The sequence below is a fragment of the Enterocloster bolteae genome, assembly GCF_002234575.2.
Lineage (GTDB): Bacteria > Bacillota > Clostridia > Lachnospirales > Lachnospiraceae > Enterocloster > Enterocloster bolteae.
The window spans coordinates 3,631,091-3,746,433 of sequence record NZ_CP022464.2 but is presented as its reverse complement, the minus strand read 5'-3'; the positions used below and the strand labels follow the sequence as shown (position 1 = coordinate 3,746,433).

General features: G+C 49.4%; 102 protein-coding genes, 1 tRNA gene, 1 pseudogene, 1 riboswitch and 2 other annotated features (1 of these 107 cut by a window edge). Of the genes and pseudogenes, 78 read left to right on the top strand and 26 right to left on the bottom strand.

All coding sequences use genetic code 11. From position 1 onward, the window contains the following. Nucleotides 1-419 carry the beginning of a LacI family DNA-binding transcriptional regulator gene (locus tag CGC65_RS17575; protein ID WP_002564690.1) on the bottom strand. Its footprint begins 583 nt before the window's first position, so only the first 419 of its 1,002 coding nucleotides appear in the window; the start codon lies at nt 417-419; the stop codon falls past the left edge of the window. Nucleotides 420-625: 206 nt separating this feature from the next. Here CGC65_RS17575 and CGC65_RS17570 point away from each other — a divergent pair, with 206 nt between their 5' ends. The 6 genes from CGC65_RS17570 to CGC65_RS17545 all read left to right on the top strand — a co-directional run bounded on the left by CGC65_RS17570 (nt 626) and on the right by CGC65_RS17545 (nt 6,957). Continuing rightward, a complete protein-coding gene (locus tag CGC65_RS17570) occupies nt 626-2,113 on the top strand; it encodes a UxaA family hydrolase (RefSeq protein ID WP_002564689.1) in 1,488 nt (495 codons plus the stop codon). A gap of 148 nt (nt 2,114-2,261) precedes the next feature. Further along, nucleotides 2,262-3,023, top strand: a complete 762-nt coding sequence (locus CGC65_RS17565; protein WP_002564688.1) for an IclR family transcriptional regulator — start codon at nt 2,262-2,264, stop codon at nt 3,021-3,023. Between the two features lie 129 nt (nt 3,024-3,152). Continuing rightward, the gene (locus CGC65_RS17560; protein WP_002564687.1) at nt 3,153-3,803 is read left to right on the top strand and encodes a bifunctional 2-keto-4-hydroxyglutarate aldolase/2-keto-3-deoxy-6-phosphogluconate aldolase; all 651 of its coding nucleotides are present in this window, start codon (nt 3,153-3,155) and stop codon (nt 3,801-3,803) included. Nucleotides 3,804-3,880: 77 nt separating this feature from the next. Further along, nucleotides 3,881-4,912 (top strand): sugar kinase, encoded by a 1,032-nt coding sequence (locus tag CGC65_RS17555; RefSeq protein ID WP_002564686.1) that lies wholly within the window; start codon nt 3,881-3,883, stop codon nt 4,910-4,912. Nucleotides 4,913-5,019: 107 nt separating this feature from the next. Further along, the gene (locus tag CGC65_RS17550) at nt 5,020-6,054 is read left to right on the top strand and encodes a sugar kinase (RefSeq protein ID WP_002564685.1); all 1,035 of its coding nucleotides are present in this window, start codon (nt 5,020-5,022) and stop codon (nt 6,052-6,054) included. A gap of 183 nt (nt 6,055-6,237) precedes the next feature. Further along, a complete protein-coding gene (locus CGC65_RS17545) occupies nt 6,238-6,957 on the top strand; it encodes a hypothetical protein (RefSeq protein WP_080548686.1) in 720 nt (239 codons plus the stop codon). 121 nt (nt 6,958-7,078) lie between these two features. Here CGC65_RS17545 and CGC65_RS17540 read toward each other — a convergent pair whose 3' ends face one another. After that, nucleotides 7,079-8,383 (bottom strand): sensor domain-containing diguanylate cyclase, encoded by a 1,305-nt coding sequence (locus CGC65_RS17540; RefSeq protein WP_002564683.1) that lies wholly within the window; start codon nt 8,381-8,383, stop codon nt 7,079-7,081. 249 nt (nt 8,384-8,632) lie between these two features. Between CGC65_RS17540 and CGC65_RS17535 the strand changes: the two genes are divergently transcribed. After that, the gene (locus CGC65_RS17535; protein ID WP_002564682.1) at nt 8,633-8,992 is read left to right on the top strand and encodes a helix-turn-helix domain-containing protein; all 360 of its coding nucleotides are present in this window, start codon (nt 8,633-8,635) and stop codon (nt 8,990-8,992) included. A 70-nt stretch (nt 8,993-9,062) separates the two neighbouring features. On the opposite strand, the gene CGC65_RS17530 is transcribed toward CGC65_RS17535, so the two are convergent. Genes CGC65_RS17530 through CGC65_RS17520 form a run of 3 tightly spaced genes read right to left on the bottom strand, consistent with a single transcriptional unit; the run spans nt 9,063 to nt 11,937 of the window. Further along, on the bottom strand, nt 9,063-9,836 hold the full coding sequence (locus tag CGC65_RS17530) for an ABC transporter ATP-binding protein (RefSeq protein ID WP_002564681.1): 774 nt from the start codon (nt 9,834-9,836) through the stop codon (nt 9,063-9,065). After that, a complete protein-coding gene (locus CGC65_RS17525; RefSeq protein ID WP_002564680.1) occupies nt 9,829-10,761 on the bottom strand; it encodes an ABC transporter permease in 933 nt (310 codons plus the stop codon). The genes CGC65_RS17530 and CGC65_RS17525 overlap by 8 nt, the downstream gene beginning before the upstream one ends. A 30-nt stretch (nt 10,762-10,791) precedes the next feature. Beyond that, nucleotides 10,792-11,937: an ABC transporter substrate-binding protein gene (locus tag CGC65_RS17520; protein WP_002564679.1), complete on the bottom strand. Its 1,146-nt coding sequence runs from the start codon at nt 11,935-11,937 to the stop codon at nt 10,792-10,794. 130 nt (nt 11,938-12,067) lie between these two features. Then, nucleotides 12,068-12,308: a binding site (T-box leader), on the bottom strand. Nucleotides 12,309-12,516: 208 nt separating this feature from the next. On the opposite strand from CGC65_RS17520, the gene CGC65_RS17515 reads away from it, so the two are divergent. The 3 genes from CGC65_RS17515 (at nt 12,517) to CGC65_RS17505 (ending at nt 14,550) form a co-directional block, all read left to right on the top strand. Beyond that, nucleotides 12,517-13,029, top strand: coding sequence for a cysteine hydrolase family protein (locus CGC65_RS17515; protein WP_002564678.1), 513 nt, complete (start codon nt 12,517-12,519; stop codon nt 13,027-13,029). A gap of 66 nt (nt 13,030-13,095) precedes the next feature. Next, complete coding sequence (locus CGC65_RS17510) at nt 13,096-13,731, top strand: cytidylate kinase-like family protein (protein WP_002564677.1); 636 nt, start codon at nt 13,096-13,098, stop codon at nt 13,729-13,731. 42 nt (nt 13,732-13,773) lie between these two features. Beyond that, nucleotides 13,774-14,550 (top strand): ZIP family metal transporter, encoded by a 777-nt coding sequence (locus tag CGC65_RS17505; protein WP_002564676.1) that lies wholly within the window; start codon nt 13,774-13,776, stop codon nt 14,548-14,550. Nucleotides 14,551-14,661: 111 nt separating this feature from the next. On the opposite strand, the gene aroA is transcribed toward CGC65_RS17505, so the two are convergent. From aroA to CGC65_RS32560, 4 genes are all read right to left on the bottom strand, one after another. Further along, nucleotides 14,662-15,942 (bottom strand): 3-phosphoshikimate 1-carboxyvinyltransferase, encoded by a 1,281-nt coding sequence (gene aroA / locus CGC65_RS17500; protein ID WP_002564675.1) that lies wholly within the window; start codon nt 15,940-15,942, stop codon nt 14,662-14,664. 27 nt (nt 15,943-15,969) lie between these two features. After that, a complete protein-coding gene (locus CGC65_RS17495; protein WP_002564674.1) occupies nt 15,970-17,103 on the bottom strand; it encodes a prephenate dehydrogenase in 1,134 nt (377 codons plus the stop codon). Nucleotides 17,104-17,240: 137 nt separating this feature from the next. Then, nucleotides 17,241-18,263 carry a 3-deoxy-7-phosphoheptulonate synthase gene (aroF, locus tag CGC65_RS17490; protein WP_002564673.1) on the bottom strand — a complete coding sequence of 341 codons (1,023 nt, stop codon included), beginning with the start codon at nt 18,261-18,263 and terminating at the stop codon, nt 17,241-17,243. A gap of 136 nt (nt 18,264-18,399) precedes the next feature. Beyond that, the gene (locus tag CGC65_RS32560; RefSeq protein WP_007036419.1) at nt 18,400-18,807 is read right to left on the bottom strand and encodes a nucleoside 2-deoxyribosyltransferase; all 408 of its coding nucleotides are present in this window, start codon (nt 18,805-18,807) and stop codon (nt 18,400-18,402) included. Between the two features lie 134 nt (nt 18,808-18,941). Between CGC65_RS32560 and CGC65_RS17480 the strand changes: the two genes are divergently transcribed. The 6 genes from CGC65_RS17480 to CGC65_RS17455 all read left to right on the top strand — a co-directional run bounded on the left by CGC65_RS17480 (nt 18,942) and on the right by CGC65_RS17455 (nt 26,345). Beyond that, the gene (locus tag CGC65_RS17480) at nt 18,942-19,424 is read left to right on the top strand and encodes an amidase domain-containing protein (RefSeq protein WP_002564672.1); all 483 of its coding nucleotides are present in this window, start codon (nt 18,942-18,944) and stop codon (nt 19,422-19,424) included. Nucleotides 19,425-19,556: 132 nt separating this feature from the next. Beyond that, nucleotides 19,557-19,814, top strand: a complete 258-nt coding sequence (locus CGC65_RS17475; protein WP_007036417.1) for a hypothetical protein — start codon at nt 19,557-19,559, stop codon at nt 19,812-19,814. Nucleotides 19,815-20,095: 281 nt separating this feature from the next. After that, nucleotides 20,096-21,055: a diguanylate cyclase domain-containing protein gene (locus tag CGC65_RS17470; RefSeq protein ID WP_002564670.1), complete on the top strand. Its 960-nt coding sequence runs from the start codon at nt 20,096-20,098 to the stop codon at nt 21,053-21,055. Between the two features lie 124 nt (nt 21,056-21,179). Next, nucleotides 21,180-23,276, top strand: coding sequence for an elongation factor G (locus CGC65_RS17465; RefSeq protein WP_002564669.1), 2,097 nt, complete (start codon nt 21,180-21,182; stop codon nt 23,274-23,276). A 214-nt stretch (nt 23,277-23,490) separates the two neighbouring features. Next, entirely contained in the window at nt 23,491-23,655 is a 165-nt protein-coding gene (gene rd / locus CGC65_RS17460; RefSeq protein ID WP_002564668.1) for a rubredoxin, read from the top strand. 137 nt (nt 23,656-23,792) lie between these two features. Continuing rightward, nucleotides 23,793-26,345 carry a putative bifunctional diguanylate cyclase/phosphodiesterase gene (locus tag CGC65_RS17455; RefSeq protein ID WP_002564667.1) on the top strand — a complete coding sequence of 851 codons (2,553 nt, stop codon included), beginning with the start codon at nt 23,793-23,795 and terminating at the stop codon, nt 26,343-26,345. Here the strand turns inward: CGC65_RS17455 and CGC65_RS17450 are convergent. Further along, nucleotides 26,334-26,984 carry a Crp/Fnr family transcriptional regulator gene (locus CGC65_RS17450; RefSeq protein WP_002564666.1) on the bottom strand — a complete coding sequence of 217 codons (651 nt, stop codon included), beginning with the start codon at nt 26,982-26,984 and terminating at the stop codon, nt 26,334-26,336. The two genes, CGC65_RS17455 and CGC65_RS17450, sit on opposite strands and share 12 nt — an antisense overlap. A gap of 177 nt (nt 26,985-27,161) precedes the next feature. On the opposite strand from CGC65_RS17450, the gene CGC65_RS17445 reads away from it, so the two are divergent. From CGC65_RS17445 to CGC65_RS17435, 3 genes are all read left to right on the top strand, one after another. Continuing rightward, complete coding sequence (locus CGC65_RS17445) at nt 27,162-28,304, top strand: CPBP family intramembrane glutamic endopeptidase (RefSeq protein ID WP_038281631.1); 1,143 nt, start codon at nt 27,162-27,164, stop codon at nt 28,302-28,304. Between the two features lie 219 nt (nt 28,305-28,523). Continuing rightward, nucleotides 28,524-30,827, top strand: a complete 2,304-nt coding sequence (locus CGC65_RS17440; protein ID WP_002564664.1) for a hydratase — start codon at nt 28,524-28,526, stop codon at nt 30,825-30,827. A 30-nt stretch (nt 30,828-30,857) separates the two neighbouring features. Further along, nucleotides 30,858-32,198 carry a citrate synthase gene (locus tag CGC65_RS17435; RefSeq protein ID WP_002564663.1) on the top strand — a complete coding sequence of 447 codons (1,341 nt, stop codon included), beginning with the start codon at nt 30,858-30,860 and terminating at the stop codon, nt 32,196-32,198. 136 nt (nt 32,199-32,334) lie between these two features. Here the strand turns inward: CGC65_RS17435 and CGC65_RS17430 are convergent, their stop codons facing one another. The 3 genes from CGC65_RS17430 to CGC65_RS17420 all read right to left on the bottom strand — a co-directional run bounded on the left by CGC65_RS17430 (nt 32,335) and on the right by CGC65_RS17420 (nt 37,919). Continuing rightward, the gene (locus tag CGC65_RS17430; RefSeq protein WP_002564662.1) at nt 32,335-35,619 is read right to left on the bottom strand and encodes a UvrD-helicase domain-containing protein; all 3,285 of its coding nucleotides are present in this window, start codon (nt 35,617-35,619) and stop codon (nt 32,335-32,337) included. A 79-nt stretch (nt 35,620-35,698) separates the two neighbouring features. Next, nucleotides 35,699-36,397, bottom strand: a complete 699-nt coding sequence (locus CGC65_RS17425; protein WP_002564661.1) for a hypothetical protein — start codon at nt 36,395-36,397, stop codon at nt 35,699-35,701. Further along, nucleotides 36,387-37,919 carry a DUF1538 domain-containing protein gene (locus CGC65_RS17420; RefSeq protein WP_002564660.1) on the bottom strand — a complete coding sequence of 511 codons (1,533 nt, stop codon included), beginning with the start codon at nt 37,917-37,919 and terminating at the stop codon, nt 36,387-36,389. Before CGC65_RS17420 ends, CGC65_RS17425 begins: the two co-directional genes overlap by 11 nt. A gap of 199 nt (nt 37,920-38,118) precedes the next feature. Here CGC65_RS17420 and CGC65_RS17415 point away from each other — a divergent pair, with 199 nt between their 5' ends. From CGC65_RS17415 to CGC65_RS17405, 3 genes are all read left to right on the top strand, one after another. After that, nucleotides 38,119-38,484 (top strand): 4-fold beta flower protein, encoded by a 366-nt coding sequence (locus tag CGC65_RS17415; protein WP_002564659.1) that lies wholly within the window; start codon nt 38,119-38,121, stop codon nt 38,482-38,484. A gap of 35 nt (nt 38,485-38,519) precedes the next feature. After that, nucleotides 38,520-38,776, top strand: a binding site (T-box leader). Nucleotides 38,777-38,882: 106 nt separating this feature from the next. Further along, nucleotides 38,883-41,297: a leucine--tRNA ligase gene (leuS, locus tag CGC65_RS17410; protein WP_002564658.1), complete on the top strand. Its 2,415-nt coding sequence runs from the start codon at nt 38,883-38,885 to the stop codon at nt 41,295-41,297. A gap of 191 nt (nt 41,298-41,488) precedes the next feature. After that, nucleotides 41,489-42,331 carry a L,D-transpeptidase family protein gene (locus CGC65_RS17405; protein WP_002564657.1) on the top strand — a complete coding sequence of 281 codons (843 nt, stop codon included), beginning with the start codon at nt 41,489-41,491 and terminating at the stop codon, nt 42,329-42,331. A 54-nt stretch (nt 42,332-42,385) separates the two neighbouring features. Here CGC65_RS17405 and CGC65_RS17400 read toward each other — a convergent pair whose 3' ends face one another. Beyond that, nucleotides 42,386-42,667 (bottom strand): hypothetical protein, encoded by a 282-nt coding sequence (locus CGC65_RS17400; RefSeq protein WP_002564656.1) that lies wholly within the window; start codon nt 42,665-42,667, stop codon nt 42,386-42,388. A 44-nt stretch (nt 42,668-42,711) separates the two neighbouring features. After that, complete coding sequence (locus CGC65_RS17395) at nt 42,712-43,128, bottom strand: hypothetical protein (protein ID WP_002564655.1); 417 nt, start codon at nt 43,126-43,128, stop codon at nt 42,712-42,714. A 136-nt stretch (nt 43,129-43,264) separates the two neighbouring features. Here CGC65_RS17395 and CGC65_RS17390 point away from each other — a divergent pair, with 136 nt between their 5' ends. Then, entirely contained in the window at nt 43,265-43,417 is a 153-nt protein-coding gene (locus CGC65_RS17390; protein WP_002564654.1) for a hypothetical protein, read from the top strand. An 89-nt stretch (nt 43,418-43,506) separates the two neighbouring features. Here CGC65_RS17390 and CGC65_RS17385 read toward each other — a convergent pair whose 3' ends face one another. Next, nucleotides 43,507-43,764, bottom strand: coding sequence for a hypothetical protein (locus CGC65_RS17385; RefSeq protein ID WP_007036402.1), 258 nt, complete (start codon nt 43,762-43,764; stop codon nt 43,507-43,509). A 213-nt stretch (nt 43,765-43,977) separates the two neighbouring features. Between CGC65_RS17385 and CGC65_RS17380 the strand changes: the two genes are divergently transcribed. Both CGC65_RS17380 and CGC65_RS17375 read left to right on the top strand, forming a co-directional pair. Further along, nucleotides 43,978-45,150, top strand: coding sequence for an alanyl-tRNA editing protein (locus CGC65_RS17380; protein WP_002564653.1), 1,173 nt, complete (start codon nt 43,978-43,980; stop codon nt 45,148-45,150). Between the two features lie 11 nt (nt 45,151-45,161). Then, nucleotides 45,162-46,355 (top strand): AI-2E family transporter, encoded by a 1,194-nt coding sequence (locus CGC65_RS17375; protein ID WP_002564652.1) that lies wholly within the window; start codon nt 45,162-45,164, stop codon nt 46,353-46,355. A gap of 181 nt (nt 46,356-46,536) precedes the next feature. On the opposite strand, the gene CGC65_RS17370 is transcribed toward CGC65_RS17375, so the two are convergent. Both CGC65_RS17370 and CGC65_RS17365 read right to left on the bottom strand, forming a co-directional pair. Beyond that, the gene (locus tag CGC65_RS17370; RefSeq protein WP_002564651.1) at nt 46,537-46,773 is read right to left on the bottom strand and encodes a hypothetical protein; all 237 of its coding nucleotides are present in this window, start codon (nt 46,771-46,773) and stop codon (nt 46,537-46,539) included. 126 nt (nt 46,774-46,899) lie between these two features. After that, nucleotides 46,900-47,739 (bottom strand): PHP domain-containing protein, encoded by an 840-nt coding sequence (locus CGC65_RS17365; protein ID WP_002564650.1) that lies wholly within the window; start codon nt 47,737-47,739, stop codon nt 46,900-46,902. Nucleotides 47,740-47,954: 215 nt separating this feature from the next. On the opposite strand from CGC65_RS17365, the gene CGC65_RS17360 reads away from it, so the two are divergent. The 5 genes from CGC65_RS17360 (at nt 47,955) to CGC65_RS17340 (ending at nt 55,887) form a co-directional block, all read left to right on the top strand. Further along, the gene (locus tag CGC65_RS17360; protein WP_002564649.1) at nt 47,955-49,784 is read left to right on the top strand and encodes a VanW family protein; all 1,830 of its coding nucleotides are present in this window, start codon (nt 47,955-47,957) and stop codon (nt 49,782-49,784) included. A 250-nt stretch (nt 49,785-50,034) separates the two neighbouring features. Then, on the top strand, nt 50,035-53,571 hold the full coding sequence (nifJ, locus tag CGC65_RS17355; protein ID WP_002564648.1) for a pyruvate:ferredoxin (flavodoxin) oxidoreductase: 3,537 nt from the start codon (nt 50,035-50,037) through the stop codon (nt 53,569-53,571). Nucleotides 53,572-53,727: 156 nt separating this feature from the next. Then, nucleotides 53,728-54,891 carry an SAM-dependent methyltransferase gene (locus tag CGC65_RS17350; protein ID WP_002564647.1) on the top strand — a complete coding sequence of 388 codons (1,164 nt, stop codon included), beginning with the start codon at nt 53,728-53,730 and terminating at the stop codon, nt 54,889-54,891. Nucleotides 54,892-55,177: 286 nt separating this feature from the next. Continuing rightward, complete coding sequence (locus CGC65_RS17345; RefSeq protein ID WP_002564646.1) at nt 55,178-55,522, top strand: MmcQ/YjbR family DNA-binding protein; 345 nt, start codon at nt 55,178-55,180, stop codon at nt 55,520-55,522. A gap of 80 nt (nt 55,523-55,602) precedes the next feature. Beyond that, nucleotides 55,603-55,887, top strand: a complete 285-nt coding sequence (locus CGC65_RS17340) for a DUF1653 domain-containing protein (RefSeq protein ID WP_227124241.1) — start codon at nt 55,603-55,605, stop codon at nt 55,885-55,887. A gap of 183 nt (nt 55,888-56,070) precedes the next feature. On the opposite strand, the gene CGC65_RS17335 is transcribed toward CGC65_RS17340, so the two are convergent. Beyond that, on the bottom strand, nt 56,071-56,730 hold the full coding sequence (locus tag CGC65_RS17335) for a DUF3298 and DUF4163 domain-containing protein (protein ID WP_002564644.1): 660 nt from the start codon (nt 56,728-56,730) through the stop codon (nt 56,071-56,073). A 262-nt stretch (nt 56,731-56,992) separates the two neighbouring features. Here CGC65_RS17335 and CGC65_RS17330 point away from each other — a divergent pair, with 262 nt between their 5' ends. The 5 genes from CGC65_RS17330 (at nt 56,993) to CGC65_RS17310 (ending at nt 60,436) form a co-directional block, all read left to right on the top strand. After that, the gene (locus CGC65_RS17330; protein ID WP_002564643.1) at nt 56,993-57,256 is read left to right on the top strand and encodes a hypothetical protein; all 264 of its coding nucleotides are present in this window, start codon (nt 56,993-56,995) and stop codon (nt 57,254-57,256) included. A 165-nt stretch (nt 57,257-57,421) separates the two neighbouring features. After that, the gene (locus CGC65_RS17325) at nt 57,422-57,646 is read left to right on the top strand and encodes a hypothetical protein (protein ID WP_002564642.1); all 225 of its coding nucleotides are present in this window, start codon (nt 57,422-57,424) and stop codon (nt 57,644-57,646) included. Nucleotides 57,647-57,774: 128 nt separating this feature from the next. Then, a complete protein-coding gene (locus tag CGC65_RS17320) occupies nt 57,775-58,803 on the top strand; it encodes a DNA polymerase beta superfamily protein (protein ID WP_002564641.1) in 1,029 nt (342 codons plus the stop codon). Beyond that, nucleotides 58,793-59,587 (top strand): HD domain-containing protein, encoded by a 795-nt coding sequence (locus tag CGC65_RS17315; protein ID WP_002564640.1) that lies wholly within the window; start codon nt 58,793-58,795, stop codon nt 59,585-59,587. Before CGC65_RS17320 ends, CGC65_RS17315 begins: the two co-directional genes overlap by 11 nt. Before the next feature lie 153 nt (nt 59,588-59,740). Next, nucleotides 59,741-60,436, top strand: coding sequence for a cell wall hydrolase (locus tag CGC65_RS17310; RefSeq protein ID WP_002564639.1), 696 nt, complete (start codon nt 59,741-59,743; stop codon nt 60,434-60,436). An 86-nt stretch (nt 60,437-60,522) separates the two neighbouring features. Here CGC65_RS17310 and CGC65_RS17305 read toward each other — a convergent pair whose 3' ends face one another. Next, entirely contained in the window at nt 60,523-60,813 is a 291-nt protein-coding gene (locus tag CGC65_RS17305; RefSeq protein ID WP_002564638.1) for a hypothetical protein, read from the bottom strand. 426 nt (nt 60,814-61,239) lie between these two features. Between CGC65_RS17305 and CGC65_RS17300 the strand changes: the two genes are divergently transcribed. Further along, nucleotides 61,240-61,312, top strand: a tRNA-Ala gene (locus tag CGC65_RS17300). Between the two features lie 171 nt (nt 61,313-61,483). Here the strand turns inward: CGC65_RS17300 and CGC65_RS17295 are convergent. Beyond that, complete coding sequence (locus CGC65_RS17295; protein ID WP_002564637.1) at nt 61,484-62,245, bottom strand: MBL fold metallo-hydrolase; 762 nt, start codon at nt 62,243-62,245, stop codon at nt 61,484-61,486. A 72-nt stretch (nt 62,246-62,317) separates the two neighbouring features. Continuing rightward, the gene (locus tag CGC65_RS17290) at nt 62,318-63,010 is read right to left on the bottom strand and encodes an aspartate/glutamate racemase family protein (protein ID WP_002564636.1); all 693 of its coding nucleotides are present in this window, start codon (nt 63,008-63,010) and stop codon (nt 62,318-62,320) included. A gap of 451 nt (nt 63,011-63,461) precedes the next feature. Here CGC65_RS17290 and CGC65_RS17285 point away from each other — a divergent pair, with 451 nt between their 5' ends. From CGC65_RS17285 to CGC65_RS17260, 6 genes are all read left to right on the top strand, one after another. Then, nucleotides 63,462-63,914 (top strand): hypothetical protein, encoded by a 453-nt coding sequence (locus CGC65_RS17285; protein WP_002564635.1) that lies wholly within the window; start codon nt 63,462-63,464, stop codon nt 63,912-63,914. Between the two features lie 5 nt (nt 63,915-63,919). After that, entirely contained in the window at nt 63,920-64,279 is a 360-nt protein-coding gene (locus tag CGC65_RS17280; RefSeq protein ID WP_002564634.1) for a YccF domain-containing protein, read from the top strand. 221 nt (nt 64,280-64,500) lie between these two features. After that, nucleotides 64,501-65,499 (top strand): LacI family DNA-binding transcriptional regulator, encoded by a 999-nt coding sequence (locus tag CGC65_RS17275; RefSeq protein ID WP_002564633.1) that lies wholly within the window; start codon nt 64,501-64,503, stop codon nt 65,497-65,499. 185 nt (nt 65,500-65,684) lie between these two features. Beyond that, a complete protein-coding gene (locus CGC65_RS17270) occupies nt 65,685-67,661 on the top strand; it encodes a sucrose-specific PTS transporter subunit IIBC (RefSeq protein WP_002564632.1) in 1,977 nt (658 codons plus the stop codon). Nucleotides 67,662-67,752: 91 nt separating this feature from the next. Continuing rightward, nucleotides 67,753-69,201, top strand: coding sequence for a glycoside hydrolase family 32 protein (locus tag CGC65_RS17265; RefSeq protein ID WP_002564631.1), 1,449 nt, complete (start codon nt 67,753-67,755; stop codon nt 69,199-69,201). Nucleotides 69,202-69,439: 238 nt separating this feature from the next. Beyond that, on the top strand, nt 69,440-70,138 hold the full coding sequence (locus tag CGC65_RS17260; RefSeq protein ID WP_002564630.1) for a hypothetical protein: 699 nt from the start codon (nt 69,440-69,442) through the stop codon (nt 70,136-70,138). Nucleotides 70,139-70,196: 58 nt separating this feature from the next. On the opposite strand, the gene CGC65_RS17255 is transcribed toward CGC65_RS17260, so the two are convergent. Then, on the bottom strand, nt 70,197-70,415 hold the full coding sequence (locus tag CGC65_RS17255) for a helix-turn-helix domain-containing protein (RefSeq protein WP_002564629.1): 219 nt from the start codon (nt 70,413-70,415) through the stop codon (nt 70,197-70,199). Between the two features lie 428 nt (nt 70,416-70,843). Between CGC65_RS17255 and CGC65_RS31360 the strand changes: the two genes are divergently transcribed. From CGC65_RS31360 to lysS, 15 genes are all read left to right on the top strand, one after another. Further along, complete coding sequence (locus tag CGC65_RS31360; RefSeq protein WP_002564628.1) at nt 70,844-70,993, top strand: hypothetical protein; 150 nt, start codon at nt 70,844-70,846, stop codon at nt 70,991-70,993. A 225-nt stretch (nt 70,994-71,218) separates the two neighbouring features. After that, complete coding sequence (locus tag CGC65_RS17245; protein WP_002564626.1) at nt 71,219-72,838, top strand: mannitol dehydrogenase family protein; 1,620 nt, start codon at nt 71,219-71,221, stop codon at nt 72,836-72,838. A gap of 352 nt (nt 72,839-73,190) precedes the next feature. Further along, entirely contained in the window at nt 73,191-74,588 is a 1,398-nt protein-coding gene (locus CGC65_RS17240) for a putative glycoside hydrolase (protein ID WP_002564625.1), read from the top strand. A 66-nt stretch (nt 74,589-74,654) separates the two neighbouring features. Beyond that, nucleotides 74,655-76,634: an excinuclease ABC subunit UvrC gene (uvrC, locus tag CGC65_RS17235; protein WP_002564624.1), complete on the top strand. Its 1,980-nt coding sequence runs from the start codon at nt 74,655-74,657 to the stop codon at nt 76,632-76,634. 84 nt (nt 76,635-76,718) lie between these two features. Continuing rightward, a complete protein-coding gene (gene hprK, locus CGC65_RS17230) occupies nt 76,719-77,651 on the top strand; it encodes an HPr(Ser) kinase/phosphatase (RefSeq protein WP_002564623.1) in 933 nt (310 codons plus the stop codon). Nucleotides 77,652-77,671: 20 nt separating this feature from the next. After that, a complete protein-coding gene (gene murB, locus CGC65_RS17225) occupies nt 77,672-78,583 on the top strand; it encodes a UDP-N-acetylmuramate dehydrogenase (RefSeq protein ID WP_002564622.1) in 912 nt (303 codons plus the stop codon). A gap of 36 nt (nt 78,584-78,619) precedes the next feature. Next, the gene (gene rapZ / locus CGC65_RS17220; RefSeq protein WP_002564621.1) at nt 78,620-79,489 is read left to right on the top strand and encodes an RNase adapter RapZ; all 870 of its coding nucleotides are present in this window, start codon (nt 78,620-78,622) and stop codon (nt 79,487-79,489) included. 5 nt (nt 79,490-79,494) lie between these two features. Then, nucleotides 79,495-80,472: a DNA-binding protein WhiA gene (gene whiA, locus CGC65_RS17215; protein WP_002564620.1), complete on the top strand. Its 978-nt coding sequence runs from the start codon at nt 79,495-79,497 to the stop codon at nt 80,470-80,472. Nucleotides 80,473-80,593: 121 nt separating this feature from the next. Continuing rightward, nucleotides 80,594-80,848 carry an HPr family phosphocarrier protein gene (locus CGC65_RS17210; protein ID WP_002564619.1) on the top strand — a complete coding sequence of 85 codons (255 nt, stop codon included), beginning with the start codon at nt 80,594-80,596 and terminating at the stop codon, nt 80,846-80,848. 132 nt (nt 80,849-80,980) lie between these two features. Then, nucleotides 80,981-84,466 (top strand): DNA polymerase III subunit alpha, encoded by a 3,486-nt coding sequence (locus CGC65_RS17205; RefSeq protein WP_002564618.1) that lies wholly within the window; start codon nt 80,981-80,983, stop codon nt 84,464-84,466. Between the two features lie 92 nt (nt 84,467-84,558). After that, nucleotides 84,559-85,533, top strand: a complete 975-nt coding sequence (gene pfkA / locus CGC65_RS17200; protein ID WP_002564617.1) for a 6-phosphofructokinase — start codon at nt 84,559-84,561, stop codon at nt 85,531-85,533. An 82-nt stretch (nt 85,534-85,615) separates the two neighbouring features. Continuing rightward, nucleotides 85,616-85,966 (top strand): DUF6145 family protein, encoded by a 351-nt coding sequence (locus CGC65_RS17195; RefSeq protein WP_002564616.1) that lies wholly within the window; start codon nt 85,616-85,618, stop codon nt 85,964-85,966. After that, a complete protein-coding gene (dusB, locus tag CGC65_RS17190; protein ID WP_002564615.1) occupies nt 85,967-86,932 on the top strand; it encodes a tRNA dihydrouridine synthase DusB in 966 nt (321 codons plus the stop codon). Between the two features lie 105 nt (nt 86,933-87,037). Further along, nucleotides 87,038-87,520 (top strand): transcription elongation factor GreA, encoded by a 483-nt coding sequence (gene greA, locus CGC65_RS17185; protein WP_002564614.1) that lies wholly within the window; start codon nt 87,038-87,040, stop codon nt 87,518-87,520. 24 nt (nt 87,521-87,544) lie between these two features. Further along, nucleotides 87,545-89,509 carry a lysine--tRNA ligase gene (lysS, locus tag CGC65_RS17180; RefSeq protein WP_002564613.1) on the top strand — a complete coding sequence of 655 codons (1,965 nt, stop codon included), beginning with the start codon at nt 87,545-87,547 and terminating at the stop codon, nt 89,507-89,509. Nucleotides 89,510-89,716: 207 nt separating this feature from the next. Here the strand turns inward: lysS and CGC65_RS17175 are convergent, their stop codons facing one another. Continuing rightward, nucleotides 89,717-89,920, bottom strand: a complete 204-nt coding sequence (locus CGC65_RS17175) for a helix-turn-helix domain-containing protein (RefSeq protein WP_002564612.1) — start codon at nt 89,918-89,920, stop codon at nt 89,717-89,719. An 18-nt stretch (nt 89,921-89,938) separates the two neighbouring features. Between CGC65_RS17175 and CGC65_RS31355 the strand changes: the two genes are divergently transcribed. The 14 genes and pseudogenes from CGC65_RS31355 (at nt 89,939) to CGC65_RS17110 (ending at nt 102,508) form a co-directional block, all read left to right on the top strand. Further along, nucleotides 89,939-90,085, top strand: a complete 147-nt coding sequence (locus CGC65_RS31355) for a DUF6462 family protein (RefSeq protein ID WP_007037560.1) — start codon at nt 89,939-89,941, stop codon at nt 90,083-90,085. Further along, nucleotides 90,075-90,302, top strand: a complete 228-nt coding sequence (locus CGC65_RS17170) for a DUF6462 family protein (protein WP_002564611.1) — start codon at nt 90,075-90,077, stop codon at nt 90,300-90,302. The genes CGC65_RS31355 and CGC65_RS17170 overlap by 11 nt, the downstream gene beginning before the upstream one ends. A gap of 11 nt (nt 90,303-90,313) precedes the next feature. After that, on the top strand, nt 90,314-90,628 hold the full coding sequence (locus CGC65_RS17165; protein WP_002564610.1) for a TnpV protein: 315 nt from the start codon (nt 90,314-90,316) through the stop codon (nt 90,626-90,628). A gap of 125 nt (nt 90,629-90,753) precedes the next feature. Then, nucleotides 90,754-90,829: riboswitch (cyclic di-GMP riboswitch) on the top strand. Nucleotides 90,830-90,881: 52 nt separating this feature from the next. Beyond that, the gene (locus tag CGC65_RS17160; RefSeq protein ID WP_235622261.1) at nt 90,882-91,091 is read left to right on the top strand and encodes a helix-turn-helix domain-containing protein; all 210 of its coding nucleotides are present in this window, start codon (nt 90,882-90,884) and stop codon (nt 91,089-91,091) included. A 61-nt stretch (nt 91,092-91,152) separates the two neighbouring features. After that, nucleotides 91,153-92,103 (top strand): helix-turn-helix transcriptional regulator, encoded by a 951-nt coding sequence (locus CGC65_RS17155; RefSeq protein ID WP_002564609.1) that lies wholly within the window; start codon nt 91,153-91,155, stop codon nt 92,101-92,103. Nucleotides 92,104-92,148: 45 nt separating this feature from the next. Further along, a complete protein-coding gene (locus CGC65_RS17150) occupies nt 92,149-93,561 on the top strand; it encodes a dynamin family protein (RefSeq protein WP_002564608.1) in 1,413 nt (470 codons plus the stop codon). Next, complete coding sequence (locus CGC65_RS17145; protein WP_002564607.1) at nt 93,558-95,849, top strand: dynamin family protein; 2,292 nt, start codon at nt 93,558-93,560, stop codon at nt 95,847-95,849. The genes CGC65_RS17150 and CGC65_RS17145 overlap by 4 nt, the downstream gene beginning before the upstream one ends. A 13-nt stretch (nt 95,850-95,862) precedes the next feature. Beyond that, a complete protein-coding gene (locus CGC65_RS17140) occupies nt 95,863-96,429 on the top strand; it encodes a hypothetical protein (RefSeq protein ID WP_002564606.1) in 567 nt (188 codons plus the stop codon). Then, nucleotides 96,426-99,794, top strand: a complete 3,369-nt coding sequence (locus CGC65_RS17135; protein WP_002564605.1) for an ATP-binding protein — start codon at nt 96,426-96,428, stop codon at nt 99,792-99,794. The genes CGC65_RS17140 and CGC65_RS17135 overlap by 4 nt, the downstream gene beginning before the upstream one ends. Further along, on the top strand, nt 99,791-100,552 hold the full coding sequence (locus CGC65_RS17130; protein WP_002564604.1) for an HNH endonuclease: 762 nt from the start codon (nt 99,791-99,793) through the stop codon (nt 100,550-100,552). The genes CGC65_RS17135 and CGC65_RS17130 overlap by 4 nt, the downstream gene beginning before the upstream one ends. Further along, the gene (locus tag CGC65_RS17125; RefSeq protein WP_002564603.1) at nt 100,552-100,956 is read left to right on the top strand and encodes an SMI1/KNR4 family protein; all 405 of its coding nucleotides are present in this window, start codon (nt 100,552-100,554) and stop codon (nt 100,954-100,956) included. The genes CGC65_RS17130 and CGC65_RS17125 overlap by 1 nt, the downstream gene beginning before the upstream one ends. Before the next feature lie 204 nt (nt 100,957-101,160). Further along, a pseudogene (gene tnpA / locus CGC65_RS17120) lies at nt 101,161-101,436 on the top strand (IS200/IS605 family transposase); the annotation flags it as partial. Between the two features lie 62 nt (nt 101,437-101,498). Next, the gene (locus CGC65_RS17115) at nt 101,499-101,921 is read left to right on the top strand and encodes a helix-turn-helix domain-containing protein (protein ID WP_002564601.1); all 423 of its coding nucleotides are present in this window, start codon (nt 101,499-101,501) and stop codon (nt 101,919-101,921) included. Beyond that, nucleotides 101,918-102,508, top strand: a complete 591-nt coding sequence (locus CGC65_RS17110) for an ATP-dependent Clp protease proteolytic subunit (protein ID WP_002564600.1) — start codon at nt 101,918-101,920, stop codon at nt 102,506-102,508. Before CGC65_RS17115 ends, CGC65_RS17110 begins: the two co-directional genes overlap by 4 nt. Nucleotides 102,509-102,614: 106 nt before the next feature. On the opposite strand, the gene CGC65_RS17105 is transcribed toward CGC65_RS17110, so the two are convergent. Then, the gene (locus CGC65_RS17105) at nt 102,615-103,490 is read right to left on the bottom strand and encodes an oxamate carbamoyltransferase subunit AllH family protein (RefSeq protein ID WP_002564599.1); all 876 of its coding nucleotides are present in this window, start codon (nt 103,488-103,490) and stop codon (nt 102,615-102,617) included. A gap of 241 nt (nt 103,491-103,731) precedes the next feature. Between CGC65_RS17105 and allB (CGC65_RS17100) the strand changes: the two genes are divergently transcribed. Genes allB (CGC65_RS17100) through CGC65_RS17085 form a run of 4 tightly spaced genes read left to right on the top strand, consistent with a single transcriptional unit; the run spans nt 103,732 to nt 109,338 of the window. Further along, nucleotides 103,732-105,141: an allantoinase AllB gene (allB, locus tag CGC65_RS17100; RefSeq protein ID WP_002564598.1), complete on the top strand. Its 1,410-nt coding sequence runs from the start codon at nt 103,732-103,734 to the stop codon at nt 105,139-105,141. Between the two features lie 30 nt (nt 105,142-105,171). Then, nucleotides 105,172-106,533: an NCS1 family transporter gene (locus CGC65_RS17095; RefSeq protein WP_002564597.1), complete on the top strand. Its 1,362-nt coding sequence runs from the start codon at nt 105,172-105,174 to the stop codon at nt 106,531-106,533. 16 nt (nt 106,534-106,549) lie between these two features. After that, nucleotides 106,550-107,923 (top strand): allantoinase AllB, encoded by a 1,374-nt coding sequence (gene allB, locus CGC65_RS17090; protein WP_002564596.1) that lies wholly within the window; start codon nt 106,550-106,552, stop codon nt 107,921-107,923. A gap of 41 nt (nt 107,924-107,964) precedes the next feature. After that, nucleotides 107,965-109,338, top strand: coding sequence for an NCS1 family transporter (locus CGC65_RS17085; protein ID WP_002564595.1), 1,374 nt, complete (start codon nt 107,965-107,967; stop codon nt 109,336-109,338). A gap of 3 nt (nt 109,339-109,341) precedes the next feature. Here the strand turns inward: CGC65_RS17085 and CGC65_RS17080 are convergent, their stop codons facing one another. Further along, complete coding sequence (locus tag CGC65_RS17080) at nt 109,342-110,211, bottom strand: alpha/beta hydrolase (RefSeq protein WP_002564594.1); 870 nt, start codon at nt 110,209-110,211, stop codon at nt 109,342-109,344. Nucleotides 110,212-110,443: 232 nt separating this feature from the next. Here CGC65_RS17080 and allE point away from each other — a divergent pair, with 232 nt between their 5' ends. From allE to CGC65_RS17065, 3 genes are read left to right on the top strand one after another with little or no spacing between them, the layout of a single operon-like run. Further along, nucleotides 110,444-111,232 carry a (S)-ureidoglycine aminohydrolase gene (allE, locus tag CGC65_RS17075; RefSeq protein WP_002564593.1) on the top strand — a complete coding sequence of 263 codons (789 nt, stop codon included), beginning with the start codon at nt 110,444-110,446 and terminating at the stop codon, nt 111,230-111,232. 27 nt (nt 111,233-111,259) lie between these two features. Next, complete coding sequence (allD, locus tag CGC65_RS17070) at nt 111,260-112,312, top strand: ureidoglycolate dehydrogenase (RefSeq protein WP_002564592.1); 1,053 nt, start codon at nt 111,260-111,262, stop codon at nt 112,310-112,312. A gap of 15 nt (nt 112,313-112,327) precedes the next feature. After that, on the top strand, nt 112,328-115,336 hold the full coding sequence (locus CGC65_RS17065) for a bifunctional FdrA/YlbE family protein (RefSeq protein WP_002564591.1): 3,009 nt from the start codon (nt 112,328-112,330) through the stop codon (nt 115,334-115,336). Nucleotides 115,337-115,343: the final 7 nt, after the last annotated feature.

Genomic DNA, 115,343 nt, shown 5'->3' with positions numbered 1-115,343 from the left:
GCAGCCTCGATGATATAGGCATTATCCTTGGCACGCATCTCCACGAACTTGGAACCGGCCAGTATGATGGCATCCACCCGTTTGGAACGAAGCAAATCAAAATACTTCTGTTTGGCGTCCAGGTCATAGCCGGTGCAGCAGAGAATGGCGTCATAGCCGTGGGCGCGCAGTCCACGCTCCAGATAGTAGATGGCGCCTGCCAGATACGGATCGGACGAATCGGAACACATGATTCCGATGGTTTTCATGGTATTTAACCCCAGGCCTCTGGCGAACACATTAGGAGTATAACCCAACTCGTCCATAACTTTCAAGACCTTTTCTCTGGTCTTTTCACTGACATTGGGATTTCCGTTAAGTACCCTGGATACGGTGGCGATGGACACCCCCGCATGTTCAGAAACATCATATATATTCATAAACTAACCTCACATTCTGTAAGCGCTTACAAGCTAAGTATATTATACATATTCCCAGTAAGTAATGCAATACTTTTCTATTTTTTTATTGACTTCTGACCTGATAATGAGTAGAATAATTGTAAGCACTTACAAAAATAAGTCATGAAACAGCAAACAAGGAACAGGCACACAAAATCAAAGAAAACAAGATGATAGGAGAATGAATGGCCATGCAGGATATTGTAAAAATTCATGAAAATGACAATGTGGCGGTTGCGCTGCGTCCCCTTGCAAAGGGTGAGACCCTGGATGTGGCAGGCGTAAAGGTCAGCCTTTTAGAGGACATACCCCAGGGACACAAGTTTGCCTTAAGGTTCATAAAAGCCGCAGAGGAAGTGGTGAAGTACGGCTTCAGGATTGGATATGCAAAGGAGGACATAGAGGCGGGGGCGTGGGTTCATGTGCACAATGTGAGGACTGCCCTTGGCGATGTGCTTACCTATGACTATGTTCCCCAGGAAAACGATGTGGCCCCTACAGAGCATGTGTATTTTGAGGGATACCGCAGGCCGGACGGCAAGGCGGGAATCCGCAACGAGATATGGATTATCCCCACGGTAGGCTGTGTCAACTCCATTGCCAAGGCCCTTGAGAACCAGGCAAAGTCACTGGCTGTTGGAAATGTGGAGGACGTGATTGCATTTCCCCACCCTTACGGATGTTCCCAGATGGGTGATGACCAGGAGAATACCAGAAAGGTGCTGGCAGATATGATCCGCCACCCCAATGCGGGAGGTGTTCTGGTGCTGGGACTGGGGTGTGAGAACAGCAACATTCCCGTGCTCATGGACTATATCGGAGCGTACGACGAGGATCGCGTGAAGTTCCTTCAGTGCCAGGATGTGGAGGATGAGATGGAAACTGCCATGGGGCTTCTTAAGGAGCTGGCAGCTTACGCAGGCGCATTTTCCAGGGAGAAGATAGATGCCGCCGAGCTGGTCATCGGCATGAAGTGCGGCGGATCCGACGGACTGTCCGGCATCACGGCCAATCCGGTGGTGGGCGCGTTTTCCGATCTGCTGGTGAGCAAGGGCGGAACCACCATCCTTACGGAAGTGCCTGAAATGTTCGGGGCAGAGACACTTCTCATGAACCGCTGTGCCTCTCCGGAGCTGTTTGACAAGACCGTGGACCTGATCAATCATTTCAAGAACTATTTTACCAGCCACAACCAGACCATCTACGAGAACCCGTCCCCAGGCAATAAAAAAGGCGGCATTTCCACCCTGGAGGACAAGTCCTTAGGGTGTACCCAGAAATCGGGAAGCGCTCTTGTAAGGGGCGTGCTGGAATACGGCGAGCCGGTGAAGGTGAAGGGCCTGAACCTGTTAAGCGCTCCCGGCAATGACCTGGTGGCTTCCACGGCCCTGGCTGTATCCGGCGCCCATATGGTGCTCTTTACCACGGGAAGAGGAACCCCGTTTGCCTCCCCGGTCCCAACGGTCAAGATATCCAGCAACTCCAGGCTGGCAGGCCATAAGGACAACTGGATAGACTTTAACGCAGGCCGTATGGTGGAGGACATGACAAAGGAAGAACTGGCAAAGGAGCTGCTGAATTACGTCCTGGCTGTTGCATCCGGCAGGAAGGTCAAGTCAGAGGAAGCAGGATTCCATGATATGGCTATCTTTAAACAGGGAGTGACCCTGTAGAAAAAACGGTTTTTATGGCAGTATTATTTATGGCAGTATTAATTGTAATTTCTTCTTGCATCTCCTGGCGGACTGAGGTATACTGAATAACAGATATCGTATATACGGATAAAAGATGTATATACGAATAATTGAGCGGGAGGTGTCCATGAAACTAAACAGAACCACGCTGCGCACCGTAGAAATATTAAAGCTGGTGTCAAAAAAACCGGACGGCATTACCCTGGATGAGATATGTGCAAGGCTGGACATGCCTAAGACCAGCGCTTACGATATCGTGACCACACTGGTGCAGACCGGTATGATTCATGTGGCAAGGGAACAGAAGCAGAGATATACCATCGGCCTGACAGCCTACCGGATTGGAATTAACTATACAAATAATCTGGACTTTATAAGCACCATTGACCCGGTGCTCAAGGCATTTTCCAGGGAGGTGGGGAAAACCGTGTTCTTCGGGATACGCTCAGATGATTCCATTGTGTATATCTGCAAGTTTGAACCAGAGAATCCCATCATCACCACGGCCACTGTGGGAACAAAAAATCCCATTTACTGCACATCCCTCGGCAAGGCAATCATGGCCTACACGGAGGATGAGGACCGGGACGGCGTATTGTCACGCATCAGCTTTAAGAAGCACACGGATAGAACCATCTGCACCAGGGAAGAATTTGAGAGGGAACTTAAATCGGTGCGTGAAAAGGGATATGCCTTTGACGCCAGGGAGCTGGAAGAGCACATGGAATGCGTAGGAGCTCCCGTATTTGGGCAGGATGGTAATGTGATGGGAGCCATCAGCGTCTCCAGCCTGTATAAACCCACCGAGGATTATGACGCCCTGGGACGCCTGGTAAGCGATAAGGGAGCCCAGCTGTCACGGCTGTTGGGTTACATCGGGCATGCATAGGAAAATAAACTTATATTTTTACCTGTTTTGCTGTTGACAAATCATGTGACAGCGATTAGAATTTAGGTATACAAATCGTAATTATGAAAGTGATTCGCATATGCGAATTTAAAGAGAAGGAGAATGAAGATGAAGAAAGAACAAGTTTTAGCAAGAATGAAAGAAGACTGTCTGGTTGCTGTTGTTCGCGCAAAGAACTATGAGCAGGGTGAGAAGGTAGTTGACGCCATTATCGCAGGCGGCATCAATTTCATCGAGCTTACCATGACCATGGATGACGGAGATCCGGTTGGCTTCATCAAACTGATGGCTGAGAAGTATAAAGGCAATGACAAGATTGTAATTGGCGCCGGTACCGTACTGGATCCTGAGACCGCAAGGGCCTGCATCCTGGCCGGAGCTAACTACATCGTAAGCCCGGGCCTGAACGTGGACACCATCCGTCTGTGCAACCGTTACAGAGTGCCCATGCTGCCAGGCGTTATGACTCCATCCGAGGCCATTACCGCTATGGAAGCCGGCTGTGATATCATTAAGATTTTCCCAGGCAACATCGTGGGACCAGCAGCCATCAGCTCCTTCAAGGGCCCCCTTCCACAGGGCGAGTTCATGCCGTCCGGCGGCGTAGACGTGGATAATGTTGACAAGTGGATCAAGGCCGGCGCTTACGCAGTGGGAACAGGAAGCAGCCTGACAAAGGGCGCCAAGACAGGCGATTTTGCAGCCGTTACAGCTAAGGCTCAGGAGTTCGTGGCAGCTGTTGCAGCGGCAAGGGCATAGATGATACCTTACAGTAAGCATCATTCCAAATATAATTAAAAAGAGATTATAAGAAGAGATTAAAGGAGAATCATACAATGGCAAAGATTGTTACCATGGGCGAAATCATGTTAAGATTATCTACCCCAAACAATGAGAAGTTCATCCAGGCAGACGAGTTTGACATCAATTACGGCGGCGGCGAGGCAAATGTGGCAGTTTCCCTTGCAAACTACGGCCATGAAGCTGAATTCATTACTGCAGTTCCGGCTAATCCCATTGGCGAGTGCGCAGTGGCTGCACTGAGAAAGTATAATGTAGGTACAAAGCACATTGCCAGAAGCGGCGAGAGACTGGGCATCTACTTCCTGGAGACAGGCTCTGCCATGAGAGCTTCCAACGTGGTCTATGACCGTGCCCACAGCTCCATCTCCACTGCAACTGCGGATCAGTTCAACTTTGACGAGATTTTTGCAGATGCTGACTGGTTCCACTTTACCGGAATCACACCAGCTGTCAGCGATGCGGCCATCGAGCTCACCGAGGCAGCGTTAAAGGCAGCCAAGGCACACAACGTTACAGTGTCCGTTGACTTAAACTTCCGTAAGAAACTGTGGTCCTCTGAGAAGGCTCAGAAGGTCATGACCAACCTGATGCAGTACGTTGATGTCTGCATCGGCAATGAAGAAGATGCAGAGAAGGTTCTGGGCTTTAAGCCGGGCAACACCGATGTTACCTCCGGCGAGCTGGAACTGGCAGGATACGTTGACATCTTCAACCAGATGGCTGATAAGTTCGGCTTCAAGTATATCATCAGCTCCCTGCGCGAGAGCCACAGCGCTTCCGATAACGGCTGGTCTGCCTGCATCATGGATGGAAAGACACGTGAGTTCTACCACTCCAGAAAGTACCACATCACACCTATCGTTGACCGTGTAGGCGGCGGCGATTCCTTTGCAGCAGGCCTGATCTGCGGTCTGGTGGATGGCAAGGATATGAAGGCGGCCCTGGAGTATGCAGTAGCTGCATCCGCATTAAAGCACACCATTCCAGGCGACTTCAACCTGGTAACCAGGGCTGATGTTGAGAATCTGGCCGGCGGCGACGGTTCAGGCCGTGTTCAGAGATAAATCAGGATATTGACAATCAGACAATCAGAGACGGCTAATCCTTTCAGAGGTATTAGCCGTTTCTTATATGGTTTCTTATATGTTTTTATTTGAAAAGGAGATATGATATGGTAGAAACAAACGGCAGGAATTTTGACCTTCTTACATTAGGACAGGTGCTTCTTCGGCTGTCGCCCCCGGATAACGAGCGTCTGTCCAGAGGCGATACCTTTGTCAAGCAGGTGGGAGGCGCAGAGCTGAATGTGGCAGTGGGCGCGGCTCTTCTGGGTCTTCACACAGGCGTTATATCCAAGCTTCCGGCCCATGATATAGGAAGCTTCATGAAAGGCAAGATTCGTTCCTTCGGGGTCAGCGATGATTTCTTTATGTATGACCAGTCCCCCGCAGCCAGGGTCGGCATTTACTATTATGAGAACGGCGCTTATCCCAGAAAGCCGAAAGTGATTTACGACCGCAACCACAGCTCTTTTTTCTCCCTGGATATTGACGAGATACCGGAGGAGGTGTACACGGCTTCCAAATGTTTCCACACCACAGGCATCACCCTGGCCCTGAACGAGGATATCCGCGAGACCACCATAGAGATGATTAAGCGGTTCAAAGCAGCAGGTACCCTGGTATCCTTTGATGTTAACTTCAGGGGAAATCTGTGGACAGGGGACCAGGCCAGGGAGTGTATCCTGAGAATCCTTCCCTATGTGGACATTTTCTTCTGTTCCGAGGACACTGCCAGGCTCACCTTTTTAAAGACAGGCACTGCCAGGGAGATGATGAAGAGCTTCACCGAGGAATTCCCTATCTCCATTGTGGCCTCCACCCAGAGAATCGTCCACAGCCCCAAGCGGCATACCTTTGGCTCTGTGATATACGATGCAGCCAGGGATGAGTACTATGAGGAGGAGCCGTACCGGGATATTGAGGTGGTGGACCGGATCGGCAGCGGCGACGCCTATATATCCGGAGCGCTTTACGGGCTGCTCAGTACAGACGGTGACTGTGCCAGGGCCGTTGCCTTCGGCAATGCCACGGCTGCTGTCAAGAACACCATTCCCGGAGACCTGCCGTCTTCCAACCTGGAAGAAATCGAGACCATCATCCATGCCCACAATCAGGCAGGACCTCAGAGCGAGATGGCCCGGTAAAGGCAGACCGTATTTGTGTAAACATTTTGTAACATTTGTCGTAAGGTTCATTCTAAATTCAGAATTCTTAAGAAATACTTTATTGGATATGGACAGTAAATGATATATACTTCTCATACAGACATAACAAGTGCCTCCGGCAGGCCCACGGCTTCCCGGGAGGCAGATGAAAAGGAGAAGATTATATTGAGAAAATATCATTTATATGCAGTAGGAATCTGTGCAGCCATTGCCCTGGGAGCAGCAGGGTGCTCAGCCGGTGCCAACGCCGAGACAATGTCCGGCAGCTCCGTGACAGCAGAAGAGAATACAGAAGAGACCACCGTGAGTGACACCACCGTAGTGGAGTCGGTGACCGGAGCCATTGAGAGCATGGAAGAGAGCCAGCCCGAGGTTCCACAGTCCGTCCGGATTTACGGGCCTGTGACAAAGATGGAGGACGGCAGGCTTTCCATTGACAATCAGTCGGGCATGAGCACCAGCGGTGAAATCATCCTGAATGTGGCTGACGATATGACTTATATCCTGGACGCCATGACAGGTCTCCCGGTAGCTCTGGAGGATGTGAAAGACGGGGATACCATTTATGCCTACATAGGGCCGGCCATGACCATGAGCCTTCCGCCTATGACCAATGCGGTCATGATTTTCACCAACCTTCCGGCAGACGCCAAGGCGCCTGATTATGTGGAGGTCAAGTCCATGGTTACGGATGCAGGCACATCCAAATCCGTGCTGACAGCTGCGGACGGAACCGAGTTCACACTGGCAGAGGACTGCAACATCTTCCCGTATCTCACCAGAAACATCGTGACTCTGGATGACCTGACACAGGGAAAGAAATGTGTGGTCTGGTCAGATGATGAGAACACAGCTTCCAAGATTATGTTATTTGCAGAATAATCGGAATCCTGACAAGGGATTTTGCAGGACAGGAGAAGGGCTGATATCCGGCATGAACTAAGCCGGATATCAGCCCTTTTAGGGTGCGCCCATCAACTTTATTCCCGGCAGGTCAGGAATCTTATGCCTCCGGTGCATCTTCCTTATATATGTAATATTGGTTTTTACCTCTTCGTTTGGCGTGGTACATGGCTGCGTCAGCCTTTTCATAGAGGGAGGAAAAATCCCTTCCATGATCAGGATAAAAGCTGACCCCGATGCTGAAGGTAACCGCGCTGTCTGACTCCGGTGCAGCATCTGCCTTCCCGTCCGTCTCTGCGCACCGGGACAGGGAATAGAGAATGGTTTCAAGCTTGGGCACCACATCCCCGCGGACATGTATGTGAGGCATGAATGCAATGAATTCATCGCCTCCAATCCGCGCTGTGATATCATTTCTGCGGAAGGCCAAACGGAGGGCCGCGGCCAGGTCCACCAGGACCTTGTCACCGAAAAGATGGCCGTTTGTATCATTGATGGACTTGAAATTATCTATGTCAATCAGAATCAGCGCTCCCATCTCTTCCTCGGTCCTTGTGTAGGCTTCGATCCGCCGGATGCATTCCCTGCGGTTTAGAAGGCTGGTAAGGGGATCCAGCAGGGCGTCCTTTTTTGCCCGGAGTATCTCCTCCTTCTGCTCATTGATATCCGAGATGATGCCAACGATTTTGAGGAGCCGGCCCCTTAAATCCCGGATGGCCGTGGCATTCACGCTGACCCAGAGATAACGGCCGTTCCTGTGCTTTAAACGGTATTCGCACTGCATCTGGTTCTGGCCTGCCAGGATGGACTGAAAACAGCGTCGAAGAAGTATCTTGTCCTTCTCATGGATGATGTCAGTGGCAAACATAGAGTCAGGGAATCCCTTGACTGGAATCTGGTAACCGAATTTCTTCTCAAAGGTGGGAGAATAGTAGATATCCCGGGTAAGACAGTCCAATTCAAATATGATATCCTGGGTCTGGGATAATATGATGTCGTAGATCTGGCTTTCTATGGCAAGCCGTTCCTGTCTGTCCCTGGCATCTGTCACATCATGGAAGATACAGTGGAGGCAGGGAATTTCCTGTTCCGCGTTAAGGAGCTCCCCGCATACATGAATCCACCGCAGCTGTCCTTCACTGGTCACAATGTGCAGCTCAGACATGAATACACGGCTGCGGGACAGCTGGTACTGTATTTTTTCCAGGAAAATCGGGCGGTCTTCCGCGCATATCCGGTCCAGAAAGGAGATGGGAGTACCTGACTTAAGACTGCCTGCGTTCATGCCCAGCAGCCGGAACAGACTGTTGTCTGCCTGCGTCAGGGTCAGGGATTTATCATATCTGCATTCAAAGATACCCCCTGTAACGGCTTCCCGGCGCAATGTTTTCTTGGTTTCAACCATATGAATAACCCCCCTGTATGAAAGACGTCCATAAAAGGCAGAGAAAAAGTGAATTACAATATTTCAACACTCTTTTTGATTACTTAATACCTATTACCGAACGGCTGTACTTCCTCCCTATTAGCTGTAAATAAAAGGAGTTTTTAGTATTGCATTACAAAGTATAAAATGACCAGTTTATTATAATATACTAATACAAAGATTACAATAGTCAAGTAAATAATAAGCAGAGGAAGTTGTATATACAATATGGAACTGGACTATAAGGCAATAGGAAAACGAATCAAGATACAGAGAATACAAAGAGAAATGACCCAGGAAAAACTGGCGGAGCTTACGGGATTATCCAATCCCCATATTTCCAATGTGGAAACAGGAAGTACCCAGGTGAGCCTTAAATCCCTGATTGCCATAGCCAATGCCCTGGAGATTACTCCGGATGTGCTGCTTTGTGATAACATACGATATGGAAAGCACATTTTTAAAAATGCGGTTATGGAGGCTGTGGATGACTGCGACGAGGTGGAGATTCGGATTATGGCTGATATGGTCCAGGCGCTGAAGCGGTCCATACGGTACCGGAAAAAGTATTTTAAGGAGCAGGAATAAAAGAAAACAGAAGAGGACCCGGAAACCGCTGTCCTGCGGTTTGGGGTCCTCTTTCAGTCTGCTTTTTAATTTAATTGCCGCATTCAATGCTGATTTCATTGAATTTTTCCAGAATGTCGTCAATGCAGAGCGCCTGCTTTTCCCCGGCCTCTTTGTCTACCACGGCGCGGCCCTGGTGCATCATCAGGAGGCGGTCCCCATATTCTACCGCATAGCGCAGATTGTGGGTAACCATGATAGTGGTCAGATTTTTTTCCTTTACAATCTTTCCGGTCAGCTCCATGATGGTCTCGGCAGTCTTGGGGTCCAGGGCAGCTGTGTGTTCATCTAAAATCAGGAATTCAATGGGAGTCATGGTGGACATGAGAAGGGCCATGGCCTGGCGCTGGCCGCCGGAAAGGACTCCCACCTTCACATCCATCTTATCCTCCAGTCCCAGCCCCAGGGAGCGGAGGGATTCGCGGTAATACTCCAGTCTCTGCCGGTTGGTTCCCGGCCTGAGGTTAAAGGCCTTTCCCTTATTGTCTGCCAGGGACATGTTTTCCAGTATGGTCATGGTCGGACAGGTGCCCATGGCCGGATTCTGATAAACCCGCCCAATGCGGCGCTGGCGCTTGTATTCAGGAATCCGGGTGATGTCCTTTCCGCTGATTATGATTCGTCCCTCATCCAGAGGAATGCTGCCGCAGATGATGTTTAAGAGGGAGGTTTTGCCGGAGCCGTTGCTTCCCACCACGGACACAAACTGATGGTCCTTTATGGTCAGGCTGAAGTCCTCGAACAGGCACATTTCATTGACTGTACCGGCATTGTAGTATTTATTGATGTGCTTCAGTTCAAGCATGGCTTTTCACCTTCTTTCCCCTGGAGGAGCTTGCCACCAGGATAATAAGGAACAAAATGGATGTAATCAGCTTTAAGTCAGAGGCTGTCACCGGGAAGGAGACAGTAATGTTTCCAAAGGTAAGCGTCAAGTCCCCCAGAAGCAGGGCCAGGGATACACAGGCCTTGTAGATGATGGAGCCGATGATAACAGCCGTGGTGGACTTGACGAAGCCGAACCGTTTGAACAGCTGGGTGCCTATGATGACATTGGCCAGACCGATGACAATTGTTCCTGTGCCGGTGGAAATCTCAAAGAATCCCTTCTGCTGACAGTACACGCTGCCGGCCAGGGCTGCAAATCCGTTGGCAATGGCCAGGCCGATGATTTTCACCATGCCCTTATCCTTGGCCAGGGAGGTCACCAGCACATCATTGTCACCCACGGCCCTGAGAAGATAGCCGGAACGGGTTTTCAGGTAAGCGTCCAGGAGCAGCTTGCAGATAAGGACGATAACCAGAAGGATGATGGTTACTGTATAGGGCCTTAAGGCCTGGGGAATGGTGCGTTCCAGCCATGGGTTGCTGAAAATCGTGTCCTTGCTGAAGATAGGCAGGTTGGACTTTCCTGCAACCCTTAAGTTGATGGAGTAGAGGGCGGTCATGACAATGATTCCCGACAGCAGGTCCCGTACCTTTAACTTGACATGGATAAGTCCGGTGACGCAGCCCGCCATGGCTCCCAAGAGAAAGGAGAGGGGAAGGGCCGCAGCCGGATGGATGAAACCTCCGGCTATGCCGGTAGCGGTAAAAGCAGCTCCCAAAGGGAAGGTTCCGTCCACAGACAGATCCGGAAAATCCAGAATCCGGTATGTGATGTATACGCCCAGGGCCATGATGGCGTACACCAGGCCTTCTTCAAAGATACCTAAAATAATCGTTGTCATGATGTTCCTCCAGATAATAATGATAGAGCTTTACTGGGCAATCGCAGTGAACAGCTCAGCTGCATTTCCAGTCAAATCCTCCGGCAGTGTGATGCCCAGATTCCCGGCCACCTGTGTGTTGCCGTAGAAGGCGGCTTCCTTGATGGTTTCGAAATTCATTTCACTGGCTTTTTTCTCGCCGCGCAGTACCTGTGCAGCCATCTTTCCTGTCTGCTTGCCCAGTTCGATGTAGTCCAGTCCCATGGCAGCCAGGCATCCAATTTTCACCTGCTCAATTTCGCTGCCGAATACAGGGATATTCTTGGCGGCAGCCTTATCCAGGATAACGGGAAGGGAGGCAACTACCGTGTTGTCGGTCAGGTTGGTGATGCAGTCCACCTTGTTTATAAGGGTGTCGGCAGCCAGGGCAATATCAGCGGAAGAGGAGATGCCTGTGTCCACGATTTCAAAACCATACTGGGGAGCCAGCTCCTTGTACTCTGCAATGGCGGATTCAGAATTCACCTCGCTGGTGGTGTACATGATGCCGATGTTTTTTGCTTCCGGAAGAATCTGGCGGATCATCTTAAGCTGGGCTTCCACAGGGAGTTTATCGCTGGTGCCTGTAATCTCGCCTACCGGAGTGCCGTCCGCATTGGCCAGCTCTGCGGCTACGGGGTCGGTTACAGCAGTGAAAATGACAGGAATGTCTGACTTCTTAGCCACACCGTACTCTGCCTGTGCCATGGGAGTTGCGATGCCGCACATCAGGTCCACTCCCTTGCCTGCGAAATTGGTTGCAATCTGGCTGGCCGTGCCGCCGTCGGCCTGGGAATTATCATAGAGCACGGTCAGGTTCACGCCTTCCTCGATGCCTTCCTCTGCCAGGCCGGCCATGAAGCCTTCGCGGCAGTTGTCCAGGGAGCCGTGTTCCGCAAACTGTCCCACGCCGATGGTGTAGGAATCGCTGGATGATTCTGCCTTGGACTCACCGGTCTTGTCAGCGGATGATGTATCAGCGGCCGACACGCCGGAGGCTGAGCTCTCAGCGTTCTGGACAGACCCGTTTTCAGACCCGTTTTCGGCGGAGGTTTCAGCGGACTGGGCCGCTGAAGTGCCCTGGGAAGTGGATACGCAGCCTGATAAGAGGGATGCGCTTAAAGCTGCAGTTAAAAGCATTGCGATTGTTTTTTTCATAATTTTGTTTCCTCCTGTTTTTGAACTATATTTGGATGATAAAAAATGCCGTTGGATAAGGGACTTCATGACAGGGCTGCCCTTTGGACAAAGCCGGAATAAAAAAAGTCCCAACCATAGCTTATGCTACGATTGAGACGAATGAAATCCGCGGTGCCACTCAAATTGACTAAAAAGTCCACTTTACACATACCAACATATGCGCCACATGTATAACGGTTGCGGAATCCGTCGGTCCCTACAGATAAAACAATCCTTCAAGACCGCCCTCAAAAGTCCATTCAGCTGCCAGCCCCATACCGCAATCCCACCGCCTGCGGCTCTCTGTGTTAAAGCTTTGATAGCTTACTCCTCTTTCTCTACGGTTTAATTTATTAATCCGTATCTTAATACAATAAAGTGGATTTGTCAAGAGTGTTTTAAAAATTCATATAAAGTCACGCAATGTCACACAAAAGTATAAAAGAACTTTTATTGATTGATGAAATGTGGTAGACTGTAGGTATGGAAAGGAACACTTTGGAACCGGAATAAACGTGTTCACAAATAAAAAATGTTCACAACAAGGAGGAAAGTTCCATGAGCCGGTTACTTGTAGTGGTGGATATGCAGAAGGATTTTGTGGATGGAGCTTTGGGCAGCCCTGAGGCCCGGGCCATTGTCCCTAATGTGCTGGATAAGGTTAAGGCGTACCAGGATGCCGGGGATGAGGTGGTGTTTACCCTGGACACCCATTTTGCTGATTATATGGATACGATGGAAGGGAAGAAACTTCCGGTGGTCCACTGTGTCAAGGGAACGCCGGGGTGGGAACTGGTACCGGAGCTCAGGGGAGTTCCGGGAACCCGTTTTGAGAAGCATACCTTTGGAAGCAGGGAGCTGGCTGACTACGCAGCCAGGGGACAGTATGACTTTGTGGAGCTGGCCGGCCTGTGCACGGATATCTGTGTCATATCCAACGCCATGCTGATTAAGGCAGCAGTTCCTGACACATCCATACAGGTGGACGGGTCCTGCTGCGCGGGCGTGACTCCCCAGAGCCATCACAATGCCCTCAGCGCTATGGGAATGTGCCATATAGACATTGTATAGACATGAAAGAGACCACGGCCCTGTCACGGGCAGGGCTGTGGATTAGGAATAAGGGGGATACTCAATATGAATGACAAACATTTTGTAATTACCATTGAACGCCAGTACGGAAGCGGCGGCCGCCTGACAGGCAAACGCCTGGCTGAGGAGCTTGGCATTCATTTTTATGATGAAGAGATACTTAAGATGACATCTGAGACCAGCGCCATAGGGGAACAGTACTTCAGGCTGGCTGATGAAAGGGCTGGAAATAACATGCTATACCGTATTGTGACCAGCATGAAGCCGGAGCTGACGGAACCGGATAAGGACGGCCCCAACATTACCTCGCCGGAGAACCTGTTCCGGTTCCAGTCATCGGTCATCCGCAGGCTGGCAGCCTCTGAGACATGTATTATCGTAGGCCGCTGCGGCAATTATGTGCTCCAGGACCAGATGGATAATCTGGTGCGCATCTTTGTGTATGCAGATACGGTCACCAGAATCCGCAGGGTTATGGATGTGGATAAGGTGGATGAGGCGGAAGCGCTCCGCAGAATGAGACGGATTGACAAAGAGAGAACGGAGTATCACCGCTATTTTACCGGCAGGGAGTGGATGGATATGGAAAATTATGACCTTCCCATCAATGCCAGCCGGATTGATTACGACCAGATGATTCAACTGATAAAAGACTATCTGAAGCTCAAAGGATTCCTGTAGAAGGGAGGACCGGGGCTCAGGAAATGACAGAGGTGGATTGAGATGAGCAGTATATTTGCGGGGATCATGATTCCCTTTATCGGGACCACGGCAGGAGCAGCCTGCGTGTTCTTTCTGAAAAACGCATTAAAACCCAGTGTCCAGAAGGCATTTCTGGGATTTGCGTCAGGGGTAATGGTGGCGGCTTCTGTCTGGTCCCTTTTGATTCCGTCCATGGACATGAGCGGACATATGGGCAAGCTGGCTTTCATTCCTGCTTCCGTGGGCTTTCTTTTGGGAATTGGTTTCCTGCTCCTGTTGGATGAGATTATACCTCATCTGCATATTGATACAGAGCAGCCGGAAGGTCCAAAGAGCGACTGGAAGAAGAGTACCATGCTGGTGCTGGCAGTGACCCTCCACAATATACCGGAGGGAATGGCAGTGGGCGTTGCGTTTGCGGGACTTTTGTCCCAGAACGGGACAATCACCATGGCAGGCGCTCTGGCTTTGTCTGTGGGTATTGCCATACAGAATTTCCCGGAGGGAGCCATCATATCCCTGCCGCTTAAGGAGGCAGCCGGGAAAGGAAAAGCATTCATTTATGGTACGCTTTCGGGCGTAGTGGAGCCCATAGGCGCCCTGCTTATGCTGGTGCTGGCCGAGTTTTTAGGTCCGGTTCTTCCATACTTCCTGTCCTTTGCAGCAGGCGCCATGATATACGTGGTAGTGGAGGAACTGATTCCGGAATCAGCTGAAGGAGAGCATTCCAATGTGGCAACCATTGGATTTGCCGTTGGTTTTGTGGTCATGATGATACTGGATGTGGCGCTGGGGTAGGACGTATTGGGATTCGGCAGCGGCAAAAGAAACACCATAAAAAGAGAGAATATCACAAAAACAGAACCGCATCCATATCCGGAATAAAGCCGGAGTGGATGCGGTTTTTGCTTATCCCTGTGCCAGTTTCTTTAAATCGCTGTAAAAGCCGGGATAGGATATATTGACACAGTCAGCGTCTCTTATCTCTGTAATGCCGTCCGCACACAGGGCAGTGACGGCAAATGTCATGGCAATACGGTGGTCTTTGCGGCTGTCGATGACAGCTCCGTGGAGAGGAGCGCCTCCCCGGATAATCATTCCATCCTCTGTCTCTGTCACGTCAGCGCCCATGGCAGCCAGTCCCTGGACCATGACTGCAATCCGGTTGGACTCCTTTACCTTTAACTCTCCGGCATCCCGAATGACGGTCTCACCCTCTGCAAAGCAGGCCATGGCTGCGATGACAGGAAGCTCGTCAATCAGGGTAGGTATGACGGAGCCGCCTATGACGGTTCCATGAAGGCTGCCGTGGCGTACAAGGATATCGGCGGTTGGTTCGCCTGTTCCGCCGCTTACATTCAGAAGCTCAATATGCGCTCCCATATCACGGCATACACGCAGGATACCGTCCCTGGTAGGATTGATTCCCACATTGCGTATCAGAACTTGTGAGCCGGGCACCATAAGGCCTCCGGCAATGAAATAGGCGGCAGAAGAGATATCTCCCGGCACCATGACCTGATTGCCATGGAGTTCGTTGGCAGGCTTTATGACTGCCGTGGTTCCCTCGGTGGACACCTGGGCGCCAAAAAGCCGCAGCATCAGCTCAGAGTGATTCCTGGACACATATGGTTCGGTCACGCTGGTGGGGCTGTCTGCATATAAACCAGCCAGCATAATGGCGGATTTCACCTGGGCGGAAGCTACCCTGGAGTCATAGTGGATGCCGTGGACAGGACCTCCCTTGATGAGCAGGGGAGCACAGCCATTGTCTTTTATGCTGGTGATGCGGGCTCCCATCATGGCAAGGGGCTCCATAATACGCTTCATGGGCCGCTTACAGATGGATTCGTCTCCTGTGAGCGTGACGTCAAAGTTCTGGCCGCAGAGGATTCCGGATATGAGGCGCGTGGTGGTGCCGCTGTTTCCGCAGTCCAGGACTTCCCGTGGCGCGTTCAGTCCGTGCAGGCCACGGCCATGGACCAGCACCTTCCCGCCCTTGTTTTCTATATCAATTCCCATTTTCTCAAAACATGCAATGGTAGACAGGCAGTCCGCTCCCTGGAGAAAATTGTGTATCTCTGTAAGCCCCTGTGCGACGGAGCCGAACATGACGGCCCGGTGGGAGATGGATTTATCTCCGGGAACCCTGATTTCGCCCTTGAAATGGGATGCTCTTTTAAATTCCATAATCTGTTACCTAACCTTTCTCTTGGATTACATGCGGAACATCTCGTATTTGTATTTGTCCAGCCTCTGCCATGCAGCCTCCATGGAAGCCTCGTCATAGAAGGCAATCTTAAGCGCTCCCTCACCCCGTTCGCGGTTGTTGTTGATGCCGATATTCTTAATGCTGATGCCCTTGGCAGCCAGGATAACGGATATGGTGGAAATAGCGCCCACCTCATCGCTTACATCCACAGTGAATTCATAGGATGGCTCCACGGAGCCTTTGGCCTTGTCTGTAATGGAATTGCGGTAATCACGGGAGGTCTCAAACAGCCTGTAGATATCCTGTCCCTTATGTTCTTTGATTTCCTCCAGCACTTTGTTTAAAGATGCGATGTATGCTTCCAGGATGTCCGATATGGGGGCTACATTGGTCATGCATATCTGTTCCCACATCTCGGGGGAGGAAGAGGCAATCCGGGTGATATCCTTAAAACCGCCCGCGGCCACCTGCTTCATGGTGCCGTCTGCTGTGTCGTGATCCTTAATCAGATTCACAAGGCTGGAAGCCACAAGATGGGGGAGATGGCTGATGGCAGCCACCACCTTGTCGTGTTCCCTGTAATCCAGAACAAGGGGAATGGCTCCAATGGTCTTTGCAACCGCCACAATGCGTTCTGCATTGAGGCTCAAAGCCTGCGGGCGGGAGCTGTTCTTTCCCTCGGGAGGCGTGACGATGTAGTAGGCGTTTTCCAGAAGATGGTCTGTGGAATTCTCATAGCCGGTCTTTTCCGAGCCGGCCATGGGATGGCCGCCCACAAAGCAGTATTCCAGGCCCTGGCGCCTGATTTCCTCATGGATGCCGCATTTTGTGCTGCCCACGTCTGTAATCAGTGCTCCCTGTTTCAGGTAGGGCCGTATGGCGGAAAGATAACCTGCGTTGTACTCCACCGGTGTGCAGAGGAATATCAGGTCACATTCGCGCAGGTTCTCATCAATTCCATCCAAAATCACATCCACGATTCCCTCTTTCCGGGCTTGCTCCAGGCGGGAGCGGGAACGCATATAGGCCATGATACGAATATCCGGCCGTGTTTTTCGGATGGCGCGGGCAATGGAGCCGCCTATAAGCCCCAGTCCGATGAATGCGATGGTGGAATCGGTCATGGTCGTTTTTTCCATAATTGGTATCTCCTCCTGTAAATGCGGGAACCGGATGCGCCGGATTAAATGTATGAAAAGGGATGCCGTAAGGGCAGAGGCCGCGCACCGGGCATATGTAAAAGCACTCCCTGAAGTGAGAGTGCCGTAAAGTTCTGTTACTGTGCCTTAAAGGTGCGTCCGGACAGCTCTGCATAGGGAGCCAGATCCTTCATCAGTTGTTCAAAGGCATCAAATGTCAGGGACTGGGGGCCGTCAGACAGTGCCCTTGCAGGACAGGGGTGGACTTCAATCATAAGGCCGTCCGCGCCCACTGCAATGGCTGCCTTTGCCAGGGGCTCCACATAGGCTCTGACACCTGTGGCATGGCTGGGATCCACTATGATGGGAAGGTGGCTCTTCTGGCGGATGACCGGAACAGCGCTGATATCCAGGGTGTTTCTGGTGGAAGTTTCGTATGTGCGGATGCCGCGCTCACACAGCACAATATTAGGATTGCCCTCGGAAATGATATACTCGGCGGCATTGAGCCATTCGTCAATGGTAGCACACAATCCGCGTTTTAACAATACGGGAGTACCGGATTTGCCAGCCTCCTTTAACAGTTCAAAGTTCTGCATGTTTCTGGCGCCAATCTGCAGCATATCTACATATTTCACAGCCGACTCAATGGCATGGGCGCTGGTGACTTCGCAGATTACATTGAGGCCCGTGGCTTCCCTGGCTTCCTTCATGTATTTAAGGCCCTCCTCCTCAAGTCCCTGGAAGGAGTAGGGGGATGTGCGGGGCTTGTAGGCGCCGCCGCGCAGGAAGGTGGCTCCTGCCTTTTTTACCGCATATGCGGTCTCCATAAGCTGGTCCTGGGATTCAATGGCGCAGGGACCGGCCATCACGGTCATGGTGCCCGGACCGATGTGGGTGTTGCCAACCGGAATCACCGAGTCCTCAGGATGGAATTTTTTATTGACCAGTTTATAGGATTCCGTGACAGCCACTACCTTGTCAACGCCTTCGCTGATTTCAATGTTGGTGTCCAAAAGCTTGGTCTTGTCGCCGACCACGCCTACGATGGTAACCTGGGAGCCCTTGGACAGATGGGCTGTGAGTCCCTTGGATTCAATGAGGTTTGTTACCTTTTTGACCGCTTCATCAGAAGCATTGGGTTTCATAATGATAATCATAATTCAGTACTCCTTATGCAAATTTATAAATATGCAGATTGTATGGACCATAGTATATATTCTTCAGAATGATTCATATGCAGTAATAGTGTAAGCGACTCTGTAAAAAAAGTCAATACTTTATCACTTTAAACTTTTACGCTTTTAAGCGAGGATGAAAGCAGGCATTAAGCAGCTGGGCGGCAATATAATCTGTATTCCCAATAAGATGCTTTACTTGCGGAAGCCAATAAAACGCCGATGTATTATCATCACACTTGAAATACGTATCGTCCTTATGACACAAATAGATTATTACGCCGAGGGCGAGGGCCATTCCAAATTCTGTATGAGTTCCTCTTCCCTGAGGAGTCAATATAATGACAACATCAGCCTGCTTTACCCCATTATACTCCTGTTCGCCAATATGCCTGAGTGTTTCGATATCTGTTGTTTTCTCTGAGACATGGGATGTCCGGTCATAAAGGAGAGACGTCCAGTCATAGGTATGTGTCCAGCCGGAGTTTTTAAGCAGTTTGGCAAGACTGCGGACCCGGATTTCCAAAACCGTGCAGCATGGTGTTCAGAGGGGTTTCATTCACATAATAAAGCATGATATAAATTAGGCATGATATAAATTAGATATCCATGGTCATATAATAGTAACAAAGGTTGAGACAGAACAGGAATCATAGAATATTGAAGGAGATTGGATATCAGAGGGAAGCTGTCCTGGAATACGCGAAACGATGGGCTAAGGGGAGGAATCCGCGGTATCTGGATTTTGAACATATGGGCGGGGACTGCACCAATTTTGCATCCCAGTGTATTTATGCCGGAAGCGGGGTCATGAACTACACGCCGACCATGGGATGGTATTACAGCAGCGGATCCAACAGAAGTCCCAGCTGGACCGGGGTCGCGTATCTTTATAATTTTCTCACAGGAAATAAATCCGCAGGTCCCTATGGGGTGGAAACCAACGAAAAGGGCGTGGAGCCGGGCGATATTGTACAGCTGGGAAATAAGAACGGATATTACCACAGTCCTGTGGTTGTTGATGTGGCGGGAAATAATATTTTGGTGGCTGCCCACAGTTATGATGCATATATGCGGCCCCTGGATTCCTATATCTATGAAAAGGTCCGTTTCATACATATACAGGGTGTACGCAACTGGTAACAGGGTGAAACGATATTGTGCTGTCATGAAACGGCAGTTTTATCTGTATCGTTGCAGAAAGCAGTCTGAATGAAGGCTGCTTTTTGCGGGCAGACATACTATAAAGGCAGCCTTTTGGGAGTTTAAGTTTACATGGAACATACAATGTTTTTACGGCGATTTAGAGCAGGACGGGATGGATTGTGTTATCATACAGTTAAACGGAATGAATGTGAGGAGGTGAATGATATTACAAAATTGGAACTGGTGGCAGCCATCGGCCCGAATCAGCTGGAATTGGTCCAAGTGTATCTAAGGGGGCTGTTATCAGCGATAGAATTGGAAAAGCTGATAGGAAAACGGAAGGCCAAAATCGTTGATATATTCTCAACAGAATATGCGCATATGTAACGCTTGATAGTTCAATTGGCTATCAGGCATTTTTATTATAGATTAAAGTAACAGGAAAAGGGCAGTCAGAAGGACAAATGTATTTTACCATAGTGAAAATGACACTATGTATGGTATAATAGCTTTGCGGAAGCGTCTGGTTATTTGGAAACACCTGTAACTGCAGACAATGAAAAGAACAGGATTAAAAGGAAGAACACATTTAGAAAAAAGTAAATTGTATGATAGAAGTGAAAACGGAGATGAATTATCAGCAAAATTAAACGTATTGGGGTGTAAATATGGGAGAGAATATAAGTGCAAATGATTTTTGCCGCTACATTTGGAAGAGCTATCTAGAGGATCGGCGGTATGATCTTGTAAATGAGTTTGTCTCTGATAAAATTAGCGTTATAGGGACGGGAGCTCATGAGATTGAGAGAAATTTACATGAATTCATTGCCAAGTTTACAGAAGAGAGCCATGAATGGACCGGGCATTTTGTGATCCGGGATCAATGGTATCAGACAACAGAACTATCCGATTCCCATTCGCTTGTAATGGGGGAGCTGGTTGTCAGGGAGGATTCGGAAGAAGGTATTCTATACGATATGTGTTTTAGGTTTACGGTTGTGTTGGAAAAGTCAGAGAACGGGTGGAAAGTAGTACATATTCATCAGTCTGTTGCCGATCCAAATCAAATGAGTGATGAGTTTTTCCCCCATCATATGGTGGAAAAAACTCATACACAGATTGTTTATAATCTGAGGCATGACTCTTTGACCGGATTATTAAACCGTCTGTATTTTAAAGAAACTTGTGAACGTTTTCAGGCAGATGGAGATAATGGTGCATTTTTAATGATGGACATCGACTGGTTCAAAAAGATTAATGATCAGTATGGCCATCCTATTGGGGACAAGACATTAATTTCATTTTCAGAAAGCCTGAAATCGGTTATATCTCCGGCCTCCTTAGCCGCCCGTATGGGAGGAGATGAGTTTACACTATACTTATCCGGTATTAGACAAAGGGGAGAGGTTGAAGATTTCTTTTTATCACTTATGACAGACTGGGAGGAACGGCAAAAGGCACTGCATATACATGACCAGGTATCAATCAGTGCAGGGGTTGCTTTTACTTCCAATGCAGACACTTCTTATGAAGCGCTTTTAGCCCAAGCGGATCAGGCGCTTTATCTGGCAAAAAAGAAAAAGAATAATGAACTTATACATTGGGAATTCAGTGGTTCCCATGCGTGAATGCGGTACATGCAATCAGCTCTTAAAAGAATGTTGTGCAAATCATATAAAATGCTTGAAAAATTCTGAAAAATTTAGTAAAATATACGCATAGGCTTAAATTTAATGAACAGGAGGGAAGTTTATGAACGTATATGGAACTGAACAAATCCGCAACGTTGTATTACTTGGACATGGAGGCGCTGGTAAGACAACCGTTGCGGAAGCATTGGCGCTGCTGACTGGTGTTACAAAACGTATGGGCAAGGTGCCGGACGGAAACACCATCAGCGATTATGACAAGGAAGAAATCAAGAGACAGTTTTCTATCTCCACTACTCTGATTCCTCTGGAATATGAGGGCGAGGACGGGCCAATTAAGATTAACCTTCTGGATACGCCGGGATTTTTTGATTTTGTAGGAGAGGTTGAGGAGGCAATCAGTGTTGCCGATGCAGCCATTATCGTTGTCAACTGTAAGGCAGGTATTGAGCCTGGTACAGAGAGGGCATGGGAGATGTGCGAGAAGTACAACCTGCCCAGGCTGATTTTCGTCACAAATATGGACGATGACCATGCCAGCTATCGTGAGCTTGTGGTTAAGCTGGAGACTAAGTTCGGACGTAAGATTGCCCCGTTCCAGCTGCCAATCCGTGAAAATGAAAAGTTCGTAGGTTTCGTCAATGTGGTAAAGATGGGCGGACGCCGTTTCACTCATTTAAGTGATTATGAGGAGTGTGAGATTCCTGATTATGTCCAGAAAAACCTGACCATTGCCAGGGACGCCCTCATTGAAGCCGTTGCCGAGACCAGTGAAGAATATATGGAGCGTTATTTCCTTGGAGAAGAGTTTACCCAGGAGGAGATTTCCACCGCGCTGAGGACCCATGTTATTGAAGGGGACATCGTTCCTGTCATGATGGGGTCCGGCATTAACTGCCAGGGCTTTAAGGTCCTGCTGCAGGCCATTGACAAATACTTCCCGTCACCTGACCATTTTGAGTGTATCGGCGTGGATGTTTCCACGGGCGAGCGCTTTACAGCCAAGTACAACGACGATGTATCCCTGTCCGCCAGGGTATTCAAGACCATTGTGGACCCATTCATCGGCAAGTACTCACTGATGAAAATTTGTACCGGTACCCTTAAGGGCGACACGGTGGTGTACAATGTGAATAAGGATACTGAGGAAAAGATCGGCAAACTCTATATCCTGCGTGGTAAGGATCAGATTGAGGTGCAGGAGCTGAAAGCAGGCGACATCGGAGCTGTTGCAAAGCTGACTGTGACCCAGACCGGCGATACCATGGCTGTGCGCACGGCACCCATTGTATACCATAAGCCCCAGACCTCCACACCATACACATACATGGCATATAAGGCTGTGAACAAGGGCGAGGATGACAAGGTATCCACGGCTCTGGCTAAGATGATGGAAGAAGATTTAACCCTTAAGGTGGTCAACGACGCTGAGAACCGTCAGGCCCTGTTATACGGCATAGGGGATCAGCAGCTGGATGTGGTAATCAGCAAGCTGCAGAGCCGCTATAAGGTGGATGTGACCTTAAGCCAGCCTAAGTTTGCATTCCGCGAGACCCTGCGCAAGAAAGTAAAGGTACAGGGCAAGCATAAGAAACAGTCCGGCGGACACGGACAGTATGGCGATGTCATCATGGAATTTGAGCCATCCGGCGATTTGGAGACACCGTATGTATTTGAGGAAAAGGTATTCGGCGGTTCCGTGCCAAGGAACTACTTCCCGGCTGTTGAGAAGGGACTGCAGGAATGCGTATTAAAGGGACCTGTGGCAGGATATCCGGTTGTGGGCTTAAAGGCCACTCTTTTGGATGGTTCTTATCACCCGGTGGATTCCTCGGAGATGGCATTTAAGATGGCCACCATCCTTGCCTTTAAGCAGGGCTTTATGGAAGCAAATCCCGTGCTCCTTGAACCCATTGCCTCCCTTAAGGTAACTGTTCCGGATAAGTTTACAGGCGATGTCATGGGCGATTTAAACCGCAGAAGAGGACGCGTGCTGGGTATGAATTCCAATCACAACGGCAAGCAGGTCATTGAGGCGGATATTCCTATGTCTGAACTTTTTGGATATAATACAGACCTTCGCTCCATGACAGGCGGTCTGGGCGATTATTCCTATGAATTCAGCCGCTATGAGCAGGCTCCCGGCGATGTACAGAAACGTGAGATAGAGGCAAGGGCTGCAGCTAAGGACGGCGAATAAAAGTAAATGCCACAGCTGCCCGGAGTAAGTTTGGGCAGCTGTTTTTCCATGCATGTTTTCCGGAATATGTGGCAAATTAAATATTATATCAAAAAATCATTTTTATGTTGCAAATGTCACAGAAAAATAGGAATGTTTATGATATAGTAATGACATCAAAGGAAATGATTCAAAACCAAGATAAATGATATAATAATTTAAGGAGGAAATGATAATGAAAAAATATGTATGTGATCCATGTGGATGGATATATGACCCTGAGGTAGGCGATCCGGACGGCGGAATCGAGCCGGGAACTGCATTTGAGGATATTCCGGATGATTGGGTATGTCCTCTCTGCGGGGTTGGAAAAGATATGTTCTCTGTTGTTGAAGAATAAGGTGTGCGCTGGCGCCTCTTTCCGGATAAAACCTGGAAGGAGGCGTCTTTTTATTTGATTTCCCCCCTTGTACATAATCTGGAAAGAGTTTACAATAAAGAGAGAGCTTTGAAATATAGTAAAGAGGATTTTTTGAGATGGAAGAACAGCAAAACTCATTTAAGGATTCATTCCTGGCAGCTGTTTTGGACCAGATGGACACCAATTTCTATATAACGGATGTAGAAACAGATGAAATCCTTTATATGAATAAAACCATGAAAGAAACCTTCGGGCTTATAAGGCCGGAAGGCTGTGTCTGTTGGCAGGTGCTGCAAAAGGACATGAAGGGCCGGTGCCCTTACTGTAAAATCAGGCAGCTGGAACAGATGGAGGACAATAAAATCTGTGTCTGGCGCGAGACCAATTCTGTGACCGGCAGAAAATACAGGAATTATGACAGCCTGATTCAGTGGAAGGGGAAGCTTTACCACATACAGAATTCTGTGGATATGACGGAATATGACCAGATTTCAGAGACAGCCCGCACCGATGAGCTGACGCGCATGCTAAACCGCAGGGGAGGCAGCGAACGCCTTATACGGGCCCTGGAGCAGGGGAGCCGTGAGAACCAGATAGTGACCGTGGTACTGTATGATATCAATGAGCTGAAATCGGTCAATGACCGGTATGGACACAGCGAGGGGGACAAGCTTCTTCAGTACGTGGCATCCATAGCCAAGGAGTGCCTTGGAAGGCTGGATTTCATGTACCGTCTCAGCGGTGATGAGTTTGTCATGGTATTTTATGGGCGTGATATGAACGCGGCAGACGAAAGCATGAAGCGGCTCTTAACCAGGGCAGGTCAGGAACGAGAACGCCTGCTCAAGGAGTATGATGTCTCTTTCAGCTACGGAATCGCAGAGGTCTATCCGGGGGAAATGGGATCGGTGGAGGACATCATATCCCGGGCGGATGAGCAGATGTATATACAGAAGAGAGGATATCATATAGATCGTGCCAAGCGCAGGCTTGAAGAGAAACCTGAGAGCGGGGATGAGACTTTTGATTATGCCGGCGGAAGCCTCTATGAAGCGCTGTCAGCCAGCACGGATGATTATATTTTTGTGGGAAATATGAAAACCGGGGTGTTCCGCTATCCCCAGGCCATGGTGGAGGAATTCGGACTGCCGGGGCAGACGGTCAGGGAGGCAGCCGCATTTTGGGGGCAGCTGATTCATCCTCATGATGAAGCCTATTTTCTGGAGAGTAATCAGAGTATAGCGGACGGAAGAGAGGATTATCATAATATAGAATACCGGGCCAGGAATGTGAGAGGGGAATGGATATGGCTGCGGTGCCGGGGGAAGATGCTCAGAGATAAGGACGGACAGCCGGAGCTGTTTGCCGGCATGATTAGTAATCTGGGCAAAAAAAACCAGATTGACCATATGACCGGCCTGTACAACAAATACGAATTTGAGGGAAATATCAAGAAATACCTGGCAGGCCGCAAAAGTATGGATTCTATCGGCCTTATGGTGCTGGACATGGATTCCTTTAAAAATATCAATGATCTGTACGACCGTTCTTTTGGGGATGAGGTCCTGCGGATTACGGCCCAGAAGGCGGCATCCATGCTTCCGCCCAATGCCATGCTCTATCGGCTGGATGGGGATGAATTCGGCATCCTCCTCCTGGAAGGGGATGCAAAAGAAGCTGCCCGCATATATGGTAAGCTTCAGCAGAATTTCTGCAGGCAGCAGGAGTACGGGGGAAGGAAATACTTCTGTACCCTGTCGGCGGGGTATGCTGGTTATCCTGAGGATGGGAGTAATTATCTGGAGCTCCTTAAGAGCGCCAACTATTCTCTGGAATACTCCAAAATGATGGGAAAGAACCGGATGACCGTGTTTTCCAGGGATATCCTGGCTGACAGGGAGCGGCGGCTGGAGCTGATGGAGCTTTTGCGGGAGAGCGTGGAGCGCGGCTTTGCGGGATTCACCATCCATTACCAGCCCCAGGTAGACACATTGTCGGGCAGGCTCTGCGGAGCTGAGGCTCTTGCCAGATGGCACTGCAGCAAATACGGGGATGTTTCTCCCGGCGAGTTTATCCCTTTGATGGAGCAGAGCGGCTTAATCATTCCTTTTGGACAGTGGATACTGAGCCATAGTATGGCCCAGTGCCTGGAATGGAGCCGGTCAAAGCCGGATTTCCAGATTAGTGTGAATCTGTCTTATATCCAGCTTACCCAGGGGGATTTTATTTCCTTCCTCAGGACGGTGCTGGAGGAAAACAGCCTGGCGCCGTCCAGACTCATTATGGAACTGACCGAGACATACCTGGCAAAGGCAGAGGAGGACACCCTGCGCCTGATTGCACAGATGAAGGAACTTGGGGTAAAAATTGCCATGGATGATTTCGGGGTGGGGTATTCGTCTTTGTTTTCACTGAAAAGTATCCCCGTGGATGTGGTGAAGATAGACAGGGGATTTGTGAAGGGGATCACCTCAGACCTCTTTAATGCTACCTTTATCCGATCCATCACCGACTTGTGCCATGATGTGGGCAGGAAGGTATGCCTGGAGGGCGTGGAGACGAAAGAGGAGTATGAGGCTGTAAGGGAACTGGGAATGGAATATATACAGGGATATTATTTCGGGCGCCCTATGAGCGCCCGGCAGTTTGAAGACAGATTAAAGGAATAGGCGGACACAGCGCTTGTCCATCTCAATCAGCCCTTCCTCCTTCATTCGTTTCAGCTCCCTTGTCATGGCGCTGCGGTCAATGGAAAGGTAATCGGCCAGGTCAACCATGGTAAAGGGAAGGCTGAAGGAAGAGGCTTTGGCCTGAGCGGCCAGCTGCATGAAGTAACATATGAGCTTTTCGCGGATGGTGCGCTGGGACAGAACCTCCACCCTGCGGCTTAAGTTTAAGGCCCGCTCCGAAATCAGGTCCAGCAGATTTTGGGTCAGCTGGTGATGGTGGGCGCAGGACCTGGTACAGGGAGAACCGATGGTGGCGTAGTGGATGAAGAGAATGTCACAGGGGCTGTCACAGACAACGCTGATACCGGCATGTTCGCTGCCCTCGTAGGAAAGCAGATGGCCGAAGATGTCCTGGGGACCCAGGCGTTCCAGGATGGTTCTGGCTCCGTTGTATTCATAGCGGACAACGGAGGCAGTGCCTTTGCCGATGATGCCGATTTCATGAAAGCCTTCATCGTAATCGCATATGGTCTCGCCAGCCTTAAACTGTTTTGTTCTTCCGTCCAGGCAGGAGAGCAGTTTTTTATACTCATCAATGGAAATGTCTTTAAATAGATTTTTCTGAAAATATTCTGTCATGTTTCTTTTACCCTGCTATCTTTTATGGTATGATATCTAATATCATAATACTTTTTTGTTGCAATTGCAACACTAAAAAAGGACTATCTTTTGGCAGTTCCCATACAGTGCGGTGTGACATACAGAACCAAAGCCGCGATGTATGATAAGTTTGATGAAGGAGACTGGATGTGGCCTATGATATACGATAATGAAAACCGGGGAAGGGCCTGGGAGCCTGCCCCGCAGATGCAGGCTTCGCAGCACAGCCCGCAGCCTGATTCGCAGCAGGACCCGCAGCACAGCCCGCAGCCTGATTCGCCGCAGGCCCCGCGGCAGGCAGCTGCCATGGAGAGGCGCCAGAGGAAGCAGTTCTCACATGTGGGGCTGGCTGCTGCGGCCTTCATGCTGCTTACCCTGGCAGCCCAGGTAGTGGTCATGGTCCTGGTGGAGCTGCTTAATTCTCTGCTGGGTGATTTTATTGATTTCTATGGATTTTCGGGGCGTATGCTTATGTCGTCCCTGCCCATGTACCTGGTGGCCTTTCCGGCGGTGGCAGGACTGCTCCAGCTTGTGCCAAAGTGCGGGGCGCCCCAGAAGGAGCAGTGGGGATTCTGGAAATTCGCGTCCTTCTTTGTCATTGCAGTGGGAATCGGGCTGGCAGGAAATATTCTGGGCAGGCTGGTAGGGCTTTTACAGCCATCAGGCCCTGATTCCGCTGAATTGGACCAGCTTATCAGAAATTCCAGCCTGTGGGTCAATCTGCTGACAACGGTCATTATGGCCCCTGTGGTGGAGGAGCTTTTTTTCAGGAAGCTGGTCATGGACCGGCTGCTGGGATATGGACAGAAAACGGCAATCATCATATCCGGCATTATGTTCGGCATGGCCCACGGTAATTTTTCCCAGTTCTTTTATGCCTTTGGCATAGGAATTCTCTGGGCCTACGTGTATGCAAAGACAGGGAAGGTGAGATACACCATAGGGTTTCATATGCTGTTCAACCTGTTGGGCGGCGTCATCACCGTGGAACTGTCAAAGGGGGCCCAGGGACTGGCAGAGGGACCGTGGATGATCCGGCAGATTGAATCTATTTTGGGAGTTGACATGGGGTGGCTGGTGACAGCGTTTTCCTCCATCATGATACTGGCATATCTGTTTTTCATGCTGGCCTGTCTCATTGCAGCCATTACTCTTATCATTATGTACCGGCGCCAGATTACCTTTCAGCCGGGACAGTGGCCCCTGAGAAAGGGGAGAGCTTTTCAGACAGCGTTTTTGAATGTGGGGATGATTGTCTATTTTGTCATATGCTGCGGTTTGTTTATATTAAATTGGTGATTTACACGGATGATTTAATGTGATAAAGTATTAGCATGTGACAGTAAAAGATATGTCAGACTTAACATGAACCACAATTTAAAAGCTGTGGTAACTACAATAAAAATACTGGACAAATCAATTTTTTTGTTTTATAGTAATAACCAACGAATGTAAGGGGGCAGGCAAAAATCCAAGCCGAGCCCTTTTTCATAAAATCAGACACCAGGAGGTAATGAAATGGTATCATTGTATGACAGCGGTATTTATCTGGTTAACGGCACTGAAATCGTACCGGAATCAGAGAGCGGAAAGGTAAAGAAACTGACCGGCAGGGATGCTGACCAGGCATCCGCCAGGAAAGGGACCATTGCCTACTCCATTCTGGAGGCCCACAACACATCCGGCGACATGGAACATCTGAAGCTGCGGTTTGACAGCATGGCATCCCATGACATCACCTTCGTGGGTATTGTACAGACAGCCAAGGCTTCGGGAATGGAGACGTTCCCGATTCCTTATGTATTGACAAATTGCCACAATACTCTGTGCGCGGTGGGAGGGACCATCAATGAGGATGACCACATGTTCGGCCTGTCTGCGGCTAAGAAATATGGGGGCATCTATGTTCCTCCGCATATTGCGGTCATTCATCAGTACATGAGGGAGATGATGGCAGGATGCGGCAGAATGATACTTGGTTCCGACAGCCATACCCGTTACGGGGCCCTGGGAACCATGGCCATAGGTGAAGGCGGCGGGGAGCTGGTGAAGCAGCTTCTTAAGGATACATATGATGTGGCATATCCGGGTGTTGTAGCCGTTTATCTGGACGGTGCGCCCCGGCCGGGAACCGGTCCCCAGGATATTGCCCTGGCTATCATCGGAGCCGTGTTTAAGAACGGATATGTAAAGAATAAGGTGATGGAGTTCGTGGGGCCGGGCGTGGCTTCCATGACAACCGATTACCGCAATGGCGTGGACGTCATGACCACAGAGACCACCTGCCTGTCATCTATATGGAAGACGGACAGTGACACCAGGGCTTATCTGGCCAAGCACCACAGGGAGGAAGATTATAAGGAACTGGCTCCCGCGGATGTGGCATACTATGACGGCTGCGTATACGTGGATCTGTCCACGGTAAAGCCCATGATTGCCCTTCCCTTCCATCCCAGCAATACATACGAGATTGACGAGTTTAAGGCCAACCTGGACGATATACTGGGCATGGTGGAAGCAGAGGCTGCCAAGGTATCGGGCGGAAAGGCATCCTTTACCCTGAGGGATAAGATTGAGGGGGGCCAGCTCATGGTTCAGCAGGCAGTTATCGCTGGCTGCGCAGGAGGCACCTATTCAAACGTAATGGAAGCTGCCCGCGTATTAAAGGGAAAGAACTGCGGCTGCGACGAGTTCTCCCTGGCAGTATACCCGTCTTCTCAGCCTGTCTTTGCGGACCTGGTGAAGAAGGGGGCTGTGTCCGACCTGATGGACGCAGGCGCCATTATACGGACTGCGTTCTGCGGCCCCTGCTTCGGCGCAGGCGATACGCCCTGCAACAATGGTCTGAGTATCCGCCATACCACCAGAAATTTCCCCAACAGGGAAGGATCCAAACCAGGCAACGGACAGATGGCCGCGGTTGCCCTGATGGACGCGCGTTCCATTGCAGCCACGGCAGCCAACGGAGGAAGGCTTACCTCCGCATGGGAGCTTGAGGGCTGGGACAATGTGCCTGAGTATGAATTTGACGACATTTCCTATAAGAACCGGGTATACATGGGTTACAACAAAGGCGACGGGGAAAAGGAGCTGGTCTACGGACCGAATATCAAGGACTGGCCGGAGATGAGTCCTCTGGCAGACAATATTCTCCTGAAGGTATGTTCCAAAATCATGGACCCTGTGACCACCACCGATGAGCTGATTCCTTCCGGCGAGACTTCATCTTACCGGTCCAATCCCCTGGGACTGGCAGAATTCACTTTGTCCAGAAGGGACCCGGAGTATGTGGGAAGGGCCAAGGAAGTGGATAAGCTGGAAAAAGCCAGAACAAAGGAGGGCGCGGCCAAGGAAGTGGAGCTGGAGCCTGTTTTGGAGAAGCTCTTTGACGCCATCCGCGGCATTGAAGGCAATGAGAATGTGACGGTTCAGGACACGGAAGTGGGCAGCATGATTTATGCTGTAAAACCTGGCGACGGATCTGCCAGGGAACAGGCAGCCAGCTGCCAGAGAGTCATTGGAGGCCTGGCCAATATCTGTAAGGAATACGCCACCAAGCGTTACCGCTCCAATGTGATGAACTGGGGCATGGTTCCCTTCCAGATGGAGGAGGATCCCTGCTTCGAGGTGGGAGATTATATTTATGTTCCGGGCGTAAGGAAAGCCCTGGACGGGGATTTAAAGGATATTAAGGCTTATGTGCTGGGAAAAGAGGGCAGCAGCATAAGAACCCTGGATTTGTATATTGCGGATATGACGGCAGAGGAGCGGGAAATCGTAAAGGCCGGCTGTCTGATTAACTATAACAGGGGCAGACACTGATGGGGGTATTTGAGAAAGGAGCATGGGTACATGGTTAAGGAGAGTTTTCTGGCACAGTTTTATGGGAAGTCGCAGAATTACACGGATATTCCTAATAAATGGTATAAAGAGTACAATGTAAAGAAGGGCCTCAGGAATGAGGACGGAACCGGTGTGCGGATAGGCCTTACCAGGGTGGCCGACGTAGTGGGATATGAGGAGACAGACGGAGGAATCAAGGCCATTCCCGGACGGCTTCTCTACCGGGGCGTGGATGTACTGGACCTGGTAAAGGGGAAGAAGGAGAGCCATTTCGGGTATGAGGAAACCTGTTTCCTTTTGCTGTTCGGATATCTGCCGAAGAAAGCTGAACTGGAAAAGTTCTGTAATGTGGTGAGGCACTGCTACACCATTCCGGATGAGTTCGTGGAAATGAACCTGCTGCGCCTTCCTGGCAAGAATCTGATGAATAAGCTTCAGGACGCGGTCCTTACCCTGTATAATTACGATGACGATCCGGACAATATTGATGTATACCAGACCCTGGTCAAGGGTGTTAACCTGTTGGCAAAGCTGCCCTCCATTGCCTGCTACGCTTATCAGAGCAAGGTGCATTATTATGACAGGGAAAGCCTGTTCATCCATTATGCAAATCCGGAATATTCCATTGCCGAGAATTTCCTAAGCCTACTGAGAAAGGACCAGAAATTCACCTCCAAGGAAGCGAATCTGCTGGATACCATACTGATGCTTCATGCGGATCACGGCGGCGGCAACAACTCCACCTTTACCAATGTTGTGATTGCATCCACGGGCACAGACATCTATTCCACGGTATGCGGCGGTATCGGCTCCCTTAAGGGACCGCGCCACGGCGGCGCCAATATCAAGGTGGCAGAGATGATGGATGCGGTGCTGGCTGAAACCGGCGGCTATGATGCAGACGATAAGAAGATCCGTCAGGCAGTGGAGAAGCTGATGGCAGGAGAACTCTATGACCGTTCCGGCCTTGTATACGGTTTCGGCCATGCTGTCTACACGGTGTCCGATCCCCGTGCAGAGGTCTTAAGGGCCTGCTGCATGGAGGTGGCCAAGGAGCAGAAGCATACCAGGGAGCTGGACTTCTATATGCGCTTTGAGCGTATTGCCAAGGAAGTAATGGAGGAAATCAAGGGCAAGGCCCTTCCCACCAATGTGGATTTCTACAGCGGGTTTGCATACGGTATGCTGCGGATTCCAAGGGATTTATACACACCTCTGTTTGTGTGCAGCCGCGTTGTGGGCTGGGTGGCCCATAATATTGAGAATAAGCTGTATGACGGCCGTATTATGCGTCCGGCCACCAAGTATGTAGGCGACAATATGGATTATGTGCCTATGTCCGAGAGATAGGATGCCCGGTATTGCCATTCCGGTTTCCTGATATATGTGAATATGTGAAAAGACCTGATGCCCCATCTATGGCGTGCGTCAGGTCTTTTTGTATTGAGAGGGAAAGTACCGCGGCAAATGCCCGGTTTTTAAAATCTTACATGAAATCAAAGAGACTCAGCTGCTTCATCCCGCTGCCGGGAGTCCGGGCCTTTTCCCGGCGGCAGGCATCTTTGGGAAGCTCCTCTAAGAATGGGGAAGGTTCCTCTGAGGTGGTGAGAATTAATTCGTCCCTGGCCCTTGTCATACCCACATACATAAGGCGGCGTTCCTCCTCCGGATTCACAGCTCCCTTTCCTGTTTTAAGGGGGAGGATTCCCTGTCTTAAGCCATAGAGAAAGACCACGGGAAATTCCAGACCCTTGGAGGCATGCAGAGTCATAAGCGTCACTGCATCGGAGGGGCGGGAATCCTGACCGCTTCGTTTCAGATCGTGGGCCTGTCCAAAGGCCAGTGTGCTCAGCATATCCTCCATGGTTTTGTGGAAATAGGACATGCAGACAAAGGTGTCCATGGACTTGTCTGACCCCAGCCCCAGGCATGAAATCCAGTCCGCCAGAAGTTTCCAGGGCCTGTCTCTTTTTAGTCTTGGCAGGAAGCGCTCTGCCAGGCTGCTGTAATCTGCGGAAGGGGAAATGCGTTTTCTGCAGAGTTTCGTTGTATCTTCATCTAACCCCGAAGATTTAAGCAGGGCCCCGAAAAAGGAGATGGTGCCCTGGACAGCCGGATGGTCCAGATAATCCTCCCGTCCCGCTACCACATAAGGGATTCCCTCTTTTTGCAGGCATTGTTCCAGCAGGCGGGCCTGGTGATTGGTGCGGTAGAGGACGGCGATATCGGCAAAGCTCCTGGCAGTATCCAGCAGGCCGGGGGTCTGGCTGTGGGCATCCAGCATGTCGATTCCGCCCACCATGCGGTTGATTTCTTTGGCAATGAAGATGGACTCCGACAGGCTGGTCTGTGCTGTCACCAGACGCACCGGACCGCCGTGGGGACGGGCGGCTGAGAGGCTGCGCTCACCGCCCGGATTACGGGAGATGAGAGGAAGGGAGGCGGAGAGTATCTCCGGGGTGGAGCGGTAGCCGGTGGTAAGCCGTATGGTGCTGGTTCCCGGAAAATCCTGTTCCAGCAGGTCGAAGCAGCGGCTGTCAGAACCCCGGAAGCCGTAGATGGACTGGTCCGGGTCACCGATGACAAAGAGTTCCCGCCCGCCTTTATTCCATGCCTTGATGAGCCGGTACTGGACCGGGCTGATATCCTGGAATTCATCCACCAGCAGATAAGAAAAATGCTGCTTCCTGTATTCTGCTTTCTGTTCCTGTTCAAGAAGGCGCAGCATGTTGAGAAGCAGGTCGTCGAAGTCCATAAGCTTCCTGCACTCCAGCGCCTGCTGGTACCGGTCTGCCCCTTCCTGCGTCAGGATAAAGCCGGTTTCCGCGGCGGAATCATCGGCCATATAGGCGGCAAAGCCCTGCGCGGAGGACAGCCCTGCCTTATGCAGAGAGATGGCGGTGAGAAACTGCCTGACGGTGCAGGCGAGTTCCAGGGCTTCTATGGTTTCTCCTGCGCATTCTTCCGCCTGTCCCTGGTCTGCCAGGGACAGCTCTGTTCCGGACCGGGCTAACAGCCGGTAGCAGAGGGAATGGAAGGTTCCGACCTGCATCTGGTTCAGGCTGCGCCTGCCTGGCAGTGCCTGGCGGATTCTCTGTGTCAGCTCGTCCGCTGCCTTGTTTGTAAAGGTGACGGCCGTAATCTCAGAAGGTTTTACGCCCCGCTCACCCATAAGGTGTTCGATGCGCGACACCAGAGTCTTTGTTTTGCCTGTACCCGGACCGGCTATGACGGCTGTTACCGGGAATACGGATTCCACGGCCTGCTGCTGGTCCCGGTTCAGGGCAGAGGAGGGATTGGAAACAGTCAGGATATTTGATACGGCTGTTTCATAGGAAGCTTCACGGGAAGCCGTTGAGCCGTGGGAAACGCCGGCTTTGCCGGACAATGCAGTATTTGCCGAAGGAACCGCATCTGCTGCCAGCTCCGCATCCCCCGTCACCCCCGGGGCTCCCGGGCTCCCAGGTCCCATGGTTTCGCTCAGGTCCGCGTTCGCTGTCTCAAAGGTCATGTACATCTGTCCCTCTACATTGTCAAGCTCGGCTGACTGGAACAGCCGCATGGTCCCGTACTCGCCGTCATAGCCGGGCCGCCACTGGACTTTTCCGTCTCTCAGATGGCGTATGCCCTCTGCTGTCAGGGATCCGGCCGCATGGCTGATATCCTCCAGCGGGGCCTGGCGAAGAATATAAAATTCATTGCCCAGTTCCTCCAGCAGGTGCTCGTACTGCCTGGAAACCTTTACGCTGGACGGGGAGGAACCCACTGAGGAGGCAATGACCTCGCCCAGGGGCACCAGGTTTTCAAAGGGACGTCCCTGGGGCAGCAGGAAATCCTCGTCCCGGTCAGCCAGCTGTTCAATCCGGTGAAGTACGCCTGTGGTCAGTTTTCTGCCGCAGACAGGACATATGCCTTTGTATTTCCTGGCCTGGGAGGGACTGAGGCAGAGATGGCATTTCCGGTGGCCGTCAAAATGATATTTGCCCTCCTCAGGAAAGAATTCAATGGTGCCTTTAAGGCCCTCGCCCCTCTGTATGGCGCCGTAGAGCCCCGCATAGGACATGGGAATGTCAAACAGGCTGGCCTCCCTGCCCAGCTTGGCGGGAGAGTGGGCGTCAGAGTTGGAGATGAGCTGAAAGGAGTCAAGGGCCGACAGCCTCCCGTTCATGGCCGGATCAGAGGACAGTCCTGTCTCCAGGGCATGAATCTGGGGAGTCAGCTCCTCATAGCACTCTTCAATGGTATCAAAACCGGAAAATGCCCCGAACAGTGAAAAATGCGGGGTCCAGATGTGGGCCGGAACATAGATGGCATCCGGGCATGCCTCCAGTGTTATGGCCAAAAGATCGTGACAGTCCAATCCCAGGATGGGGCGTCCGTCCGAATGTATGTTGCCGATGGCTTCCAGCCGCCTGGAAAGCACTTCGGCTGCTTCCAGGCTGGGCAGGAGGATAAGGCTGTGTACCTTGCGCACACGGCCGTTTTTCTTGTAAATGGAGCTGATTTCCCCGCTGATAACAAAACGGGGCCTGCTCTGGCCAAGTATGGACGGGCGCTGTAAGGAATATTCCTTTTTAAGCATGTAAAGACCCGGCTCGGCGGGCTCCAGCTTTTCAGCCAGCTCCGCCCTCCAGGCCGGATGAGTGAAGTCACCCGTACCTACAATGTTAATTCCTTTTTTCCCCGCCCATAAGTCCAGGTGCTCCGGCGTAAGCTCCTTGCTGGTGGCCCTGGAGTAGCGGGAATGGATATGTAAATCACCAATGTACATTGCGATGCACCTGCTTTCCTTTGATAGTATTTATTATAAAGGATTCATCCCAAAAAGAAAGCGGTTTTTTCTGCCAGCATCAGCCGGTCAGTCCCTCCACTGCATCCACGGGCAGGGAAATTGCCACTGCGTGTTCTCCGGTCTCCTTCATTACGGTCTCGCATATGGACTTCAGGATGGGAGCCCTTAAGCTGGTGGGGGTCAGAATCAGCAGTATGGCTTTTTCCTGGGAAAGGGTCATGCCGAACAGCTTTTTGCCGGCATCGCTGCCTATTTCCCTGGCTTTTATCAGGGTGCCGCCCTGACAGCCGGCCTTTCTGGCGGCCTCCATAACAGGCGCGGACAGGTCGGTGTGGATGACGGAAGCAATTAATTCATAGGAATGGGAATTTGTCATGGGAATATCCTCCTTGTGTTCTGCTGGGCGGCTGTTTGGCCCTGTTTGGTCTTCGTGCCGGCTTAAAATGTCCATGGCAGCGAAACTAATGCCTGTGAGGGAAAGGGTGAAAGCAATGCCGTGTCCGGGCTTGCAAAATTCCATTTCCCTGCCAAGGGCACGGAGCAGACGGTCGGCGCCGGTCTTGGATGAAAGTCCCAGAACCAGGTCCTTTTCAGGCTCATCCAGTCCCAGACAGTCCATGACTGCCGAGCTGGCTGTGCCGTGTCCCCTGACAGCCAGCAGTATTTCATGGTTGTATGTATGGAATATGGCAGCTGCCCTGTTCCCGGCCCCGCGGTTTACGATGGCGGCTGCCAGCTTTATACTTTTATGGCTCATAAGGTTCCTCCTCTAAATTGATGAATTCCTGTTCCATATCCACCACAGGATGTCTGGAAACAGCTTTCTCCCTGCGGGTTTTAAGCTCAAAGGACAGTCCGATGAGCTGGATGATAATGAGAGGGGTCATGGCTACCATGGCCACGATGCCAAAGGCATCAGTCAGAATATTGCCTCCCAGGGCTTCGCAGGCCCCCATGCACAGCGGAAGGAGAAAGGTGGCTGTCATGGGACCGGAGGCAACGCCTCCTGAGTCAAAGGCAATGGAGGTAAAGACCGGGGGCACCACAAAGGAGAGACCCAGGGCAAGGGCGTAACCCGGCAGCAGGAAGGCCATGAGCGGCAGTCCCGTGATGACCCGGAATAAGGAGAATCCCAGCGACAGGGCCATGCCGATGGAAAGTCCGGTCATCATGGTCTTTTCAGATATGCTTCCGCCGGTCACATCCGCTACCTGCTTGTTCAGCACCTGTACGGCAGGCTCTGCCTTGACGATGTAATAACCGATGAGCATGGCCACGGGCACCAGAATCCAGCGATAGGGCAGGGAGGCCATCTGTTTTCCCAGATAGCTTCCGGCTGGCATAAAGCCCACATTTACACCTGTAAGAAACAGCGTCAGCCCGATGTAGGAATACAGCATTCCCACCAGGATTTTCACCACCTGGCGTTTGCGCATCTTCAGGAAGAATATCTGGAAGAGCAGGAAAAAAGCCAGGATGGGAAACAGGGCCGTGAATACTTCCGCCGCGTAGTGGGGAAGTTCGCTCTGGAAGGCCAGCCAAAGGTCCTGGGAATTGCTGATGGATGGAATGGTCATGGGCTCATAGGCGCCGGAAGATGACTGGAACAAAAGTCCGAGTATCATGACAGAGAGAATGGGGCCAATGGAACAAAGGGATACCAGTCCAAAGCTGTCGCTGTCCGCGTTTTTCCCCTGGCCGATGGAAGACAGTCCCACGCCCAGGGCCATGATAAAGGGAACTGTAATAGGACCTGTTGTCACACCGCCGGAATCAAAGGCTACAGCCAGAAAATCACCTGGAATATAGAAGGCCAGGATGAAGAGAATGATGTAGCAGACCAGAAGAATGTGGGAAAGGCTCCAGCCGAAGAGGGAGCGAAGAAATGCAAGTGCCAGGAAGAAACCAACTCCTGCAGCTACTGCCAGGATGAGCACCATGTCCGGCACTGCCGGTGTCTGTCTGGCCAGGACCTGCAGGTCCGGTTCGGCCACTGTGACCATGGCGCCTATGATGACACATGCAATGACGATGACCGGAAGCTTTTTTGCCTTGGCCAGCTGCGCACCTACCTTTTCTCCAATGGGCATCATAGCCATATCCACTCCCAGGGTGAAGAATCCCATTCCTATAATAAGGAAGGCGGCCCCTGCCAGAAACAGCATCAGCGGGTCCAGGGGAATGGGAGTGATGGTGATCCCAAGGATTAATACAATGCAGGTAACGGGCAGCACAGATGATAAGGATTCTGTGATTTTTTCTTTTAGCTTCTGATTCAATAAATTACCTCCTGTTGTCCGTTATTTATGTTAACATATATATTTTAGCTTAACATAAGGACAAACGGAAAGGCAAGAGAAGGGACCGTTAGAATTATGTTAAGAAACTCATTGAATCCGGGACAGCGCAGTAGTATAATAGATCCGCTGCGGGCATACATAGCAGCGGAGAATGGAAATAAATGGGGAGAATGGAAGTATGACATTGTATGACAGAAATGGGACGCCGGCAGCGTATATTGACAGTGACGGGGAACATATCTACCTGTTTGACGGAAAGCCGGCAGCGTATCTGAATGAGGATGCGGTATACGGTTTTGGGGGCACCCAGTATGGATGGTTTGAGAAGGGGTGGATCAGGGACCTGGATGGATACTGCGTCATGTTTACGGATGAGGCCAGGACCCAGGGACCGGCAAAGCCCTCACGCCATGAGACGCCGGCCAAATGGGCCAGGGCAGCCAGACCGGTGAGACGGTCCAGGGAGACAAAACGCTCCAAGACAGCCTATAAGGCGGCCTGGTCAGAGATCGCGGCAGGGGATTTTTTGTCTGGTAACAGTTGACACTGTTTGGGAAATATGTTAAATTAAGAATCAGTGCAAATACGCAGATAGGGAAGAGTAGATAACCGGATGGATGCAGAGAGCCGGCGGCTGGTGAAAGCCGGTGACGGATGGTTGTTGAACTGGCCCTGGAGTAGCCTGTCCCAACGAGGAAGGGCCGCCGGAAACGGGGGACCGGGAACCAGTAGGTCAGGACGGAGACCTTACCGTTATAAGAGGATTAAGTGCATGCGTCAGACAGCATGAACCAGAGTGGTACCGCGCGGGGATTTTTAAGCCTTGCGTCTCTAGCAATAGAGGCGCAGGCTTTTTTGTTTCACAGAAAACTGCACGCAGCAGGTATGCTGTCTGGATAAAGGGGAATCATCCCCTTAGATAACCAATGGAGGAATGAGATTATGGCAACACAGTACAACCACAGCGCCATTGAGAAAAAGTGGCGTGAGAACTGGGAAGAGAAGCCCATCAATGTAAACGATGGCAGGAAGGAAAAGTATTACTGTCTGGATATGTTCCCATACCCCTCAGGCAGCGGCCTTCACGTAGGACACTGGAGAGGATATGTGATTTCAGATGTCTGGAGCAGGTATCAGCTGTTAAAGGGCAAGTATGTCATTCATCCCATGGGATGGGATGCCTTCGGTCTTCCGGCTGAGAACTATGCTATCAAGATGGGCGTGCACCCGGCTAAGTCCACAGAGGCGAACATCAGGAATATCAAGCGCCAGATCAAACAGATTGCGGCAATTTATGACTGGGATATGGAAGTAAACACCACGGACCCGGACTTTTATAAATGGACCCAGTGGATCTTTGTCCAGATGTTTAAGAAGGGCCTGGCTTATGAGAAGGAATTCCCCATTAACTGGTGTCCTTCCTGTAAGACCGGACTGGCAAACGAGGAAGTGGTCAACGGATGCTGCGAGCGCTGCGGCACCACAGTTACCAAGAAGAATCTGCGCCAGTGGATGCTTAAAATTACTGCTTACGCAGAGCGTCTGTTAAATGATCTGGATAAGCTGGACTGGCCTGAGAAGGTTAAGAAGATGCAGACTGACTGGATCGGCAAGTCATACGGCGCAGAGGTGGATTTCCCCATTGACGGGCGGGAAGAGAAGATTACCGTGTACACCACCAGGCCGGACACCCTTTACGGAGCCACCTTCATGGTGCTGGCGCCGGAGCATGCCCTGGCCAAGAGCCTGGCCACCGATGAGACAAGGGAGGCCGTTGAAAAATATATATTCGATTCTTCCATGCGTTCCAATGTGGACCGTATGCAGGCCAAGGAAAAGACCGGTGTGTTTACCGGAAGCTATGCAGTTAATCCGTTAAACGGTGCAAAGACGCCTATCTGGCTGTCTGATTACGTACTGGCTGATTACGGTACCGGCGCCATCATGTGCGTGCCTGCCCATGACGACAGGGACTTTGAGTTTGCCAGGAAGTTCGGCCTGCCCATTGTACAGGTAATCGCAAAGGACGGCAAGGAAATTGAGAACATGACCGAGGCGTATACCGAGGCCAACGGCATCATGATTAATTCCGGTGATTGGAACGGCCTGGAGTCCGCTGTCCTTAAAAAGGAAGCGCCTCACATGATAGAGGAAAAGGGCTTTGGCCATAAGACGGTCAACTACAAGCTGAGAGACTGGGTATTCTCACGCCAGCGTTACTGGGGCGAGCCTATCCCCATCATCCATTGTCCCAAGTGCGGCTGTGTGCCTGTGCCTGAGGACCAGCTGCCCTTAAAGCTTCCTGAGGTGGAGAGCTACCAGCCCACAGGAACCGGCGAGTCACCTCTGGCTGCCATTGACGAATGGGTCAACACCACCTGCCCTGTCTGCGGCGCTCCTGCCAAGAGAGAGACAAACACCATGCCCCAGTGGGCCGGTTCCTCCTGGTACTTCCTGCGCTATGTGGACAGCCACAACAAGGAAGAGCTGGTATCCAGGGAAAAGGCGGACAAGTATCTTCCGGTGGATATGTATATCGGCGGCGTGGAACACGCGGTGCTCCATCTGCTGTACTCACGTTTCTACACCAAGTTCCTGTGTGATATCGGCGCTATTGATTTTGATGAGCCTTTCAAGAAGCTGTTTAACCAGGGTATGATTACCGGAAAGAACGGCATTAAGATGAGCAAATCCAAGGGCAATGTGGTTTCTCCCGATGATTTGGTGAGGGATTACGGCTGCGATTCCTTAAGGCTTTACGAGCTGTTCGTGGGACCGCCGGAGCTGGACGCAGAGTGGGATGACCGGGGCATCGAGGGCGTATCGCGTTTCCTGAACCGTTTCTGGAACCTGGTGATGGACAACAAGGATAAGGATGTGAAGGCGTCCAAAGAAATGATAAAGCTGCGCCATAAGCTGGTATATGACATTGAATACCGCTTCAACCAGTTCAGCCTCAATACTGTTATTTCCGGTTTCATGGAGTACAACAATAAGCTGATTGAGCTGGCCAGGAAGGAAGGCGGAATCGACAGGGAGACACTTAAGACCTTCGTGATTCTTCTGGCACCCTTTGCACCCCATATCGGAGAGGAGCTGTGGCAGCAGTTAGGCGGTGACGACAGCGTGTTCCATGCACAGTGGCCGGAATGCGATGAGGAGGCCATGAAGGACGATGAGATCGAGGTGGCTGTCCAGATTAACGGAAAGACACGGGCCGTTATCAGCATCAGCGCAGACAGCTCCAAGGAAGATGCCATTGCCGCGGGACGGGAAGCCGTGAAGGAAAAGCTGACAGGCAATGTGGTAAAGGAGATCTACGTGCCTGGAAAGATTGTCAATATTGTATGTAAATAAATCAGATTCCCGCATATAAGCGGGAAGACAAAATGCCTGCGCAGCCTGCAGCACATGGGCTGGGCAGGCATTTTTGCGCTGGGCTTTGGAGCCGTGTCCATACCGGGAAATGTAAGAAAAAAGAAATAACATTTCCTGCTATAGCAGGTTATAATAGGAAATGGACAAAACAGGATATCGAGGTGACGGCCATGAGACATGAAAGAAGAACGATGGAAATGAATGGGAAGTGTCATAAAATAGGCAGGGCAGCGGCAGCGTTTGTTCTGTCAGGAGCCATAATGGCAGCGGGCGGTATTACGGCCATGGCTGCCGGCAGTGCAGGCGCGGGGACAGCTGCAGGGACAGCCGTGAATCCGGCAGAACAGGGGCCGGGGGTACCTGCTGCTTCAAAAGCAGAGCCTGAGGAAAAGAAGGCTGCAGTGGAGAATGGGGTCATACAGCCCCAGAATCTGGAAGGAGCAAAGGATGCGGACCAGCTGGTGGTGGTAGTGGGAACCGGCGGCTGTAGCGCGGATGTATATTATTATAAGAAGTCAGGTGAAGCCTGGGAGATGGTCTGGAAGGAAGCAGGCATCGTAGGAAGGAACGGAATTACGGACCAGAAGACAGAGGGGGACGGCAGCACGCCCTCCGGTACATATGGATTTACCATGGCTTTTGGGCTCAGGGAAAATCCGGGCAGCGTCCTGCCATACCATAAGATCACAAAAGGCGACTACTGGGTGGATGATTCAGCCAGTCCCTATTATAACAAGCTGGTCAATACATCGCAGGTTGCAAAGACCTGGAACTCCGCAGAGAATATGGCGGCAGCGTCCCCGTACTACAATTACGCCCTGGCATTGAATTACAATGAAGCATGCGAGCCCGGGAAGGGCTCTGCCATCTTTCTTCACTGCTTTACCGCTGCCAGGGATAACGGATCCGCGGGCTGTATCCGCCTGCCCCAGGAACGGGCCAAGGAGCTGGTGCAGTCAGCCACAGAGCACACTAAGATTGTGATTGCACCGGATTTGGAGCGGTTAAACTAATTCCATAAAACAATTCTATTAAAACAATTCCATAAGGCAGAGGCAGGGGCGCTATCAGCGCGGCCCTGCCATTTTTTTTGAAAGCATTTTTAATAAATCAATTTTCTTTTTCTCTGAGGGAGGCATCCTGGAACTGAGGATGTTGACCAGAAGGTCTGTCTCCCTGTCGTTAAACTGTACGCCCTTTTGCCGGGCTTCCATGTTGATGGCCATGAATGCCTCCATCATGTTGTTTTTGTCTGAATGTTCAATCCGCTCCGCAAATTCGGTGAGCATGGCCAGTTTATCTTTGTTCATGGCCTTGAGCCTGGGGTCTTGTTTCCAGCTGTTATCCATAATTATGTAGTCCTTTCTGTTAAGGGATTCAGTGAATGGCCGTATCAGGCCATAGCCTGCATGGCAGTGAATATCATTTCCATGGTCTCAAAACGCGATTGCTGCTCCGGTGTCAGGAACCTGCGCAGCTGGTCCATGGGAGTCTGGCCTTCCATCAGGGTTTCGGCCATGTCAATCATATCCTGCTCCATGGGATTCCCATATGGACGAATGGCCTTTAACAAATCGCGCATGGAGCCGTTTCCCTGGGGACGTTCCAGGGAGCAGATGCCCATGGATGCCACCTCTTCAGTCTCAAATAGCTCCACTGTCTTTCGCAGTTCCTGGACCTTGACAAACAGGGAGATGGCCTTTTGTTCGGGAACGCCCAGGTAGGGCAGGGAGGCCTTAATCATCTGCAGATGGTGGTCGCCTATGAGATAGTCCAGGTCGGTTAGTTTATAGTCATCAGATGGATTCATGTATTTCCACCAGCCTTTTCTTTCTTTGCTTCCAATTTATGCGGGAGGAGCCTGTTACATGCCACTTATTTTTCGGCACAATGAGCCAAAGCCTGGACACTGCATATATTATAAGTATGGAAGGAGAGTGAAATCCATGTACAGCCGTTTGATTATAGATGGAAATGCAGTATATGAAATAGATGAGGAATGCTTAAAGCAGAGACAGGGAAGAAAGGGGTATGGAGGTAAGAACCGGGGGACAAAAAGTGCTTTTTCATCCGGAGAGACAGGTGAGGCCGGCAAATAAGCCCGGCTTCCCTGCAAGAAAAAACAGGGAGTGATGAAGCACTCCCTGTTCCTTTGATTCTTTGGTGAAGGATTTCTTAGAGGTGGGAATTAGCAGCAGAAGCCGCCGCCACCGCCGCCACAGCAGCACAGGATTAAGATGAGCCAAATCATATCTCCGCATCCGCCTCCACAGCTGCACCCACAGCCACAACCGCCACCGCAGTCGCTATGTCCGAAGCCACCGCCGCCTCCACAGCAGCACAGAATCAGGATAAGCCAGATGATATTACATCCGCATCCGCTGCCTCCTGTTCCACATCCGCATCCACAGTCACAACCGCAGTTTGTTGCTGCTACATCACTCATGTTAATTCCTCCATATAAAGTTTAATTACACTGTATCATATGAAGCCCTGCTTGCTCATGTTTCCACAATTTGATAAAATTTAGAAAATTTTTGTTGGTACAAGGCTGGGTTATATAGTATAATGTCGGCAGACACGATACTGCGCGGAACGTTTTCTGATAATAGAAGGAAGAATACGCTCCGGCAGATGAAAAAGAAAAGAGGCTTTAAGAATGGACAAAAGCAGATTATATTACCAGATCCCTTATGTAAAATCGTTCATGTGCACAGTGGAGCACTGTGAGGAGAGCGGGAAAGGAACCTGGCTGGTGACTCTGAACCAGACCGGTTTTTATCCTGAAGGAGGGGGACAGCCCTATGATACAGGAACCTTAAACGGGATTTCCGTGGTATCCGTCCATGAGAAGGGGGAACAGGTAATCCATGAACTGGCGCAGCCCATAGAGGAGGGGACCCTGGCGGAGGGAATCATAGACTGGCAGAGGCGGTATGACAACATGCAGCTGCACACCGGGGAGCATATACTGTCCGGTCTGGTGCACAAACACTTTGGATATGATAACGTGGGCTTTCACATGGGGGCTGAGGAAGTGACGGTGGACTTTAACGGCATCATTGAGCCGGAGGATCTGGATTGGCTGGAGGATGAGGCCAATCAGCTGGTCTATGCCAATGTCCCTGTAAAGGTGCTCTATCCCTCTGAGGATGAACTCAAGACCATGGAGTACAGAAGCAAGAAAGAACTGTCCGGTTTGGTGCGCATTGTGGAGGTGCCTGGCGCAGATGTATGCGCATGCTGCGGCACACATGTAGAAAACACCGGAGAAGTGGGCATCATTAAGATAAGAAGCATGATTCATTACAAGGGCGGCGTTCGGCTGTCCATGCTGTGCGGACGCAGGGCTCTCCTGGATTACAGGGACAGGCTGAAGGATGAAGCCAGGATATCCAACCTGCTGTCAGCCAAGCTCGTCCAGGTGCCGGATGCAGTGGAAAAGCTTAAAAGTGACAGCCAGGACAAGGATTACCTGATTGGGAAGCTGGGCAGCAGCCTGCTGGCCCTGAAGGCGGGACAGTTCCCGGAGAGCACAGAGCCCCTCATTGTATTTGAGGAGGATTTAACTCCGATTCAGGTCCGCCAGTATGCGACCCTTCTCTATGAACAGAACAAGGCCGGGGTGGCTGCTGTGTGTTCCGGGAATGACAGGGACAGCGAATATCACTATGCTCTTGGCAGCAGCCGGATGGACATGCGCGCGCTCAGCAAAGCCATGAACAGCCGTCTGAGCGGAAGGGGCGGAGGCAGCAGCCTCATGGCCCAGGGCACCTTCCGGGCAGCGCGGGAAGCCATTGAGGCAGCGTTCCTGGAAGAGACAGAACTATAAAGGATGGTACGATGGAATTAAACAGCGATACAATGAAAAAAATCAGAGGACTTATCGTTTTTACCGTGGTAATTGTGGTTGCAGGAATCAATTACAGACGTCTGGTGGATGTGGCGGCCGGATTGATGCATATTGTCTGGCCCTTTATTCTGGGGGCAGCCATAGCGTTCATACTGAACGTGCCCATGCGCAATATCGAGAGGCATTTGACCGTGTTTGGGCAGGGCAGCAGGCTGAGACGGCCTGTCAGCCTGGTGGTGACCATCCTCCTGGTTACAGGCGGTCTGTTTCTGGTCATCTTTGTGGTGGCACCTCAGCTGGTAAAGACCTTTATGAATCTTCAAAGCAGTATCCCGGTATTCTTTGCAGGGGTGCGCGATGAGGCGGAGCGTTTATTTGCCAGTAATCCCCAGATATTGGAATATATGAACCAGATGGAAGTGAACTGGCAGGAAGTGTTCCAGAACATGGTTGCGTTTTTAAAGAGCGGAGCAGGAACTATGCTTAACACCACTTTCTCGGCAGCTGTCTCCATTGTCAGCGGCGTATCCTCATTCCTCATTGGATTTATCTTTGCCATCTATATACTTTTGCAGAAAGAGACACTGGGACGGCAGATAAAGAAGGTGCTGGAGGCCTTTTTGCCGGAACCGGCGGTAGGGCGGATCCTGGATATCACAGCCCTTACAGAGCGTACCTTCTCCCATTTTCTCACAGGACAGTGCGCGGAGGCCGTGATTCTGGGAACCATGTTTTTTGTGGTACTGACCGTTATACGCCTGCCCTATGCACTGCTGATTGGGGTGCTGATTGCATTTACAGCCCTGATTCCTATTTTCGGAGCGTTTGTGGGACTGGCAGTGGGCGTGTTTTTGATGCTCCTGGTAAATCCCATGGATGCCCTGATTTTTACGATTACCTTCTTTGTGCTGCAGCAGATAGAGGGAAACCTCATATATCCTTATGTGGTGGGAAATTCGGTGGGGCTTCCTTCCATATGGGTGCTGGTGGCCGTGACCGTGGGCGGAAGCATGATGGGGATTGTGGGAATGCTCATATTCATTCCGCTGTGTTCCGTGCTGTATGCCCTTTTACGGGACGGGGTCAATACCCGCCTGGGAAAGAAGGGCGGAGGAACAGCTGTCTGTGAGGATGCCTGCGGACCGGCTGGTGAGAAAGACGGGGACCAGGGGCAGCAGGAGTAAAGACCGGAAATGATACGAGAGAATCATTGGGTGAATACTACAAAACAGAGATAACAAAACAGAGATAACAAAACAGAGATAATAAAAAAGAGATACCAAAAAAGCCCGGAACCTGTCTGATGGTTCCGGGCTTTGCCTTTGTCTGTATTCCCGGCTGTTATTCCAGGCTTTTATCTTAGGCTTATTCTCCCTGATACATATATTTGATTAAACGCTCGATGTCTTCCTTCTCATGAGCAACCAGGTCTAATTCCTTGATATATCCATTGGAGAAGATGGTGGCCATAGACAGATACTGGGCTAATTTGGATTTCAGATTGATGCGGTCGCCTTCCGGAGATACAAGCTCCACGGTTCCCCTGCACTGGTCAATGACAGAGAAAAACTTTTCTACGTCTGTGATATTCTGAATCTTCATGGCATATCCTCCTGTGTTTGTATGCATTTTCCTGAAATGGAAAAGGCTGGTTAATTTTTTAACATATATGATTATAGCAGAAGGGCAGGGGAAGGGCAATTATGAATTTTCATAAAAATACAGGGATTAAAGGGTGTTTTTTATCGCATCTAACAGCAGGGAGGAGACCCGCAGGCCGCCCCGGCCCGTCCCTATGGAAATATCTGGTTTATTGCTGCCATGAAAGTCGGAACCGCCTGTGGAGAGCAGATGGTGGCGCGCGGCCATTTCCTGGAGCTTGGCGCTTTCCAGGCGGTTGTGGGAGGAGTGATATACCTCCAGGCCTTTCATGCCCAGGCCTGCCAGATAGGCGATGAGCTCCTCCGTGGCCTTATCCCCCAGCTTGTACTGGAAAGGATGGGCCAGGGCCACAAAGGCATGGCTGTCCAAGAGGGCTTCCATGACCGCCTCGGGAGGCAAAAATTCCTTGGGCGGGCAGTATGTGCCTCCGTATTGCAGATATTTCTTAAAAATATGGTCCAAATCAGGCCCCAGACCCTTTGCCAGAAGGGCTCTTGCCACATGGGCCCTGGTGATGACCGTATCAGGGTTCCCGGCGCATAAATCTTCGGCGGTCAGGTGGATGCCGTGGGCATCAAAACGCCCCAGCATCTCCTGGTTGCGCTGGTCTCTGTGATGGCGGAATTCCTTTAACGCAGCCTGAAGGGAGGGCGAATCAGTGTCCACGAAAAGTCCCAGTATATGGATTTCGTGGTCCCTGAAACTGCTGGATACCTCGATGCCGGGCACCACCTCCAGCCCCAGTTCTGCCCCGGCCTCCGCGGCGCCGGCAACGCCGGCCGTGGTATCGTGGTCCGTAAGGGCGATGGCTGAAAGTCCGGCCTCATGGGCCAGGCGGACCACCTGCTCAGGTGACAGGGTGCCGTCGGATGCATTTGAGTGGACATGTAAATCAACGTAAGACATGATGTGACCTCCGAATCGTAAGATGTAAAGACCTTGAAAAGGCTTGTAATTGATTTTTAATAATTTAATAATACTTACTTTATATATAGTAACATGAAATTCACAATAAGTAAAATTGGCCTGAAAAAAACAAAAAAGACGGTTCCATTTTACATAAAGTATGTTATACTACAACTTGTGAATAAATCCATAGGCAGAGATGACAGGTGAATAGAATGAATCAGTTAGAGAATAATCAGAACAGAAGAAGTTCCTCAGCAGGCAGAAGCCGCGGCAGGGGTTCAGATAAAGGCACGGGACGGGGAACGTCCAGGAATACAGGCAGAAGCAGTTCGTCAGGCAGCGGTTCAAGAAGTTCTTATTCCTATCGTTCCGGCGGACAGGCCGGCAGGATGAACGCGGCCCAGACAGCCAGGCGCAACAGCCCTCACAGGAGAAAGAAGGGGCCGGATTATAAAAAGATTGCCATAGCCGGAGTTATTCTTATTATCCTCATAGCCGGCATATCGCTGGCCATGAAATGGAAAGGAGCCGGTGGAAGCGAACCGGATCATTCTGTGGAAGAGACAACCGAGACAGAGATGATGAAGGAAGTCAAGGTGGATGGGATTACCATCACCGGCATGTCTAAAAACCAGGCCAGGAATGCAATTCTTAAGGAATATCCCTGGGATATGACAGTTACCTATGACGGAGATACATATAATGTGACGAATCTTGCGGCGGAAAAGGTAGACGCGCTGCTGGATGAAATCTACAGCGGGGAACCAGCTGAGAGTTACACACTGAACATGGACGGACTGGAAGAGGCAGCTGCGGGGGAGGCGGAAAACTGCGCGGCCAAATGGAATAAAAAGGCCAAAAACGGTTCCATCGACAGCTATGACAAGGAAAAGGGCGCCTTTGTGTTCGCCGGGGAAGAGAGTGGGTTTGCCATTGACCAGGAAAAGCTGGCAGCAGACATATTAAAGGCCCTGAAAGATAAGAAGTTTGACGCTTCCATCACAGCCACGGGAAGTGAGACAGCCCCGGATATCAGCGCTGCCGCTGCCAAGGAAAAATATAAGACCATCAGCACCTTCACCACAAAGACAACAGCCAACAAGGCCCGAAATACCAATATCAGGCTGGCTTCAGAGGCTCTGAACGGAACCGTGGTGCATCCGGGAGAGGAATTCTCCTTTAACGCAGCCGTGGGACAGAGGACAGAGGCAAAGGGCTACCAGGGAGCAGCCGCCTATAACAACGGAGAGGTGGTGCAGGAGATTGGCGGAGGTGTATGCCAGGTATCCACCACCCTGTACAACGCAGTATACAGGTCCGGACTGGGAGAGGAGAGCATTACCTTCAGGCGCTCCCACACCTTTGAGCCCAACTATATCACACCGGGCCAGGACGCCACGGTGAGCTGGGAACAGCCGGATTTCCGCTTCAAGAACACATCCAGCACATCCATCGGCATCAAGGCCAGCTACGCGGACCAGAAGATGACGGTATCCATTTACGGTATTCCGATTCTGGAGGAGGGAACAAAGCTGGATTTGGTATCCGAGAAAGTGGAGGAGCTGGATCCGCCGGCACCTACATATGAAGAGGACCAGACCCTTGAGCCGGGAGTGGAGATTCAGAAGAGCGCCGGCAGCAAGGGAAGCAGATGGATCACCTACAAGGTATTATATAAGGACGGAAAAGAGGTTTCCAGGGAACAGGACCATAAGACCACATACAAAGGCCATGCCCCCGTTATCCGCCGCAACACCACGGGCGTGGTGCTGCCGCCTGAGGAGACTACCCTTTCCACAGAGACAACAACGCCAACCATTGACGGAATGCCGGACGGCTATATTCCGGGTGATGAGACAATCACCGCGCCTTCCGGAAACAGCTCCCCGGAGAGCGGCCCCGGCACAGTGACCCAGCCGGCAGCGCCCACCACAGCGCCTGCAGCGGCACCGAATCCAACCCAGGCCCCGCAGCCGTCTGAGACTGAGGCAGCCGGACCGGGCGGAGATAATCCGGTGATTGCACCGCTGAAACCAGAATAAAAAAGCAGACAGGAAAAGAGAAACCGGCATCAATGGTTTCTCTTTTTTTGCGGCGCTTTTCATGTTTTCAAAAATTGACATTGTATTTTTTGGCGTAATTACGATTAAGCATTTGCAATTTGTTAAATAATTGCTATAATAGTAGACAGGTCAGTCTGCATAGGGTCGAAGCATGTTTGTACATGCCCGGGTCCGGGGCAGACTCACATGTATACCATTACATATTCACTATTTGTAGGAGGAAATCAAAATGGCAAGAAAAATGAAAACCATGGATGGCAACCATGCAGCAGCGCATGCGTCATACGCATTTACTGATGTAGCGGCTATCTATCCGATTACCCCATCCTCACCTATGGCTGAAGCCACAGACGAATGGGCAACAGACGGAAGAACCAATATCTTCGGTCGTGAAGTACAGATTACAGAGATGCAGTCTGAGGCAGGTGCAGCAGGTGCTGTACACGGTTCTCTGGCAGCAGGTGCTCTGACCACCACCTACACAGCGTCACAGGGTCTGTTACTGATGATCCCTAATCTTTATAAAATCGCGGGCGAGCAGCTTCCAGGTGTATTCAACGTATCCGCACGTGCTCTTGCTAGCCATGCATTATCTATTTTCGGTGACCATTCCGACGTTTACGCATGCCGTCAGACCGGATGCGCTATGCTGTGCGAGTCCAGTGTACAGGAAGTAATGGACCTGACAGTTGTTGCACATATGGCATCCATCAAGGGCAAGGTTCCATTCATCAACTTCTTCGACGGTTTCCGTACATCCCATGAGATTCAGAAGATTGAGACCTGGGATTATGAGGACCTTAAGGAAATGGTTGACATGGACGCTGTAGATGCTTTCCGCAAGCATGCACTGAATCCAAATCATCCATGCCAGAGAGGCTCTGCTCAGAACCCTGATATCTTCTTCCAGGCAAGAGAAGCCTGCAACCCATACTATGACGCTCTTCCTGCAATTGTTCAGGAATATATGGACAAGGTTAATGCCAAGATTGGTACTGACTATAAGCTGTTCAACTACTACGGCGCTGCTGATGCTGAGCACATCATCATCTCCATGGGCTCTGTCAATGACACCATCGAAGAGACCATCGACTACATGGTGAAGCAGGGACAGAAGGTTGGTGTTGTTAAGGTTCGTCTGTACAGGCCATTCTGCGTACAGGCCCTGATTGACGCCATTCCTGATACCGTTAAGGTTATCTCCGTATTAGACAGAACAAAAGAGCCAGGCGCTATCGGCGAGCCTCTGTACCTGGATGTTGTTGCTGCCCTTAAGGGAAGCAAATTTGACCAGGTTAAGGTTTTAACCGGACGTTACGGCTTAGGTTCCAAGGATACCACACCTGCTCAGATCGTGGCAGTTTACGAGAATACAACCAAGTCTCCATTTACCGTAGGTATCGTGGATGACGTTACAAACCTGTCCTTAGAGATTGGCGCTCCTTTAGTTACTACTCCTGAGGGAACCACAAACTGTAAGTTCTGGGGTCTGGGCGCTGACGGTACAGTTGGTGCAAACAAGAACTCCATCAAGATCATCGGTGACAATACAGACATGTATGCACAGGCATACTTTGATTATGACTCCAAGAAATCAGGCGGCGTTACCATGTCCCACCTGCGTTTCGGACACAGCCCAATCAAGTCTACCTATTTAATCCGTACAGCTAATTTCGTTGCCTGCCACAATCCTGCATATGTACGCAAGTACAACATGGTTCAGGAGCTGGTTGACGGCGGTACATTCCTGTTAAACTGCCCATGGGATATGGAAGGACTTGAGAAGCATCTTCCTGGACAGGTTAAGAAGTTCATCGCTGACCACAACATCAACTTCTACACCATCGACGGTGTAAAGATTGGTATTGAGACAGGCATGGGCCCAACACGTATCAATACCATCCTTCAGTCCGCATTCTTTGAGCTGACCGGCATCATTCCTGCTGAGAAGGCAAACGAGTTAATGAAGGCTGCTGCAAAGGCAACCTATGGCCGTAAGGGAGAGGACGTTGTTCAGAAGAACTGGGCAGCTATCGACGCAGGCGCTAAGGGCATGCACAAGGTAGAGGTTCCGGAGAGCTGGAAGAACTGTGAAGACGAAGGCCTTGACTATGCAGTTGTAACCCAGGGAAGAAAGGATGTAGTTGACTTCGTTAACAATATCCAGACAAAGGTAAGTGCTCAGGAAGGAAACTCCCTGCCTGTATCCGCATTTACAGAGTATGCAGATGGTTCCACACCATCCGGTTCCTCCGCATATGAGAAGCGCGGTATCGCTGTTAAGGTTCCTGTATGGAATCCGGACAACTGTATCCAGTGTAACTTCTGTGCATATGTATGTCCTCACGCTGTTATCCGTCCGGTTGCCATGACTGCTGACGAGGCTGCAAAGGCACCTGCAGACATGAAGATGAAGGATATGACAGGCATGGCCGGCTATAAGTTTGCCATCTCTGTTTCCGCTCTGGATTGTACCGGATGCGGTTCCTGTGCAAATGTATGCCCAGGCATGAAGGGCAACAAGGCTCTGGTTATGGAAAGCCTTGAGGCTAACCTTGGCGAGCAGGCTATCTTTGACTTTGGTCAGTCCCTGCCTGTTAAGGAAGAGGTTCTGGCTAAGTTCAAAGAGAACACCGTTAAGGGCAGCCAGTTCAGACAGCCTCTGCTTGAATTCTCCGGCGCTTGCGCAGGATGCGGCGAGACTCCTTATGCAAAACTGATTACCCAGCTGTTTGGCGACAGAATGTACATTGCCAACGCAACAGGATGTTCCTCCATCTGGGGCAACTCCTCACCATCCACACCTTACACCGTAAATGCCAAGGGACAGGGTCCTGCATGGGATAACTCCCTGTTTGAGGATAACGCTGAGTTTGGTTACGGTATGCTGCTGGCTCAGAACGCAATCAGAGACGGCTTAAAGGCTAAGGTTGAGAGCGTAATGGCTAACGAGAAGGCTACTGACGAGATGAAGGCAGCCTGCAAGGAGTGGCTTGATACATTTGGCACCGGCGCTCTGAACGGCACTGCTACCGATAAGCTGGTTGCAGTTCTGGATGGCGTTGACTGCGATGTCTGCAGAGACATTGTTAAGAATAAAGATTTCCTGGCTAAGAAGTCACAGTGGGTATTCGGCGGTGACGGATGGGCTTACGATATCGGCTTCGGCGGTGTAGACCACGTGCTGGCATCCGGTAAGGACATCAACATCATGGTATACGATACCGAGGTTTACTCCAATACAGGCGGCCAGTCCTCCAAGGCTACCAAGACAGGTGCTGTTGCACAGTTCGCTGCAGGCGGCAAGGACGTTAAGAAGAAAGACCTTGCAAGCATTGCCATGAGCTATGGCTATGTGTATGTTGCACAGATTTGTATGGGCGCTGATATGGCTCAGACTGTTAAGGCAATTGCAGAGGCAGAGGCTTATCCGGGACCATCCCTGATTATTGCATACGCTCCATGTATCAACCATGGTATCAAGAAGGGTATGGACAAGGCTCAGACAGAGGAGAAGCTGGCTGTAGAGTGCGGTTACTGGAACAACTTCCGTTACAACCCGGCAGCTGAGAAGAAGTTCTCCCTGGATTCCAAGGCTCCTAAGCTTGAGACCTATCAGGACTTCTTAAAGGGCGAGGTTCGTTACATGTCCCTGGCTATGAAGAATCCTGAGAGAGCAGCCGAGCTGTTCGCACGTAACGAGGCAGAGGCTAAGGAGCGTTACGCTTACTTAGAGAAGCTGGTTACACTGTACGGCAACGACTAATCTTACGTCAGATTTGAATATGTTATAAATGATGGACCCCGGAGGGCTTAGGCTCTCCGGGGTTTTATGTGTGTATTTGCAACAGTTTGGACCGTGCTGCGAATATTCTATTTCCAGAAGGGGATAATACTGGAAGAAAGGATGTGTGATACCAGTATGTTAGAAGAGAAGGCAATGGTTCAATTTCTGAACCGATTTACCGATTATCCCTTTCTGGTAAAATGGAAGGATCACGAAGACCGGGTAGGTCACGGCAACCCTATGTTTGCTGTTGACATCAGGGAAACCATACCGGTGAAGAAGCTGATGGACAGCACCTCCCTGGCCTTGGGAGAAGCCTATATGAAGGGCAAGCTGGAGGTGGAAGGGAGTCTGTATGAGGCCCTGGACCATTTCCTGGGGCAGATGGACCGTTTTTCCGTCAACCGCCTGCATCTGAGAAAGCTCCTTCATCCCTCTAATTCCAGAAAAAACCAGAAGATGGAGGTGTCCTCCCACTACGATATCGGCAATGATTTTTACAGGCTTTGGCTGGACGAAACCATGAACTACTCCTGCGGTTATTTTAAGACAGAAAATGATACCCTCTATGAGGCCCAGGTGAATAAAACAGATTATATTCTGAAGAAGCTGGCGCTGGAAGAGGGCATGAGCCTTCTGGATGTGGGCTGCGGATGGGGATTTCTCTTAATCAGGGCGGCCAGGGAATACGGAGCCAGGGGAACCGGCATTACCCTCAGTACGGAGCAGTATGACGGCTTTAAAAAGCGTATAGAAGAGGAAGGGCTGGAACATCTGCTGGATGTCCGGCTCATGGACTACAGAGATTTACCCCAAAGCGGCATGAAATTTGACCGTGTGGTCAGCGTGGGCATGGTGGAGCATGTGGGAAGGGAAAATTACGGCAGGTTTATGGACTGTGTGGACAAGGTGCTGAATCCGGGCGGCGTATTCCTGCTCCATTTTATCAGCAGCCAGAAGGAGCACGCAGGGGATCCATGGATAAAGAAATATATATTTCCGGGTGGGGTCATCCCCAGTCTCAGGGAAATCATATCCCTGATGGCGGAACATGACTTTCATATTTTGGATGTGGAGAACCTGAGAAACCATTACAACAAGACATTGCTGTGCTGGGAAAAGAATTTCAAGGAACATGAAAAGGAAATAAAGGACATGTTCGACGAGGAATTTGTCCGCATGTGGGATTTGTATTTGTGCTCCTGCGCGGCAACATTCCACAATGGAGTCATTGACCTTCATCAGATACTGGTGAGCAAGGGTGTAAACAATGAACTGCCCATGGTGCGGTGGTATTAAGCAAAAAATGCGGCCTGGAGCGTGGAGACGGAGGAAACAGTCCTCCGGCACGCTCCATGGCTTTATGCAGGTATTATTTCAAACGTTATTTCGGATGCTGTCTCAGGCATGATTCCATAACATTATCTGCACATTAACTGAACTGTGTTTTACGGGATGGTTTTATGGAGTTAAATCTGGTATAATCTAGGATTATAAAGCTGGCTCCATGAGGAACTGTCTGTTTTGGGGGATGAAGCGGAGAATGGATATAACCATGGTGTGATTGATAAAGGAGTGAGGGCGGATGGAGACAAAGAGCGATTTAATTACATATTGTCTTACCTATAAAGATGTATATGAGGACTATCCCTTCAGGGACCATGAATGGACTGTCATACGCCACCGGGGCAATAAGCGGGTATTTGCCTGGATATACCGGCGGGAGGGACAGGTCTGCATTAATCTGAAATGCGCGCCTGAATGGATTGAATTTTGGCGCAAGGCCTATTCCGGTGTGCGGCCAGGGTATCATTTGAATAAAAAGCACTGGAATACGGTGGTTTTGGATGGGAGTGTCCCGGATGAGGATATCAAACGGATGATAGGTGAAAGCTATGATTTGACAGGAGATTGCAGTAAAAAGAGATAAGTCCTTGCATGAACGGGCAGCTTCCGGTATGGTATTTAATCCAAAGGGAGAACAAAATAATACAGGACAGGGGAATAAGGATGAACAGACAGAATGAACACACGGGAATCGGACCTGGCACAATTGTCAGACATTTTAAGAGGGAAACATTATCGGCAGAGGAAAAAAAGACGAACCGATATCTCTATGTGGTCAGGGACATGGCCCATCATACGGAGACAGGAGAGCTCCTGGTCATCTATCAGGCGCTGTACGGGGAGTTTGGAACCTTTGCCAGGCCGGCTGAAATGTTTTTTTCTGAGGTGGACAGGGCAAAGTATCCGGAAATCAGACAGCGTATGAGATTTGAAGCTGTGAGCAGTTAGAGAGGTGCCGGATTCAGCGGGAGCCTTGCCTGCTGATGAAATAGGGTCAGATGCAGCCGCAGCGGGGCAGAGAACGCGGGACCTGTGAGAGTCAGAAAGGCAGATAAGGGAAATACAGGGAAAACCAAAAAATGGGGGTATCGTCATCATGGCGGTACTCCCATTTGGATGGTGAGGGATTCGTTATACATTAGAAGTGTCTGCATCAAAGGGCAGCAGGAATTCCGGTATGCCGCTGGAATAAGGGGCAATATCATACTGTTGGTAGTAAATGACGATCCCGCCTGGTGTCAAATAAAAATTCTCCGGATGGAAGGAATTGCGCAGGAGTTCCTGGTAGTTGTCAAAATAGGTACCGGGATTGGCTTTCAGCCTCTCTGCAATCTCAAACTGTATCCAATTCTGGATATCCTGGATATAAGACGGATTGTTTTGATAAAAGTCGCTGAGCGTCATTTTTCTGCCGGATTGGGCATCCCAGGTCTCAGATGTCCGCAGGGTGGATCCGTGAGCTCCGCCTGTAAAGGTATACTGTTCCGAAAAAAGACTGAAAATACAGTCCTGGTTATATGTCACCACATAGCTTATATTAAATTCATATGGAAAAAATGGAACATTGCGGACGCGGCTGTAATTTGCCTCCTCGGCCGCCTGGGGATATAATACGCTGCGGCAGTACCTTGCTTTTTCATTTGCCTGTGTGACATAGTATTGGTTTATGGCCTGTATCGCTTCCTGATTGCAGGAAGCGTTCAATTGTGGGTAACGAATCTGGCAGTTAAGCACAACGGTGTCCTGGTAATCCATCTGGTCTGTCAGAATATGCTGGGTTATGGTTTGCATAAAAGCCTCTTATGATATGTTTTTACAATATATGTGCATGGTTGGCCATGTATGATTGATTCATGGTTTAACTGGGACATTCCTGCAAGCGATGAGTGCTGTATTATGTCTTGACACGAACATATGTTTGTGATATCATATAATATATAAAAGAACATATGTTCTTTTCGGCGGATTCAAGAAGATAAACTCACTATACAGAGTCTGTTGAGTCTACCAGGCCGGAACTTATAAAAACCTATATAAGACAGGAGGCAGCCACATGAAAATCACAAAGGACAATCTGAATGAAGTTTTATTTGAGAACCATGATGCCAGACTTTTGATTGCGGACGTTGTGACCCATACCAGCGCTAACCTCTATTATTATCATGATATAGAAATAACGGTTCAGAAGGCGCTGGATATCTGGCATAAGGCCCAGGCCGCAGACGGGGAAGAGAACGGGTTTTACAGCGTGTCCTTCCTGGATTTTTCAAAGGAATCTGCGCCGCTGCCGTCAGGATTACAGCATGCATTTACGTAGCAGTATTCTCAAAGAGGGTATTCCTGAGGCGCGGATTTTGAAGGTGAATGCGCCGTAGGGCATGGCACCGCAGGGCATGGCGCCGCAGGCCGGCAGCTGCCGCAGGAGCCAATGAGGGTTAAGCAAATCCCCGGCATCATGATAAAACAGGCAGGAGGTATACGAATGGAGGAGTGTTGCGGAATCAACATAGAACAGGAGATGACCATTGAAAATTTATATTGTTTCATAAGGGCATCCCTGCAGGCATTGCAGAGCACCGGTGGGTATGGGGAGGCGGATTTTGTATGTCCGCTATGTGGAAAAAAGGCTCATATAAAGCGCCTGAAGGGCGAGCTTTATAATACAGGAGAGATTGGGTGCCGGTGCGGGTACTCGTTTCGCTTTTAACCATAATCAAATTTCTAAATAATTCTTACCTGTGTGCACATATCTTTTGCAAACAGGTCCTAATTGGTTTGCTTTCATCCACCAGTCCTGCTATAATGGCATAAATGATACTGAAAAAGGAGTATTGTATGACCTTAGGACAAATAAAAGAAAGGCTGCAGTCCAGTGAATATGATTTCTTAAGAACGGATGAACACCTGGGCCATCACATCATCCTATTGACATTGGGAGGAAGCCATGCCTATGGAACCAGCATGGAAACCAGCGATCTGGATATTCGCGGATGTGCCCTGAACAGCAAGAGGGAAATTCTGATTCATGAGGATTTTGGGCAGGTAACGGATCCGCACACCGATACCACTATCTATGCATTCCGCAAGCTGATTCCACTGCTGACCAATTGTAATCCAAATACCATAGAAATGCTGGGCGGCAGAGAAGACCATTATTTGCATATAGCACCAGTGGGCAGGGAGCTGTTAGACCATGCCCACTTATTCTTATCCCAGAGAGCGGTTTATTCCTTTGGAGGATATGCAAACCAGCAGCTGCGCAGACTGGATAACAAGGCGGCCCGGCTTGTGGAACAGACGGATAATGAGAGACATATACTGAAAACTATAGAACATGCTTCCTTTGACTGGAAGAACCGGTATTTTTATATGCCCGGGGACAGTGTTAAGCTGTATATTGGAAAAGCTCTTAAGGAAGAATATGATAGTGAGATATTTATGGACATTACCCTGAGGCATTATCCGCTCAGGGATTATAAATGCCTGTGGTCAGAGATGCAGAGCATTGTAAAATCATATGCCAAGGTGGGAAAGAGAAACCAGAATGCCATAGAGCATGGTAAACTGGGTAAGCATATGATGCATCTGATCCGCCTGTACATGATGTGCCTGGATATTCTGGAAAAGGAACAGATTGTGACTTACCGTGAAAAGGAACACGACCTTCTTATGGATATCAGAAATGGCCGGTATCTGGATGAGAACCGGCAGCCTGTTCCGGAATTTTTTGAGATGGTAGATGAATATGAAAAGCGTCTGGATTATGCCCGGAAAAACACATCGCTGCCGGAAGAACCGGATATCAGGAAGATCAATGACTTTGCAGCCAGTGTAAATGAGAGGGTGGTAAAAGGTGAACTGTAATCATGATATACCAATATCCGCGGCCTGCATTATAAAGGAATTGGAATTAAGAGGATGGGAGTTTACACAAGGCCAGAACCTGGAAATGGACAACTGGCAGCATATCCTGTTTACTGTGGTTCCCGAATTAAAGACCATGTGCGGGTTTCAACAGAATAATCCTTATCATGTCTACGATGTGTGGCAGCATACCGCAGCGGCCCTCAGAGCAGCAGGAGATGATCCTGTTGTGGCATTGACCATACTGTTTCATGATATCGGAAAACCGGAATGCTATACTGAGGATGAGGACGGCAGAGGGCATTTCTATGGACATGGCCCTGTAAGCGCCAGGATTACGAATCAGGTAATGAAACGGCTGAAATTCGATGAAGAAACCATTGATACGGTGGTAGAGCTGGTAAGATACCACGACTCTGACCTTCACGAAAAGAGACGAAGCATCAGAACATGGCTGGACCGTCTGGGAGAAAAACAGTTCCGGCGGCTGCTGGAGGTACGCCGGTGTGATGTAAGCGGCCAGAATCCTGCCTGTCTGGCAGAACGGCTGGCAAGAATCCACCGTTTGGAAGCCCTTCTGGATGAGGTGGTGGAGCAGACCGGGCAGTTTCACATTAAGGATTTGGATATTAATGGAAGTGATTTGATACAGATTGGTTATACACCGGGAAGCTCCATTGGAAGCACGCTGTCTAAGCTGGCGGACCAGGTGGTAGAAGGAGTCATGGAGAACAAAAGGGATATATTATTGCGGGAAGCAGGCCGGTGGCTGATACGCGAATAGGCTGGGCCGTCACATGGTGGCGGCCTTTTTTCCATTCATTACCTTAAATATGTTTGGATTGCTAATTTTGGGACAGAATATAATAGAGAACCATTACCATGGGCAGTTGGCAAGTAACCGGCTCAAGCAGTTCAAACATTTTAAGGAGTAAATATGAAACGAATCGTTATATTGGGGGCCATGGCTCTGACCTTATCACTGGCAGTGCCCATGACAGTGCAGGCAGAGGAAAACGGGACAGATATGGTACTCGCCGCCAAGAGTGTGGCGGGTGAATTCAAAACCGCTCTTCAGGAGGCAGCCCATAAGACAATTAAGTTTGCTAACCAGGATGGAATCAATATTTATAAGGAACTCAGCACAGGGGCAGTGGTTTTGGACCAGGCATTTCTGAACACATCCTTTGAGGTTTTGGGTGAATACGGTGATTGGTCCATGATAACAACAGAGGCAGGACATGCATATATAGAAACAAAATATCTCTCAGGCATTGAGATACGGCGCCCTTCTTATTCAGAAGAGGACCTTTATATTCTGGCTCATGTAATCTGCGGAGAGGCGCAGAACTGTCCGGACGATGAGCAGCTTTTGGTGGGCTCAGTGGTGTTGAACCGGGTGAATCATGGCCGGTTTCCCAACACCATCAAAGGTGTGGTATTTGCACCGGGGCAGTACTCCTGCACCAGAGACGGAAATTATTACCGCGAGCCCACAGCAAGCAATTGGGCCAATGCAAAGTGGCTTCTGGAAAATGGGAGCATCCTGCCGGGCAATGTGGTCTGGCAGTCAGGAGGCAGACAGGGCAGGGGAGAATATCTGAGGACCAGATATCACAGTTATTGTTATTGATGGCAGAAGAAACAGTACAACATCATCTTTGTATTTACAGCAGATAATTGGGGGCCGGCACGGCGTGGGCCGCGCCGGCATTTGACTTAGGTCACAATACGGGTCATGGTGAATTTTCCGGGAGCTGTCTGCAGTACGGCAAATTGACTGTAGGATGTCCCGGAAGATTCATAGGGAGTTGCTTTGGCATCCTGGCCTGGGGTGTGGACAGTAGCCGACACTTCTGTAAGAAGGCAGACCCCTCGGCTGCCGGCGGTCCAGCTCCCCCATGGAGCTATCTCATAGTTATCATCAGAACAAAAGGCAGAGGCATATTTCACCTTCCCTTTCACACTGAAATTCGTAGAGTTGACAATATGAACTTTTGGATAAGCCATATAATACACATCCTTTCCAGATTTATTTATAGAAGCTTGTCTGGCTTCTAACGTATAATATGCTGGCAGAGAAAATGTGTGAAAATGCCGTTAATAAGGGGATAAAGGGAAAAAACAGTATTCTTTGGATGTTTCAGGTGAAAGATAAGTGGCAAATGTCTGAATATGAGAGGAGCCGGCATGAAGGAACCATGCCGGCTAAGTATGAGAGAAATCTATATCAAAAGGAGTAATTCCTTGTTATGGATAAGAGTATACATGGAAATTGTGACAAAAGTTTGAGCAGGAGCTAAATTAAGAATAAAATTCCTTAAGGATTAAAAGTGGGAAAGATGAGTTTTTATTTACGAATTTTCAATAAGTATGAATAATTGGAAAAATAGTACTTGATTTTCCTGCGGATTTATGGTATTATCTACGAGTGTCGGGGCATTAGCGCAGCTGGGAGCGCGCCACACTGGCAGTGTGGAGGTCACGGGTTCGAATCCCGTATGCTCCATTGAACAGAGTACATAGAATAGAGATTTTTCTGTATATACTAATTATGAAACTTGCGAATGGCTTAGGCCATTCGCATTTGTTGTTTATGGGAAGATGTATAGATTTGCGCTCTGTGAGGCAGCACCATTGATTATTTGGCATGGGAAGTTACATCACGGCTGGGGGAGATTTACAACCATACTCCCCAGTCGCCATAGTTAAATGTGCCGCTGCCATGATGAAGTTTTCCGTCTGCTTCAAGCTGCTCAAATGCTTTTCGCATACGAAATAAGATTTCCGGCTGTATATCCAGTGAATGATGGGCAGGAAATACTTTCTTTACCGGCAGGGAAGAAATCTTTTTTAGTGAATTAAGATATGCCTCCGGGTCGGTAGATGGATAATAGGCAAACAGTATATCCTTGTAAATCAAATCGCCTGTAAATAAATACCCTGTATCTTTCTCCCAAAAACACAAATGTCCAGGTGAATGTCCCGGCGTATGAAACACTTCAACCTGCCTCCCGCCAAGGTCAATTATATCATGATCAGTCAGAATCTTTGACGGCACCCCCTGAAAAAACTCATAATCGTTTACATCAAAGCCGTCAGGTAAATTGCAGCGGTCAGCAACCATCTCTTTAATTGTTTCTATGGATAAAGGGAACTTGCCATTCAGCCAGTCCAATTCTTCAGCATGAGCGTAAAAATCCGGAAAATATTTGTGTCCTCCAATATGATCCCAATGAATATGCGTTGCAACTGCCGTAATGGGCTTGTCCGTGAGTTTTACGACCTCATCAAATATGTTTGAAATACCAAGTCCTGTGTCAATAAGCAAGCTTCGTTCCCTTCCGTTCAGCAAATAGCAGTGCGTTTCCTCCCAATGCCGGTATTCACTGATAATGTAGGTATTTGAGTCTGTTTTATCTATTGTAAACCAGTTGTCCATTGTTTTATATCCCCCGCTTTGCCGGTTTGCTTCATTGTCTAAACCATCAGATTTAATTTTAAATAAAGGAAACTAAACCTCTAATGCCAGTTCAACGGCCTGTTTTGCGTGTATCACGGTGGTATCAAAAACAGGCAGTGAAGAATCGGTCTGATGTATAAGAAGTCCGATTTCAGTACAGCCAAGGATAACACCATGGGCTCCCTTTGCCTTTAAATTATCAATGACTACCTGGAATTGTCTGCGGGATTCTTCCCTGATATTACCTACGCAGAGTTCATGGAAGATAATATCATTCACAATATCAATATCCGCGGCATCCGGGGTGATAACGTCTATACCTCTGTCAATTAACCTCTGCTTATAAAAATCCTGTGTCATCGTATATTTTGTGCCCAACAAGCCCACTTTCCGAATCTGACATGCCAGAAGCTCTTGCGCGGTGGCATCCGCTATATGTATAATCGGAATCTGTATCATGGATTCGATTTGAGGAACTACTTTGTGCATTGTATTTGTGCAGATCAGAATGAAGTCCGCACCTGCAGCTTCTAAGCTTTTAGCTGCCGTTCCCAGTATGTCACCACTCTTTTTCCAGTCACCGTCTGACTGACATTTTTCGATCTCGTCAAATTCCACACTGTAAAGAATAACCTTTGCAGAATGAAGTCCGCCAAGCCGTCTTTTAACTTCCTCATTTATAATCTGGTAGTATGAAACTGTACTTTCCCAACTCATTCCGCCAATCAGCCCAATTGTTTTCACTTTTTGACCTCCTCTGTTTCCGATTTGATTTAGTAAATTATATCACACATTCATTTGCTATGGAACGACGACTTGGGAGTGCATCAAGGAAAACAATTGTAATGCACTGACGGAAGAAGGCCGCTGAGAAGGCCGCTGAGAAGACAGCTAAGAAGGCCGCTAAGAAAACAGCTAAGAAAAATGTAATAGATTCTTCAGCATATGGTATTTGACATTCATCATACAGCATGCTATAATCAGTTCCAATAAAAGGGAGTAGCGAACCACCAGAAGGTGGATTTTAAATCGTCATCTCGGTGCCGGAGGCACCCGTATAAAATGAAATGTGCAAGACTTTTATTGTGGCAGGGAGCCAGCCACCATAAAGGTCTTTTTTCTCTGATGCAAAGCTGGCGGTAATACCTGCCTCGCACAACAGCAAGGTATTGTTTATCGCAGAAAGGAGAAAAGAATGGAGAGAAAAAGCAGACAACAGGAAATCAGTGAGGCATTAATGGCAGCAGATATGGCTTCCATGAGCCTGCAAAAGGCGGAGGAACTGCTGCAGAAGGCAAGCAGTTGGGGAATCTGGGATATGCTGGGCGGCGGATTTTTCAGCACCATGTTTAAGCATAACCGGATGGATGAGGCCCAGGCAGCCATGAATGAGGCAAGGGGACATCTGCGCAGATTAAAGAGAGAATTGCTGGATGTAAACCTGACCGGGGATTTAAAGATGGATGTGGGAAGTTTTCTGACCTTTGCCGATTACTTTTTTGACGGTGTCATAGCTGACTGGATGGTGCAGTCTAAAATAGGGGATGCTCTGAACCAGGTCAGGGAAGCCAGACGTCAGGTGAGCGGTATCAGGAAACGTCTCCAGGAGATGAGGCAGACACTGGAAACAGAACAGGAAGGTAGGTAAGGTATATGGGATGTCTTGGAAATGTATTATGGTTTATATTCGGCGGATGTATAAGCGGCTTATCCTGGCTCCTGACAGGCTGCCTGTGGTGCATAACGATCATAGGAATACCGGTGGGACTGCAGTGTTTTAAGTTTGCGGGCCTGAGTTTCTTTCCCTTTGGAAAGGAAGTGGTCTACGGCGGGGGAGCGGCGTCCCTGCTTCTGAATATTATCTGGCTGTTGGTTTCCGGTTTGCCCCTGGCCATTGAGTCAGCCATCATCGGAGTACTGCTTTGTATTACCATCGTGGGCATACCCTTTGGGCTGCAGCAGTTCAAGCTGGCGAAACTGGCCCTGATGCCCTTCGGAAGCCAGATTGTCTGAGGTGTGGTATGAAAACAGACCGGGGTAATGAGGCACAGTGCAGTTATTTTATGATAATAGAGGACAGAACGCCGCGGTTTTGATATACTAATACACAAGAGATAACAGGGAAGCAGACGCAGCTGTCAATACCCGCTTTGCAGGGCGTACTGGGAGTCTGCGTCTGTTATGCTTCCGCTGCAATCAGTATAATCACAGCAAATGAAAGTGAAGGGATGGATATGTCATCAGGAAAGATTACCATGGATGATATTGCCAATATGGCAGGGGTTACCAAGAGTACGGTGTCCAGATATTTTAACGGAGGCAGTGTAAGAGAGTCCACCAGGGAACGGATACAGGAAATCATAAGGGAGTATAATTATGAACCCAATACATTTGCCAGGTTAAAGGCCAAGGAAAGCAATGTGATTGGAGTGGTCCTTCCCACCCTGAATTCAAAAGTGTCCAGCCGTGTGGTGACCAGTATCGGACGCTACCTGAGGGAACAGGGGTATGAAACGCTGATTAAGGATTCGGACCACAGTGTGGACCTGGAGCTTAAGAATATTCAGAGACTGATTACGCTGAAGGTGGACGGCATCATACTGAGCGCCATTACCATAACAGAGGCGCACCGTAAGCTGATACAGGGAAGCCCTGTGCCTGTGGTGGTGTTGGCACAGGACTATGACGGGGGAATTTCCATTGTCCACGATGATTACGGGGCAGGAAAGGCCATGGGAGTCCGTGTGGCAAAGGCCCGTCCGGCCCGGGTTGGGTATATGGGAGTGTCTGCCCTGGATGTGGCCGTGGGTATCAACCGCAAGCAGGGCGTGATGGACGGCCTGAAAGAATGGGGCATCAAGGATGTGGTCACGGCCGCCGGGGATTACAGCTATGCCAGCGGAATCCGTATGGCTGAGGAAATGATGGACCAGGGTCCGGTAGATGCAATCATATGTGCCACGGACCGCCTGGCTTTTGGAGCGTACCATGTTTTGGGGGAGAGAGGATTAAGGATTCCTGAGGATGTTTCTGTGGCAGGATTTGGCGGATATGATGAAAGCACTCTGTTAAAGCCGGACCTGACCACCCTGCGTTTTGATTCCTATGGTCTGGGTTATCTGGGGGCTGAAACCATACTTAAGATGATACATCGGGAACCGGTGCCAAAAAAGCAGATAGTGGATTACACAATGATAGAAGGTCACAGCGTCAAAGAACAAAGTGATTTTTAAACATGCAGGGAGAAATAGAAGAAGATATGTGAAAAGTGCACAAATTCATAGATGATTTTTTTACGCTCAAAAATGGAACCGGTGCCAATAAAATATTGACATTAAGGGTTGAATGCCCTATTATATAGTTATGGAACCGATACCAAAAAGCAAAGGGAAATCATAGTAAGAAGAGGGGAAGGAATATGATGGATTATGCAAAGACGGCAAGTCTGGTCATCAAGTACGTAGGCGGAAAAAACAATATTAAGTCAGTTACCCATTGTGCCACCAGACTTCGTTTTCAGCTCAGGGATAACGGGCTGCGAAACGAGGAGGCAATCAGTGACCTGGAAGGGGTAAAGGGAGTGTTTCTCACACAATCCCAGTTCCAGATCATATTTGGTTCCGGTATTGTGAATATGGTCTGCGATGAAGTACAGAAGCAGCTGGGAACATTGGAGGAAAAGCCGGAGGAAAAAGAAGAGGGGAAGGGAAATGTGGTCCAGCGTTTCATCAAGATGCTCAGTGACATTTTCGTGCCCATCATTCCCGCTATTGTGGCAGGCGGTCTTCTTATGGGACTTAACAACCTTCTGACGTCCCCGCTTGTAAACGGGCAGTCAATGATTGAGCTGTACCCCATGTGGCAGGGACTGGCTTCGGCCATCAACACCTTTGCAAACGCACCCTTTACCTTTCTGCCGGTACTGATTGGATTCAGCGCAACCAGAAAGTTTGGAGGAAATGCGTTTTTAGGGGCGGCCATGGGCATGATTATGGTCCATCCGGATTTGCTGAATGCATACCAGATTGGCTTGGCACAGCCTCCTGTATGGGACATCTTTGGTTTTCAGATAGCTGCCATCGGATACCAGGGAACTGTTCTTCCTGTTCTGGCCGTCTCCTGGATTCTGGCCAATATCGAGAAACGGCTTCACAAGGTTACGCCGTCCTGGCTGGATAATCTGACAACCCCACTTTTATCCATCCTGGTAACTTCTTTCCTGACCTTTATCTGCGTGGGACCTGTGCTGAGGGAAGCCGGCAATCTGCTGGCCTCAGGCATCACATGGCTCTATAATACTCTGGGACCTGTGGGCGGAGCACTCTTTGGATTTGCATATGCTCCTATTACCATGACCGGCATGCACCACAGCTTTATTGCCATTGAGACACAGCTGCTGGCCGACAGCGCCCATACAGGCGGAAGCTTCATTTTCTCAACAGCAAGCATGAACAATGTGGCCCAGGGCGCCGCGGTCCTGGCAGTGCTTCTTATGACAAAGAATGACAAGATGAAGTCCATCTGCTCTGCATCCGGTATTTCTGCCTTGTTAGGCATTACGGAACCAGCCATGTTTGGTGTGACATTGAAACTGAAGTATCCATTCTATGCAGCCATGGCCGGATCGGCGGCAGGAAGCGCTTATCTGGCAGCCACCAAGACACTGGCTCAGGCATTGGGCGCGGCAGGACTTCCGGGCTTTATCTCCATGAAGCCTGACCACTATATGAATTTTGCCATTGGAATCATTTTGTCCATGGGCGTTTCCTTTGCCCTTACCATGGTGTTCTGGAAAAAGTTTGCTCTTGGCAGGGAGGACGGCCCGGAGAAAAAGGATGCAGGCAGGGCTGAGGGAACGGAAACAGCCTCGGACATGGAAATATCCCGAAAAATCGAAATGCCACAGGAAATAGAGCAGTCCCGGGAAATCATCACTGAACTTTATGTCCCCATGAAAGGGCAGGTCCTGGATGTGGGACAGTCCGCAGATGAGGTTTTTGCATCCAAGGCCCTGGGGGACGGCGTGGCTATCAATCCGGCTGGGGGCATGGTATGCGCGCCGTGCGACGGCACCATAAGCCTGCTGTTTCCGACAAAGCATGCGGTGGGAATTACATCTGAGACAGGCGTGGAAGTGCTCATTCATATCGGAATCAATACAGTACAGCTGGATGGGCAGGGATTTGAGGCCTTTGTGGCACAGGGGGATAAGGTAAAGAAGGGCCATAAGCTTATTGCCGCTGACCTGGATTTGATTCGGGAAAAGGGAATGAATCCGCAGACTATGATGATTCTGCCTGAGGGCGGAAATCTGGATGTGACCGTATATCCTGGCGGACAGGCGGACAGCGGGGACCTGGCGGTGAAAGCGGTTAAGACAGTTAAGACGGCATAAACATGCTGCGCAGGTAGGGAGAAAGCCGCCTGAAGAAAGCAGTGGTGAGAAGAATGCCGCCTGAAGAAAGCAGTGGTGAGGAGGAAGCAGCTTGAAGAAATATGAGAAGGTCCGCAGGGAGGACTATGAAGCATGGTACCGGGACAACCGGGAATACAGGGAAAGGGTCAGGGCGGATGAAAGCCGCCTGGCCTACCACCTGATGCCGGAAACCGGCTGGATGAACGACCCCAATGGGCTCTGCCAGTTTCAGGGACTGTACCATATATATTATCAGTATACACCCTTTGAGCCCACAGGGGAGATTAAGCTCTGGGGTCACTATACCACACGGGATTTCATTCACTATAAACAGGAGGAGCCGGCGCTTTTTCCGGACCAGGACCTGGATGCCCATGGCGTATATTCCGGTTCTGCTTATGTGGAGGATAAGACCATCCATTATTTTTACACAGGCAATGTAAAGCTGTTTGACAGGGATGATTACGATTATATTATGAGCGGCCGGGTGAGTAATACCATTCATGTTACAAGCAGGGACGGATATCATTTTTCTGCCAAGGAACTGGTCATGAACCACAAGGATTATCCGGCTGGCATGAGCTGTCACATAAGGGACCCCAAGGTCTTTAAAAAAGGGGAGTATTACTATATGGTACTGGGGGCCAGGGATGCCCTGAGCAAGGGAATGGTCCTTGTGTACCGGTCAATGGATTTAACAAATTGGGAGTATTTTAATAGAATTACGACGGAACAAACATTTGGCTATATGTGGGAATGCCCTGATTTGTTCTGTCTGGACGGCCAGCTCTGCCTGGTCTGCTGCCCCCAGGGGGTGAAGCCCATGGGAACAGAGTATCAGAATGTGCATCAGTGCACGGTCTTTTGTCTGGACTATGATTTTAGGGAAAATACCATCAGGCTGAATTCGCAGTTTCCCGGAATGGTGGACCGGGGCTTTGATTTTTATGCGCCTCAGACCTTTCTGGACGAGCAGGGGCGGCGCATTCTCATAGGCTGGATGGGAATACCGGACGCAGAATATACCAATCCGACGGTAAAAGCCGGATGGCAGCATGCCCTTACCATGCCGCGCCTCCTTCATATGAGGGAAGGACGTCTTTTACAGCAGCCTCTGGAGGAAATGAAGGAACTTCGCCGGGACAGAAGAGATTATGATTTTTGGGAGCTTGGGAAGGGTGTGGAAACAGGACTTGTGTTCGAGGCGTGTTTATCCATGGAGTCCTGCAGTGATATGTGCCTGACCATCAGGGATGATGTCACATTGTCCTATCAAAATGGCCTGCTGACCCTGGACATGGGAAACAGCGGAAGCGGCAGGACAAGACGCAGTGTTTTACTGGAACAGCTTACGGACCTGCGCATATTTTCAGACACCACTTCGCTGGAAATATTTGTAAATAATGGACTGGAGGTCTTTACCACAAGGGTGTACGGTGACCGTCCTGGTATGCGGATAAAAGGGAAGTGCTGCGGAACTGTAAGTGTCTATGAACTCAGCGGTTTTATATATGAATAAGAAAGAGTTTGTTAAATGAATTTTTAAGTCTGCCCGGGGTGCCTGCGGGCAGGCTTTTTTTGATAAGGACTTCTTTGGGCGGAAGGAGTAATTTACGAATAAAAAAATGAGGCATGTAATATAAAAATATGGTATTCTGTAGATACACAGAACGAGCAGATTCATGGCTTTTAAAGGTACAAAGGCGTTAAGCTCATAAATGAGCCGAAAGTACAAACAGGTTAAAAGGAGCTGCAATATGAGAAAAAAGAAATACATTTTATATTTTGCCGCCGCCGCGGCTGCGGCAGGCCTTGGCCTTGGCGCGTGCTCGCCCGGCACAGGTGCGCAGAAGGAGACGGCGTCATCTGTGTCAGCAGGCCAGCAGACCGCGGTGAGCGGGGGCACAGAGTCCGGAACAGAGTCTGAAACAGGGTATGAGAACGGGCATGAAACAGGGCATGAAACAAGGCATGAGACAGAGCTTGAAACAGAGGAAGGGACTGCATCGGAGCATACCACGGAGCATATCCCGGAGCAGGAAGCTGCAAAAGCCCCTGTTCTGCGTCTGAAGCTGCCGGATGACGTAACGGTATGCAGCAGCCCTGTTATAATTCAGAAGGATGAGCATACCGTACAGATTCAGTTTCATGATGAAAACACACAGTCTGATGCCATGGCCTGGGCTTCCCTGGAGGCAGGAGGCGGCCCCTCGGAATACTACGTCCTTGACGAGGAGGGGACTCTGCAGCAGGAGGTTTGGGCAGGAGAGAAACTGGTGAAAATGACAATCCAAAAAACAGTGGAAAATTCCGATATCCACGGTATACTGGTTTCCTGGGAGCATGAGGGTGTGTTCTATGAACTTTGGGAGGATGATGCCAGGGACAGTATGGATGCTGTGATAGAAATGGCTTCAGCCATTGCTGTTCGCAGCGCGGCGGTCCAAGGCAATTAGGCCTGGAGCAAATCATCTCCAAAAACCGGGTAAGGAGGAAGGAAAGCATGTGTCCCTTCTAAAGAAACTGGTCACTTTCAGAACGTTGGTAGGATATGATGTCATTGATGTCGCAGTCCAGAATGCGGCAGAGGTCATTGAGCGTTGTGGTGCTTAACGGCTTGTTTTTCCGGAGTCTGTCTATGGTGGAGCTTGACAGGTTATGATTATAGATTAAGGTATAGGTGGATTCATCAGAATTCTTGAGCGTGTTCCAAAAAGGTTCATATGTAATCACGGTGTATCCTCTTTTCTTACGTGTATATTATATAGATAGAAAAATAAGGTAATTTCAGTTTACCTAAAAAAATGGCTCATATCCCGGATATGCAGAATTTGCCTACAAAAAAGGTGAAAAATTCCATTTTAGCCGTAAGGGGAGAGGGGATGGACATATGTCAGGCGGACAAAATCCATTGCCCATTGCCCTTCATTTTCCTTAGAATCTATCTAAAGAACGCTGGAATCAGGTTGTTTTCCCCTTATGGAAAAAAATTCTAATTCAGTAAAATCCATTGAAATATAGGGCTTTTAAGGAAAATGTAAGACAGTGTAAGAGGAAAAGGACTTGCTTTTTTCATAAAAGTTTGTATAATGGGATAACGGAGTGAAATTAAGCATGTAATTTTCAGTTATCAGGCTTATGAATCCAGGAGGCAGAGTAGAATGAAAGTCAGGAAGGTACTGGGCGGCTTTGCGTGGGCCATGCTTGCGGCGATGCTGATTTTGGTAAATGCAATGGCGGCTAACGGGGATGATTTGTTTGACCAGACAGAGAATTCCAATGTATCAGCGGTGATTCAGTATCAGCGGTGATTCAGTGACGATGCAGTATTTTTTGAGGTTCAGCAGTTATGAGGAGAGACCGGCGCGGATGCTGGTCTTTTTTGATGCGGTAAAACCAGGCCTTATTGTTTTTGACAAATCACGGGGTTGCTACAGCAAGTTTTGCAATGTATTGAACAAAAAGGGATATGGATTATTCACCCTCAGGGTGGTAATATTAAATCATGAAATCAACAAACACAGGAGGGAATGGTTATGCATTTATTAGACAGTGAACTGAGGAATAAGGAAGAGTGGGAAGCAGCAGAAATAGAACTTCCAAAATTTGACAGAGAAGCGATGAAGGCAGCTACCAGAGAGTGTCCGCAGTGGGTGCATTTCGGTGCAGGCAATATCTTCCGCGCATTTCCTGCAGCGTGTCAGCAGAAGCTGCTGAACGATGGTGTTGAAAAGACCGGAATCATCGTGGCAGAAGGTTATGACTATGAAATCATCAAAAAGGCATACAGGCCTCAGGATGACTTAAGCCTCCTGGTCACACTGAAAGCCAATGGAACCATTGAGAAAACTGTGATTGGAAGCCTTGCCCAGTCCCTGACCGTGGATCGCCAGGATGCGGAGGACTGGAACTGTTTAAAGGATATTTTTGCCAGTAAAACCCTGCAGATGGTCAGCTTCACCATCACAGAAAAGGGCTACAGCATCACTTCGGCAGACGGGTCCTTCCGCCCGGACGTAAAGGCTGATTTTGAGGCTGGTCCGGAACAGGCAGACAGTTATATCGGTAAGCTCTCCGCCCTGTGTTACTGGAGATATACCCATGGCGCAGCTCCGTTGGCCCTGGTCAGCATGGATAACTGTTCCCACAACGGCGATAAGCTGTATGCGGCTGTGGACGCTTATGCAAAGGCATGGACAGAGAACGGAAAGGCTGACAGCGGATTCCTGGAGTATATTGAGAATCCGGCGCATGTTTCCTTCCCGTGGAGCATGATTGACAAAATCACCCCACGTCCGGATGACAGCGTCAAGAAGATGCTGGAGGAGGCAGGCTTTACAGATACAGAGAGCATTGTCACCAGCAAGAACACATATGTGGCTCCTTTTGTCAATGCAGAGGAAGCGGAATACCTGGTGATTGAGGATGCGTTCCCCAACGGACGCCCCAGGCTGGAGCATGCAGGCGTCATGTTTACTACCAGGGATACCGTAGAAAAGGTGGAGCGCATGAAGGTGTGCACCTGCCTGAATCCCCTTCACACCACCCTGGCTGTATATGGCTGTCTCCTGGGCTACACCAAGATCAGCGAGGAGATGAAGGACGCAGACCTGGTGAAGCTGGTGGAAATCATCGGTTACAAAGAAGGTCTTCCTGTGGTTACGGATCCCGGCATTCTTTCTCCTAAGAAGTTTATTGACGAGGTATTGCAGATCCGCGTGCCCAATCCTTTTATGCCTGATACGCCACAGAGAATTGCCTGCGACACATCCCAGAAGCTGTCCATCCGTTTCGGTGAGACCATTAAGGAATACATGGCAAGGCCTGAGCTGGATGTGAAGTCCCTTAAGTTCATACCCATGGTTCAGGCAGGATGGTGCCGTTACCTGCTGGGGGTAGATGATGAGGGCAATACCTTTGCCGTAAGCCCGGACCCCATGTATGAGGGACTGGCTGAGAAGCTGCAGGGCGTAAAGGTAGGAGAGCCGTGCAATGTACACGAAGTGCTTCAGCCTGTTTTAAGCGATGCCAAGATATTCGGAGTGGACCTGTATGAGGCAGGGCTGGGCGAATATGTGGAGAGCATTTTCTCTGAGCTGATTGCAGGCAAGGGTGCTGTAAGGGCTGCCCTTCAGAAACATCTGGCAGAGGCTTAGACACATTTAAATCAAGAAAATACGAGAGAATATAAGAATCTATAAGAAACACGGTCCGGCCCCTGGCCGGCCCGGCACACGCCCGGACAAAGGCATACAGCCCCTGTCCGGGCGCTTTTTGATGTTGGGGAGATGTGAGTATTTACAAAAAGTGGGAGAAATTAATGAATTTGTAACAAAAAAGTCATATTTTATATACAAAACAGGGAGAATATGGTATTATAGTGGGAACGAACGGATGTTTAGGTCTGATTCACTGAACTTACAGGCATTTGCCTTTTTGATATAGATTAAGAATGGAAATGGGAATTTCCAGGAATCATAAGATAATTGGGAAAGACAGAGGTTACGTATGAAAAGGTGGATAGCAGCAGGCATATTAATCCTTGCAATGACAGGATGTTCCCGGTATGAACCGGCAAAGGAGATGACCAGAGCCCAGGAGGAGTCTGTGCAGTCTGAGGCATCAGGGGCCCAGAACGGGCAGGAGACCCAGGAGGCAGAGGCGGCTGATTCCCAGGTCATTACCATTTCCACATATCCGCCCAGAAACCCGGTAAAGGTAAAGGGCATCTATGTATCCGCCTATGTAGCCGGTACCGGTGATATGATGGATAAGATCATTGAGGAGATCGACAGGACAGAGCTCAATGCAGTGGTCATTGATGTGAAGGATGACCAGGGAAGGATCACCTATGCCATGGATTCCCCTACGGTAAATGAGATAGGGGCCTGCCAGGTTTTTATCCAGGACATGCCTGCGCTTATGGCAAAGCTTAAGGAGCATGGAATCTATACCATAGCCAGGGTGGTGGCGTTCAGGGACCCCTATCTTGCAGAACAGAAGCCGGAGTGGAGCCTGCATGTGGCTGACGGCAAGATTTACCGGGATAATAAAGGCCTTGCATGGGTAAATCCTTATAAGAAGGAAGTCTGGGATTATCTGATTGAGGTGGGGAAAAAGGCAGGCGAAGCGGGATTTGACGAGATTCAGTTCGACTATATCCGGTTTGCCGTGGACAAGACCATGAATGATGTTGTTTTTGACGACGCGGATACCCAGGGACGCGATAAGACCCAGGCTATTACGGAATTCATAGGCTATGCCCATGATGAGCTGGCAAAGGAAGGACTCTTTGTGTCGGCCGATGTATTCGGCACCATTATGCGCAGCGAGGAGGATGCGGCTGCCGTGGGCCAGGAATATGAGGACATGGCGGAGCAGCTGGATTATATATGCCCCATGATTTATCCATCCCACTACGGGCCGGGAAATTTTGGAATAGAGTATCCGGATACCCAGCCGTATGATACAATATTAAATGCATTGAATGGTTCCAGGGAGCTTCTGGCCGCATCCGCAAAGGAGGATGCGCCGCAGGCCGTGGTAAGGCCGTGGCTTCAGGACTTTACTGCGTCCTATCTGGAACATTATATTAAATATGGCGATGAACAGGTGAGGCAGCAGATACAGGCTGTCTACGATGCAGGCTATGACCAGTGGATTCTCTGGGATGCAGGGGTCAGTTATCACTACGGCGGGCTGCTTACTCCGGAGGAAGCAGAGGAAGAGGACCAGCGTATATCCCAGTCCAGGGCGGCGCTGGAGACAGAGAGGGACGCTGCAGAGAACGTTCCGGCAGAGACAGTCCCGGCAGAGAACGCTCCGCCAGAGACTGTCCCGCCAGAGGCAGTCCCGTCAGAGAACGTTCCGCCAGAGACTGTCCCGCCGGCAGGCGCAGCCCGGTAAAACGGCATGCCGGAAAACGAAAAAGCATCTGAATATAGGGCCATATGAAAAGGATGGTGACAGGTATTGTTTGATTTAGAGGAAGAACTGAAGAAACTCCCGGCCAGTCCGGGAGTTTATCTTATGCACAATGACAGGGATGAGATTATATATGTGGGCAAGGCCATCAGCCTTAAGAACCGGGTCAGGCAGTATTTCCAGAGCAGCAGGAATAAGACGGCCAAAATTGAACAGATGGTGTCCCATATTGCATGGTTTGAATATATCCTGACAGATTCCGAGCTGGAAGCCCTGGTGCTGGAGTGCAACCTGATTAAGGAGCACAGGCCGCGGTACAACACCATGTTAAAGGATGACAAAAGCTATCCTTATATCAAGGCAACCATGGGGGAGGATTTTCCCCGCCTTCTGTTTGCCAGGGACATGAAAAAGGACGGCAGAAGCCGTTACTTTGGTCCTTATACCAGCGCCGGGGCTGTAAAGGACACCCTGGATTTGATACACAAATTGTACCGGATCAGGACCTGCAACCGGAATCTGCCAAAGGATACGGGAAAGGAGCGGCCGTGTCTCAATTACCACATCAAGCAGTGCGACGCCCCGTGCCAGGGTTATATTTCCAGGGAGGAATACCAGTCCAACTTTAACCAGGCCCTGGACTTTTTGAACGGCAGATTCGACCCTCTCATAAAGAACCTCCAGGAAAAAATGCAGACTGCTTCGGACAATCTGGAGTTTGAGCGGGCTATTGAGTACCGGGAGCTGCTAAACAGCGTGAAGCAGGTGGCGCAGAAGCAGAAGATTACCAGCAGCGGCATGGAGGACCGGGACATCGTGGCCATGGCCAGGGATGAGAGAGACGCGGTGGTACAGGTGTTCTTCATCCGGGAGGGCAAGCTGATTGGCAGGGACCATTTTCATATATCGGCTGCCACGGCGGAAAATGAGGGCGAGATTCTGGACAGCTTTGTAAAGCAGTTCTATGCAGGCACACCATTTATTCCAAGGGAACTGTGGCTCCAGCATCCTTTGGGGGATGAGGAGGTCATCAGCCAGTGGCTGTCCGCCAAACGGGGACAGAAGGTAAGGCTGGTGGTTCCGAAAAAGGGAGAGAAGGAACGCCTGGTGGAGCTGGCAGCCAGGAATGCAGCCCTGGTGCTGTCCCAGGATAAGGAACGGATTAAGAAAGAGGAGCTTCGCACCATCGGGGCCATCAACCAGATTGGAGAGCTTATTGGAATCGGGGGCATCCGGCGCATGGAGGCGTACGATATCTCCAATACAAGCGGTGTGGAGTCCGTGGGTTCTATGGTGGTTTACGAGGACGGCAGGCCAAAGCGCAGCGATTACAGAAAATTCCGCATCAAGACAGTCCAGGGTCCCAATGACTATGCGTCTATGGAAGAGGTGCTGACGCGCAGGTTTTCCCACGGTATGAGGGAGACAGAGGAGCTGAAGGAAAAGGGCGCCGATTTAAGCATGGGAAGTTTTACCAGGTTTCCGGACCTGATCATGATGGACGGCGGCAGAGGACAGGTAAACATTGCCCTGGAGGTCCTTGATAAGCTGGGGCTTTCCATACCGGTCTGCGGTATGGTGAAGGATGATAACCACAGAACCAGGGGACTCTACTATAATAATGTGGAGATTCCCATTGACCGTCACTCCGAAGGGTTCAGGCTTATCACCAGGATTCAGGATGAAGCCCACCGTTTTGCCATTGAATACCACAGGAGCCTCAGGGGAAAGGGGCAGGTAAAATCCATACTGGACGACATTCCAGGGATTGGGCCGGCCAGGAGAAAGGCCCTTATGCGCCATTTTAAGGATATAGAGGCGGTGAGAAGCGCTTCCGTGGAAGAACTGGAACAGACGCCGCAAATGAACCGCAGGTCGGCCGAATCCGTATACCGCTTTTTCCATGGGGATAAGGAAAGTGACAGGACCGGTGGCCAGGCCGCATTGCAGGACAATGGAAAGCCCGGCACCAGCGCAGACCCGGATGGCGGGGCAAAAACGGACTTCCAAATTATGGAAACACAATGATAAAAATACATGACAACCGAACTAAATTATGATAGTATGATAGAAGTTAAACGAGAAGCGAAACCAGGTCAAGGGGGTATTATCATGCATGGAGTAACCATATCGGAATTAATCAAGAAGATGAAGCTTAAAAACACCACGCCGGAGATTGACACGGACAAGATTGTGCTGACGCATCCGGATGTGAACCGTCCGGCACTGCAGCTCACGGGATTCTTTGATCATTTTGACAGGGAGCGGGTTCAAATCATCGGATACGTAGAGCAGGCATATATTAATACCATGGACCAGGAGCAGAAGCGCCGGATGTACGATAAGCTCACATCCAGCCAGATTCCATGTCTGGTGTTCAGCCGCGACCAGGAGCCGGATGAGGACCTTTTGGAATTCTGTAATTACTATGGCGTTCCCTGCCTTGTGTCTGATAAGACCACCTCTGCCCTGATGGCAGAAATCATCCGCTGGCTCAACGTAAAGCTGGCTCCCTGTATCAGTATCCACGGCGTGCTGATTGATGTATTCGGTGAAGGTGTGCTGATTATGGGAGAAAGCGGCATCGGCAAGAGCGAGGCTGCCCTGGAACTGATTAAGAGGGGACACCGTCTGGTGACGGATGACGTGGTGGAGATACGCAGGGTCAGCGATGATACCCTGATAGGAAGCGCCCCTGACATCACCAAGCATTTTATCGAACTGCGGGGCATTGGCATCATTGATGTAAAGACCCTGTTCGGTGTGGAGAGCGTTAAGGATACCCAGTCCATTGACATGGTTATCAAGCTGGAGGACTGGAGCAAGGATAAGGAATACGACAGGCTGGGCCTGGAAGACCAGTACACCGAGTTTTTAGGCAACCAGGTGGTCTGCCATACCATTCCCATCCGTCCGGGACGCAACCTGGCTATTATCGTGGAGTCCGCGGCCGTCAACTACCGCCAGAAGAAGATGGGCTACAATGCAGCCCAGGAGCTGTACAACCGGGTACAGGCCAATTTGGGAAAGGGCCAGGAAAATTAGTCGTAAGCGAGGAATGTATTTTGAATCTGGAACATATGTTGAAAGAGGTGCTTGTATCAGAAGGCGCAGTGTGCCGATTCATGGAACCCATGAGCAACCACACCACCTTCCGCATCGGGGGGCCGGCTGAAGCCTATGTATGCCCCGGCAATGAAGATGAGCTGGGAAAGGTCATCTGCATGTGCAGGGAACATGACATTCCCTGGAACGTACTGGGGAATGGCAGCAATCTCCTGGTCAGCGACAGGGGAATCAAGGGCGTGGTCATTGCCATGGAAGGAAACTGGTGTTATGCCGGGGCAGAGGGAAGCGTTATACGTGCGGGGGCAGGTGAACTGCTGGGCCGTGTGGCCCGTGTGGCCCTGGACCACTGCCTGACCGGTATGGAATTTGCCGCAGGCATACCCGGCAGCGTAGGCGGTGCCCTGGTGATGAACGCGGGGGCCTATGGCTCTGAGATAAAGAATATCCTCAAATCAGCCAGGGTCATGACAAATGAAGGAGAGGTGCTGGAGCTTTCCGTGGATGAGCTGGAGCTGGGATACCGCACCAGCTGTATCCCACACAGGGGCTATACAGTGCTGGAGGCATCCTTTCAGCTGGAACCGGGGGACCAGGAAGCCATTGAGGCCCGGATGAAGGAACTGGCAGCCAGACGGAGGGAGAAACAGCCTCTGGAATATCCCAGCGCAGGCAGTACCTTCAAACGTCCCCAGGGATACTTTGCGGGCAAGCTCATTGAGGATGCCGGCCTCAGGGGATACGGCATGGGCGGTGCCAGGGTATCGGAGAAGCACTGCGGTTTTGTGATCAACGGCGGAAACGCTACTGCGTCCGATGTAATGGCCCTGTGCGGCCATATCAGAAAGACGGTGATGGAACAATCCGGTGTGGAGCTTGAGATGGAAGTGAAGCGCTGGGGGGAATTCTGATTTGGAATGCTAATTTTACGTAACTGAGGTGGATGGATGAAGCTTGTAATTGTAACCGGAATGTCCGGGGCAGGCAAGACAATTGCACTGAAAATGCTGGAGGATTTGGGCTTTTACTGTGTGGATAACCTGCCCATATCCCTGGTGGATAAATTTGCCCAGCTGGCAGCGGCCGGCAGCGACATCAGCCAGGCCGCCCTGGGCATAGACATCCGCAGCGGTGAGGAACTGAGCCAGCTGGATGCTGTTTTAAGGGGATGGAGGGAACTGGGGATGGATTACCAGATTCTGTTCCTGGATGCCAATGACGGGGTTCTGATTAAGCGGTACAAGGAAACACGCCGCAGCCATCCCCTGGCCGGGACAGGCCGGCTGGACAAGGGAATTGAAAAGGAGAGGGTCAAGCTGGCTTTTCTCAAAAAGGACGCGGACTTCATCATTGACACCAGCAAGCTCCTTACCAGAGAGCTGCGGCAGGAGCTGGAAAAGATATTCCTCAAACACCAGGAGTACTGCAACATGTTTGTCACGGTTCTTTCCTTTGGCTTTAAGTACGGCATTCCGGAGGATGCGGACCTGGTGTTCGACGTGCGTTTTCTGCCCAATCCCTACTATTCGGAGGACCTGCGCCTGCTGACAGGGGAGGACCAGTCTGTCCGGGATTATGTGATGCAGGGAGGCACCTGCGCCCAGTTTCTGGACAAGCTCTATGACATGATGGATTTCCTCCTGCCTAATTATATCAATGAAGGAAAGAACCAGCTGGTGGTGGCAGTTGGCTGTACCGGAGGCAAGCACCGCTCCGTGACGGTTGCCAGGGCCCTTTGCGCCCACCTGACTGCCAGGGCCGAATACGGCATTAAAATAGAACACAGGGACATCGACAAAGACAATAAAAGGAAGTAGCGGACATGTCATTTTCTTCCAGCGTAAAAGACGAGCTGTCCAGGCAGATGCCTGGGGCGCGCCACTGCCAGATAGCAGAGACAGCAGCAATCCTGAGCCTGTGCGGAAGGGTAAAGATATCAGCCTCAGACCATTTTTGGATTGAAATCCATACGGAAAATGTGGCAGTTGCAAGAAAGTACTTTACATTATTGAAAAAAACATTTAATATAAGAACTGATGTCTCGATTCGCAGTGGAATAAATCCCGGACGGAGCAGGACATACATCGTAGCAGTCAGGGAACATGAGGAAGCCCTCAAGGTCCTGCAGGCAGTGAAGCTCATCAATTCCCAGGGGGAAATTGGTGAAAATCTTTCCCTGATCCGGAATGTGGTGCTTCAGAATGCCTGCTGCAGACGGGCTTTCATACGTGGCGCCTTCCTGGCGGCCGGTTCCATCAGCGCCCCGGAGAAGTTCTACCACTTTGAAATCGTGTGTCCCACCGAGCCAAAGGCGGAGCAGCTTAAGAACATCATTGCCACCTTTGATATCGAGGCCAAAATAGTGCCCAGGAAGAAGTACTATGTGGTCTATATCAAGGAGGGCAGCCAGATTGTGGACATCCTTAATGTGATGGAGGCCCCGGTATCCCTTATGGAGCTGGAGAATATCCGCATTGTCAAGGAGATGAGGGGCAGCGTAAACCGCCAGGTCAACTGCGAGACTGCCAATATCAATAAGACTGTGTCAGCTGCGGTGAAACAGATAGAAGACATCCGTTTCATTCAGTCTGTTGCCGGTCTTTCGGGTCTGCCTGAGAGTCTTCAGGAGATGGCCCGCATACGGCTGGAACGGCCGGAGGCGACCTTGAAGGAATTGGGGGAGGCCCTGGAACCGCCTGTGGGTAAATCAGGCGTGAACCACCGTTTGAGGAAATTAAGCCTTGTGGCTGAAGAGCTGCGGCAGCAGTTTCCAGACCGTAATACATCAAGTTTGCAATAGTTTTATCAAGTACGAATCAGTACGGGCACCTGAATGGCAGTCGGGATGCGGCCAGATTGGAACATGACCATTGGAACGTATCAGGGGCTGTGAACCATTCAAAGGAATGAGGAGGATTATTATGGTAAAGAAATTGATTACAGTTGAATTGGCATCAGGACTTGAGGCGAGACCGGCAGCTATGCTTGTGCAGGTAGCCAGTCAGTACGAAAGCGCGATTTACCTGGAAGCAGAGGCAAAGCGTGTGAATGCCAAGAGCATCATGGGAATGATGACTCTCTGTCTGACCGCAGGTGAATCCATTTTGGTGGAAGCCGACGGAAAAGATGAGGAGGCAGCTGTAACTGAAATTGAGAAGTATCTGAAAAACCAGTAACTACCAGTCCGTTTGTTTGGAGAGATAGATAATGGGAATCAGGCAGGACTTGCCTGGTTCTCTTTTCTTTTATCTGTATTTATGATAAACTGTTACTCGAATGATACCGCAAGGATAAGGAGAGAATAGGGAATGGCATTTACCCATTTGCATGTCCATACGGAATACAGCCTTTTGGACGGCTCCTGTAAAATCAGGGAGCTGACAGCCAGGGCAAAGGAGCTTGGCATGGACAGCATGGCTGTCACGGACCATGGCGTGATGTATGGAGTCATTGATTTTTATAAAGCTGCCAGGGAGGCCGGCATCAAGCCCATACTGGGATGCGAGGTCTATGTGGCTCCGGGCTCCCGCTTTGACAGGGAGACGGTAAGCGGTGAGGACCGTTATTACCACCTGGTGCTGCTGGCAGAGAACAACAAAGGTTATGAAAACCTGATGAAAATTGTGTCCAAGGGGTTTGTGGACGGATTTTACTATAAACCCAGGGTGGACTATGAGGTGCTGCGGACCTACCATGAGGGAGTCATTGCCCTCAGCGCCTGTCTGGCAGGGGAGGTGCAGCGCTGCCTGACCAGGGGAATGTATGAGGAGGCAGTCAGGGCATCTGAAAAGTATGTGGATATTTTCGGAAAGGACAACTTCTTCCTGGAGCTCCAGGACCACGGCCTGCCGGACCAAAAGCTGGTAAACCAGGGCCTTATGCGCATGAGCAGGGACACGGGCCTTAAGCTGGTGGCCACCAACGATATCCACTATACCTTTGCCGAGGATGAGAAGGCCCATGATATCCTTCTGTGCATCCAGACCGGCAAGAAGGTGGCGGATGAGGACAGGATGCGCTACGAGGGAGGACAGTACTACTGTAAGTCCGAGGAGGAAATGCGGGCTCTGTTCCCCTATGCGCCTGAGGCCATTGAAAACACCCATATGATAGCGGAGCGCTGCAATGTGGAGATTGAGTTCGGGGTTACCAAGCTTCCTAAGTATGAGGTGCCTGAGGGTTTTGACTCCTGGAGCTACTTAAACCATCTGTGCCGGGAGGGCTTTAAGACCCGCTATCCGGACGATGACGGCACACTGAGCAGCCGGCTGGACTATGAGCTGGATGTCATCCGCTCCATGGGATACGTGGATTATTTCCTGATCGTGTGGGATTTTATCAACTATGCCCGATCCCAGGATATCATCGTGGGGCCTGGGCGGGGGTCTGCTGCCGGGAGCATTGTGAGCTACACACTGGGAATCACCAACATAGACCCGGTGCGCTATAATCTTCTCTTTGAGCGTTTCCTGAACCCGGAGCGCGTGTCCATGCCCGATATTGATATTGACTTTTGTTATGAGCGGCGCCAGGAGGTAATTGACTACGTGGTGCGCAAATACGGCAAGGACCAGGTGGTACAGATTGTCACCTTTGGTACCCTGGCTGCCAAGGGTGTTGTCCGGGATGTGGGGCGTGTGCTGGATTTGCCCTACTCCCTGTGCGACACCATTGCCAAGATGATTCCCGGAGATCTGGGGATGACGCTGGATAAGGCCCTGACCATGAATCCGGATCTTAAAAAGGCCTACAATGAAGATGAGCAGGTCCATTATCTCATCGACATGTCCAGGCGTCTGGAGGGACTGCCCAGGCATACCTCCATGCATGCAGCCGGGGTAGTGATTGGCAGCCGGTCCATAGACGAGTTTGTCCCTCTGTCCAGGGCCTCTGACGGCACCATCACCACCCAGTTTACCATGACAACCATCGAGGAGCTGGGACTTCTCAAAATGGACTTTCTGGGGCTGCGGACCCTGACGGTGATCCAGAACGCGGTGCGGCTGGCTGAGAAGGATTACGGCATAACCATTGACATTGACCACATTGATTTTGACGATAAGAAGGTGCTTGAATCCATCGGAACAGGCAGGACCGAGGGCGTGTTCCAGCTGGAAAGCGCGGGGATGAAGAGCTTCATGAAGGAGCTTAAGGCGGAGAACCTGGAGGATATCATAGCAGGCATCTCCCTGTACCGTCCGGGCCCCATGGATTTTATACCCAAATATCTGAAGGGCAAGAACGACAGGGCTTCCATCACCTATGACTGCCCCCAGCTGGAGCCCATATTAAGCCCCACCTATGGATGTATCGTGTACCAGGAGCAGGTTATGCAGATTGTGCGTGATTTGGCCGGATACACCATGGGACGCAGCGATCTGGTGCGCCGCGCCATGAGTAAGAAAAAGACGTCGGTCATGGAAAAGGAGCGCCAGAACTTTGTCTACGGCAGCCAGTCGGAAGGGGTTAAGGGCTGTGTGAACAATGGGATTGACGAGAAGACCGCAAACCACATCTACGATGAGATGATTGATTTTGCTAAATACGCCTTCAACAAGTCCCACGCAGCGGCTTACGCGGTGGTGTCCTACCAGACAGCTTATCTGAAATACTATTATCCCAGGGAGTTTATGGCCGCCCTCATGACATCGGTCATGGACAATGTAAGTAAATTTTCCGAGTATGTGCTGACCTGCCGCCGCATGATGGGTATTCCCGTGCTGCCGCCGGATATCAACGAGGGCGAGAGCGGCTTCTCCGTGTCAGGGGACGCAATCCGTTACGGCCTGTCCGCCATCAAGAGCGTGGGCAAACCCGTGACAGAGGTAATCCTGGCGGAGAGGGAGAGAAACGGTCCCTTCCGTTCCATGGAGGATTTTGTGGGACGCATGAGCATGAAGGAAGTAAACAAGCGAACCCTGGAAAATTTCATCAAGTCAGGCGCTCTGGATACCCTGCCCGGAACCAGGCGCCAGAAGATGGCGGTGGCGCCCACCATGCTGGAGGAAAAGGCCAGGGAGAAAAAATCCATGTTTGAGGGGCAGTTAAGCCTTTTCGACATTGCGGGTGAGGAAGACAGAAACGAATTCCAGATTACATTTCCGGATGTGGGGGAATACTCAAAGGATGAGCTTCTTGCCTTTGAGAAGGAAATACTGGGAGTCTATATCAGCGGCCATCCCCTGGACGACTATGAGGACACGTGGAGAAGGAACATAACAGCCACCTCAGCCCAGTTTATCGTGGATGAGGAGACGGATGCGGCAGGGGTGGCGGACGGATCCAGGGCTGTCATCGGCGGACTGGTGGCAGGCAAGACCGTAAAGACCACCAGGACCAACCAGCTTATGGCTTTCATAACCCTGGAGGACCTTCTGGGACCGGTGGAGGTCATCGTGTTCCCAAGGGATTACGAGGCCAACCGGGACCTTTTTACCGAGGACTCCAAGCTGTTCATCAGGGGAAGGGTGTCCATCGGAGACGATCCGGTGGGAAAGCTGGTGTGCGAGCAGGTGATTCCCTTTGACAGTATACCCAAGGAGCTGTGGCTCCAGTTCCCGGATATGGAGACGTATCAGTCCGGGGAGCAGCGTCTGCTCACCTCTCTGCGGTCCAGCGAGGGAAAGGACCGGGTGGTCATTTATCTCCAGAAGGAGAGGGCCAAGAAAGTCCTTCCGGCCAACTGGAATGTACAGGTTACGCCCGGGCTTTTGGAAGAGCTGGGGAGGGGACTTGGTGAAAAAAATGTCAAAGTCGTAGAAAAAGGTCTTGAAAAGCTGGGGAAAATGAATTAGAATAGCGTTGGATATAGATGAGAGAATGAATGATTGAGAGCGATGTCAGCACAGAAAAAATGTATGTGCTTAATACAAGGAGGTAAATTGCTATGGCAAAGGCAGTGAAAACCATTGGAGTACTTACCAGCGGAGGCGACGCGCCGGGAATGAACGCGGCCATCCGCGCGGTTGTAAGGACTGCTATCAATAAGGGCCTTAAGGTAAAGGGCATCATGCGCGGATACGCAGGCCTGCTGGAGGAGGAAATCGTGGACATGGAGTCCACCAGTGTGTCTGACATCATCAACCGGGGCGGCACCATCCTTTACACGGCAAGATGCAAGGAGTTTACCACAGCGGAAGGCCAGCAGAAGGGCGCTGATATCTGCCGCAAGCATGGCATTGACGGAATGGTGGTCATCGGAGGAGACGGTTCCTTCAGAGGCGCGGGAAAGCTGTCCTCCCTGGGGATCAACACAATCGGCCTTCCGGGAACCATTGACCTGGATATTGCCTGTACCGATTATACCATTGGTTTTGACACGGCTGTCAACACGGCCATGGAAGCAATTGATAAGATTCGTGATACATCCACATCCCATGAGCGGTGCAGTATTGTGGAGGTTATGGGGCGCAACGCCGGATACATCGCACTGTGGTGCGGCATTGGAAACGGTGCGGAGGATATTCTTCTTCCGGAGCGCTATGACGGCAACGAGCAGGCCCTGATTAACCGGATTATCGACAACCGCAGGCGGGGCAAGAAACACAACATCATTATCAATGCAGAGGGAATCGGCCATTCCGGTTCCATGGCAAAGCGCATTGAGGCTGCCACGGGCATCGAGACAAGGGCCACCATCCTGGGCCACATGCAGCGCGGCGGAACGCCTACCTGTAAGGACAGGGTATATGCCTCCATCATGGGAGCCAAGGCAGCAGAGCTTCTGGCCGCAGGCAAGAGCAACCGTCTGGTAGCCTATAAGCACGGTGAGTTTGTGGATTTCGATATCCAGGAAGCCCTGAATATGACAAAGGACATCCCGGAAGAGCAGTATGAGATTGCCAAGATGCTGATTCGCTAGTCCGGTACGTGAGAACATAAACGACGATAGAATGGAAAGTCCGCCGCCTGTCACAGGCAGCGGACTTTTGTGGAGAGATGAGATGAAGGATACAACAGTGCTTTGCGGAGCCAATTCCTATGAACAGAAATATTATTTTAACCAGGATTTCAAATCCCTGCCCCAGTCCATAAGAGACGAACTCCAGATCATGTGTGTGATGTATACAGAGGATGTGGGCGGCGTGCTTACCATGGAATTTGACGAGAAGGGAAACCTGGAATTCAGGGTGACCTCGGAGGAAACGGATTATCTCTTTGACGAGATAGGAAGCGTCCTTAAAATCAAGCAGTACCAGGAAGAGAAAAAAGAAATGCTGGAAGCGCTGGAACTGTATTACAGGACATTTTTCCTGGGCGAGGACATAGATATAGAGGATGACGGGGAAGATTAAATGAAACTTAGGATTGGAAACACAGTTCTTGAGAATAATGTAATACTGGCGCCCATGGCGGGCGTCACGGATCTGCCCTTTCGGGTGCTGTGCCGGGAACAGGGGGCTGGCTGCGTGGTGACGGAGATGGTCAGCGCAAAGGCGGTTCTGTACAACAACAAAAACACCAGGGAACTGCTGCAGATAGACCCGGCCGAGCGCCCCGCAGCCGTGCAGCTCTTTGGCTCGGAGCCGGACATTATGGCGGAGATTGCGGCCAGGCTGGAGGAAGGACCCTATGATTACATTGATGTGAACATGGGATGCCCTGTGCCGAAAATCGTCAACAACGGCGAGGGGTCCGCGCTGATGAAGAATCCTGAACGGGCAAAGGAAGTGCTGACCGCCATGGTGAAAGCGGTGAAAAAGCCCGTGACTGTGAAATTCCGCAAGGGGTTCAACGACCTCTCTGTCAATGCCGTGGAATTTGCTAAGATGGCGGAAAGCTGCGGCGTTGCAGCGGTGGCTGTCCATGGGCGCACCAGGGAGCAGTATTATTCAGGAAAGGCGGACTGGGACATCATCCGTCAGGTGAAGGAGGCCGTACGGATCCCTGTCATTGGAAACGGGGATATCTTTACGCCGGAGGACGCCGGCAGGATGCTTAAGGAGACAGGATGCGACGGCATTATGGTGGCCAGGGGAGCCAAGGGGAATCCGTGGCTGTTCGGCCGGATTAACCACTATCTGGATACAGGGGAGGTTCTTCCGGGACCTTCCATGGCTGAGATAAAGGCCATGATTCTGCGGCACGGCCGGATGCTGGTACAGTTCAAGGGAGAAGGGGTTGCCATGCGGGAAATGAGGGGCCATATGGCCTGGTATACAAAAGGAATGCCCCACTCAGCCACACTGAGGAATGAAATCAACCAGGTGGAGACATTGGAGGGGTTCGTGGAGCTTCTGGACAGGAAAATCCAATCTTGACAATGGACACATTTTCCTATATAATACTCAGAATGTGTGGACATTAAGAATGATACTCAAGTGAAATCAACATAAAGTAAGAATTAAAGGAAGGAAGCGGGTAAGATGGCAGATAAGAAACACATTTTGACATATGCCGGACTCAAACAGTACGAGGATGAACTGCAGAATCTGAAAGTTGTCAAAAGAAAAGAAGTTGCGCAGAAGATTAAGGAAGCAAGAGAGCAGGGCGATTTGTCCGAGAATGCAGAGTATGATGCAGCCAAGGATGAGCAGAGGGATATTGAGCTGCGTATCGAGGAACTGGAGAAGCTTCTTAAGAACGCCGAGGTCGTGGTAGAGGATGAAATCGACCTGGATAAAATTAATATCGGATGTAAGGTAAAGCTTCTGGATGTGGAGTATGACGAGGAGATGGAGTTCTATATCGTTGGTTCCACCGAGGCCAACAGCCTGCAGAATAAGATAAGCAACGAATCACCGGTAGGCCGCGCCCTGATAGGCAAGGTAGTGGGTGAATGCGTAGACGTGGAGACCCAGGCAGGGGATATCCAGTATAAGGTGCTGGAAATCCAGAGGGTTTCATAAATCTGACACAAAGGAGTTAAGGACGTGGGAGAACAGCAGAAGGTTAATCAGGCAGATACAGATTTAAATCATGTGCTGAAGGCGCGCAGGGATAAGCTGGCGGAGCTTCAGACAGCTGGAAAGGACCCTTTCCAGATTACAAAATATGATGTGACTGCCCACAGCATGGATATCAAGGATAGCTATGAGCAGTGGGAGGGGAAGGAAGCAGCCATTGCTGGGCGTATGATGTTCAAACGTGTCATGGGCAAGGCTTCTTTCTGTAATGTACAGGATTTAAAAGGCAGCATCCAGGTTTATGTGGCAAGGGACAGCGTGGGTGAGGAGTCTTATAAGGATTTCAAGAAAATGGACATCGGCGATATCGTGGGTGTGAAGGGAACTGCCTTTACCACCAAGACAGGCGAGATATCCATTCATGCCACAGAGGTGACCCTTCTTTCCAAGAGCCTTCAGGTGCTTCCTGAGAAGTTCCATGGCCTGACAGATACGGATATGCGTTACCGCCAGCGCTACGTGGACCTGATCATGAACGCAGAGGTGAAGGATACCTTCATCAAGCGTTCCAGGATACTGGCTGCCATCCGCAAATATCTGGGCGGAGAGGGCTTTATGGAAGTGGAGACCCCTATGCTGGTTTCCAATGCAGGCGGCGCTGCCGCAAGGCCTTTCGAGACCCATTTCAATGCCCTGGATGAGGATTTAAAGCTTCGTATATCCCTGGAGCTTTATCTGAAGAGGCTTATTGTAGGCGGACTTGAGAGGGTTTATGAGATTGGGCGTGTATTCCGCAACGAGGGTCTGGATACCAGGCACAACCCGGAGTTCACCCTGATGGAGCTGTATCAGGCTTATACGGATTACAACGGGATGATGGACCTGACCGAGAAGCTGTACCGTTTTGTGGCTCAGGAGGTGCTTGGTACCACCACCATTACTTATAAAGGCGTGGAGATGGATTTGGGCAAGCCTTTTGCCCGCATCACCATGGTGGACGCGGTAAAGAAGTATGCCGGAGTTGATTTTGACCAGATTCATACCCTGGAGGAGGCAAGAGCTGTTGCCAAGGAAAAGGGAGTGGAGTTTGAGGGGCGCCATAAGAAGGGCGATATCCTGAATCTGTTCTTTGAGGAGTTTGCAGAGGAGCACCTGGTTCAGCCTACCTTTGTTCTGGACCATCCGGTGGAGATTTCACCTCTGACCAAGAAAAAGCCAGGCAATCCCGACTATGTGGAGCGTTTTGAGTTCTTTATGAACGGCTGGGAGATGGCCAACGCCTACTCGGAGATCAATGATCCCATTGACCAGAGGGAGCGGTTTAGGGCACAGGAAGAGCTTCTGGCCCAGGGCGATGAGGAGGCCAACCACACGGACGAGGACTTCTTAAACGCGCTGGAGGTGGGCATGCCTCCGACGGGAGGAATCGGATTCGGTATTGACCGTATGGTCATGCTGCTGACGGATTCACCGGCCATCAGGGATGTGCTGCTGTTCCCCACCATGAAATCACTGGGCGGTTCCGGGGATTCTAAGAAAGCGGATATGGCTTCTGCCCGGACTGCTGCTGAAGCTGGAGATACAGCGGAGAAGGTCCAGGTAATCCAGGAAAAGATTGATTTTTCCAAGGTTAAAATCGAGCCGCTGTTTGAGGAAATGGTAGACTTTGATACCTTTGCAAAATCCGATTACCGGGCTGTGAAGATTAAGGATTGCGTGGCCGTACCGAAGAGCAAGAAGCTGCTTCAGTTCACATTGGATGACGGAAGCGGCACGGATCGTACGATTTTAAGCGGAATCCGCGAGTATTACGAGCCGGAGGAGCTGATTGGAAAGACGGCAATTGCCATCGTAAATCTGCCCCCGCGCAAGATGATGGGGATTGACTCCTGCGGGATGCTGATATCAGCAGTCCATGAGGAAGATGGAAAAGAAGGACTTAATCTTTTGATGGTGGACGGCCGGATTCCAGCGGGTGCAAAACTGTACTAAAACACAGTTGGATGATAGACTTTTGCAGTATGGTAAGCATGTGATTTTTGAAGTTACTACACCAGCTTTACACCAATTTTCTTGAAAACATCGAAAATCAGAGAAGTGAGAGGAAATATTGGAAGTTGAGTGGTGTAGTAGCATAGAATAGAATTTTTATATACCGCTATGGACGATATCCATAGCGGTATTGTACGTTTTTGGGCATTATTTTTTAATCTGGCTTTTGGAAATTCCAGATTGTATCTCCAGATAATGTTTCACTGATATTTTAGGTATCTTCCAATTGCGCCATAATTGGAATGCTCTTTTCTGGTTTGTCTGTAATAGTTCGTAAACCCGGTTCTTGCCGGTCTTTAAAATCTCGCAAAGCTCCTCAACGGTTATGATGTCCTCGTATTGATTTAACATGGTTTTATAATCTCCTTTTTGTTTGAGCTGGCAAGCGATGCCGGGGCAATCTACCGTTTTGACAGTACGGTTCTTATCAACAAGGAAATCTTTGATGAGTATCTGGAACGGTTCCATGAGCCTGCAACAAAGGACTACAAGGGCGGTGATGTAGATGAGCGGTAATGCGTGGGTGTTCTCAGACCAGATAGACGATGAGGATATGGAGTTTATGACGCACGAATTTGTTACTTATAATATGGCTTGCGATTACTATGGGCTGGGTTTGAAGCCGGTCACTCGCTTGTCCCATGAGTGCGGTGCTGTCTATAAGATTGGGAAAAAGGTTCTGATACGGAGAAGTATCTTTGAAGCATATCTGCGTGAGCAGAGGAAAGGTTAAATGGTGTTGATATGAACAAGTTGAAAAGCAGGATTCACGATGACAGCAACGGTTTGGATTATGAGTTGATGGGCGATTACTATATCCCAGCATTGGAGGTGCCGGAGGAACACCGCCCTATTGGCCGCTGGGGGCGGCTTTCCAAGCCAGACCTGAATGAGCAGGCAGAAAGCAGACTGGAAACCATCATTCGGCAGATGAAGGAAGCTGAGGGCATGAGGGATGAGTTAAAAACCAGTGAGCAGCTTGTCTGGGTTCAGAGGATGAATAACATTCGCAACCGGGCAGAGGAAATTGTATTGACAGAATTGATTTATACAATCTAAAATGGCTGAAAGCAAGACTTGTGCGATAGAACAAAGCATATTGCACAAGTCTTGTTATCTTTTGTTGTAAATTAGGGTAAAATGACGAAAAACGAATTGACAAAATGCGTTTAGAGGAATATGATATATTCAGGTAGCAAAGTAGTTGAAAGTCTATGACGCAAAGCTAAAAGGCCTGTGAAATGGTAGCCAGTTGCACGTTGATAGCATTGCCTATTGTGGCAGTGCTCTTTTTCTTTTTGGAGGTGAGAGTGTGATTGAGGGGTATACCACAATAAAAAATATAGCTGAACAGTGGGGGATGACACCAAGATGGATTCAAACTCTTTGTTCAAACGGAAAAATACCCGGAGCCGTAAAATTTGGTCGGGATTGGGCAATACCAAAAGATGCGATGAAACCAACTGATGGTCGAGTGACAACTGGAGAGTATAAAAATTGGAGAAACAAGATGGAAAAATGAATGAGATAGACACTATCTGTCATACTGAAAATGTATAATGTTTTATAGGACGGAGGTGTCTATGGAAAATTTCAAGAGAGATAAAATCGAAAGAGTTCTTGGCATATACACAAAACTTCTTAACGGTCATGTTATCGACAAAAGCGCAGAGAGTGTTAATTATGGTGTGAACGAGCGTAGCATTCAACGAGATATTGATGATATTCGTAATTACCTAGAAGAAGACGGCGAAAAGGTCGGATGTATCAACTCAGTGGTTTATGACCGAGGAGAAAAAGGCTATCGTTTAGAACAAATTTATAAGATGAAATTTACGAATAGCGAAGTTCTTGCGTTGTCCAAGATACTTTTAGATAGCCGAGCATTTACGAAAAAAGAAATGGTTCAACTACTTGATAAATTGATTTCTTGCTGTGTACCTGAAACAAATCAAAAGCTGGTAACTGATTTGATAAGCAATGAGGAGTTTCATTATGTAGAGCCACGGCACAAGACAGAATTTTTAGATACTATGTGGGACATAGGGCAAGCAATTCGGCATTGTCAATGTATTGAGGTAGATTATCTGAGAACAAAAGACAAAGCAGTAGTAAAGCGAAAGCTTCTTCCGGTGGCAATCATGTTCTCCGAGTATTACTTTTATTTGACGGCGTTTATTGATGATGAGAATGTTAAGAAAGATTTTGATGTCCTTAACGATTCCTTCCCTACTATCTACCGCATAGATCGAATAAAAGGCATGAAGCTGTTAGATGAGAAGTTTCATATTCCGTATAGTAGCCGCTTTGAAGAAGGCGAATTTCGTAAGCGAATTCAGTTTATGTACGGCGGAAAGCTTCAAAAAGTCAAATTTCAATATTCAGGCATAGATGTGGATGCTGTGCTTGATAGATTGCCAACTGCACAAATTTTGTCGGATGATAATGGCAGTTATATATTGAGTGCAGAGGTATTTGGAAAAGGAATTGATATGTGGCTAAAGAGCCAAGGTGATAATATTACACTGCTTTAAACAAGATTGATTTTGTACAAAGAAGATAAAGAGGGGCCGCCGACAATGATAGAAACCACACTCTATTTTTCTGAAGCCATTGATTTTAGTGGACATCCATTAAGCAATGCAAAAAGTAAGAAAAGAGTACAATATTACACAGCACTATCGCTAGTAAGTAGGTACATCGCTGATTCGTTAAAAAATAATGTCATGGATGGAAATACTAACTCCGGGGAAAAAGACGGAGAGCAAATAGTGGTGCTTGGTACATCTATAAGTTTAACTGAATTCAAAATGTACCTAGAGCAAAGACTGCAACAATACTCGGATTTTCTGTGTGAAGGTAAAGAGAACTTCATACATGACGGTTTGGTTGATAAAAAAGAAGTTATTCATGCAGTATCTGGAAATGTTTCGCTTCCATGGAAAAGAAAAACTCGATTTTGGCTGTTAGCTGATTTGGCGTTGATTTTGCTGGATGATGGATTGATTGCAAAAGCGTCATCATTGATAAAAGAATGCTTGGGGAATGGAGCAAAAACATCCATAGATGATTTCTTAAATGTATTGTTAGACAACCAAAACGGTGCAGAACTATTTCCATTTGCAGATAACCTAATAAAGCAATATCATGAGAATTTATTGTTTTCTAAAAAATCGGTTAAGAAACTTGTTGTGACAGCAAATATGAGTGCTGGTAAATCCACGCTAATTAACGCATTGGTTGGCAAATCTGTTGCTAGGACATCTCAAGAAGTATGCACTGGAAATGTGTGTTACATATCGAATAAAGCATTTGAGGATAACTGTATTTCTTTGGCTACTCCGGAATTGAGTTTGTGTGCAACGCAAGAGAAATTAAATGATTTTTCGTGGCAAGGTTCAATAGCGATTGCAGCATATTTTACAGGAACAGAAGCTATAAACAATTCATGGTGCATTATAGATACGCCTGGAGTAAATGCAGCATTGTATAAGAACCACAGCAAAATTGCACGACAAGTTATTAAGAAACAAAGCTATGACAGACTTTTGTATGTCATCAGTCCAACAAATTTAGGAACAGATGCAGAGATAAGACACTTAAAATGGGTTTCTGAAAATGTTGATCAGAATAAAGTTGTTTTTATCCTAAACAAACTAGATGACTACCGTAGCGAATCTGACAATATCTCTGAGAGCATGAAGGCGTTACGAAATGACCTTACAAAACTTGGCTTCACAGCTCCGGTTATATGTCCAATATCCGCATATTTCGGCTATTTATTGAAGCTAAAACTTACTCATCAACCGTTTACGGAAGATGAGCAAGATGAGTACGATTTATTATCCAAGAAGTTTAGCAAGCAACAATTTGACCTTTCTGTTTACTATGATAATTCAAATGAAAATGATAGTGATACTACTGAGATTAAACTATGTAAGAAATCCGGACTGTATGGTTTGGAAAAAATAATATATGGAGGTACTGTATGAAAAAAGTATTCATCAAGTATAACCCATACAACCTTGAAACTGAAATAACAGTTGATGGCAAGAAGCTTGCTCAAAACAGCAAAATTGGCGAAAGAATTGTTCCGGGAACAAGATTGCAGGAATGGATTGAAGATTTACCTCGGATTCTTGTTGACGAATACAACGATAAGGATTTTGATATTACATTCCATGGAACTTTGCTTGACTTTGAAGATTTGACGGAAGTATTTACCCAAGCCTATGAGCGTGGGGAATTAACTGCAAAATTGGATAGAATTCCGGCAAAAGAAACATCAGATAAAGAAGCACTTATCGACGATGTTTTCAAAGCAATTCAAGAAGGCCCGTTTGATGAACTGCGAGATGTGGAAATATTGAGTGCTTTTAAGCACGCAAGAAGCAAAGATTTTGAGGTGTGTGTTGTTGCTACTATGAGTGCTGGCAAATCCACACTTATAAATTCGATGCTCGGTACAAAGCTGATGCCATCAAAGCAGGAAGCTTGCACTGCGATTATTACCCGCATTAAAGACACCGAAGGTACAAGTTTCTGGCAGGCTGAAGTTTATAATAAGGATAATATGCTTGTAGAAACGCATGAAAACCTCACCTATGAAACGATGGACAGACTGAATGGCGATGAAACCGTTTCTGTTATCAAGGCTGCAGGTGACATTCCGTTTGTTTCAGCCGAGGATGTATCTTTGGTTTTGATTGACACTCCAGGTCCAAATAACTCTAGAGACCCAGAACACAAAAAAGTGCAAAGCGAATTTCTTAATAAATCGTCCAAATCGTTGGTGCTTTACATCATGGAAGGTACATTTGGCTCGGATGATGATAATGCTCTTTTGCAGAGAGTCGCTGACAGCATGAAGGTTGGTGGTAAGCAAAGCAAAGATAGATTTATCTTTGTGGTTAATAAAATGGATGACCGTCGAAGAGAAGATGGTGATACGGAACAGACACTTGAGCGTATCCGTGCATATCTTAGAAATCATGGTATTTCTAATCCGAACCTGTTCCCTGCGGCTGCGTTGCCGGCATTGAATATCCGGTTACAACAGAGTGGCATTGAAATGGATGAAGACACGATTGATGAAACCGAGATGAAAGTCCGGAAATTGAACAGAAATGCTTCTCTGCATTTTGAAACATACGCATCACTTCCAGCTAGCATTCGTGGAACTATAAATAAGCAACTTGCGCAAGCAGCTGAAAAGAGTGATGCAGAAGCTGAAGCGCTTATTCATACCGGCGTAGTGTCTATCGAAGCGGCAATTCGACAGTATGTTCAGAAGTACGCAAAGACTGCAAAAGTTAAGAACATTGTAGATACATTTATGCATAAGCTGGATGAGGTCGGTTGCTTTGAAAAAACAAAGCAAGAACTGGCAAGAAATCGTAAAGATGGCGAACGAATAGCAAAACAAATTGAAACCATTCGTAAAAAAGTGGATGATGCAAAGTCGGCACAGAAATTCAAGGATGCTGTCGATGATGCTGTCGTAAGGGTTAATGACAGTGCTAGAGATGCTATCGAAGCGATTATCCAGAAGTGTCAGGCAAAAATCCGTAAAAAGATTGATGACCTCCGTGGCGAGGAGCTTGATATTGATGAGGTATCCGACGAAGTAGAGCGCCTTAGCCGCTTTGCAAAAAAACTTGAACCTGATTTCCAGTCTGAACTTGACGAGCTTATCCGAGAAAGTCTGCTGAAAACCAGTAATGCATTGTTGGCTGAATACAAGAAGAAACTTGCTTCTCTTACGGAAGAAATTGACCCAAGCACACTTGCAGGCATTTCTATCGACCCGCTTAAACTGATGGGTGGAAGCGTTGTGTCCGCCGACGATTTCTCGGTAAAAAAACTTGTTCAATCCAAAAAGGTTGAAGATGGCGAGGAATATGTTGAGAACACCGAAAAGAAATGGTACAAGCCGTGGACTTGGTTCCAAGAGAAAGGCTATTACAGAACAAAGTATAAAACTGTAAAGTATGTAGCGGCTGATGCACTGGCACAGGAATTTCTGACACCAATCAATGAGGTTGTCTTTGATAATGGAGAACTTGCAAGGAAACACGCATTGAAGCAATCCAATCACATAGCGAGTGCATTCAACAAAGAGTTCCAGAGACTTGATGTTATTTTGAAGAAAAAACTTTCCGAACTGGAAAGCTATGCTACAGACCAAGAAAAAGCTGCGGAACGTGTCAAAGAAACAGAACGCAGATTAGCGTGGCTTGAAGAAATCAAAGCTCGTGTAGCATCAATTCTTGAAATATAAGGAGGAAAATATTATGGCTTTGACAAATGCTTTTTATGAAGCAGTTAAAGATGACAATGTTCGTCGAGTTCGCATAATGATGAAGGATAGCCTGCTGGTTGACCCTACATTTACTGATTTTAACAACATGGTGAAAGCGGCATCTTCTATGACAGGTTTGTATGATGCTCACGATGGGAGAGCGTTCATATCCGATGAACAGGAATGGAATGATGAGTATATGGATAAACTCATGGTTCAGGTTGTCGGTAATTTTTCGCATGAACGAATTGACCATCTAAAAGATGTGGTTAGATATTTAAGACCGGTTCACAAGTCTGGTAGCACTTCGTCTCACCATACTGAATACAACTCAGAACATCGCACAAGTGGGAATAGCTATCAAGAGCAAAAGTATCGTGATCTGCAAAATGGCGATTACCGTGGGGCTAAAATTGCCGCAGGTGCAGTTGCAGGTGCAGTTGTAGGCGGCGTTGTTGCTTCGGTAGCAGGAGTTACTGTTGTTGGTGGTGTAGCTGTTGGTGCGTTGGTAGGCGGTGCAGCAGTTACGGTTACCGTAAACGGAGGTAAAAGAGGATGAGTGATACTGTTGTTCTTGGTAGACGAGAGGCAACTCTTGTTGAACAATCTCAAGAAGCAGTTATCATTGATAAGCCTAAGAGTAATGTCCCTTCTTTTGAAACACTTCAGAATCAACTTACAGAATCAAGCAAGCTGGTTGATGACATTATTCTCAAAAAATACTTACACAAGCTGACTGACCTTGAGATTGTTCCTTTAAGTGACGGCCTTAAACAGATAAGCGATATTCGTCTTTTCAAAATTACTGAAATGGTTTACCAAAAAGATGAATATTCTACTTACAAATTTGCATCTGTTTTCAATGCTGTGCAAAATCTAAATTGTAGCATTTTTATTCTTGCCGATAGTAATGGGCAAAAAACGGATTTTTACATGGGTGTTCGTTCACTGGATGATAAACGAACTACAAAATCGTTAAAGGACACTCTGAAAAATGCACTTAGTGGTCAATTCCCTGGTGTGAAGTCAATGGATCTTTTAGACCCCGAAGCAGAATCTTTTTTGCGTGATATTCCTTCACAGAATATTGCGGCTGTATCTTGTGTTGCAAACAATAAAGATGATGATTTCAAAAACAATGAAACTTTCATACAGGGTTTGGAGAAATTGGCTCTCGCAATGCAGGGACAAGTATATACGGCAATTATTTTGGCAAAGAGCAACCCTGCTGAGCAACTTGATGAAATTAGACGGGCTTATGAGGCGATATATACGCAGTTGTCACCATTTGCAAATATGCAGATGTCTTATGGGACAAATTCTGCCTTGAGCATATCAGATGCCCTATCCCATGGGACAACCACAGGAACTTCATATTCTAAAAATATATCATCGACCGTGGGTAGTAGTATCTCAAAGGGGACTTCTACTAATGAATCAACATCAAAGATGGATACAGCGGGCGTGTTGATAAAAACAGGCGGAGCCATAGCGCTTGGTGCATTAGGTGTTGTAACTGCGCCATTAACAGGTGGAGCGAGCGTTGTTGCTGCTGGTGCAATTATGGCGGGACAAATTGGCTTGAGTGCATTTAATCCATCAACTAAATCAAAAGGGACATCTACCTCGGAAACAGATACAAAGAATGAATCTGAAACAAAGGGCGTGGCTTTTGGCAATAATGAGAGCCAAAGTGAAAACGAGACGCATACGAGAGGAATTACATCTGGAACCTCTGATAATATGCAGCTGACTATGCAAAACAAAACCTTGTTGAACACTCTTGAGCGAATTGACTTGCAATTGAAACGAATTGATGAATGTGAAAGTCTTGGTATGTGGGAGTGTGCGGCATACTTCCTTTCAAGCAGTCAAGAAACAGCAGAGATGGCGGCGGGAACATACAAGGCGCTTATGAAAGGCTCTAAATCCGGCTTGGAAACTTCTGCGGTAAATTACTGGGGAAGACAGGATGAGGCAAAATTACCGATTCTTAGAGATTATATTACCAATTTCATTCATCCTGTATTTGCGTATCGCTCAACGGAAAATACGGAATATCTACCGGTAACCCCTTCCTCACTTCTTAGTAGCAATGAGTTGGCAATTCAAATGGGCTTACCAAGAAAATCAGTATGCGGTTTTCCGGTTATTGAACACGCTGACTTTGGAAAAGAAGTTGTTTCCTATGGTAAAGCAAAATCAATGAGAACCATTTGCCTTGGAAAAGTATTTAGTATGGGAACAGAAATGCCAACAGAAGTCAATTTAGATGTTGATTCTTTTACCATGCATACTTTTGTTACAGGTTCAACAGGTTCTGGAAAGAGCAATACCGTATATGAATTGCTTAACCAATTGCACAGCATTTATGGGACACATTTTCTTGTTGTAGAGCCAGCAAAGGGCGAATATAAAAATGTGTTTGGTCAGTATGCGGATGTTACCGTTTATGGTACAAACCCCAAGAAAACTTCTTTGCTGAAGCTCAATCCATTTCGTTTTCCGGCAGATGTGCATATTCTGGAACACTTGGACAGATTGGTTGAGATTTTTAATGTCTGTTGGCCAATGTATGCAGCGATGCCAGCCATCCTAAAAGAAGCCATGGAAAAGGCATATGTATCAATTGGATGGGATTTGGTTTCTTCGGAGAACTCTAAGGGAGCTAAGTATCCTAATTTTGCTGACTTGCTGGAACAAATTGAAGTTGTCATTGAAGAATCAAAGTATTCAGCTGATAGCAAAGGTGATTATTCTGGCGCACTTCTAACTCGTGTCCGTTCGCTGACAACGGGATTGAACGGCATGATTTTCTGCAACGATGACCTTACGGATGAACAGTTATTTGACAGAAGTGTTGTTGTTGATTTGAGCCGTGTTGGTTCAACAGAAACAAAGTCTTTAATTATGGGCTTACTCGTTATGAAACTTAATGAGCATCGCATGGCAACAGGAAAAGCGAATAGCCCTCTCACACACATTACCGTTCTTGAAGAAGCACATAATCTTCTCAAACGCACTTCGACAGAACAGTCTGCTGAAGGGTCAAACCTATTGGGTAAATCGGTAGAATTGCTTGCAAATTCAATCGCAGAAATGAGAACCTATGGAGAAGGATTTGTGATTGCAGACCAATCGCCTGGTCTTCTTGATATGTCTGTAATCCGCAATACTAATACAAAAATTATTCTACGATTACCAGACAAAGGAGATCGTGAGCTTGTTGGATATTCTGCTGGCTTGAACGATGAGCAGATTGATGAACTTTCAAAGCTAAAAAGAGGTGTTGCGGCAGTCTATCAAAATGATTGGGTAGAGCCTATTCTTGTACAAGTAAATAGATGCAATCTATCGGAACGAGAATATAGTTATGAGGCTGACACCCAAGCGATGGACAAGAATGCCTTGAAAGAACAATTAGTAAACTTCTTGATTCAAGGTAGGCTGTCTGAAAAGCTTAAATTCTCGCTGAAAGAAATTGCGGATAATCTTGACAAAATTGGTCTTTCATCTACAAACGCAGATTTTGTAGATGAGTTGATTGACGAATATAACAAGACAGGTACGCTTAGTATTTGGGAAGATGAGAATTTCAGGAAACTTGCTCGGAGAGTGACCGATATTCTTGGTGTCCGTACAAGAGTTGAAAACTGTGTTCTTAGCGCTGCGGATGATAGTGAACTAACCTCTATGCTTGAAAGGATTGTGAAGCAGTTCTTCCCTGATGCGTCAAATTCAAAAGTGCTTGCTTTAAGTCAGGCATTTATGAAGGACATGAGTGTTCAACAAGAAGAATCTGAAATTCGAAGGAAGTTATATGTAAAGTGGGTTTCTTTCATTAAGGAAGGGGGCGTAAGATGCTTGCAGAAAACGGCTACTTCTAACCAATGTTGCCTATTGCGAAAGGAGGAAATAAAATGAACGAGTTTAAGGAGGTAAGCGAAACTCTTAAAACTAAATTATCTGAATCGACCCTGGGAAAACAACTGTCTGGCATTAAGATTTTTGACCTTGGCGATGAAATGGATCGACCTTTGCAAGAAGCTCCACAAGAAGATGCTGAAGTAGAAAGCCCTGAAAACAATAGATCCGAAGCCGATACACCAGAAAGCGATGCACAGACCGACAATGCCGAAAAGAAAACCAGAGAACTTACCGAGGAAGAACGACAGGAATTAAAGGATAAGCTTGGATGGTCTGATGAAAAGCTGAATAAGTGTACCATTGATGAGGATGGAGTTATTCACTACAAAACTGACCGGAGCGATTTGGAAGGTAAAACATCGGAAAATGGTGTTCCATATGAAAGGAAAATTATCGAAATTAACGGTGTTAAAATTGAGGGTGTTTTTCCAAAGTTTGATAGTGCCTTTGACACAGCGTTAGACCCCGACAATCTGAAGACAAAGGCTTACGCAAAAGAGTGCAATGCTAAGCTCAAAGAAGCTATCGAAAATGACCCTGAACTAAGAAGCAAATTTACAGAGGAGCAGCTTAAAGATATTGAGGAAGGGCGAACTCCTACGGGCTATGTATGGCATCACAACGAAGAGCCGGGCAAAATGCAATTAGTGAAACGAGAAGACCACGACCGGGCAATCGGTGGCGCAGCGCATACCGGTGGAAATTCACTTTGGGGTGCAGATAGTGTTGATAGAAAAGGAGGAGAATCTTTCTAATGAAAAGTATAACGAATCATTGTGATAAGGTGACTGATTTGACGCTCTTTGCAGAAGTTGAAGCAAAGTATTCAATTCGGATTCGAGATGATATTAAAGAATTTCTGACTGCCAATTCTGGAGGTTATCCTGTTAAGGATTTGGTCAAGGTAGACGGCGAAGAATACGAAATCAGAGTTTTCTTATCGTTGGATTGTGCGAACAAGAACTACTATATTGAAAAGCCGCTAACTTTTTTCTTGGACAATACCAAGGGGAAGATTGTGCCGATTGGTTTGGATTCCGGAGATAATTACTACTGTGTCAACAACGAAACAGGAAAAGTATATTACTGGAGTGCCAGTGATAATCAGTATTATTGTATTGGAAAATCAATAGCGGAATTTACTGAATACTTTGAATAGAATTATTTTCGACGATATATCGCCAAACGCAAAAAAACGAGAGGTGAGGCTTTTTGCCCTACCTCTCGTTTTTTACTTGTGTCACAGTAAAAATAAACCACCTGCTCTGCAGGTGGAGGGAATATCTTCAGATAAAAGCAACTCCTGTGCTAAAATAGATGTAGGTCTGCAAACCACAAATAAAAAAGCACAGGAGGTCCAAAAATGGACAATAACAGTTTAGCTCATACAAAATGGGATTGCAAGTATCATCTGGTTTTTGCACCAAAATATCGGAGGCAGGTAATATATAAGGATATCAAGGCAGATGTAGGCCAAATACTAGGGACCTTATGCCGAAGAAAAGGGATTGAGATAATCGAGGCGCAATGCATGCCGGATCATATCCATATGCTGGTAAGTATTCCGCCCAAATATGCTGTGTCAGAGGTGGTGGGATATCTCAAAGGAAAAAGTTCACTGCGTTACAAAACGCACTTTTTATTAAGACAATCCGGCTCCCTCCTGTTATAATAAAATGAACCAGACCAGGAGGTGGCGGAATGAAGAATCAAAAGCATACAGTGAGAAAGGTCATTGATTATATTGAGGAACACCTGGAGGAGAAGCTGAATCTGGAGCAGATAGCGGAGCATGCAGGTTATTCCAGGTTCCATCTGAACCGGATATTCATGGAAGAGACGGGAGGCACGATTCATAAATATGTGCAGGAGCGCAGGCTTACCATGGCGGCTGAGAAGCTGGTGGATACGGATATGGACATCACGCAGATAGCCTACGATGCCGGGTACCAGTCCCAGCAGGCATTTTCTCTCGCATTTAAACAGGTATATTTATGTCCGCCCGGAGCGTACAGAAAACGGGGGATCTATCTGCCTGCAAAGAAACGGATTCAAATGCATCAAGCTTCCTGTTTTACAATATATGGAGTTTGTGACAGAGGAATGGGAGGGATTGCAGCGTGAGCACCATACCTTATGTGATTGAACAGACAGGAAGAGGAGAGAGAAGCTATGATATATATTCCAGGCTTCTGTCGGACCGTATTATCTTTCTGGGCGAGGAGGTCAGCGACACCTCTGCCAGCCTTATTATAGCCCAGCTGCTGTTTCTGGAATCCACGGATCCGGACAAGGATATCCAGCTGTACATCAACAGTCCGGGAGGTTCTGTGACAGCTGGCTGGGCTGTATATGATACCATGCAGTATATTAAATGCGACGTTTCAACTATCTGCCTTGGACTGGCAGCCAGTTTCGGGGCCTTTTTGCTGGCAGGAGGAGCACATGGAAAACGCATGGCCCTTCCCAATTCCGAAATCATGATACACCAGCCCGCCATACACGGAAATGGAATCCAGGGCCCTGCCAGCGACATTAAAATTATGTCGGATTACATGCAGAAAAGCAGGCAGCGTTTAAACCGTGTTCTGGCGGTGAATACAGGACGCTCCGAGGAGGAAATAGCCAGGGATACGGAGCGGGATAATTTCATGAGCGCGGAGGAGGCATTGGAGTATGGACTGATTGATTCTATCCTTACAAGGCGGTAATAACTTTGAAATATAATAGGATATATATAAGCGCAGGCACTGTGCCGTGATACTCCTCCGGGGAGGACACAGAAGCCTGCGCTTTTGTTGTGTCTGAACCACATCCCTATACCTCTGCGGAGAGCCCGTACGCAACCCCGCATAAAGTATCAATGCCGGAAGAATGCCCAATGGCTGAGAATACGTTTAAAATCCTATCGGCAGAGGGAAGGTCTGTCAGGCTGTTGACAGCCAGGCTGAAATGGTGCTGCACAGAGCAGTCCAAAAAGGCGCGGCTGATATCATTGGTATCAAAACGGCGGGAAGTTATCTCCTGGCAGAGAGCGTGCGCAAATGGATGGCTTTCTTCTCCGCGCAGGATGAGTCCTGCCAGCACCCCGCACAGAAAATCATCACCGCTGGGCGTAAGGCCTATTCCCAGTCCAATGAGTCCTGCCAGGTGTTTGGCAGCATCTCCGTACAAATGCTGTTCCAGACATTCGCTGCATTGGAGGATTCGGCTTCTGGCCGCGGCCAGAATTAGGCTGTATTCCTCTTTGCCTGTAATCGCCTGTCCTTCCGTGGAATCGCAGAACAGAAGCCGGAATATGCCGGCCTGCGAGCTGGCGACGGCCTGACGGATCTGTGAAAGAAGCTCTTTGCAGGGAAACGGCCCGGGCGGGCAGGTTAACCGGGTGCAGCAGACTTTTTTCGGCAGGCACCCAAAAGACACTGTGTGCTCCGGAGAGGATATTATAATGCGGCTGCCGGCAATGGACACCTGCTGGCCTGGTTTAACCGGTAGAACTTCAAAAGCCCTGACATCCATGTCTGTTATGATGCTGATAGGAGACATGGGAGAGGATGCGGCCTGCAGGGCCAGAAGGCGCTCTCCTGCCTGAAGATTCACTGTTTTTTTGTAGACGGAGTGGACCGTCCAAAGACGGCACTCCTCCAGCTGCTGTGCTGCGTAGGCGGCAATGGCGGTGATGGTAGGATACATTTGCTTTCTCCCTGTGCTATGCTGTTTGTTGCACTTATAACAATGCTTCAACAATAAATTTTACCAGATTATCGAAAAAAACACAAAAACAAAATTTGAAATAATAAAGTTTTATACATGATAGACAAAAAAACATAATTTTTCCCCGCTTTCTCGTCATTGTTTTCTGACTGTGTATCTAATAAAATACAACGTAAGTATTGAAACGGTCAACGATTTACAGTCTGTAAGGAGGTAAAAAATGTATGATTTAGTAATAACAAACGGAAAGCTGGTAACCCCTGACAGGATTTATGAAGCTGATATTGCGGTAAAAGACGGGGTCTACGCTGCCTTTCTTGCCAAGGGGTCGCAGGCGGCTGCAAAAGAAGTGATAGATGCAAAGGGATGCTACATATATCCGGGAATCATTGATTGCCACGCGCACCTGAATGAACCGGGATTTGAATACAGGGAGGACTTTGAGACCGGTTCCAGGGCAGCTGCGGCAGCTGGCTGTACCTGCCTGATTGACATGCCCTTGAACAATGATCCGTCTTTGATGAATAAGGAAATCTTTGACCTGAAGATGGGGCGCATCAGCAAGCACTCCTATGTGGATTTTGCCCTGTGGGGCGGTATTGTGGGGGATTATGACAATCAGCCCGGTTCGGTGAAGAACAACATGGCGGATCTGGTGGACCTGCACAAATGCGGCGTGGCTGCATTCAAAGGGTTTACCTGCCCCAACGGCGATTTGTTCCCAACCGTGAACATGGGCAATGTGAGAAAGGCTCTGGAAATCTTAAAGCCGTACGGGGCCCTGTGCGGTTTCCACTGTGAAGAGTTCGGTCAGGTACTGGAACGGGAAAAGGAGGCAAAGGCAAAAACCGGAAGGACCAGCGAAGAGAAAATCAGGGATTTCCTGGATTCCCATGATGTGTGGACCGAGTATGTTGCCACTAAAAATGTGATTGACATGGCCAGGGCAACCGGGGGCAGAGTGCATATCTGCCATGTGAGCCACCCCATGGTGGCGCAGGTTGTAAAGGACGCCATCCACGAAGGGCTTCCCATTACGGCTGAGACATGTCCCCACTATCTTGGGTTTACAGAGGACTTTGTCTTTGAGAAGGGCGCTCCGGCCAAGTGTACGCCGCCTATGCGCAGGAAAGAGGATATGGAACGGCTGTGGGATTATGTTCTGGACGGCACATTATCCTGTGTGGGAAGCGACCACTCACCGGCTGCGGATGAGGAAAAGGACAATTCCACAAAGGATATCTGGCATGCATGGGGCGGTCTCAACTCCATCCAGTTCTTCCTGCCCATGATGTTTGACATGGTGGTAAACAAGAAGGGCTTAAGCCCCACCCTGATTGCCAGGGTGATGGACTACAATCCGGCCAGGGTATTCGGCCTCTACGGTCGGAAGGGGGCCTTTGAGCTGGGATTTGACGGGGACATTGTTATTGTTGATCCTGAGAAAGCCTGGAAATGCAGCCAGAATGAACTGCTGACCAAGGGGCATGTATCCTGCTTCGACGGTCTGGAAGGAAAGGGCGCTCCTGTATGCACCATCATCCGGGGCAAGGTGGTTGCCTCCGGCGGAACCTATAGGGAAGACGCTCTGGGCTACGGGGAATACGTGACACCGGTACATGACTGTTAATACGAGGAGAAGAAAATAAGGGGTGATATTATGAGCGATGTAAAAAATGAAGTAAATAAGCAAACAGATTCATTGGCGCCGATTCAGGACAAGGACCGTATTATGGGGTGGGGATCCTACCTGATGCTGTGGCTGGGAGGATGTATTTCCATCGGCACATTGACCATGGGGTCTGCCCAGCTGGACAAGGGGCTTAACCTGATGCAGGTATTTTTGGCGGTTCTGATTGGATCCACCATACTGGTTATCGGCATCTGTGCAAATGACCGTTTCAGCTACAAATCAGGCGCGCCCTATGCGGTTCAGCTTAAGAGCGCGTACGGCACAAAGGGAAACATTGTACCAGTTATGATCCGTGGGCTTCCCGCTATTGTATGGTACGGATTCCAGACCTGGCTGGGCGGCTCCGCCATCAACCAGATATCCATTGCCATATTCGGATATGACAATGTTGTGCTGTTCTTCCTACTGTTCCAGGTGGTCCAGATTATATTATCAGTAAAGGGCTTCCACGGAATCAAATGGGTGGAGAACATCGGCGGCGTGGTAATCGTCAGCGCCATGCTCTATATGTTATTTGTATGCGTGACCCAGTACTGGGGCGTGATTGGTGATAAGCTCATCAGCAGGAAGGGTTCATGGGGAATGCCGTTCATCGCTGCCATCATCGCTTTCTTTGGCAACAGCACCACGGTTATGCTCAATGCCGGCGACTATTCCAGAGAGTTAAAGGGCGGTTTTTCCGTAGGAAAGCGCGGTGTTGCCTATTTTATTGCCATGGTACCAACCACTGTCCTTCTGGGACTTATCGGCGCAATGGCTTCCACGGCAACAGGGATTGCAAACCCTATCAACGCATTTTCACAGATGGTACATAACAAGGTGCTGCTGGTGGCAACCCTTGGATTCATCCTTTTTGCCCAGATGACCACCAACCTGGCCAGCAACGTGGTGCCCCCTGCCTATGCGTTTATGGACGCATTTAAGATGAAGCACAGGACGGCCGTGATTCTGGTGGGAGTCCTGGCTGTATGTACCTGTCCGTGGATCCTGACCAACGACAGCTCCGCGGCAGGACTGGATCTGTTTGTTAAGATTTACACCGCTTTCTTTGGCCCGATCTTTGCCGTGCTGATCACGGATTACTACATCCTGCACAGGGGAAAGATGGAAGGAGCGGCCCTGGATGACCTCTACGATGATAACGGAACCCATTCAGGAATCAACTGGGCTGCCATCATTGCAACGGCAGTGGGCGCGGTAATCGGACTTGTCAATGTAGACATATCCTTCTTTACGGCAACCATACCTACAGGACTGGTATATTATTTCTGCATGAAGCATATGCCGTCCTGCCAACGTTTCAGGAAAGGAACTTCCCTGGAGAAGTAAATAGGAGGCAAAGCTTATGTATGATCTGTTAGTGAAAAATGGAAGGATTGTTACCGCCCAGGCAGTGACAGAGGGGAATATCGGCATAAAGGACGGCAGGATTGCCGCCCTGCTGGAGGCCGGACAGGAGCCGGAGGCTGCAAAGGTGATTGACGCAAAAGGAAAATATGTGTTTCCAGGAGCCATTGACACCCATGCCCACCTCAATGATCCGGGGTATGAATGGCGGGAGGATTATGAACATGGGACAGCGGCGGCAGCCATGGGAGGTTATACCACCATCATCGACATGCCCCTTCAAAATGAACCGGCCATGACGAACGCGGCAATTTTTGACAGAAAAGTGGAGAAGGTGGACTGTAACGCATATACGGACTACTGCTTCTGGGGCGGCCTGGTGCCGGATAATTTTGACGAACTGGAAGGCCTGCATGAGAAGGGCTGTGTTGCCTTCAAATCGTTTATCGGACCGGTATCACCTGATTACAGCTCCTTAAACTACGGGCAGGCCTATGAAGCCATGGAGAGGATTAAGGAATTTGGCGGACGTGCCGGCTTCCACTGCGAAGATTTTTCCATGATTAAATGGCAGGAAGCCAGGATGAAAAGAGAAGGACGTATGGACTGGCAGGGTTTTCTGGATTCCAGGCCGGTGATTGCGGAGATGGTTGCCACGGTGGATATGATTGAGATTGCCAAGGCAACGGGGTGCAAGGTACATATCTGCCATGTGAGCAGTCCCGAAGTGGCCCAGAAGATAAAGGAGGCCCAGCAGGCGGGCTATGATGTGACGGCGGAGACATGTTCTCATTATCTGAGCCTGACGGACCAGGATGTCCTTGCCAACGGACCTCTGTTCAAATGCGCGCCTCCCCTGCGTTCCAAGGAAGATGTGGACCGTCTCTGGGCCTATGTGGAGGACGGTACCTTCAGCGGTATAGCAAGTGATCATTCTCCCTGCTCCTACGATGAGAAATTCAAAGAGATTCTGGGAAATAAAATCGAGAATGTATTTGACGTATGGGGCGGCATCAGCGGTATCCAGAGCGGCTTCCAGGTAGCGTTTAACGAGGGATGCGTAAAGCGGGGCGTGGATCCCAGGGTATTGGCAAGAGCCATGGCCCTTAATCCGGCAAAAGCATTCGGCATATACGGGAAAAAGGGTGACATACTTCCGGGATTTGACGCGGACCTTGTGATTATTGACCCGGAAAAGGAGTGGGAGATTACAAGCGAATCCCTCCTGTATGTAAACAAGATTTCCGCGTTTGTGGGAATGAAGGGCAGGGGACTGCCTGTATGCACCATCATCCGCGGCAATGTGGTGGCTGAAGACGGAAAGATTACAGCAGAAAAAGGTGTGGGGACCCTGGTCAGGAGACTGAGCTGACAGAATGTGATTTTCAGACACTCCCCGGAAAAGGAGAAAGTATGAGTAATATGGTAGAAAATTTGAATTTAAATCCGGAACTGGTAAAGAACGTGGATCCGGATCTGCAGCCGACGAAAAAACGTATTATGGGGCCCCTTTCCTACGCGGCAAGCTTTATGGGAGGGTGCGTATCCATCGGTACCTTCTCCATGGGCGCCGGCCTGATAGGGGCATTGACAGTGGGGCAGGCCATCCTTGCCATGGTTATCGGATGTCTGGTCATCGCGGTGGCCCTGGTAATCATTGGCAACTGCGGGCATAAGTACGGTATTCCTTACACGGTACAGCTTCGGAGCAGCTTCGGCACCACCGGCGTCAAGGTGCCCGGCCTGTTAAGAGGTATTCCTGCCATTATCTGGTTTGGTTTCCAGAGCTGGGTGGGAGCGGGAGCCATCAACAGCTGTCTGAGCATCCTGTTCGGTTTCAGCAACCTTCCCCTGGTCTATGCCCTGTTTACAATGCTGCAGGTTGCCCTGGCCATCAAGGGATTTGAGGGTATCAAATGGCTGGAAAATATTTCCTGTGTATTCATCATCGCAATACTGGCCTACATGCTGTATGTGGTCAAGACACAGTTCGCAACTGAGATTGATGATGTGTTCTCCGGAATCAAGGGAACATGGGGCATGCCTTTCTGGGCAGCCACCACCTCCTTCCTGGGAATCTATTCAACCATGATCATCAATGCATCCGACTATTCCCGTAACCTGGAAGGGAAGGTGGGACCCACCTTTACCGGAAGTATCTACACGGTTGCCATTCTGCCTGTAACGCTGTTTATGGGACTGATCGGGCTGCTTGTGACGGCTGCTACCGGCAACAGCGACCCGGTTGTGGTGTTCTCCACAACCATGGGAAGCAAGTTCCTCACAGTAGTGACATTGCTGTTTATTGCATTTGCCCAGGTCACAACCAATGTGCTGAACAATATCGTTCCGCCATCCTATGTACTGATGGAATCATTCCACATGAAATGGTCCCACGCCACCATCCTGGTAGGAATCCTCTCGGCATGCTGTATGCCGTGGAAGCTGGTGACAGATGATTCGGCAGCGGGCTTAAGCCTGTTTACCCAGTTCTACTCCGCATTCCTGGGCCCGATTTTTGCCGTAATGGCAGTGGACTATTACATTCTCCGGAAAAAGAAGCTGAATATCAATCATATGTATGACAAGCAGGGCGTGTTCAAGGGAATCAACTGGGCGGCCATCATAGCCATCGTCATCGGCTCCCTCTGCTCTCTGGTCATCGTACAGCTGTCCTGGTATGTGAGCCTGATTCCCACGGGACTTGTGTATTACTTCCTGATGAAGAACATGAAGAGCGCAAAATCATTCCGCACAGGAACCATTTTCCAGGAGCAGGAAGGCTAGTTATCAGCACTGGGCCGGCGACAGCTTCAGGTTCTCCTCCAGGAATGCCAGTGTCTCGTCCAGCAGTTTTTCCGTAAACGGGTTTTCCTCATCCCGGTCAAAGTCGTGGCCATCGCAGGAGGCGATGAACTGCCATGGGCGGAAACGGTTTGACAGCTCCAGGAATTCCCCGTAGGGCACATCATTGTCACGGGTGCCGTGAACGCAGAAAAGGGGGCAGGGAAGGGCGGTGCAGGCGCGCAGGGTGTAGTCCAGATAGAAATATTTATCCCTGCCTTCATACAGAAGGGAACGCCAGGATCCGGTCTGTCTTGCATATACATAAATGCTGTAGTGGGTGTCCAGGCTTCCGGCCGTGTGGAGGTCAGCACCGGCCTGTTCCAGGCAGGACGCATCCACGGCCGGAAGGGAGCAGTAAAATCCGCTGGGTGTCTCATACCAGTGGTCGCACAGGAATCCGTATCCGTAGTAGGAGAGGATCCCAGCGGGCACGGCGGGCAGGTTACCTTTGGCCCCGGCTAAGAGGCAGAGATATGCTCCGGCGGAACGGCCCCACAGGAAGAACGGGAGTTTGCGTCCGCAGTATATTTCGGGATGATTTATGTAATGGGTGATGGAGGAACAGACATCACCCATTATGGTATCCAGCCTGGCGGCGGGCGCAAGGGGGTAGTCGTAGGATACGATGATATATCCGGCCCGGGTCAGGGTATCTATATGCCTGCGGGGCAGATCCTCCCTGCTGCCGTACAGCAGCCCTCCCCCATGGAAGTAAAGGATACAGGCTTTTGCATCTGTATCCTTTTCTGAATATACAGTTGCATACTTTGGATAAGCTGGATGTTCCAGGTTTATCTCTCTTTTTTCCGTCATAATGGTGTTCTCCTTTGTGTAATAGATGAGTTATATTTAAAGATATTATAACATGAGACCGGAAAAAAGTGGGATGTGAAAAAATTAGCAATAGGGTATAAAATGGATAAAAATCATAGGGAGATTTGCATAAATACATAATTGAAAAAAGAACGTTGTTTTGCAATAATATAAATATAAAAAAGTTGACCCAAAAAGGCCTTTAACAAAGAATGAAAGCGAGGAAGTAAATATGAGTTATTTAAATGATCAGGTAGGATACAGAGAGGAATTACTGGCAACACGTTCTGTAATCAAGAAAGAAAATTATGTTCTGCTGGAACCGGACGGTCTGGTTAAGAACAGCATCCCTGGTTATGAGAACTGCGACGTAACCATTCTGGGATCACCTGCCATGGGAGCTACCTTTGCGGATTATCTGGTTACGGTAAAGGAAGGCGGAAAAAACAGCGGCATTGGCGGTGAAGGTCTGGAGACGTTCATTTATGTACTGGCCGGCGAAGTGGTTGTCAAGAATGCCGACAAGGAAGAGAGCCTTACCGAGGGCGGTTATATCTTCTCCCCTGAGAGCGTTAAGGTTTCCTTTGAAAACAAGAGCGGCAAAGAAGCCAGGCTGTATGTATATAAGCGCAGATATGAGAAGATTGAGGGATACAGCGCATTTACGGTAGTGGGAAATGCCAATGATATTCCCTGGACAGAATATGAGGGAATGGACAACTGCCACATCAAGGATTTCCTTCCGGCAGCAGGTAATTTCGGATTTGATATGAACATGCACATCCTGAAGTTCAAGCTGGGAGCGTCCCACGGCTACGTGGAGACACATATCCAGGAGCACGGAATGTATTTCCTGTCAGGCAAAGGCATGTACAGGGCTGACAATGACTGGGTACCGGTAAAGGCCGGAGATTACATGTTCCTGGACGCATATTGCCCGCAGGCATGTTATGCGGTGGGACGTGAAGAGGATTTCGCGTATATTTACTCCAAGGATTGCAACAGAGACGTGCAGTTATAGAATATTGAGAAGAAGCGGGGTGCAGATATGAAACTTTCCCATGATGAGTTAAAGGGGTTAATGAAAAATAAGCTGATGCAGGCGGGGCTGAAGGCGGATCATGCGGATATGACGGCTGATGTCCTCACCTGGTCTGACGAAAGGGGTTATCACTCCCACGGGGCTGTGCGCGTGGAGTATTACAGCGAGAGGATTGCCAAGGGCGGCATCACGGTTGATCCGAAGTTTGAGTGGAGGGAGACAGGACCTTGTTCCGCTGTCTTTGAAGGGGACAACGGCTGCGGATATGTGGCGTCTGTGCTGGCCATGGAAAAGGCCATCGAGATGGCAAAGAAGTCCGGCATCGCAGTGGTTGGCATCCGCAACATTTCCCATAGCGGCTCCATTGGTTATTATACGGAAATGGCCGCCAAGGCGGATCTGGTGGCGATTGCATGCTGCCAGTCCGATCCGATGGCAGTGCCGTACGGCGGGATAGAGCCTTACTACGGTACCAACCCCATCTCCTTTGCAGCCCCCACGGCTGACGAAAGAACGGTTGTATTCGACATGGCTACCACGGTCCAGGCATGGGGCAAGATACTGGACAAACGCTCCAGGCATGAATCCATTCCCGACACATGGGCAGTGGACGCCAAGGGACGTCCGGTTACGGATTCCCGCCTTGTGAATGCCCTGGTACCAATTGAAGGCGCCAAGGGATACGGCCTGATGATGATGGTGGACATTTTCTCGGGCGTGCTTCTGGGAGTTCCCTTTGGGAAGCATGTAAGTTCGATGTACCATGACCTGTCGGCAGGCAGGGAGCTGGGACAGATGTTCATTGTCATGGATCCGTCCAGATTCGTGGGATTAGACGCATTCAAGGCGTCCATGTCACAGGTGCTTGATGAGCTGGGAGAGATGCCGGCCGCAGAAGGCTTTGATAAGGTGTATTATCCGGGTGAGCGCGCAGTCATGAGGCGGGATAAAGCCTATGCCACGGGCGGCGTGGAGATAGTTGATGAAATCTATGAGTATTTAAAGAGCGATAAGGTACACTTTGATAAATATGACCACAAAAACAGGTTTGCCGAATAAGGAGAAGGGGAGCGTATGTTAAAAACCATAGTAAAAAAAGGGAGTTATCATGATTCTGTAGTCCTTATGCTTTTGACTAACCAGATTTCTTCCATAGAAGGTGTAAAGAAGGTTTCCATCATGATGGCAACTCCTGCCAACAAGGACATTTACAGGCAGAGCGGCCTCAGTACCAGCGAGCTGGAGGAGGCGTCCGCCAATGATATGGTGGTAGTGGCTGATGTGGATGACGACGGGCTGCTTGACGTGATCATGGAGGAAGTGGAGGCGTTCTTTAAGAAACAGTCCACTTCAGAGTCGGATAAAAAGGGAGCGGAGGCGGTCCGGTCCTGGGATAAGGCACTGGGAAAGCTGGCGGACGCCAATCTGGCGGTGATTTCCATACCGGGCGCCTATGCGGCGCTGGAGGCTGACCGGGCATTGGATGAGGGCATGAACGTATTCATGTTCAGCGACAATGTTACGCTGGAGGATGAGATTAAGTTAAAGAAAAAGGCCCATGAAAAGGGGCTGGCTGTTATGGGGCCGGACTGCGGTACCGGAATCATCCAGGGCGTGCCCATTGCGTTTACCAATCACGTGGCTCCGGGACCCATCGGCATCATCGGAGCGTCAGGCACCGGCATCCAGGAGCTGACCACCATCATAGACCGTCTGGGAGAGGGCGTTAAAAATGCCATCGGCACCGGCGGCAGGGATCTGTCCACTGAAGTAGGCGGAATTACCATGATGGATATGATTGAGGCCATGGAAAAGGATGATACCGTGAAAGTGCTGATCATCATATCCAAGCCTCCGGCAAAGGCTGTGAGGGACAGGATTTCCGACCGGCTGAGCAACTTTAAGAAACCGGTTGTCACCTTGTTCCTGGGTGAGAAGCCGGAGTACCATGAGGAAAACTTCTACCATGCGTATACACTGGATGAAGCCGCCCGCCTGGCCGTGGGTCTGGTGAGGGGCCAGGATATCGCAGAGGGCAGCGTGGAGGTGGATTCCTCCAGCTTCTTCGCGGCAGAGGAAAAGAAGACAATCAAGGCATACTACTCAGGAGGCACCCTGGCAGGGGAAGCTGCCATGTTAATCAAGGATGCCCTGAACCTTAAGGTTCCGCCCCAGAAGGCAGAAGGTTTTATGTTAAAGACCGACGGACATATCGTGGTGGACCTGGGAGACGATGTATACACCCAGGGCAAGCCTCATCCCATGATTGATCCTGCCAAGCGCATTGAGTGCATGCAGGAGGCGATAGACGACGGGTCCACAGGCGTTATCCTTTTGGACATCATGCTGGGTTACGGTTCCCATGAGGATATGGCCGGGGCCCTCCTCCCTGCAATTATCCGCCTTCGCGACAAGGCCAGGGAGGAAGGGAGAAAATTATTCTTTGTGGCCACTGTATGCGGGACAAGAAGGGATTTCCAGGGTTATGACAAGGCCGTGGAAACACTGAAGGAAGCAGGGGTCATTGTATGTGAGAATAATAAGCTGGCTGTACATACGGCAATCCGCGCCATCGGTCTGGACTTTGAAGAGCCGGTGAAGGAAATCCGCCCCAAGACAACAGCCCGGATCCAGAAAACGGAAGCATCGGAAAAACTCCTTGAACTTCTGTCACAGAAGCCAAGGGTCATCAATGTGGGCCTTAAGAGCTTTGCTGAGGTCATAGAAGCCTTTGGATGTGACGTGGTCCAGTATGACTGGGCGCCGCCCGCCGGGGGCAACGTGGAACTGATAAAGGTCCTGAATTTCCTGAGAAGCTGCCGGGAAATGAATATTGATGAGGCCAACCGCTCCGTTATCGCCAAAGTGGTTGCCAGCCAGCCTGTCATCAGGGATGTGGTGCCGGCTAAGTCTGTCATCAAAGAATTGAATGAGGGAAAGGTGATTCTCCATGCGGGACCGCCAATCCGGTTTGAGAACATGCCGGACCCGGTACAGGGTTCCTGTGTCGGCGCGGCACTCTTTGAGGGATGGGCCGCTACAGAGGAAGAAGCAAGAAAGATACTTGCATCCGGTGAAGTGACCTTTATTCCCTGCCATCATGTAAAGGCCGTTGGCCCCATGGGAGGCATTACCTCCGCCAACATGCCTGTGTTCGTGGTTGAGAACCAGACTGACGGCAATGAGGCATACTGTACCATGAATGAGGGAATCGGCAAGGTGCTGAGGTTCGGTGCATATTCCAAGGAGGTGGTTGACCGCCTGCTGTGGATGAAGGATGTGCTGGGACCAACCCTTGGAAGGGCCATCCGTTCCATAGGCGGACTGAATGTGAATCCTCTTGTAGCCAAGGCAATCGCCATGGGAGACGAGTTCCACCAGAGGAATATTGCGGCGTCCCTGGCTTTCCTGAAAGAGGTCAGCCCGGTGATTACCAAGATGGATATGGACGAAAAGGACCGCTATGACGTCATCAAATTCCTGGCTGATACAGACCAGTTCTTCCTGAATATCATGATGGCAACAGGTAAGGCCGTCATGGACGCCGCAAGGCAGGTAACCGACGGCACCATTGTCACTGCCATGTGCAGAAACGGCGTGGAATTCGGTATCCGCATAAGCGGCATGGGGGATGAATGGTTCACCGCTCCTGTCAACACGCCCCAGGGACTCTACTTTACAGGTTATGACGGTGAGGACGCCTGCCCGGATATGGGTGACAGCGCCATCACAGAGACCTTCGGCGTAGGCGGTATGGCCATGATCGCGGCTCCGGCCGTTACCAGATTCGTGGGAGCCGGCGGGTACGAGGACGCGCTTCGTACCAGCACGGAGATGACGGAGATCACCATTGACCGGAATCCCAACTTTATCATACCAAACTGGAACTTCCAGGGAACATGCCTTGGGATTGATGCCAGACTGGTGGTGGAAAAGGGTATCACACCAGTCATCAACACGGGAATTGCCCATAAGGTGGCTGGCTACGGACAGATAGGGGCCGGCACCGTACATCCGCCTATTGCATGTTTTGAAAAGGCAATCGCGGCATACGCGAAGAAACTGGGGTTCTCTTTGGACTAAGCTTATG

Coding starts and splice junctions, on each gene's coding strand:
- CGC65_RS17570 (WP_002564689.1), top strand. CDS start 626: ATGGCCATGCAGGATATTGTAAAAATTCATGAAAATGACAATGTGGCG.
- CGC65_RS17565 (WP_002564688.1), top strand. CDS start 2,262: ATGAAACTAAACAGAACCACGCTGCGCACCGTAGAAATATTAAAGCTG.
- CGC65_RS17560 (WP_002564687.1), top strand. CDS start 3,153: ATGAAGAAAGAACAAGTTTTAGCAAGAATGAAAGAAGACTGTCTGGTT.
- CGC65_RS17555 (WP_002564686.1), top strand. CDS start 3,881: ATGGCAAAGATTGTTACCATGGGCGAAATCATGTTAAGATTATCTACC.
- CGC65_RS17550 (WP_002564685.1), top strand. CDS start 5,020: ATGGTAGAAACAAACGGCAGGAATTTTGACCTTCTTACATTAGGACAG.
- CGC65_RS17540 (WP_002564683.1), bottom strand. CDS start 8,383: ATGGTTGAAACCAAGAAAACATTGCGCCGGGAAGCCGTTACAGGGGGT.
- CGC65_RS17535 (WP_002564682.1), top strand. CDS start 8,633: ATGGAACTGGACTATAAGGCAATAGGAAAACGAATCAAGATACAGAGA.
- CGC65_RS17530 (WP_002564681.1), bottom strand. CDS start 9,836: ATGCTTGAACTGAAGCACATCAATAAATACTACAATGCCGGTACAGTC.
- CGC65_RS17525 (WP_002564680.1), bottom strand. CDS start 10,761: ATGACAACGATTATTTTAGGTATCTTTGAAGAAGGCCTGGTGTACGCC.
- CGC65_RS17520 (WP_002564679.1), bottom strand. CDS start 11,937: ATGAAAAAAACAATCGCAATGCTTTTAACTGCAGCTTTAAGCGCATCC.
- CGC65_RS17515 (WP_002564678.1), top strand. CDS start 12,517: ATGAGCCGGTTACTTGTAGTGGTGGATATGCAGAAGGATTTTGTGGAT.
- CGC65_RS17510 (WP_002564677.1), top strand. CDS start 13,096: ATGAATGACAAACATTTTGTAATTACCATTGAACGCCAGTACGGAAGC.
- CGC65_RS17505 (WP_002564676.1), top strand. CDS start 13,774: ATGAGCAGTATATTTGCGGGGATCATGATTCCCTTTATCGGGACCACG.
- aroA (WP_002564675.1), bottom strand. CDS start 15,942: ATGGAATTTAAAAGAGCATCCCATTTCAAGGGCGAAATCAGGGTTCCC.
- CGC65_RS17495 (WP_002564674.1), bottom strand. CDS start 17,103: ATGGAAAAAACGACCATGACCGATTCCACCATCGCATTCATCGGACTG.
- aroF (WP_002564673.1), bottom strand. CDS start 18,263: ATGATTATCATTATGAAACCCAATGCTTCTGATGAAGCGGTCAAAAAG.
- CGC65_RS17475 (WP_007036417.1), top strand. CDS start 19,557: ATGGAACATACAATGTTTTTACGGCGATTTAGAGCAGGACGGGATGGA.
- CGC65_RS17470 (WP_002564670.1), top strand. CDS start 20,096: ATGGGAGAGAATATAAGTGCAAATGATTTTTGCCGCTACATTTGGAAG.
- CGC65_RS17465 (WP_002564669.1), top strand. CDS start 21,180: ATGAACGTATATGGAACTGAACAAATCCGCAACGTTGTATTACTTGGA.
- rd (WP_002564668.1), top strand. CDS start 23,491: ATGAAAAAATATGTATGTGATCCATGTGGATGGATATATGACCCTGAG.
- CGC65_RS17455 (WP_002564667.1), top strand. CDS start 23,793: ATGGAAGAACAGCAAAACTCATTTAAGGATTCATTCCTGGCAGCTGTT.
- CGC65_RS17450 (WP_002564666.1), bottom strand. CDS start 26,984: ATGACAGAATATTTTCAGAAAAATCTATTTAAAGACATTTCCATTGAT.
- CGC65_RS17445 (WP_038281631.1), top strand. CDS start 27,162: ATGATATACGATAATGAAAACCGGGGAAGGGCCTGGGAGCCTGCCCCG.
- CGC65_RS17440 (WP_002564664.1), top strand. CDS start 28,524: ATGGTATCATTGTATGACAGCGGTATTTATCTGGTTAACGGCACTGAA.
- CGC65_RS17435 (WP_002564663.1), top strand. CDS start 30,858: ATGGTTAAGGAGAGTTTTCTGGCACAGTTTTATGGGAAGTCGCAGAAT.
- CGC65_RS17430 (WP_002564662.1), bottom strand. CDS start 35,619: ATGTACATTGGTGATTTACATATCCATTCCCGCTACTCCAGGGCCACC.
- CGC65_RS17425 (WP_002564661.1), bottom strand. CDS start 36,397: ATGAGCCATAAAAGTATAAAGCTGGCAGCCGCCATCGTAAACCGCGGG.
- CGC65_RS17415 (WP_002564659.1), top strand. CDS start 38,119: ATGACATTGTATGACAGAAATGGGACGCCGGCAGCGTATATTGACAGT.
- leuS (WP_002564658.1), top strand. CDS start 38,883: ATGGCAACACAGTACAACCACAGCGCCATTGAGAAAAAGTGGCGTGAG.
- CGC65_RS17405 (WP_002564657.1), top strand. CDS start 41,489: ATGAGACATGAAAGAAGAACGATGGAAATGAATGGGAAGTGTCATAAA.
- CGC65_RS17400 (WP_002564656.1), bottom strand. CDS start 42,667: ATGGATAACAGCTGGAAACAAGACCCCAGGCTCAAGGCCATGAACAAA.
- CGC65_RS17395 (WP_002564655.1), bottom strand. CDS start 43,128: ATGAATCCATCTGATGACTATAAACTAACCGACCTGGACTATCTCATA.
- CGC65_RS17390 (WP_002564654.1), top strand. CDS start 43,265: ATGTACAGCCGTTTGATTATAGATGGAAATGCAGTATATGAAATAGAT.
- CGC65_RS17385 (WP_007036402.1), bottom strand. CDS start 43,764: ATGAGTGATGTAGCAGCAACAAACTGCGGTTGTGACTGTGGATGCGGA.
- CGC65_RS17380 (WP_002564653.1), top strand. CDS start 43,978: ATGGACAAAAGCAGATTATATTACCAGATCCCTTATGTAAAATCGTTC.
- CGC65_RS17375 (WP_002564652.1), top strand. CDS start 45,162: ATGGAATTAAACAGCGATACAATGAAAAAAATCAGAGGACTTATCGTT.
- CGC65_RS17370 (WP_002564651.1), bottom strand. CDS start 46,773: ATGAAGATTCAGAATATCACAGACGTAGAAAAGTTTTTCTCTGTCATT.
- CGC65_RS17365 (WP_002564650.1), bottom strand. CDS start 47,739: ATGTCTTACGTTGATTTACATGTCCACTCAAATGCATCCGACGGCACC.
- CGC65_RS17360 (WP_002564649.1), top strand. CDS start 47,955: ATGAATCAGTTAGAGAATAATCAGAACAGAAGAAGTTCCTCAGCAGGC.
- nifJ (WP_002564648.1), top strand. CDS start 50,035: ATGGCAAGAAAAATGAAAACCATGGATGGCAACCATGCAGCAGCGCAT.
- CGC65_RS17350 (WP_002564647.1), top strand. CDS start 53,728: ATGTTAGAAGAGAAGGCAATGGTTCAATTTCTGAACCGATTTACCGAT.
- CGC65_RS17345 (WP_002564646.1), top strand. CDS start 55,178: ATGGAGACAAAGAGCGATTTAATTACATATTGTCTTACCTATAAAGAT.
- CGC65_RS17340 (WP_227124241.1), top strand. CDS start 55,603: ATGAACAGACAGAATGAACACACGGGAATCGGACCTGGCACAATTGTC.
- CGC65_RS17335 (WP_002564644.1), bottom strand. CDS start 56,730: ATGCAAACCATAACCCAGCATATTCTGACAGACCAGATGGATTACCAG.
- CGC65_RS17330 (WP_002564643.1), top strand. CDS start 56,993: ATGAAAATCACAAAGGACAATCTGAATGAAGTTTTATTTGAGAACCAT.
- CGC65_RS17325 (WP_002564642.1), top strand. CDS start 57,422: ATGGAGGAGTGTTGCGGAATCAACATAGAACAGGAGATGACCATTGAA.
- CGC65_RS17320 (WP_002564641.1), top strand. CDS start 57,775: ATGACCTTAGGACAAATAAAAGAAAGGCTGCAGTCCAGTGAATATGAT.
- CGC65_RS17310 (WP_002564639.1), top strand. CDS start 59,741: ATGAAACGAATCGTTATATTGGGGGCCATGGCTCTGACCTTATCACTG.
- CGC65_RS17305 (WP_002564638.1), bottom strand. CDS start 60,813: ATGGCTTATCCAAAAGTTCATATTGTCAACTCTACGAATTTCAGTGTG.
- CGC65_RS17295 (WP_002564637.1), bottom strand. CDS start 62,245: ATGGACAACTGGTTTACAATAGATAAAACAGACTCAAATACCTACATT.
- CGC65_RS17285 (WP_002564635.1), top strand. CDS start 63,462: ATGGAGAGAAAAAGCAGACAACAGGAAATCAGTGAGGCATTAATGGCA.
- CGC65_RS17280 (WP_002564634.1), top strand. CDS start 63,920: ATGGGATGTCTTGGAAATGTATTATGGTTTATATTCGGCGGATGTATA.
- CGC65_RS17275 (WP_002564633.1), top strand. CDS start 64,501: ATGTCATCAGGAAAGATTACCATGGATGATATTGCCAATATGGCAGGG.
- CGC65_RS17270 (WP_002564632.1), top strand. CDS start 65,685: ATGATGGATTATGCAAAGACGGCAAGTCTGGTCATCAAGTACGTAGGC.
- CGC65_RS17260 (WP_002564630.1), top strand. CDS start 69,440: ATGAGAAAAAAGAAATACATTTTATATTTTGCCGCCGCCGCGGCTGCG.
- CGC65_RS31360 (WP_002564628.1), top strand. CDS start 70,844: ATGAAAGTCAGGAAGGTACTGGGCGGCTTTGCGTGGGCCATGCTTGCG.
- CGC65_RS17245 (WP_002564626.1), top strand. CDS start 71,219: ATGCATTTATTAGACAGTGAACTGAGGAATAAGGAAGAGTGGGAAGCA.
- CGC65_RS17240 (WP_002564625.1), top strand. CDS start 73,191: ATGAAAAGGTGGATAGCAGCAGGCATATTAATCCTTGCAATGACAGGA.
- hprK (WP_002564623.1), top strand. CDS start 76,719: ATGCATGGAGTAACCATATCGGAATTAATCAAGAAGATGAAGCTTAAA.
- rapZ (WP_002564621.1), top strand. CDS start 78,620: ATGAAGCTTGTAATTGTAACCGGAATGTCCGGGGCAGGCAAGACAATT.
- whiA (WP_002564620.1), top strand. CDS start 79,495: ATGTCATTTTCTTCCAGCGTAAAAGACGAGCTGTCCAGGCAGATGCCT.
- CGC65_RS17210 (WP_002564619.1), top strand. CDS start 80,594: ATGGTAAAGAAATTGATTACAGTTGAATTGGCATCAGGACTTGAGGCG.
- CGC65_RS17205 (WP_002564618.1), top strand. CDS start 80,981: ATGGCATTTACCCATTTGCATGTCCATACGGAATACAGCCTTTTGGAC.
- pfkA (WP_002564617.1), top strand. CDS start 84,559: ATGGCAAAGGCAGTGAAAACCATTGGAGTACTTACCAGCGGAGGCGAC.
- CGC65_RS17195 (WP_002564616.1), top strand. CDS start 85,616: ATGAAGGATACAACAGTGCTTTGCGGAGCCAATTCCTATGAACAGAAA.
- dusB (WP_002564615.1), top strand. CDS start 85,967: ATGAAACTTAGGATTGGAAACACAGTTCTTGAGAATAATGTAATACTG.
- greA (WP_002564614.1), top strand. CDS start 87,038: ATGGCAGATAAGAAACACATTTTGACATATGCCGGACTCAAACAGTAC.
- CGC65_RS17175 (WP_002564612.1), bottom strand. CDS start 89,920: ATGTTAAATCAATACGAGGACATCATAACCGTTGAGGAGCTTTGCGAG.
- CGC65_RS17170 (WP_002564611.1), top strand. CDS start 90,075: ATGAGCGGTAATGCGTGGGTGTTCTCAGACCAGATAGACGATGAGGAT.
- CGC65_RS17165 (WP_002564610.1), top strand. CDS start 90,314: ATGAACAAGTTGAAAAGCAGGATTCACGATGACAGCAACGGTTTGGAT.
- CGC65_RS17155 (WP_002564609.1), top strand. CDS start 91,153: ATGGAAAATTTCAAGAGAGATAAAATCGAAAGAGTTCTTGGCATATAC.
- CGC65_RS17150 (WP_002564608.1), top strand. CDS start 92,149: ATGATAGAAACCACACTCTATTTTTCTGAAGCCATTGATTTTAGTGGA.
- CGC65_RS17145 (WP_002564607.1), top strand. CDS start 93,558: ATGAAAAAAGTATTCATCAAGTATAACCCATACAACCTTGAAACTGAA.
- CGC65_RS17140 (WP_002564606.1), top strand. CDS start 95,863: ATGGCTTTGACAAATGCTTTTTATGAAGCAGTTAAAGATGACAATGTT.
- CGC65_RS17135 (WP_002564605.1), top strand. CDS start 96,426: ATGAGTGATACTGTTGTTCTTGGTAGACGAGAGGCAACTCTTGTTGAA.
- CGC65_RS17130 (WP_002564604.1), top strand. CDS start 99,791: ATGAACGAGTTTAAGGAGGTAAGCGAAACTCTTAAAACTAAATTATCT.
- CGC65_RS17125 (WP_002564603.1), top strand. CDS start 100,552: ATGAAAAGTATAACGAATCATTGTGATAAGGTGACTGATTTGACGCTC.
- CGC65_RS17115 (WP_002564601.1), top strand. CDS start 101,499: ATGAAGAATCAAAAGCATACAGTGAGAAAGGTCATTGATTATATTGAG.
- CGC65_RS17105 (WP_002564599.1), bottom strand. CDS start 103,490: ATGTATCCTACCATCACCGCCATTGCCGCCTACGCAGCACAGCAGCTG.
- allB (WP_002564598.1), top strand. CDS start 103,732: ATGTATGATTTAGTAATAACAAACGGAAAGCTGGTAACCCCTGACAGG.
- CGC65_RS17095 (WP_002564597.1), top strand. CDS start 105,172: ATGAGCGATGTAAAAAATGAAGTAAATAAGCAAACAGATTCATTGGCG.
- allB (WP_002564596.1), top strand. CDS start 106,550: ATGTATGATCTGTTAGTGAAAAATGGAAGGATTGTTACCGCCCAGGCA.
- CGC65_RS17085 (WP_002564595.1), top strand. CDS start 107,965: ATGAGTAATATGGTAGAAAATTTGAATTTAAATCCGGAACTGGTAAAG.
- CGC65_RS17080 (WP_002564594.1), bottom strand. CDS start 110,211: ATGACGGAAAAAAGAGAGATAAACCTGGAACATCCAGCTTATCCAAAG.
- allE (WP_002564593.1), top strand. CDS start 110,444: ATGAGTTATTTAAATGATCAGGTAGGATACAGAGAGGAATTACTGGCA.
- allD (WP_002564592.1), top strand. CDS start 111,260: ATGAAACTTTCCCATGATGAGTTAAAGGGGTTAATGAAAAATAAGCTG.
- CGC65_RS17065 (WP_002564591.1), top strand. CDS start 112,328: ATGTTAAAAACCATAGTAAAAAAAGGGAGTTATCATGATTCTGTAGTC.